This is a genomic window from Duganella sp. Leaf61, assembly GCF_001421905.1.
Taxonomy (GTDB): Bacteria; Pseudomonadota; Gammaproteobacteria; order Burkholderiales; family Burkholderiaceae_D; genus Rugamonas; species Rugamonas zoogloeoides.
Genome location: NZ_LMLM01000032.1, coordinates 114,349 through 229,691, shown reverse-complemented (window position 1 = coordinate 229,691; position 115,343 = coordinate 114,349). Strand labels below are relative to the sequence as shown.

Annotated in this window: 99 protein-coding genes, 3 pseudogenes and 2 riboswitches (2 of these 104 only partly in view); of the genes and pseudogenes, 64 read left to right on the top strand and 38 right to left on the bottom strand. The window is 63.5% G+C overall.

The window, feature by feature from the left end; translation table 11 throughout:
* Positions 1-152 carry the 3' end of a hypothetical protein gene (locus ASF04_RS24650; protein WP_156368761.1) on the top strand. It extends 1,282 nt beyond the left edge of the window, so only the last 152 of its 1,434 coding nucleotides appear in the window; the start codon falls outside the window, past its left edge; the stop codon is at positions 150-152.
* Positions 153-185: 33 nt separating this feature from the next.
* Positions 186-704 carry a hypothetical protein gene (locus ASF04_RS24645; protein WP_056147743.1) on the top strand — a complete coding sequence of 173 codons (519 nt, stop codon included), beginning with the start codon at positions 186-188 and terminating at the stop codon, positions 702-704.
* Positions 705-716: 12 nt separating this feature from the next.
* Here the strand turns inward: ASF04_RS24645 and ASF04_RS24640 are convergent, their stop codons facing one another.
* Positions 717-1,046 (bottom strand): DUF6677 family protein, encoded by a 330-nt coding sequence (locus ASF04_RS24640; protein ID WP_019919748.1) that lies wholly within the window; start codon positions 1,044-1,046, stop codon positions 717-719.
* A 142-nt stretch (positions 1,047-1,188) separates the two neighbouring features.
* Here ASF04_RS24640 and ASF04_RS24635 point away from each other — a divergent pair, with 142 nt between their 5' ends.
* Positions 1,189-2,394 (top strand): methyl-accepting chemotaxis protein, encoded by a 1,206-nt coding sequence (locus ASF04_RS24635; RefSeq protein ID WP_056147740.1) that lies wholly within the window; start codon positions 1,189-1,191, stop codon positions 2,392-2,394.
* Between the two features lie 180 nt (positions 2,395-2,574).
* Positions 2,575-3,675, top strand: coding sequence for a sorbosone dehydrogenase family protein (locus ASF04_RS24630; RefSeq protein ID WP_056147737.1), 1,101 nt, complete (start codon positions 2,575-2,577; stop codon positions 3,673-3,675).
* Between the two features lie 128 nt (positions 3,676-3,803).
* Here the strand turns inward: ASF04_RS24630 and ASF04_RS24625 are convergent, their stop codons facing one another.
* Positions 3,804-4,295, bottom strand: a complete 492-nt coding sequence (locus tag ASF04_RS24625; protein WP_056147734.1) for a hypothetical protein — start codon at positions 4,293-4,295, stop codon at positions 3,804-3,806.
* Between the two features lie 462 nt (positions 4,296-4,757).
* On the opposite strand from ASF04_RS24625, the gene ASF04_RS28605 reads away from it, so the two are divergent.
* Positions 4,758-6,446 carry a methyl-accepting chemotaxis protein gene (locus tag ASF04_RS28605; RefSeq protein WP_056147732.1) on the top strand — a complete coding sequence of 563 codons (1,689 nt, stop codon included), beginning with the start codon at positions 4,758-4,760 and terminating at the stop codon, positions 6,444-6,446.
* Positions 6,447-6,539: 93 nt separating this feature from the next.
* Here the strand turns inward: ASF04_RS28605 and ASF04_RS24615 are convergent, their stop codons facing one another.
* The 4 genes from ASF04_RS24615 to gcvT form a co-directional block, all read right to left on the bottom strand.
* Positions 6,540-6,794, bottom strand: coding sequence for a hypothetical protein (locus ASF04_RS24615; RefSeq protein WP_056147730.1), 255 nt, complete (start codon positions 6,792-6,794; stop codon positions 6,540-6,542).
* A 326-nt stretch (positions 6,795-7,120) separates the two neighbouring features.
* Complete coding sequence (gene gcvP / locus ASF04_RS24610; protein ID WP_056147728.1) at positions 7,121-10,015, bottom strand: aminomethyl-transferring glycine dehydrogenase; 2,895 nt, start codon at positions 10,013-10,015, stop codon at positions 7,121-7,123.
* Positions 10,016-10,108: 93 nt separating this feature from the next.
* Complete coding sequence (gene gcvH, locus ASF04_RS24605) at positions 10,109-10,489, bottom strand: glycine cleavage system protein GcvH (RefSeq protein WP_056147726.1); 381 nt, start codon at positions 10,487-10,489, stop codon at positions 10,109-10,111.
* 39 nt (positions 10,490-10,528) lie between these two features.
* Positions 10,529-11,650, bottom strand: coding sequence for a glycine cleavage system aminomethyltransferase GcvT (gene gcvT / locus ASF04_RS24600; protein ID WP_056147721.1), 1,122 nt, complete (start codon positions 11,648-11,650; stop codon positions 10,529-10,531).
* A gap of 76 nt (positions 11,651-11,726) precedes the next feature.
* A riboswitch (glycine riboswitch) is annotated at positions 11,727-11,824 on the bottom strand.
* Between the two features lie 19 nt (positions 11,825-11,843).
* A riboswitch (glycine riboswitch) is annotated at positions 11,844-11,930 on the bottom strand.
* A 156-nt stretch (positions 11,931-12,086) separates the two neighbouring features.
* On the opposite strand from gcvT, the gene ASF04_RS24595 reads away from it, so the two are divergent.
* The 6 genes from ASF04_RS24595 (at position 12,087) to def (ending at position 21,244) form a co-directional block, all read left to right on the top strand.
* Entirely contained in the window at positions 12,087-12,656 is a 570-nt protein-coding gene (locus ASF04_RS24595; protein ID WP_056147718.1) for an ATP-dependent Clp protease proteolytic subunit, read from the top strand.
* 122 nt (positions 12,657-12,778) lie between these two features.
* A complete protein-coding gene (locus ASF04_RS24590) occupies positions 12,779-13,411 on the top strand; it encodes a phosphatase PAP2 family protein (protein ID WP_056147715.1) in 633 nt (210 codons plus the stop codon).
* A 103-nt stretch (positions 13,412-13,514) separates the two neighbouring features.
* A complete protein-coding gene (gene smc / locus ASF04_RS24585) occupies positions 13,515-17,042 on the top strand; it encodes a chromosome segregation protein SMC (RefSeq protein ID WP_082489002.1) in 3,528 nt (1,175 codons plus the stop codon).
* Positions 17,039-18,343: a cell division protein ZipA C-terminal FtsZ-binding domain-containing protein gene (locus tag ASF04_RS24580; protein WP_056147711.1), complete on the top strand. Its 1,305-nt coding sequence runs from the start codon at positions 17,039-17,041 to the stop codon at positions 18,341-18,343. The genes smc and ASF04_RS24580 overlap by 4 nt, the downstream gene beginning before the upstream one ends.
* Before the next feature lie 14 nt (positions 18,344-18,357).
* The gene (gene ligA, locus ASF04_RS24575) at positions 18,358-20,697 is read left to right on the top strand and encodes an NAD-dependent DNA ligase LigA (protein WP_056147707.1); all 2,340 of its coding nucleotides are present in this window, start codon (positions 18,358-18,360) and stop codon (positions 20,695-20,697) included.
* 10 nt (positions 20,698-20,707) lie between these two features.
* Positions 20,708-21,244 (top strand): peptide deformylase, encoded by a 537-nt coding sequence (def, locus tag ASF04_RS24570; protein ID WP_056147702.1) that lies wholly within the window; start codon positions 20,708-20,710, stop codon positions 21,242-21,244.
* Here def and ASF04_RS24565 read toward each other — a convergent pair whose 3' ends face one another.
* Positions 21,245-24,100: a pitrilysin family protein gene (locus tag ASF04_RS24565; RefSeq protein WP_056147700.1), complete on the bottom strand. Its 2,856-nt coding sequence runs from the start codon at positions 24,098-24,100 to the stop codon at positions 21,245-21,247.
* A gap of 211 nt (positions 24,101-24,311) precedes the next feature.
* Between ASF04_RS24565 and ASF04_RS24560 the strand changes: the two genes are divergently transcribed.
* Complete coding sequence (locus tag ASF04_RS24560) at positions 24,312-25,454, top strand: hypothetical protein (protein WP_156368760.1); 1,143 nt, start codon at positions 24,312-24,314, stop codon at positions 25,452-25,454.
* Positions 25,451-26,488 carry a DUF4034 domain-containing protein gene (locus tag ASF04_RS24555; protein ID WP_056147694.1) on the top strand — a complete coding sequence of 346 codons (1,038 nt, stop codon included), beginning with the start codon at positions 25,451-25,453 and terminating at the stop codon, positions 26,486-26,488. Before ASF04_RS24560 ends, ASF04_RS24555 begins: the two co-directional genes overlap by 4 nt.
* Positions 26,489-26,498: 10 nt before the next feature.
* Here the strand turns inward: ASF04_RS24555 and ASF04_RS24550 are convergent, their stop codons facing one another.
* The 5 genes from ASF04_RS24550 to ASF04_RS24530 all read right to left on the bottom strand — a co-directional run bounded on the left by ASF04_RS24550 (position 26,499) and on the right by ASF04_RS24530 (position 29,748).
* Positions 26,499-26,987, bottom strand: a complete 489-nt coding sequence (locus ASF04_RS24550; protein ID WP_056147692.1) for a hypothetical protein — start codon at positions 26,985-26,987, stop codon at positions 26,499-26,501.
* A gap of 121 nt (positions 26,988-27,108) precedes the next feature.
* Positions 27,109-27,531: an inner membrane protein YiaA gene (gene yiaA / locus ASF04_RS24545; RefSeq protein ID WP_056148005.1), complete on the bottom strand. Its 423-nt coding sequence runs from the start codon at positions 27,529-27,531 to the stop codon at positions 27,109-27,111.
* An 83-nt stretch (positions 27,532-27,614) separates the two neighbouring features.
* Complete coding sequence (locus ASF04_RS24540; RefSeq protein WP_056147690.1) at positions 27,615-28,046, bottom strand: hypothetical protein; 432 nt, start codon at positions 28,044-28,046, stop codon at positions 27,615-27,617.
* 203 nt (positions 28,047-28,249) lie between these two features.
* Positions 28,250-29,332 (bottom strand): DNA topoisomerase IB, encoded by a 1,083-nt coding sequence (locus ASF04_RS24535; RefSeq protein WP_056147687.1) that lies wholly within the window; start codon positions 29,330-29,332, stop codon positions 28,250-28,252.
* Between the two features lie 188 nt (positions 29,333-29,520).
* On the bottom strand, positions 29,521-29,748 hold the full coding sequence (locus ASF04_RS24530; protein ID WP_056147684.1) for a hypothetical protein: 228 nt from the start codon (positions 29,746-29,748) through the stop codon (positions 29,521-29,523).
* A gap of 120 nt (positions 29,749-29,868) precedes the next feature.
* Here ASF04_RS24530 and ASF04_RS24525 point away from each other — a divergent pair, with 120 nt between their 5' ends.
* The 7 genes from ASF04_RS24525 to urtE all read left to right on the top strand — a co-directional run bounded on the left by ASF04_RS24525 (position 29,869) and on the right by urtE (position 38,500).
* Positions 29,869-31,614, top strand: coding sequence for a S41 family peptidase (locus tag ASF04_RS24525; protein WP_056147681.1), 1,746 nt, complete (start codon positions 29,869-29,871; stop codon positions 31,612-31,614).
* A gap of 151 nt (positions 31,615-31,765) precedes the next feature.
* Positions 31,766-32,869, top strand: coding sequence for a porin (locus tag ASF04_RS24520; RefSeq protein ID WP_229205190.1), 1,104 nt, complete (start codon positions 31,766-31,768; stop codon positions 32,867-32,869).
* A gap of 66 nt (positions 32,870-32,935) precedes the next feature.
* Positions 32,936-34,174: an urea ABC transporter substrate-binding protein gene (urtA, locus tag ASF04_RS24515; RefSeq protein ID WP_056148002.1), complete on the top strand. Its 1,239-nt coding sequence runs from the start codon at positions 32,936-32,938 to the stop codon at positions 34,172-34,174.
* A 111-nt stretch (positions 34,175-34,285) separates the two neighbouring features.
* Positions 34,286-35,878 (top strand): urea ABC transporter permease subunit UrtB, encoded by a 1,593-nt coding sequence (urtB, locus tag ASF04_RS24510; protein ID WP_056147675.1) that lies wholly within the window; start codon positions 34,286-34,288, stop codon positions 35,876-35,878.
* The gene (gene urtC / locus ASF04_RS24505) at positions 35,875-36,957 is read left to right on the top strand and encodes an urea ABC transporter permease subunit UrtC (RefSeq protein WP_056147672.1); all 1,083 of its coding nucleotides are present in this window, start codon (positions 35,875-35,877) and stop codon (positions 36,955-36,957) included. The genes urtB and urtC overlap by 4 nt, the downstream gene beginning before the upstream one ends.
* Positions 36,954-37,790 (top strand): urea ABC transporter ATP-binding protein UrtD, encoded by an 837-nt coding sequence (urtD, locus tag ASF04_RS24500; RefSeq protein WP_056147669.1) that lies wholly within the window; start codon positions 36,954-36,956, stop codon positions 37,788-37,790. Before urtC ends, urtD begins: the two co-directional genes overlap by 4 nt.
* A gap of 11 nt (positions 37,791-37,801) precedes the next feature.
* Positions 37,802-38,500, top strand: coding sequence for an urea ABC transporter ATP-binding subunit UrtE (urtE, locus tag ASF04_RS24495; RefSeq protein WP_056147664.1), 699 nt, complete (start codon positions 37,802-37,804; stop codon positions 38,498-38,500).
* Between the two features lie 2 nt (positions 38,501-38,502).
* On the opposite strand, the gene ASF04_RS24490 is transcribed toward urtE, so the two are convergent.
* Positions 38,503-39,396 carry a c-type cytochrome gene (locus ASF04_RS24490; RefSeq protein ID WP_056147661.1) on the bottom strand — a complete coding sequence of 298 codons (894 nt, stop codon included), beginning with the start codon at positions 39,394-39,396 and terminating at the stop codon, positions 38,503-38,505.
* Positions 39,397-39,521: 125 nt separating this feature from the next.
* Here ASF04_RS24490 and ASF04_RS24485 point away from each other — a divergent pair, with 125 nt between their 5' ends.
* The 4 genes from ASF04_RS24485 to ASF04_RS24470 are packed head-to-tail and all read left to right on the top strand — an operon-like array spanning position 39,522 to position 43,706.
* Positions 39,522-39,887, top strand: a complete 366-nt coding sequence (locus ASF04_RS24485; RefSeq protein WP_056147657.1) for a cytochrome c family protein — start codon at positions 39,522-39,524, stop codon at positions 39,885-39,887.
* Positions 39,884-40,843, top strand: coding sequence for a cytochrome c oxidase subunit II (coxB, locus tag ASF04_RS24480; protein WP_056147654.1), 960 nt, complete (start codon positions 39,884-39,886; stop codon positions 40,841-40,843). The genes ASF04_RS24485 and coxB overlap by 4 nt, the downstream gene beginning before the upstream one ends.
* A complete protein-coding gene (locus ASF04_RS24475; RefSeq protein ID WP_056147649.1) occupies positions 40,840-43,365 on the top strand; it encodes a cbb3-type cytochrome c oxidase subunit I in 2,526 nt (841 codons plus the stop codon). Before coxB ends, ASF04_RS24475 begins: the two co-directional genes overlap by 4 nt.
* 20 nt (positions 43,366-43,385) lie before the next feature.
* Positions 43,386-43,706, top strand: a complete 321-nt coding sequence (locus ASF04_RS24470) for a hypothetical protein (protein ID WP_156368759.1) — start codon at positions 43,386-43,388, stop codon at positions 43,704-43,706.
* Between the two features lie 4 nt (positions 43,707-43,710).
* Here the strand turns inward: ASF04_RS24470 and ASF04_RS24465 are convergent, their stop codons facing one another.
* The gene (locus tag ASF04_RS24465) at positions 43,711-44,511 is read right to left on the bottom strand and encodes an ABC transporter substrate-binding protein (RefSeq protein ID WP_229205189.1); all 801 of its coding nucleotides are present in this window, start codon (positions 44,509-44,511) and stop codon (positions 43,711-43,713) included.
* Between the two features lie 90 nt (positions 44,512-44,601).
* On the opposite strand from ASF04_RS24465, the gene ASF04_RS24460 reads away from it, so the two are divergent.
* The gene (locus tag ASF04_RS24460; protein ID WP_056147640.1) at positions 44,602-45,471 is read left to right on the top strand and encodes a cupin-like domain-containing protein; all 870 of its coding nucleotides are present in this window, start codon (positions 44,602-44,604) and stop codon (positions 45,469-45,471) included.
* Between the two features lie 7 nt (positions 45,472-45,478).
* On the opposite strand, the gene ASF04_RS24455 is transcribed toward ASF04_RS24460, so the two are convergent.
* From ASF04_RS24455 to ASF04_RS24445, 3 genes are all read right to left on the bottom strand, one after another.
* Complete coding sequence (locus tag ASF04_RS24455) at positions 45,479-46,348, bottom strand: PHB depolymerase family esterase (protein WP_056147637.1); 870 nt, start codon at positions 46,346-46,348, stop codon at positions 45,479-45,481.
* Between the two features lie 78 nt (positions 46,349-46,426).
* Entirely contained in the window at positions 46,427-47,677 is a 1,251-nt protein-coding gene (locus ASF04_RS24450; RefSeq protein WP_056147635.1) for a HAMP domain-containing sensor histidine kinase, read from the bottom strand.
* Complete coding sequence (locus ASF04_RS24445; RefSeq protein WP_056147631.1) at positions 47,670-48,371, bottom strand: response regulator transcription factor; 702 nt, start codon at positions 48,369-48,371, stop codon at positions 47,670-47,672. Before ASF04_RS24445 ends, ASF04_RS24450 begins: the two co-directional genes overlap by 8 nt.
* Positions 48,372-48,868: 497 nt before the next feature.
* Between ASF04_RS24445 and proV the strand changes: the two genes are divergently transcribed.
* From proV to proX, 3 genes are read left to right on the top strand one after another with little or no spacing between them, the layout of a single operon-like run.
* The gene (proV, locus tag ASF04_RS24440; protein ID WP_056147628.1) at positions 48,869-50,104 is read left to right on the top strand and encodes a glycine betaine/L-proline ABC transporter ATP-binding protein ProV; all 1,236 of its coding nucleotides are present in this window, start codon (positions 48,869-48,871) and stop codon (positions 50,102-50,104) included.
* On the top strand, positions 50,101-51,237 hold the full coding sequence (gene proW / locus ASF04_RS24435; RefSeq protein WP_056147625.1) for a glycine betaine/L-proline ABC transporter permease ProW: 1,137 nt from the start codon (positions 50,101-50,103) through the stop codon (positions 51,235-51,237). The genes proV and proW overlap by 4 nt, the downstream gene beginning before the upstream one ends.
* A gap of 12 nt (positions 51,238-51,249) precedes the next feature.
* Positions 51,250-52,305 (top strand): glycine betaine/L-proline ABC transporter substrate-binding protein ProX, encoded by a 1,056-nt coding sequence (gene proX, locus ASF04_RS24430; RefSeq protein WP_056147621.1) that lies wholly within the window; start codon positions 51,250-51,252, stop codon positions 52,303-52,305.
* On the opposite strand, the gene ASF04_RS24425 is transcribed toward proX, so the two are convergent.
* From ASF04_RS24425 to map, 6 genes are all read right to left on the bottom strand, one after another.
* On the bottom strand, positions 52,302-53,228 hold the full coding sequence (locus ASF04_RS24425) for a response regulator transcription factor (protein WP_056147618.1): 927 nt from the start codon (positions 53,226-53,228) through the stop codon (positions 52,302-52,304). The two genes, proX and ASF04_RS24425, sit on opposite strands and share 4 nt — an antisense overlap.
* Positions 53,218-56,643: an ATP-binding protein gene (locus ASF04_RS24420; RefSeq protein WP_056147615.1), complete on the bottom strand. Its 3,426-nt coding sequence runs from the start codon at positions 56,641-56,643 to the stop codon at positions 53,218-53,220. Before ASF04_RS24420 ends, ASF04_RS24425 begins: the two co-directional genes overlap by 11 nt.
* A 37-nt stretch (positions 56,644-56,680) precedes the next feature.
* The gene (locus ASF04_RS24415) at positions 56,681-57,352 is read right to left on the bottom strand and encodes a flagellar brake protein (RefSeq protein WP_056148000.1); all 672 of its coding nucleotides are present in this window, start codon (positions 57,350-57,352) and stop codon (positions 56,681-56,683) included.
* A 209-nt stretch (positions 57,353-57,561) separates the two neighbouring features.
* Positions 57,562-58,311 carry a pseudouridine synthase gene (locus ASF04_RS24410; protein ID WP_026636889.1) on the bottom strand — a complete coding sequence of 250 codons (750 nt, stop codon included), beginning with the start codon at positions 58,309-58,311 and terminating at the stop codon, positions 57,562-57,564.
* 36 nt (positions 58,312-58,347) lie between these two features.
* A complete protein-coding gene (locus tag ASF04_RS24405; RefSeq protein ID WP_056147612.1) occupies positions 58,348-60,915 on the bottom strand; it encodes a [protein-PII] uridylyltransferase in 2,568 nt (855 codons plus the stop codon).
* An 8-nt stretch (positions 60,916-60,923) separates the two neighbouring features.
* Positions 60,924-61,739, bottom strand: a complete 816-nt coding sequence (gene map / locus ASF04_RS24400) for a type I methionyl aminopeptidase (protein ID WP_056147998.1) — start codon at positions 61,737-61,739, stop codon at positions 60,924-60,926.
* A 357-nt stretch (positions 61,740-62,096) separates the two neighbouring features.
* Between map and rpsB the strand changes: the two genes are divergently transcribed.
* The 18 genes from rpsB to ASF04_RS24310 all read left to right on the top strand — a co-directional run bounded on the left by rpsB (position 62,097) and on the right by ASF04_RS24310 (position 81,475).
* Positions 62,097-62,846 (top strand): 30S ribosomal protein S2, encoded by a 750-nt coding sequence (gene rpsB, locus ASF04_RS24395; protein WP_019919692.1) that lies wholly within the window; start codon positions 62,097-62,099, stop codon positions 62,844-62,846.
* A gap of 128 nt (positions 62,847-62,974) precedes the next feature.
* Positions 62,975-63,886, top strand: a complete 912-nt coding sequence (gene tsf, locus ASF04_RS24390) for a translation elongation factor Ts (protein ID WP_026636888.1) — start codon at positions 62,975-62,977, stop codon at positions 63,884-63,886.
* A 156-nt stretch (positions 63,887-64,042) separates the two neighbouring features.
* Complete coding sequence (gene pyrH / locus ASF04_RS24385; protein WP_019919690.1) at positions 64,043-64,759, top strand: UMP kinase; 717 nt, start codon at positions 64,043-64,045, stop codon at positions 64,757-64,759.
* A 32-nt stretch (positions 64,760-64,791) separates the two neighbouring features.
* Positions 64,792-65,352: a ribosome recycling factor gene (gene frr, locus ASF04_RS24380; protein ID WP_056147605.1), complete on the top strand. Its 561-nt coding sequence runs from the start codon at positions 64,792-64,794 to the stop codon at positions 65,350-65,352.
* 123 nt (positions 65,353-65,475) lie between these two features.
* The gene (gene uppS, locus ASF04_RS24375; RefSeq protein WP_056147601.1) at positions 65,476-66,228 is read left to right on the top strand and encodes a polyprenyl diphosphate synthase; all 753 of its coding nucleotides are present in this window, start codon (positions 65,476-65,478) and stop codon (positions 66,226-66,228) included.
* A complete protein-coding gene (locus ASF04_RS24370) occupies positions 66,228-67,064 on the top strand; it encodes a phosphatidate cytidylyltransferase (protein WP_056147599.1) in 837 nt (278 codons plus the stop codon). Before uppS ends, ASF04_RS24370 begins: the two co-directional genes overlap by 1 nt.
* An 11-nt stretch (positions 67,065-67,075) precedes the next feature.
* Complete coding sequence (gene ispC, locus ASF04_RS24365; RefSeq protein WP_056147597.1) at positions 67,076-68,269, top strand: 1-deoxy-D-xylulose-5-phosphate reductoisomerase; 1,194 nt, start codon at positions 67,076-67,078, stop codon at positions 68,267-68,269.
* Entirely contained in the window at positions 68,266-69,660 is a 1,395-nt protein-coding gene (gene rseP / locus ASF04_RS24360; RefSeq protein ID WP_056147593.1) for an RIP metalloprotease RseP, read from the top strand. Before ispC ends, rseP begins: the two co-directional genes overlap by 4 nt.
* A 78-nt stretch (positions 69,661-69,738) precedes the next feature.
* Positions 69,739-72,075, top strand: coding sequence for an outer membrane protein assembly factor BamA (bamA, locus tag ASF04_RS24355; protein ID WP_056147590.1), 2,337 nt, complete (start codon positions 69,739-69,741; stop codon positions 72,073-72,075).
* 66 nt (positions 72,076-72,141) lie between these two features.
* Entirely contained in the window at positions 72,142-72,669 is a 528-nt protein-coding gene (locus ASF04_RS24350) for an OmpH family outer membrane protein (RefSeq protein ID WP_040377325.1), read from the top strand.
* A 138-nt stretch (positions 72,670-72,807) separates the two neighbouring features.
* Positions 72,808-73,863 (top strand): UDP-3-O-(3-hydroxymyristoyl)glucosamine N-acyltransferase, encoded by a 1,056-nt coding sequence (gene lpxD, locus ASF04_RS24345; protein WP_056147587.1) that lies wholly within the window; start codon positions 72,808-72,810, stop codon positions 73,861-73,863.
* Positions 73,860-74,354 (top strand): 3-hydroxyacyl-ACP dehydratase FabZ, encoded by a 495-nt coding sequence (fabZ, locus tag ASF04_RS24340; protein WP_026636885.1) that lies wholly within the window; start codon positions 73,860-73,862, stop codon positions 74,352-74,354. Before lpxD ends, fabZ begins: the two co-directional genes overlap by 4 nt.
* A gap of 2 nt (positions 74,355-74,356) precedes the next feature.
* On the top strand, positions 74,357-75,145 hold the full coding sequence (gene lpxA, locus ASF04_RS24335) for an acyl-ACP--UDP-N-acetylglucosamine O-acyltransferase (protein ID WP_056147585.1): 789 nt from the start codon (positions 74,357-74,359) through the stop codon (positions 75,143-75,145).
* Entirely contained in the window at positions 75,129-76,289 is a 1,161-nt protein-coding gene (gene lpxB, locus ASF04_RS24330; protein ID WP_056147580.1) for a lipid-A-disaccharide synthase, read from the top strand. Before lpxA ends, lpxB begins: the two co-directional genes overlap by 17 nt.
* Before the next feature lie 28 nt (positions 76,290-76,317).
* Positions 76,318-76,941, top strand: coding sequence for a ribonuclease HII (gene rnhB, locus ASF04_RS24325; RefSeq protein ID WP_056147578.1), 624 nt, complete (start codon positions 76,318-76,320; stop codon positions 76,939-76,941).
* A complete protein-coding gene (locus ASF04_RS24320) occupies positions 76,938-77,723 on the top strand; it encodes an RNA methyltransferase (RefSeq protein ID WP_056147575.1) in 786 nt (261 codons plus the stop codon). The genes rnhB and ASF04_RS24320 overlap by 4 nt, the downstream gene beginning before the upstream one ends.
* 21 nt (positions 77,724-77,744) lie before the next feature.
* Positions 77,745-78,938 carry an EAL domain-containing protein gene (locus ASF04_RS24315; RefSeq protein WP_056147570.1) on the top strand — a complete coding sequence of 398 codons (1,194 nt, stop codon included), beginning with the start codon at positions 77,745-77,747 and terminating at the stop codon, positions 78,936-78,938.
* Positions 78,939-79,060: 122 nt separating this feature from the next.
* Positions 79,061-81,475: a catalase gene (locus ASF04_RS24310; RefSeq protein ID WP_056147566.1), complete on the top strand. Its 2,415-nt coding sequence runs from the start codon at positions 79,061-79,063 to the stop codon at positions 81,473-81,475.
* A gap of 101 nt (positions 81,476-81,576) precedes the next feature.
* Here ASF04_RS24310 and ASF04_RS24305 read toward each other — a convergent pair whose 3' ends face one another.
* On the bottom strand, positions 81,577-82,425 hold the full coding sequence (locus tag ASF04_RS24305) for a pyruvate, water dikinase regulatory protein (RefSeq protein ID WP_026636884.1): 849 nt from the start codon (positions 82,423-82,425) through the stop codon (positions 81,577-81,579).
* Between the two features lie 167 nt (positions 82,426-82,592).
* Here ASF04_RS24305 and ppsA point away from each other — a divergent pair, with 167 nt between their 5' ends.
* The 9 genes from ppsA (at position 82,593) to ASF04_RS24260 (ending at position 89,341) form a co-directional block, all read left to right on the top strand.
* The gene (gene ppsA, locus ASF04_RS24300) at positions 82,593-85,025 is read left to right on the top strand and encodes a phosphoenolpyruvate synthase (RefSeq protein ID WP_056147564.1); all 2,433 of its coding nucleotides are present in this window, start codon (positions 82,593-82,595) and stop codon (positions 85,023-85,025) included.
* Positions 85,026-85,182: 157 nt separating this feature from the next.
* On the top strand, positions 85,183-85,617 hold the full coding sequence (locus ASF04_RS24295) for an NfeD family protein (RefSeq protein WP_056147561.1): 435 nt from the start codon (positions 85,183-85,185) through the stop codon (positions 85,615-85,617).
* Positions 85,618-85,642: 25 nt separating this feature from the next.
* Positions 85,643-86,593, top strand: a complete 951-nt coding sequence (locus ASF04_RS24290) for an SPFH domain-containing protein (protein WP_019919670.1) — start codon at positions 85,643-85,645, stop codon at positions 86,591-86,593.
* A gap of 17 nt (positions 86,594-86,610) precedes the next feature.
* Positions 86,611-87,042: a DUF4259 domain-containing protein gene (locus ASF04_RS24285; RefSeq protein WP_056147559.1), complete on the top strand. Its 432-nt coding sequence runs from the start codon at positions 86,611-86,613 to the stop codon at positions 87,040-87,042.
* A gap of 11 nt (positions 87,043-87,053) precedes the next feature.
* A complete protein-coding gene (locus tag ASF04_RS24280) occupies positions 87,054-87,500 on the top strand; it encodes a zf-TFIIB domain-containing protein (protein ID WP_056147555.1) in 447 nt (148 codons plus the stop codon).
* Positions 87,501-87,518: 18 nt separating this feature from the next.
* Entirely contained in the window at positions 87,519-88,112 is a 594-nt protein-coding gene (locus tag ASF04_RS24275; protein ID WP_056147552.1) for a hypothetical protein, read from the top strand.
* A 94-nt stretch (positions 88,113-88,206) separates the two neighbouring features.
* A complete protein-coding gene (locus ASF04_RS24270; protein ID WP_156368757.1) occupies positions 88,207-88,818 on the top strand; it encodes a hypothetical protein in 612 nt (203 codons plus the stop codon).
* Positions 88,819-88,869: 51 nt separating this feature from the next.
* Positions 88,870-89,148: a biopolymer transporter ExbD gene (locus ASF04_RS24265; RefSeq protein ID WP_056147545.1), complete on the top strand. Its 279-nt coding sequence runs from the start codon at positions 88,870-88,872 to the stop codon at positions 89,146-89,148.
* Positions 89,135-89,341: a hypothetical protein gene (locus ASF04_RS24260; protein ID WP_056147541.1), complete on the top strand. Its 207-nt coding sequence runs from the start codon at positions 89,135-89,137 to the stop codon at positions 89,339-89,341. Before ASF04_RS24265 ends, ASF04_RS24260 begins: the two co-directional genes overlap by 14 nt.
* A 30-nt stretch (positions 89,342-89,371) precedes the next feature.
* On the opposite strand, the gene ASF04_RS24255 is transcribed toward ASF04_RS24260, so the two are convergent.
* From ASF04_RS24255 to ASF04_RS24235, 5 genes are read right to left on the bottom strand one after another with little or no spacing between them, the layout of a single operon-like run.
* The gene (locus ASF04_RS24255) at positions 89,372-89,704 is read right to left on the bottom strand and encodes a hypothetical protein (RefSeq protein WP_056147539.1); all 333 of its coding nucleotides are present in this window, start codon (positions 89,702-89,704) and stop codon (positions 89,372-89,374) included.
* Positions 89,705-89,712: 8 nt separating this feature from the next.
* Positions 89,713-90,408, bottom strand: coding sequence for a TorF family putative porin (locus ASF04_RS24250; RefSeq protein WP_229205188.1), 696 nt, complete (start codon positions 90,406-90,408; stop codon positions 89,713-89,715).
* Positions 90,405-91,922, bottom strand: a complete 1,518-nt coding sequence (locus tag ASF04_RS24245) for a S8 family serine peptidase (RefSeq protein WP_229205187.1) — start codon at positions 91,920-91,922, stop codon at positions 90,405-90,407. Before ASF04_RS24245 ends, ASF04_RS24250 begins: the two co-directional genes overlap by 4 nt.
* Positions 91,919-92,659, bottom strand: coding sequence for a zf-HC2 domain-containing protein (locus tag ASF04_RS24240; protein WP_056147529.1), 741 nt, complete (start codon positions 92,657-92,659; stop codon positions 91,919-91,921). Before ASF04_RS24240 ends, ASF04_RS24245 begins: the two co-directional genes overlap by 4 nt.
* The gene (locus ASF04_RS24235; RefSeq protein ID WP_056147527.1) at positions 92,656-93,240 is read right to left on the bottom strand and encodes an RNA polymerase sigma factor; all 585 of its coding nucleotides are present in this window, start codon (positions 93,238-93,240) and stop codon (positions 92,656-92,658) included. Before ASF04_RS24235 ends, ASF04_RS24240 begins: the two co-directional genes overlap by 4 nt.
* A gap of 129 nt (positions 93,241-93,369) precedes the next feature.
* Here ASF04_RS24235 and ASF04_RS24230 point away from each other — a divergent pair, with 129 nt between their 5' ends.
* The gene (locus ASF04_RS24230; protein ID WP_229205186.1) at positions 93,370-94,056 is read left to right on the top strand and encodes an alpha/beta fold hydrolase; all 687 of its coding nucleotides are present in this window, start codon (positions 93,370-93,372) and stop codon (positions 94,054-94,056) included.
* 222 nt (positions 94,057-94,278) lie between these two features.
* On the opposite strand, the pseudogene ASF04_RS27115 reads toward ASF04_RS24230, so the two are convergent.
* The 5 genes and pseudogenes from ASF04_RS27115 to ASF04_RS24205 all read right to left on the bottom strand — a co-directional run.
* Positions 94,279-94,682 (bottom strand): annotated as a pseudogene (locus ASF04_RS27115) (IS5 family transposase); the annotation flags it as partial.
* Positions 94,683-94,724: 42 nt separating this feature from the next.
* A complete protein-coding gene (locus tag ASF04_RS24225; RefSeq protein ID WP_056147524.1) occupies positions 94,725-95,228 on the bottom strand; it encodes a hypothetical protein in 504 nt (167 codons plus the stop codon).
* Positions 95,225-96,342, bottom strand: a pseudogene (locus ASF04_RS27110) (transposase). Before ASF04_RS27110 ends, ASF04_RS24225 begins: the two are co-directional and overlap by 4 nt.
* A gap of 21 nt (positions 96,343-96,363) precedes the next feature.
* Positions 96,364-96,720: an IS66 family insertion sequence element accessory protein TnpB gene (gene tnpB / locus ASF04_RS24210; protein ID WP_056147514.1), complete on the bottom strand. Its 357-nt coding sequence runs from the start codon at positions 96,718-96,720 to the stop codon at positions 96,364-96,366.
* Between the two features lie 186 nt (positions 96,721-96,906).
* Complete coding sequence (locus tag ASF04_RS24205) at positions 96,907-99,786, bottom strand: TonB-dependent receptor (protein ID WP_056147511.1); 2,880 nt, start codon at positions 99,784-99,786, stop codon at positions 96,907-96,909.
* Between the two features lie 350 nt (positions 99,787-100,136).
* On the opposite strand from ASF04_RS24205, the gene ASF04_RS24200 reads away from it, so the two are divergent.
* The 3 genes from ASF04_RS24200 (at position 100,137) to ASF04_RS24190 (ending at position 102,792) form a co-directional block, all read left to right on the top strand.
* Complete coding sequence (locus ASF04_RS24200; protein WP_056147508.1) at positions 100,137-100,382, top strand: hypothetical protein; 246 nt, start codon at positions 100,137-100,139, stop codon at positions 100,380-100,382.
* Positions 100,383-100,544: 162 nt separating this feature from the next.
* Positions 100,545-101,105 carry a DUF4142 domain-containing protein gene (locus ASF04_RS24195; protein WP_056147505.1) on the top strand — a complete coding sequence of 187 codons (561 nt, stop codon included), beginning with the start codon at positions 100,545-100,547 and terminating at the stop codon, positions 101,103-101,105.
* Positions 101,106-101,253: 148 nt separating this feature from the next.
* Positions 101,254-102,792 carry a M28 family metallopeptidase gene (locus tag ASF04_RS24190; RefSeq protein ID WP_056147502.1) on the top strand — a complete coding sequence of 513 codons (1,539 nt, stop codon included), beginning with the start codon at positions 101,254-101,256 and terminating at the stop codon, positions 102,790-102,792.
* Positions 102,793-102,889: 97 nt separating this feature from the next.
* On the opposite strand, the gene ASF04_RS24185 is transcribed toward ASF04_RS24190, so the two are convergent.
* Positions 102,890-105,037 (bottom strand): beta-glucosidase, encoded by a 2,148-nt coding sequence (locus tag ASF04_RS24185; protein WP_373922152.1) that lies wholly within the window; start codon positions 105,035-105,037, stop codon positions 102,890-102,892.
* Positions 105,038-105,515: 478 nt separating this feature from the next.
* Here ASF04_RS24185 and ASF04_RS24180 point away from each other — a divergent pair, with 478 nt between their 5' ends.
* The 4 genes from ASF04_RS24180 (at position 105,516) to ASF04_RS24165 (ending at position 111,838) form a co-directional block, all read left to right on the top strand.
* Positions 105,516-108,548: a TonB-dependent receptor gene (locus ASF04_RS24180; protein WP_056147496.1), complete on the top strand. Its 3,033-nt coding sequence runs from the start codon at positions 105,516-105,518 to the stop codon at positions 108,546-108,548.
* A 71-nt stretch (positions 108,549-108,619) separates the two neighbouring features.
* The gene (locus ASF04_RS24175; RefSeq protein ID WP_056147494.1) at positions 108,620-109,543 is read left to right on the top strand and encodes a glycoside hydrolase family 6 protein; all 924 of its coding nucleotides are present in this window, start codon (positions 108,620-108,622) and stop codon (positions 109,541-109,543) included.
* A 23-nt stretch (positions 109,544-109,566) separates the two neighbouring features.
* Positions 109,567-110,823: a sugar MFS transporter gene (locus ASF04_RS24170; protein ID WP_056147492.1), complete on the top strand. Its 1,257-nt coding sequence runs from the start codon at positions 109,567-109,569 to the stop codon at positions 110,821-110,823.
* A gap of 49 nt (positions 110,824-110,872) precedes the next feature.
* The gene (locus tag ASF04_RS24165; RefSeq protein ID WP_082488998.1) at positions 110,873-111,838 is read left to right on the top strand and encodes a glycoside hydrolase family 6 protein; all 966 of its coding nucleotides are present in this window, start codon (positions 110,873-110,875) and stop codon (positions 111,836-111,838) included.
* 16 nt (positions 111,839-111,854) lie between these two features.
* On the opposite strand, the gene ASF04_RS24160 is transcribed toward ASF04_RS24165, so the two are convergent.
* Together ASF04_RS24160 and ASF04_RS24155 are read right to left on the bottom strand one after the other, a co-directional pair.
* The gene (locus ASF04_RS24160; protein WP_082488997.1) at positions 111,855-113,576 is read right to left on the bottom strand and encodes an ABC transporter ATP-binding protein/permease; all 1,722 of its coding nucleotides are present in this window, start codon (positions 113,574-113,576) and stop codon (positions 111,855-111,857) included.
* A gap of 344 nt (positions 113,577-113,920) precedes the next feature.
* A pseudogene (locus ASF04_RS24155) lies at positions 113,921-114,382 on the bottom strand (SDR family NAD(P)-dependent oxidoreductase); the annotation flags it as partial.
* 83 nt (positions 114,383-114,465) lie between these two features.
* On the opposite strand from ASF04_RS24155, the gene ASF04_RS24150 reads away from it, so the two are divergent.
* On the top strand, positions 114,466-115,152 hold the full coding sequence (locus tag ASF04_RS24150; protein WP_056147490.1) for a LysR substrate-binding domain-containing protein: 687 nt from the start codon (positions 114,466-114,468) through the stop codon (positions 115,150-115,152).
* 17 nt (positions 115,153-115,169) lie between these two features.
* Here the strand turns inward: ASF04_RS24150 and ASF04_RS24145 are convergent, their stop codons facing one another.
* Positions 115,170-115,343: the 3' end of a TonB-dependent siderophore receptor gene (locus ASF04_RS24145; protein WP_056147488.1), read on the bottom strand. 2,007 nt of this gene lie beyond the right edge of the window; the window shows 174 of its 2,181 coding nt (coding positions 2,008-2,181); its start codon lies beyond the right edge, outside the window — the gene reads right to left on this strand; it ends in the stop codon at positions 115,170-115,172.

Below are 115,343 nucleotides of genomic sequence, written 5' to 3'. Positions count from 1 at the left end.
TGGTGCCATGGCTCGACGCCAGGCTCAGGGACTTCAACTGGTGGTGGCCGTCACTGGCGTTGATCATCGTGCTGGCCGCAGCGATGCGCTGGCAGTGGGTGCGGCTGACGACGGGGCTGCCGGTCTACCCGGCGGCGCGGATCGCGGACTAACGGCAGTTGCTCCTCCAAACTTCAAGGATATCCATGAATGCGACAATCATCATCCCCCGGACGTACAGATGGAGCGACGCGTGCCGCGCCCACCGGACCCTGATCTGCCTGCTGATCGCGCCGCTGGAGGGGAAGCTGCGCTGGAAATGGTTCGGGTGCATGATCGTGGCCGTGGGCGGCAGCGCAGCAAGCGTGTGGTGGCTGCCGCCTCAAGACACCGGCGCCGGGATCGGTCCGCGCGCCTTTGCCGCCTATGTTTTTCTGTACAGCACTTTGGCCATGTGGCTCATCACCGCCATCAGCGCTGCTGTCAGACTCAATCGCCCCGAGCTCGCCGGCACGGCGTTGCCGCCGGGGCGTACCTTTGCTGGTGCTGTCGGCCTGCTCGGCGCTTACGGTTTCGTTCTGTCCGTGACAGGCAAAAGCCACGACTTTCCCTGGTTCGCGTTGTCAGGCGTTATTGGCGTTGCCAGCCTGGTATTTCTGCGCTGGCGCTGGTTGCGCATCATAACGATGGCGCCAGCATTTCCGGCCGGGAGAATGGCGTCCTGAACGGCGCCTCGATTACTTGCCGCGCTCAAGCCACCACGCATCAAGAATCGATCCCAGCCAGCACACCACGATCACCAGCGAGGCCACGTTGGTGCTGGTATCGTCGCCGCCGGCGGCGCTGATACGCTCCATGATCAGTGGAATATCGAGGGGCAGGGCGCCGCTCTGGATTTCCGCCACCAGTTGGTCGGCCAGGGCCAGCGTGGTACGCAGCAGCACGCCGATCGCCAGCAGGGTGGGCACGATGAACAGGCAGGCGCGCATGGCGCGCTTGAGTACGAAGTGGCCCAGTCCGGGGAACAGCAGCGCCGAGATCAGGACTGCCTTGGTTTTTGCTTTCATGCGTCATCGATTCCGTTGTAAATTTGCCGTGCGGATTTATTGTTGATTCAACGCAAACTTGCGCGGAAGCAGCAGCTTACATTAGGTGATCTTACCTGCCGGAGACTGCCATGCGTGTCCTGTTTGCCGACCGAGCGCGCCGATGCTGAACAAGCTGCGCATCGGACCCAAGCTGCTGCTCGCGCCCGGCATCGTGCTGGTGCTGCTGCTGATCCTGGCGGCGGGCGCCTATCTTGGCATGGCGCGGCAAAACCAGTCGCTCGACAACATCATGCAGGAACGCGCCGTGCGCCTGAAGGCCGTCAGCGACCTGGTGGCCGGCACCAGCCGCGCCCACACCGAAGCTTACCAGTTGCTCACCTGGCTCAACGCCGGCTTCACGTTCATTCGTACCGATGAACTGGTGCGCGCAACCCACGCCCGCCATGCCTCGCTTGAGCGCCAGTTCGCCCGGCTCGAACGCATCACCCAGACCGATCCGGCCGAGCGCCGCTTCGTGGTGGAGGCGCAAGCCGCTTATGGGCAATATGTGAAGGCGGTGGCCGATGCGCTCGACATTGCCATCGATGACCATGCGATTGCCGCCAACGCCATGTCCAAAGCGGGCCGCGCGTTCGACGTGGTGGCGCAGCGGCTCGAGCAGTTGTCGCTGCTGGAACAGGCGCTGGGCGAGCGCGATTACCGCGCCGCCGAGGCGGATTTCCTGACGCTGTCGCTCTGGATGCCGGCGCTGGTGGCGGCGGCGGTGGGCCTGGCGCTGCTGGTGACGATCGCCGTGCGCAAGGCGCTGCTCACGGAGGTGCGCGCCATCGGCGCCGCCGCCGTGGACCTGGCCGAAGGCAACCTGGCAGTGAAAAACCGCAAATACGGCGGCGACGAAATCGCCGCGACCGCGCGTGCGCTCGACACCAGCGTACGCAACCTCAATACCACGCTCAAGACCATCCTGGCCTTGGCACAAGCGCTGGACGCTGCCGCGCACCAGGTCGCGCGCAGCAGTGCGGAAGTGCGCGCCCGCGCCGAGCGCCAGGCCGCCTCGCTGCAACAAGCCAGTGGCATGGTGCGGGCACTGGGCGCGGACGACAGCACGAACGGTTACGGTGATGCCTGCGCTGCGATCGTCGAAGTCGATCGCGTCACACAGCAAAGCTTGGCGCGGGTACGCCAGGCCGCGCTCGATGCCGGCAACCTGCAACACCAGGCGGGGCTGCTGTCGGCGGCGGTGGCGCGTTTTAAACTGGAGGCCGACGACGATGCGGCTGGCGGCGCTGCCGCCGATGGCGTGGCAGTCCCCGTGGCCGGCGTGCCCAGAGTTGTACGCCTGCGCCTGGCCTCGGTGCGCAACTGAGGCAAAACCTCCATAGCTGCTCGGTAGCGCCTCGCCGTACATTCGTACTGCCTGCGTCGCTGCGCCTTGCACTGATAGTTTTGCCAGGTGCCTGCCGAGCAGTGCGCCGGCCATCGCGGAAAACATGTAGCTTGGCACCTCCACCGCGACCCCGGTCGCGCCAAGACCCAGGAGACCGCCATGACCTGCACCATCCCTGCGTTGCGCCCGGCCCGGCTGGCCGCTCACGGTTGCACGCTTGCCATCGTCCTCGGACTGGCCGCCTGCGGCGGCTCCAGCGACGACACCGTAGTTGTTGTCAACCCGCCCGTCAATCCCGGTACGCCTACCGCGCCCACCTTGCCGACAGTGGTGGCCAGCGGCTTGCAGGCGCCGTGGTCGATCGCGTTCTACAAGGGCACGCCGCTGGTGAGCGAGCGTGACTCCGACCGCATCGTCGCCGTCGGCAGCAACGGCGCCCTGAGCGAGGTGGCGGTGATCGCCGGCGTGAATGGCGGCGGCGAGGGCGGCCTGCTCGGCATCGCCGTGCGTGACGACTACCTGTACGTGTATTTCACCGCCGGCACCCAGAACCGTATCGTGCGTTACCCGCTGTCGGGCACTGGCGCCAGTATCCGCCTGGGCGCGGTTCAGTCGGTTTTGAACGGCATACCGGCCGCCAGCACCCACAACGGCGGCCGCATCGCGTTCGGCCCCGATGGCATGTTGTACGCCACCGCCGGCGACGCCGCCAACACCGCACGCGCCCAGGACATGGCTTCAATGGGCGGCAAGATCCTGCGCATGACGCCGGACGGTGCGGTCCCGCGCGACAATCCCTTCGCCGGCTCGTACATCTACACGCTGGGCCACCGCAACCCGCAAGGCATTGCCTGGGCCGCCGACGGCACCATGTACGCGTCCGAGTTCGGCCAGAACACCTGGGATGAACTGAACCGCATCACGGCCGGCGCCAATTACGGCTGGCCGGTGGTGGAAGGCATCGGTACCGACAGCCGTTACACCAATCCGCTGCAACAGTGGAGCACGTCCACGGCCAGCCCGAGCGGCATGACGATCCACGGCAGTGCGATCTACCTCGCCAACCTGCGCGGCGAGCGCCTGCGGCAAATCCCGCTGGCCGCGCCATCGACTGCTGTCGACCGCTACACCGGCGAGTACGGCCGCCTGCGGGACGTCGTGGTCACCCCCGAAGGCAAGCTGTGGATGATGACCAACAACACCGACGGCCGCGGCACACCGCGCAGCGGCGACGATCGCATCGTCAGCATTGCGTTGTAGTTGCGGCGCGTTGCTGCCGCCGGTTTGCGGCCGCAACTGCTGCTCGCTGCCGGTGGCCGCCGGGGGCAGGACGGCTGCTGTCATCCGTTACCGGCCGGTGCAGGTCAGCCGGCCACCACGCCAGCGTGTCAGCGCGACGCAAACGGCGGCAACTCGTCCAGCGGCCTGCCGTACAGGTGCAGGTGGAAGGTAGGCCGGTTGCCCGCCGCAACGGTGGCATGGATGGCATCGGTGCGCAGGCACAGCACCTCGCCGGCACCGACGTCGACGCTGCGCAGCGGGCGCAGGACGCCGGCTGCGTCGTCCCGCGCATACACGATGTTGCGCTCGGTACCGGACAGGCCGGCAATGACCGCCCAGGTCCCGTGCCCGTGCGGCGGACTGGTCACCCCGGCACCGTCCGAGACCAGGTACAGCGCCGGCTTTCCGGCCACCACATGCAGCGGAACGAGCAGCTCCTGACTGCCGCTGGCGCGCGGCAGGCCCAGCACCGCAGCAGGCAGGGCGCCGTCGACTTCAAGCCAGCGCAGCAGCAACTGGCCGAAGTGGGCCAGTTGTGGTTCGGTGGGATCGGGACCGAGGGCGACGGCATCGAGCAGGGTCATGAACGCGTGCGTCATAGGGTCACTTTTCTATTATTGGACGAGCAATTTACCAAGCGTTGCTGTGTCATGCAAGGTTCGCCGCCGGGCCGAAAACGCGCCAGGATCACCGTCCTGCGAGAGGTCAGAAAAAGAAATAAATATTTTATTTGGGAAATAAAAAAAACGGTGTTTTTGTTGCCTCTTGCAATTTTTCGTGAGAAACTAATTTCAACAACTAAAACGAAATCATTAGCTGAAACGAAATAACCAAATAATTTATTTCGTCTCCCAACGCACCCAATCCCGTGCCTTTCATGTCCTCTCGTTTCCGCCTATTCAATCGAGGATAAGAGGATAACTGACTGAGAAACGCCAGGCGATCAAGCGCTGGTGCCTGATTCAATGAGCATACAACCACGGGGCTGGAATTGGCCACCTTATTAAAAAATGTGCTCTTCATTCGGTGCGCGGTCAGTTGCGCACCAACTAGGGGATATCATGAAAACATTCACTGTACGTGCCCAGTTGGCAATGGCTTTCGGGTGTCTTGCCACGTTGCTGTTTGGGATCGCCACGTTTGCGATCATTGCTATATCAAATCAATCCGAGAGCTTTGAAAATTATGTCAACGGTGTGCGTGCCCGTTCCGAAGCGGCGCACTTGGTACGGGAAGCGGTCGGTATGCGCGCCGTGGCAGCGAGAAATCTGGTCCTGGTTAAGACGCCTGGTGATCGGGACGTGGAAAAGAAGCTTGTTTTCCAGGCTCACGAGGACGTGACGACAAATTTGCAAAAGCTCACGCAGCTTGCGAAAGATCCTTCCGCCTCTGACGAAGCGCGGCGGATGATCGCCAATATCGACAGTGTGGAAAAAAATTATGCGCCCGTGGCGCTGGCGATAGTCGATCTCGCGCTGCAAGACAAGAGGGATGACGCCGTTTCGAGAATGAATGTGGCATGCCGCCCGTTACTGGCGGCGCTGGTCTCCGCCAGCAACGAATATGCGCAATACACGACGTTGCGCTCCGCGCGTTTGATCAAGGAAGCCGAGGACCATTTCAACTCGTCGAGGAACACGCTGGTTTTTCTGAGCGTCTTCGCGATGATAGTTGCCACCGGTGCCGGCATGGTCATTTCAAGACGGATCATTAACGCATTGGGCGCGGAACCGTCGGCCTTGTGCGACGCGGTGACGAAGGTCGCGAACGGCGACTTGACGTGCGAGTTACAGGTCAAGCCCGAAGACAGCAGCAGCGTGATTGCTGCGGTACAGCGGATGCAAACTTCCCTTATCGAAGTTGTATCATCGGTGCGCCAGGATTCCGATACGGTATCGATTGCGGCGACAGAGATATCTTCAGGAAATACGGACTTGTCGAGCAGGACCGAGCAGCAGGCTGCTTCGCTCGAGGAAACCGCGTCCTCGATGGAGGAAATGACGGCCACGGTGCGTCAAAATGCGGACAATGCGCGGCAAGCCAATGTGTTGGCGGTCAAGGCCTCCGAAATCGCGGCCAAAGGCGGCGCGGTGGTGACGCAAGTGGTGACTACCATGGATGCGATCAGCGATGCCTCGCGCAAGATTTCCGACATCATCAGCGTCATCGACGGCATCGCTTTTCAAACCAATATTCTGGCCCTGAATGCGGCAGTGGAGGCGGCCAGGGCGGGCGAACAGGGGCGTGGCTTCGCGGTCGTGGCCTCGGAGGTACGCAATCTCGCCCAGCGCAGTGCCAGCGCCGCGAAAGAGATCAAGGTGCTCATCGATAACTCGGTCAATTGCGTGGGAGTGGGTACACGACTCGCCAAGGATGCTGGCGATACGATGCACGAGGTGGTCGGGAGCGTCAACCGTGTCACCGATGTTATTGCCGAGATCGTAAGTGCGAGCCAGGAGCAATCGGCGGGTATCGAGCAAATCAATCAGGCCATAATTGGAATGGACCACGTGACGCAGCAGAACGCAGCGCTGGTGGAGGAGGGGGCGGCGGCAGCGGAATCGCTGCGCCAGCAGGCGGCAAACCTTGTGCGTACCGTCAGCATCTTCCACATCGGCGCCGAACACTCGCCCAAAGCCCCGGCGCAGCTGCCACGCCAGACGCCCACCACATCGAGGCCGGCTGTGGCCAGAGGCCGCAAAGCTGACGCCCCGCGTCTCTCGCTCATCAAGGCGGTGTCGCTGGCCTGACATCTCGCGCGGAAATGCGCAACGCGACATGCCGGCGCTGTGACCGATGCGGCAGGGTCGAAGACGCTGCCGCCTGCGTTACACAATCATGACCTAGCGGTCGGTGCGCTGATTCTGGCGCCCTGGCTGCTGGCCTTGCTCCTGGGTACCGCTGCGCGAACCACCGTCGGCGCTGCCGTAATCGCTGTCGCGTTCATCGTCCTCGGTCAACGGGCGGTCGCTTTGCTCGTTGCCCTGGTCGCGGCGCTGGCTGCGGTCTTGCGCCGGGTCCTGCATGGGATTGCGCTGATCGGGATTGCGTTGATCCGGGTTGAGCGGATTGCCTTGCTGATTGTTCTGGTTAGCCATGATCGTCTCCGGTTATGTCCTGCGATGGCCCCGTGCTTGGGGTACAACCATCTTAGGCCACACCACCTGGCGGCACCATCAGGTGAGAAGCCGCGGCCGTGTAGGACTCGCCCGTCGGCGCGACTCCCATGACTTGCACACCCGATTCGGGATCCGATTCGGGGTCAGTTCCGACATTCGGACATTGGGGAACTTATTCGTTGAAGTGCGCTACAACGTTTTGGTTCAAAAATGTCCGAATGTCGGAACTGACCCCGAAGTTGGGGACGGACAGGCGAAAAAAAACGCAGGCGGCCGGGAGGCGCCTGCGTTTTGGCCGGGGGCGATTACTCGTAGTCGCTGATCGGGGCGCAGCCGCAGAACAGGTTGCGGTCGCCATAGACGTTATCGGCGCGGCCGACCGGTGGCCAGTACTTCTGCTTGCGCAGCGATGGCACCGGGTAGGCTGCCACTTCGCGCGAGTACTTGCGTTCCCACTTGTCGGCGGTCAGCACTTCGGCCGTGTGCGGCGCGTGCTTGAGCGGGTTGTCGAGCTTGTCGAACTCGCCGCTTTCCACCTTGGCGATCTCGTTGCGGATGGCGATCATGGCGTCGATGAAGCGGTCCATTTCGACCTTCGATTCGCTTTCGGTCGGCTCGATCATCAAGGTGCCCGGTACCGGGAAGCTCATGGTCGGCGCGTGGAAGCCGAAGTCCATCAGGCGCTTGGCCACGTCCTCGTTGGTGATGCCGGTGGCATCCTGCAGCGGACGCAGGTCGATGATGCACTCGTGCGCGACCAGGCCATCGTGGCCCGTGTACAGCACCGGATAGTGCGGCGACAGGCGGCGGGCGATGTAGTTGGCGCCCAGGATGGCGTTTTCCGTTGCAGCGGTGAGGCCTTCGGCGCCCATCATGGCGATGTACATCCACGAAATCGGCAGAATGCTGGCCGAGCCGTATGGCGCCGCGCTCACTGCGCCGATGCCGGCGTTGTCGCGGATATAGCCGTTCGAACGCTGGTTCGGCAGGAACTTGGCCAGGTGCGCGCCCACGCCGATCGGACCCACGCCAGGACCGCCGCCGCCGTGCGGAATGCAGAAGGTCTTGTGCAGGTTCAGGTGCGAAACGTCGCCGCCTAACGCGCCCGGTGCGGCCACGCCCACCAGTGCATTCATGTTGGCGCCGTCGATGTACACCTGGCCGCCGTGGCTGTGCACGATCTGGCACAGTTCCTGGATGCCTTCTTCGAACACGCCGTGCGTGGACGGGTAGGTGACCATGGCGCAGGCCAGGTTTTTCGAGTGCAGTTCCGCTTTCGCTTTCAGATCGGCCAGGTCGACGTTGCCGTTGGCGTCGCAGGCGGTGACCACCACCTGCATGCCGACCATGCTGGCCGATGCCGGGTTGGTGCCGTGTGCCGACGATGGAATCAGGCAGATGTTGCGATGGCCTTCATTGCGCGACTGGTGGTACGCCTGGATCACCAGCAAACCGGCGTATTCGCCCTGCGAACCGGCATTCGGCTGCAGCGAGATGGCGGCGTAGCCGGTGACGGCGCACAGCATTTCTTCCAGCTGCGCGATCATTTCGCGGTAGCCCACGGTCTGGCTGTCCGGCGCGAACGGGTGGATGTTCGAGAACTCGGGCCAGGTGACCGGGATCATTTCGGACGTCGCGTTCAGCTTCATGGTGCACGAACCGAGCGGGATCATGGTGCGGTCCAGCGCCAGGTCCTTGTCCGCCAGGCTGCGCAGGTAGCGCAGCATTTCGGTTTCGGAGTGGTAGCGGTTAAACACCGGGTGCGACAGGTAGGCGCTGGTGCGCGCCAGCGTGGCCGGGAAGGCTTCGGCAACTTGTGCTTCGACGGTCTCGAGGTCCGGGCCGTGGGCCGGGCCACCGACAGGATGGGCGAACACGGTCCACAGCAGGGCGATGTCTTCGCGGGTGGTGGTTTCGTCGAGCGAAATGCCGACGTGCGAAGCATCGATCACGCGCAGGTTCACACCGTGCGAGTGAGCGGAGGCGTGCAGCTGTTCGGCGTTGGCGGTGGCGATCGTCAGCGTGTCGAAGAAGGTCTCGTTGGTGACGGTGTAGCCGAGCGTTTTCAGGTTGGCTGCAACGATGCCGGTGTAGCGGTGCACGCGCTGGGCGATCTGTTGCAGGCCTTTCGGGCCGTGGTACACGGCGTACATCGAGGCGATCACCGCCAGCAGCACCTGTGCGGTGCAGATGTTGGAAGTCGCTTTTTCGCGGCGGATGTGCTGCTCGCGGGTTTGCAGCGCCAGGCGGTAGGCCTTGTTGCCCTGCGCATCGACGGTTACGCCCACCAGGCGGCCCGACATGCTGCGTTTGAATTCGTCGCGGGTGGACAGGTAGCCGGCGTGCGGGCCGCCGAATCCCAGCGGTACGCCGAAGCGCTGGCTGTTACCGACCACCACGTCCGCGCCCCATTCGCCCGGTGGGGTCAGGAGGGTCAATGCCAGCAGGTCGGCAGCGACCACCACCATCGCGCCGGTGGCTTTCACTGCTTCCACGCCAGCCTTGTAATCGCGCACCACGCCGTTGACGCCCGGGTACTGCAGCAGCACGCCGAAGGCGTCATTGACGCTCGACAGCTCGGCCGGGTGGAACGATTTGACGGTGATGCCCAGCGGCTTGGCGCGGGTTTCGATCACTTCGCGGGTTTGCGGCAGCACGTCGTCGGCAACGTAGAAGGTGTTTGACTTCGACTTGCCCACGCGCTGGATCAGCGTCATCGCTTCGGCGGCGGCGGTGCCTTCGTCGAGCATTGATGCATTGGCGATGCCCATGCCGGTCAGGTCGGTAATCGTCTGCTGGAAGTTCAGGATCGCTTCCAGGCGGCCTTGCGAAATCTCTGGCTGGTAAGGCGTATACGCGGTGTACCAGGCCGGGTTTTCGAAGATGTTACGCAGGATGACGCCCGGCGTGGTGGTGTTGTAGTAACCCTGGCCGATCAGCGACTTGAGCACCTTGTTTTTCGAGGCGATTTTTTTCAGCTTCGCCAGCGCTTCGCTTTCCGGCAGCGGCGCGGAATAGGCGCCCAGCGGCAGGGCAGCCTTGTTGCGGATATTGGCCGGAACGATGGCGTCGATCAGGGCGGCGCGGCTAGGATAGCCGAGCGTCGCCAGCATGGCTTGCTGTTCGGCGGCGTCCGGGCCGATGTGGCGCGCGATGAAAGCGTCGCGGGCTTCGAGTTGGGTCAGGCTGGTGCGGGTCATGGTATCGGGGGCGGGGAGCTTTAAGAGTGTGACGGGGCGGTGAAACCGCCGTTCCCGCGTGGGCGGGAACGGCTTCGATATGACTGGTGCAGATTACGACTGGGTAGCGCTGCCGTAAGCAGCAGCATCGAGCAGGCCGTCAACGGCGGCTGCGTCGCTAGGCTTGATCTTGAACAGCCAGTTGGCGTAAGCGTCGGCGTTGATCGACTCTGGCGCGTTGACCACGTCGTCGTTCACTGCCACCACTTCGCCGGCCACTGGCGCGTAGATGTCGCTCGCTGCCTTGACCGATTCCACCACGGCGGCGTCGTCGCCGGCGCCGTAGGTCGTGCCCACTTTTGGCAGTTCGACGAAGACGATGTCGCCGAGCGCATCTTGCGCGAACTCGGTGATACCGACGGTGACGGTGCCGTCGGCTTCAGTGCGTACCCATTCGTGGGATTCGGTGTACTTCAGGTCGGCAGGAATGTTCATGTAAAGCTCCAGTGGGGTGGGGTGATGTGTACTAAAAGGTTAAACGGCCAGGATCTTGCCGTTACGGACGAACGGCAGCTTGACGACCGAGGCGGCCAGTTTTTTGTCGCGGATTTCAACGTGCACGGTGTCGCCCACGGCTACGCCGTTGGGTACGCGCGCCAGTGCGATGGCCTGCTGCATGGTCGGGCTGAAGGTGCCGCTGGTGATTTCGCCCGCCGCATCGCTGCCGGCCACGATCACTTTCTGGTGGGCGCGCAGCACGCCGCCTTTTTCGCGCAGGATCAGGCCCACGAACTGGCTGTTCTGGCCCATGGTTTGCAATGCGGCCTTGCCGATGAAGTCGCGCTCCGACACGAGGTCGATCGTCCACGCCAGGCCGGCGTCGAGCGGGTTGACGGTTTCGTCCATGTCCTGGCCGTACAGGTTCATGCCGGCTTCCAGGCGCAGCGTGTCGCGCGCCCCCAGGCCTGCCGGTTTGACGCCGGCGGCAACCAGCGCGTTCCACAGCGCTTCGGCTTGCGTGGCGGCCACGCCGATTTCAAAACCGTCTTCGCCGGTGTAGCCGGTGCGGGCGATCATCGCCTCGCCGAACTGCGCGCTTTGGGCGAATGCCACATTAAATGGTTTCATCTCGGCGGTGGCAGCCTGTGCTTCCGGGATCACCTGCCATACCCTGGCGCGGGCATTCGGGCCTTGCACGGCGATCAGCGCCATCGCATTGTCGCCATCGCGGCGCTGGGTGATGGTCAGGCCGCTGTTGGTGGCGTCGTTCTGCGCCTGCATCCACGCCACGTCTTTTTCGGCGGTGCCGGCGTTGACCACCAGGCGGAACCAGTTCTCGTTGATGAAATAGACGATCAGGTCGTCGATCACGAAGCCTTGCGGGTTGAGCATGCACGAGTACAGTGCCTTGCCCGATACTTGCAGCTTGTCGACGTTGTTGGCCAGCAGGCCGCGCAGGAAGGCGCGCGCGTTGTCGCCCTTGATATCGACCACGCACATGTGGGCCACGTCGAACATGCCGACGTCGGTGCGCACGGCATGGTGTTCCTCGATCTGCGAACCGTAGTTGACAGGCATGTCCCAGCCGCCGAAATCGACCATGCGGGCGCCGGCTGCGCGGTGTGCGTTATTGAGGGGTGTGGCTTTGAGCGTCATGGCGGTCCAGATCAAGGAGGGTTAACAGAGCATACAAGGAGCGACCGGGCTAAATGCCAAGCCATTCCGCAATGTTGCAGACCCCTCTGTCCTTGGTACCTGAGAGATAACGGGAGTAACCCCGTGCGCCCCTTCGGTGGATTGCTGTGGCAATCGCTCTCCAGAGTTTGAGCCGCGCATGTGGCCATGCGACGCCCCTTGACCGGTCCTTTTGCCTGAGAGTTTTTGGGTAGTGCCCCTTCGGCGGCAACGCTGGTTTGCCCTCTCCCGATCAAGACTCGGGAATATAAGTCAGAAGGGCACATAAGTCAATCTTGAGGGGCAGTGAACCAGCGTACAGACGAGCTTGCCGACCACCGCACGAATGGCGTGCAAGCAAAAAGCTCAAAAGACAACTTTTTGCTAGAATAAATTACACAATTTTGAGAGCCCAGCCATGAGCCAAGACCCACAACCTATTGATGATTACGCCGGCCAGGCGTGGTTCACGCTGTCTGGCGATGTCAACAGCGACATGGTGCGCCGCGTGTTCGACGCGGTTGCCGACATGACCGAAGACCGCATCACGACTGCCCACATCCTGATCCAGTCCAATGGCGGCTATGTCAGCGACGGTATTTGCCTGTACAACTACCTGAGCAAGCTGCCGGTCAAGATCATCACCTACAACGCCGGCGCCGTCGCGTCGATCGCGGTGATCCTGTTCCTGGCCGGGGAAGAGCGCTACGCCAGCGATACCTCGCGCTTCATGGTGCACAAGTCGCACGCCAGCGCGCCGCACGGCGCCCGCCCGGACGCGCTGCGCATCATCGTCGAAGGCTTGCAGGCCGACGACGCCCGCACCGAGCAAATTCTGCGCGAACACGTGCAGCTGTCCGAAGAACACTGGCGCACCCATGCTTACTCCGACCTGCACCTGACCGCTTCCGACGCGCGCGATGTCGGCATGATCAACGACGTCAAGGACTTCATCCCCCCGCGCGGCCAGCGCGTCACCAATATCTGAACAGCCCGCCAAGCATCATCCCTGCACTGCACCAAAAAATTCCCGCACGGCATTAATTCGCTACAATGCCGCTGCTGTGTTTAAATAGTATGGTGCAATGCAATAAATGAAAGGCTTTACGGATGATGTATTTCTGGCACCTCCTGAGCATGATCGGCAGCCTGGCCGTTACCGGCCCCATCGGCGCCGCCATCGCCATTTACCTGATCGCCGGCAAGCAATGGCGCCTGACGCTGGCCTGGGCCATGCTGTTCGGCATTGGCATGGCGCTGGTGGTTATCACCAAGATGATGTTCATGGGATGGGGACTCGGTGTCGAGTCCGTCGAGTTCGCCGGTTTCAGCGGCCACGCCATGCGCGCGGCGGCCGTGTACCCGGTGGCCGGCTACCTGGTCCTGCGCTCCAGTGGCCCATATGCCCGTTACATCGGCGCTGCCGTGGGCGTCATTCTCGCTGTGCTGATTTCCATCTCGCGCGTGCCCACGCTGGCCCACTCGGTGTCCGAAGTCGTGACCGGCGCCATACTCGGCCTGGTGGTGGCAGGTGGCTTTATCTACTTTGCCAGCCGCGAACACCGCTGGGCGCTGAGCCGCATGCTGGCCGTGCTGTGCCTGCCGATCGTGCTGGTGGCGCCCAACGTGGAGCCGATTCCGGCCGAAGACTGGATTACCCAGGTGGCTTTGAAACTCTCGGGCCGCGATCATCCGTATACCCGCGATATGTGGCGCCACAATAATTCCAACGTCGCGCATTAAGCCGCTACCGCTGCCGCACACTTGCGGACATGGTTTTTGGCCTTGGCAGATAAGCTAAATGGTATTATTGCGAACCTTTACAGCCTCTCCCAGTTAAACCAACGTGCGTCTCTCTTCCATCAAATTGTCGGGATTTAAGTCATTCGTTGATCCCACCAATTTCCAGGTGCCGGGGCAACTGGTTGGCGTGGTGGGGCCCAACGGCTGCGGCAAGTCCAACATCATCGACGCCGTGCGCTGGGTGCTCGGCGAATCGAAAGCGTCCGAGCTGCGCGGCGAGTCGATGCAGGACGTGATTTTCAACGGCTCCACCCACCGCAAGCCGGCCGGCCGCTCGTCGGTGGAACTGGTGTTCGACAATGCCGACGGCAAGGCGGCAGGGCAGTGGGGCCAATATGCCGAGATCGCCGTCAAGCGCACCCTCACGCGCGACGGCACCTCCACCTATTACATCAACGGCCAGCCGGTGCGCCGGCGCGATATACAGGATATTTTTCTCGGCACCGGCCTCGGCCCGCGCGCCTATGCCATCATCGGCCAGGGCATGATCAGCCGCATTATCGAGTCGCGCCCGGAAGAACTGCGGGTGTTCCTGGAAGAGGCGGCCGGCGTCTCGAAGTACAAGGAACGCCGCCGCGAAACCGAAAACCGCCTGCACGACACCCGCGAAAACCTGCTGCGCGTCGAAGACATCCTGCGCGAATTGAACAGCAATCTCGAAAAGCTCGAAGGCCAGGCCGCCGTCGCTACCCGTTTCCACCAGTTGCAGGCGGACCAGGAAGAGAAGCAGAAGCTGCTCTGGCTGCTGCGCAAGGTCGAGGCAGAAAACGAGCAAAAACGCGTGTTCCGCGAGATGGAGCAGGCTCAGAACGACCTCGAAGAACAAACCGCCAAGCTGCGCAACGTCGAGCTGTCGCTGGAACACCTGCGCCAGTCGCACTTTGCCGCCGGCGACCGACTGCACACGGCGCAGGGTGCGCTGTACCAGACTAATGCCGAAATCGGCAGTTTGGAGGCGCAGATCAAGTTCGTGATCGAATCGCGCAGTCGCCTGCAATCGCAACTGGCCACGCTCACCGCCCAGCGCGACCAGTGGCAGCAGCAAGCGCTTGACTACGGCGGTCAGATCGAGGAAGCGGAATTCACGCTCGAAGAACTGGGCGCAAAAGTGGAAGAGGCGCAGATGCGCGCCGAGCAGAAGGCCGAATCGCTGCCGCTGCTCGAACAAGCCTGGCGCGCCGCGCAAGAGAAAAGCACCGAGTCGCGCGCCCGCATCATGCAGGCGCAGCAGCAACTGGAACTGGAATCGGCGCACCAGCGCAACGCCAGCAATATTCTGAACAGCCTGGCCGTGCGGCGCGAGCGCCTGCAACAGGAAAAGCACGGCCTCAGTCTGCCCGACAGCGCGCATTTGGCCAACCTGCGCGAGCAGCAGGAAGAGCAGCAGTATCAGCTCGAAGAACAGACCGGATTGCTCGAAGAACTGACCGCGCAGCAGCCGGCGCTGGAGCAGGAGCGCCGCGACGCCCAGCAGCAGGTGAACGCCGAGACCGCCGCCAACGCCCAGCTAGAAGCGCGCCTGAACGCGCTGCGGCAAATGCAGGAACGCGTGCAAACCGAAGGCAAAGTCACGCCGTGGCTGCAAAAGCACGAACTCGACACCTTGCCGCGCCTGTGGCAAAAGCTGCATATCGAAGCTGGCTGGGAAACTGCGCTCGAAGCCGTGCTGCGTGAGCGCACGTCGGCGCTGCAACTGTCCAATATCGACTGGGCCAAGGCGTTTTTTGCCGATGCTCCGCCGGCCAAGCTGGCCCTGTATGCGCCGTCGAGCAGCGCGCCGCCGGCGCCTGTCGATACGTCGGGCCTGGCGCCGTTCATCAACCTGCTGAAACTCAATGACCCCGGCCTGCGCGGCCTGCTGCAAGACTGGCTGCACCAGGTGTACCAGGCGCAGGACGCGGCCACCGCGTTTGCCGAGCGCGCGCGCCTGCCGGCCGGCGGCAGTTTCGTCACGCCGCAGGGCCACGTGATCAATGCGGCCAGCGTGCGGTTTTACGCGGCCGATTCCGAACAGGACGGCATGCTGGGCCGCCAGCAGGACATCGAAAACCTCACGCGCCAGCTGCGCGCCCAGCAACTGCTGGCCGACGAAGCGCGTGCCCGCGCCGTGCGCGCCGAAGCGGCGCTGAACGGCCACACGCGCGCACTGGGCGACGCCCGCATCAAGCTGCAAAGCTTACAGCAGTCGGTGCACAAGCTGCAAATCGACATCGTCAAACTGTCCGAGATCGAAGCGCGTTTCAACCAGCGCAGCACGCAAATTGCCGCCGACCTGGCCGAGATCGTGGCGCAGGAAGAAGAGCAAACCCAGATCAAGCTCGAATCGGAAGAAAAATTCGAGCAGCTCGACATGGAGCTGGGCAACCTGCAAGGCGAGCACGAAGACGGCCAGACCGTGTTCCTGGAACAGGAGCAGCGCCTGGCCGATGCCCGCGACGCCGCCCGCGACCTCGAACGTGCGGCCCAGGAAATCGTGTTTGCCGAGAAAACCCATCGCAACAAGATCGAGGAACTGCGCCGCGCGATCGCCACCGCCAGCGCCCAGGTGGTGCAGGTGACCGACAGCATGGAGGCCGGCCACATGGAGCTGGCCAGCCTCGATTCCGGCGCTGCCAACGACGGCTTGCAGGACTTGCTCGATCGCCGCACCGACCAGGAAAAAGCGCTGTCCGACGCGCGCCATGAACTCGACCAGGTGGCGCAGCAGATGCGCGCGTTCGAAGAAGGGCGCATGTCCACCGAGCGCGCACTGCAACCGCAGCGCGACAAGATCACCGAGCTGCAACTGAAGGAGCAGGCCGCGCGCCTGAACCAGGAGCAGTTCGCCGCCCAGCTGGCCGAGGCGCAGGCGGATGAAGCGGCGCTGGCCGAAAAACTCCATCCCGAGATGAAGGCGTCGTACCTGCAGGGCGAAGTCACGCGCCTGACCAATGCCATTGCTCTGCTCGGTGCGGTGAACCTGGCCGCGCTCGACGAGCTGGCCACGGCGTCGGAGCGCAAGAATTTTCTTGATGCGCAAAATGCCGATCTGATGGAAGCGATCGCCACGCTGGAAGACGCGATTACCCGCATCGACAAGGAAACCCGCGACCTGCTGCAAGACACGTTCGACCGCGTGAACGGGCATTTTTCCGAGTTGTTCCCCATCCTGTTCGGCGGCGGCCAGGCCAAACTGATCATGACCGGCGACGAGATTCTCGACTCCGGCGTGCAGGTCATGGCGCAGCCGCCGGGCAAAAAGAACGCCACCATCCACCTGCTGTCCGGTGGTGAAAAAGCGCTGACGGCAACCGCGCTGGTGTTCTCCATGTTCCGCTTGAATCCCGCGCCATTCTGCCTGCTCGACGAGGTGGATGCGCCGCTGGACGACGCCAATACCGAGCGCTTCTGCCGCATGGTCAAGCGCATGTCTGAACATACCCAATTCCTCTTCATCTCGCACAACAAGATTGCGATGGAGATGGCCAATCAACTAATCGGTGTGACGATGCAGGAGCAGGGCGTGTCGCGCATCGTGGCGGTGGACATGCAGTCCGCCGCCAACTTTGCAACTGAGGTACAAGCAGCATGACAGATCTCCAACTGAGTTTGATCGGGCTCGCGGGCGTGTTCGTCGCCGGCGTCTTCACCTATAACAAGATCCAGGAATACAAGGCCAAGAAAAGCGTGGAACGCGCGTTCGGCACCGACCACGACGACGTGCTGATGCAGGGGCATCCCAATGCGCCCGACGCTGCGGCCGCGCCGTCCTACGCCCAGAACCCGGTACCGGCCGCACCTCCCACGCCGGCCATCGTGCGCGCCGCCAGCAGCCCGGTTGCCGGCCCCGCCGTGCGCCAGGAACCGAGCTTCTCGCTCGACGAACCGGTCGTCGATCCGCTCGCAGCGCCCGGCGTGGCCGGCGCCGAAGCCACGGCGTCCGCCGCAGCGCTGGGCGCCGTGTTGAGCCCGGTCAGTCCGGCACTGCCACCGATCCCCGAATTCACCACCGACCCGGTGGCGCCCGGCGCGCCGGAGCCGGACGTGGACGAACTGGCCGCCCGCGCCAACGCCGCAGCGGCGGCTGCCGCCGAGCAGGCCACCGCGCTGGTTGATCCGTTGATCGACTGCCTGCTGCCGCTGGCGCTGGAAACCCCGCTGCGCGGCGACAAGCTGCTGCCGGTACTGCAAACGCTGCGCATGGTCGGCAACAAGCCGCTGCACTATATCGGCCTGGCTGTCTCCGGCGACTGGGAACCGATCGCTTACGGCGGCGTGTACACCAGGCTGCAAGGCGGCATCCAGCTGGCCAGCCGCAGCACCGCGCTCAACGAACTCGAATACTCGGAACTGGTCACGCGCCTGCGCGCCATGTCCGACGAAATCGGCGCCGAGCCGGAAGTGCCGGACATGATCGAAGTGATGGCCGAAGCGCGCAACCTGCACCGTTTTGTCGCCAGCCATGATGCCCAGCTGGGCGTGAACCTGCAAAGCAATGGCGCACCTTGGGCGATTTCCACCCTGATCGGCGCGCTGGAGAAGCAGGGCTTCGATTTGCGCCCGGACGGCCGCTACGTGATGCCCGACGGCGACGGCGGCTTCCTGTTCTCGCTGTCCACCAATGTCACGCTGGCCGAGGAAACCACGTCGCGCCTGACCCTGCTGCTCGACGTGCCATGCGTGGCGCCTGCGCGTGACGGCTTCGGGGCCATGATCGCCTGCGCCAAGTCGCTGATGGGCCGCCTCGATGCGACCATCGTGGACGACTACAACCAGCCGCTGTCCGACGCCGCCCTGGCCGAAATCGCCAAGCAGGTGCAGGACTTCTATACCGAAATGAACGACGCCGACATTCCGGCCGGTTCCACCCGCGCCATGCGCCTGTTTAGCTGAACCGAGTACCTGCAATGACTGAAGTAGATTACCAAGCCCGCATCGCAACGCTGAGCGCGGAACTGAACCGCCACCTGCACGCCTACCACGTGCAGGACGCGCCGACCATCCCGGACGCGGAGTACGACAAGCTGTTCCTCGAGCTCCAGCAGCTCGAAACCGATCACCCGGAACTGGTGCAACCCGATTCGCCCACCCGGCGCGTTGGCGCCGCGCCGCTGCCGCAGTTCGACCAGGTGACGCACTCGGTGCCGATGCTGTCACTGAACAACGGCTTTACCGACGAGGATATCGAGAACTTCGACCGCCGCGTGCGCGACGGCCTCGATACGTCGGCTGCCGTCGAATATGCGGCCGAGGTCAAATACGACGGCCTGGCCATCAACCTGCGCTACGTAAACGGCCTGCTGGAGCAGGCGGCCACGCGCGGCGATGGCTACACCGGTGAAGACGTCACCGCCAACATCCGCACCATCAGCGTGATCCCGCTGCGCCTGGATACCGACAACCCGCCTGCGGTGCTGGACGTGCGCGGCGAAGTGCTGATGTTCAAGGGCGATTTCGCGGCATTGAACGCGCGCCAGCGCGAAGCGGGCCAGAAGGAATTCGTCAACCCGCGCAACGCGGCCGCCGGCAGCCTGCGCCAGCTCGATTCGCGCATCACGCGCCAGCGCAAGCTGCGCTTCTTCGCCTACGGCATCGGCCTGCTCGAAGGCGCCGACATGCCGGCCTCGCACAGCGCGCTGCTCGAGTGGTACCAGGCCATGGGCCTGCCGGTGGCAAAAGAGGCGGCCGTTGTGCGCGGCTACGACGGCCTGATGGAATACTACAAGACCATCGGCGCCGCCCGTCCGACCATGCCATACGAGATCGACGGCGTGGTGTACAAGGCCAACCGGCTGGAAGACCAGCGCACGCTCGGTTTCGTTTCGCGCGCGCCGCGCTTTGCGCTGGCCCATAAATTCCCGGCCGAGGAAGCGCTGACCACGGTGCAGGCCATCGAAGTGCAGGTGGGCCGCACCGGCGCCATCACGCCGGTGGCGCGGCTGGCGTCCGTGTTCGTCGGTGGCGTGAATGTCACCAACGCCACGCTGCACAACGAGGACGAAGTGCGCCGCAAGGACGTGCGCGTGGGCGACACCGTGATCGTGCGCCGCGCCGGCGACGTGATACCGGAGGTGCTGTCGGTGGTGCTGGAGCGCCGACCGCAGCCGGAGCCGCCGATGTACGTGCTGCCGAAAACCTGCCCGGTCTGCGGCTCGCACGTGGTGCGCGAAGAGGGCGAGGCGATTGCCCGCTGCTCCGGCGGTCTCACGTGCGCGGCCCAGCGCAAGGAAGCGATCCGCCACTTTGCCGGCCGCCGCATGATGGACATCGAAGGCCTGGGCGACCGCTACATCGACAACCTGGTCGAACACGGCAAGGTCAAACGCGTGGCCGACCTGTACGCGCTCACGCTCGACGACCTGCTGGAAATGAAGCGGCTGGCCGATGAGCGCGACGGCACCACCCCGGAGACCGTCGCCAACGGCAAGGTCGCCACCAAGTGGGCGGAAAACCTGCTGGAAGCCATCGAAGCAAGCAAGAACCCGCCGCTGGAAAGACTGCTGTTCGCGCTCGGCATTCGCCACGTGGGCGAATCGACCGCCAAGACGCTGGCCGAGTGGCTCGGCCGCTTCGACCTGGTGCGCCGGGTGCCGACCGCGCTGCTGCGCGTGCTGCCCGACATCGGCGGCATTGTCGCCATCTCGATCGCCGAGTTCTTTGCCGAACCGAAGAACCAGGAAGCGATCGACGCCTTGCTGAAGGCAGGCGTCACGCCGAAAGGCGAACACGCCCCGAGCGCCAAGCTGCGCGAAAAACTCGATCCGGTCAAGCTGATGGCCGCGCTGGCGATTCCGAAATTGACGGAACCGCGCAGCAAGCAGCTGGTCGAACAGGAAGTCTCGCTCGACGTGCTGGCGCATCTCACCATCTACAACGTGTTCGGCCTGCCGGCCACGGTATCGGACGCGCTCCAAGCCTGGATGGACGTAGCCGCCAACCGCCAGCAGGTCAAAGCGCTGGCGGCGTTGCGCGAAGATCTGCTGGCGCAGCTGCCTGCCACGGTGGCCAGCGAAGGGCACCTGACCGGCAAGACGTTCGTGCTGACCGGCACCTTGCCCACCATGGGCCGCGACCAGGCGGCAGAGCTGATCGAAGCCGAAGGCGGCAAGGTCTCCGGTTCGGTCTCCAAAAAAACCCACTACCTGGTGGCCGGTGCGGATGCCGGCAGCAAGCTGGCCAAGGCCCAGGAACTGGAAGTGACCATCCTCGACGAAGCAGGCCTGCTGGCGCTGCTGGCGGCAAAATAAGGGAGACGTGATGGCGGTACGTGAAATTTTGAAGATGGGCGACCCGCGCCTGCTGCGCGTGGCTGAACCGGTCACCGAGTTCGACACGCCGGCCATGCGCCAGCTGATCGCCGACATGTTCGACACCATGGCCGATGCCAACGGCGCCGGCCTGGCCGCGCCGCAGATCGGCGTCAACCTGCAACTGGTGATCTTCGGCTTCAAGGAAAATCTGCGCTACCCGGACGCGCCGCAGGTGCCGGAAACGGTATTGATCAATCCCGTGCTCACGCCCCTGTCGGACGAGATGGAAGAGGGCTTCGAAGGCTGCCTGTCGGTACCGGGTCTGCGCGGCAGCGTGCCACGCTACACGCGCCTGCGCTACGAAGGCGTGGACCAGCACCGGCAGCCGATCCGGCGCGAGGTGGACGGCTTTCACGCGCGCGTGGTGCAGCACGAGGTCGATCATTTGCTGGGCATCCTGTACCCGGCGCGGATCAGGGACTTCACCAAGTTCGGCTTCACCTCGGTGATGTTCCCGGACCTCGACCCCAACGATGACGACTGATCAGTCGGGCTTGCCCACCGCTGCCACCGCCCCATCCTCCGGCAGCAACACCATCTCCACGTGATTCTTGCGGTCGAGGTAGCGCCGCGCCGCTGCCTTGACGTCGTCGGCGGTGACGCCGTTGATGCGCTGGTCGATGTTGAGGATTTCGTGCGGATCGAGGCCTTCGAGGACATTGAGGCGCAGGTAGTTCATCCAGTAGCTGTTTTCACGCAGCGCCCGGCGATAGGTCTGCAGCCTGGCCTGCTTGACCTTGTTCAGGTCGTCCGCCTGCGGACCGTCGGTCTGCAGTTTTTCAATTTCGCCCCATAACGCGGCTTCCACCTTGGCCACCTTGTCCGGCGTGGTCGGCAACACGATGGTGGCGCCATAACGGCCGCTCGGGATCTTTTCGTACCTGACGCTGGAGCCGCCCGAGTAGATCAGTTTTTGCTGTTCGCGCAGCTCGTCGGTGATGCGCAGGTTCAGCACTTCGTTCAGCATGCCCAGCGACCAGGAGTCGGGGTAGGAATAGGTCATGTCGCCGCCGAAATCGACGATCACGGTGCTCTTCTGTTCGAGACCGGCCTTCACTTCGCGCCGCACCACGCCCGGCACCTGGCGAATGCCCGGGTCCTTGTATGCGAGCGACACGTCGCCGACCGGCAGCGTTGCCACGTAGGTGGCCAGCAGCGGCTTGATCGCTTCGACCTCGAAATCGCCGACAAAGATGAAGGTCATGCCACGGGCGCTGGACAGGCGCGCGCGCAGCAGGTTCTGGCTGCGGTCGAGGTTGATCTTCTCGAAGTCTTCGGGCTTGGGCGGCAGTTCGAGCAGCGGATGGTCGCCATACACGGTGCGGGTACGCGCTTCGGCAAAGCGCGCTTCCGGCGCGGCAGAGCGGTTGCGCACGGCTTCGGCGCCGCGCGTGACGAACGAGCGGAACAGGTTCTCGTCGCGGCGCGGGTTGGTGATGGTCAGGTAATTCATTTGCAGCACGGCTTCGAGGTCGCCGCTGCGGCTGTTGCCGCTCAACGTATCGTTATACGGCCCCAGCGCGGCGTTATAGGCAAGGCCTTTGCCGGCCAGCACGCGCTGCAGGTCGGACGGGCTGTACGAGCCCACGCCCATCGCTTTCTGCACGTCGCTGGCAAAGCGCACGGCGCTCTTTTCCGCATCGCTGTACGCGTAGCGGCCGCCGGGGCGCACCGCCAGCATCTGCACCATGTCCTTGCTGAAGTCGGTCGGCTTGAGCATCACCTTCACGCCATTCGACAGTGTCAGCGTGGTCACGCCCGTGACCTTGTCTTCGACCTGGGCGGTGATGCTGCCCGGATCGGGCTTGTAGCTCATCAGGTTGGCCGGCAGCGCCTTTTCCTCGAGCTTGGCGACTGGCAGCTTGCTGGCCGTATCAACGCGCGCCAGCAGGTCGGCGCCGGTAGGCGCAGCCTGGCCGGCGGCAACGCTGTTGGTGTGCGCCGTGTACAGCACCAGCTTGGGCGCCGTGGCCGGGATGATGGTCCTGGCGTAGGCGTTGATTTCTTCGAGCGTTATGGTGGGCACCAGTTCGCGGGCATACCCGGCTTCGACGTCCACGCCCGGCATCGCGCCGCCGGTGCGGAAGTGGCGAATGAATTCGCCCGGGATGGCGGCCGAGTCGCGCGTGGCGCGCGACTTCACGGCAAAGTCGTAGCTGCCCAGCAAATTGCGCTTGGCCACGTCGAGATCGTACGCTGAAAAGCCAAACTGTCGTGCGCGCGCATTTTCCTGCACCAGCGTGTCGATGGCGGCATTCACGCCGGCCTTGCCCACGGTGGCGCTGGCCGAAAAACTGTACTGGTGCAGGCCGAACGGAATCGGGCTCTCGCCGGCGGTGCCGGCAACGAACGGCGGCTCGGCAATTTGCGTCAGGCGTCCCAGGCGCATCGCCATCAACTGGCTGAACATGCGTCGCACCAGCGCGTCGCGCAGGTCGCCGACGGTCTGCCCCGGCTGGTGCCCGAAGGTGGAATAGACCAGCTGCACGTTATTGGCGGGCGCTTCCTGGTCGAGGAAGGCCAGCGCGTCGGGCGCACCGAGCGGCGGCAGCTGGTAAACGATATGCGGGCGCGGCTTGGCCGGCATTTTGAGGCCGCTGAAATGGCGCTTGACCATGTTTTCAGCCTCGACCGGGTCGATATCGCCGACCATGATCACGGCCATCAGGTCGGGACGGTACCAGTCGGCATAGAAGCGGCGCACGGCATCGGCCTTGGCGTGCAGGATCGAGTCCTCGGTGCCGATCGGCAGCCGGTCCTGGTAGCGCGAGCCGTTGGCCAGCTTGGGCAGGATGGCGGCCAGACTGCGCCGCGCATAGCCGCTGCGCAGGCGCTTTTCTTCGAGCACGATCTGGCGCTCGTCGTCGATATCCTTGTCGGTCAGCGTAAGGCCGTGGGCCCAGTCTTCCAGCACCGTCATGCCTTGCTCGAGATTTTCCGGCTTATCGGTCGGAATCGGCAACATGTACATGGTCATGTCGAAGCCGGTGGAGGCATTCAGGTCGGGCCCGAAGCGCACGCCGATCGAGCGCAGGTAGGCGATCAGTTCGTGCTTCTTGAAATGCGTGCTGCCGTTGAAGGCCATGTGCTCGAGCAGGTGGGCCATGCCGCGCTGATCGTCATCCTCCTGTACCGAACCGGCATTGACCACCAGCCGCAATTCCACGCGCTGGGCCGGCTTGGCGTTCTTCTGGATGTAGTAGGTGAGACCGTTGTCGAGTTTGCCGATCTTGACGTTGGGGTCGAGCGGCAGGCGGTCGGTAAGGACCGGGGCGGCCACCGCCGAGATGGCCAGCAGCAGGCCGGCAAGCAGGGCGTACAAGCGCAATTGTTTGGTCATGCGAATTCCTGTGATTGATTTCTATACCAGACTGTAAGCGAGAAATATCTTTTCGGCAATAAGCTCGTGCTCAACCCCGTGAGCGATCATTGGCATTGACTATTTGCTATCGATCATGCTTAATCAGGCTGGTGGATTGCGTATGGGCAAGTGAGATAAAAGAGAGGCTGAATCGAAACGAATCGGAATCGTATTGCTGCAGGTGGCGGTCATGGCATGGGCCACTACGGCGGAGGGGCAGGAATATCCGCAACAGGCCGAAATGCTGGCCAGTCTTAAAAAGGAAGTGGTGCGTGCTTTTACCGTGCCCAAGGTACAGCAGCTCGATCCCGAACTGCGCGCCGTTGCCGAAAAAATCGGTGCAGACCAGGTAAAACGTATCGAGAACCAGCTGCCAGGCTGGCTGCTGGAAGAAAAACTCGCCCTCAACGATACTACCAGTCAAAAGGCGCGGCTGGCTTACACCGCCGTGGCGGCACGGGTGCTCAACGAACTGGCGTACTGGCATATCGAACCGGGCGACGCGGCCTACGAGCGCGCCACGATCGAGCTGATCAAGACTTCCCCTGCGGCGTGCAAGATCGGCGAGTTGCCGCGCACGGCCGACTTTGCCCGCCGGATCGCGCGCATCCAAGCCATGCCGCCAGCGCAGCGTGCAGCCGCGCTGGAAGCCGAAGCCCGCCTGCTGGAGCGCTGGGGCAAGCCGCATGCCGAACCGTTGCCGTGGCCGGAAACGCCAGCGCGGCAGCAGATTGTCGATGCCGTGGCGCGTATTCCCGACGGCAAGCGGCCGTTGACACCATTGCCGCCGGTGCTGGCCTGGCTGCTGTTGTCGGAAGGCCGCCCTTACGACGACCTGCCGCCGGAGGTCAACTGCCATGCGCAGCGCTGGTGGCTGGTGGAAAGCCTGGCGCAAGGCGTGGCGCCGGCGACGGTCCTCAACGCGTTCCGCTACGGCACCCTGGTCACCGCCACGGTCCGTTTCGGCAGGGCGTTCGACCCGCCGGCCGGCGAGGCGCCCGAAGAGCGGGCCGACGGCAGGCCGGCCTTTCCCGGGCTGGCCAGCCGGTATGGCGTCAGCGGAGTGACCAAGGTGCGCCGCACATTCGACGCCAGCGGCAAACCGGTGCGCGCCACCGTCTCGGCCCGCAAGATTACCGTGCCCGGTATCCGCGGCATGCGTCCGATTGCTTTCGAAGATACTTTCGACAAGGGGACGCTCAAGGGCGGCCTCAATCCGGCGATGGGCGCGGTAACCGGGGTTCCGCTGCCGCCGGAGATCAAGCTGGTATGGGGCAAAACATACGAACCAGAGGGCACGCCTGCCAAGGCTGCCGGGGAGGCAAGTCAATGAGCATTACATCGAACATGCAACCCCGTGCGGGCCTGGTGCGCGCACTGGTCCTGGCTATCGCGGTGGTCTGGGCCGGGCACGCCGGCGCCGCCAACGACAAGCCGGCAGTGTCTGCGGTCCAGCAGGCAGCCACGGAAGCCTTCTGGACCGGCGACTTTGCTGCGCTCGACAAAATGAACGCGACCTATCGGCAACCGGGTCCGCTGGAGACCAATGCCCGCAACCGGCTCGATTATTTCCGCACCGGGACCGCCAGCGTGTTCTCCTACGTGGTCAAGAACAGCGAAGCTTACCTGAGCGAACTCGATGCGCTGACCTTGCAGTGGGCCCGCGACAATCCGCAATCGGCCTATGCCCACATCCTGCATGCGCGGTCGCTGCTGGCGCACGCCCAGTCCTATCGTGGCACCAGCTATGCCAAGGACGTGCCGCCCGAAGCCTGGGCCTATTACCACCGCTACGTGGAGCAGGCGTTTGCCTACGTCAAGCAGCACATGGATCTGGTATCGACCGACAGTTCCGGCCACCTGGTGCTGCTCGAGATCGGCCGCGGCCTGTCGTGGGACCAGGCCCGAATGGAGGCGATCGCGGAGGCGGGCATCGCGCGCAATCCCGACGATATCCAGTTGTACTTCATGGTCGCTCTCGGGCTGGCGCCCAAGTGGGGCGGCAACCCGAAGGTGCTCGATACCTACATCCGCAAGGTGGCCGCCGCCACCAGCGCCAAATTCGGCACCGGCATGTATGCGCGCCTGTATGCGGACGCCATGGACAACCAGTTCGGCGCGGCGTTGTTCGAGTTGAGCTACGCGGATTGGGACAAGATGAAACAGGGCTACGAGGACATGCTGGCACGCTACCCGGACGGCGCCGCCCGGCGCAACAACTATGCCTACGTGGCCTGCATTGCCAAGGACAGGCCGACCTTGCAGCGCCTGCTGGGCGAAATCGGCACCGGCTTCATCCCGGGCTCCTGGGGTGTGAATCCGCAACGCGCCTTCGAGACCTGTACCAAGTGGGTGCAGCAGACCTGAGCGTCCCGGGCTAGTTGGCCTGGGCCTTCATCGCATCAAGCTCGGCGATATCGCCGGTTGCCGCAGCGAGCTTCTTCGTTCGGGTACAGCCGCCGGCGTACAGGTGGCCGCCGGCGCTGGTCGCGTAAATCAGGTAACTCTGTCCCACTTCGTACTGGTACTCGGTCGAGACGATATAGTCGGTGCCGTCGGCATCCCTGGGTATATTGGTGTGCAGAGTAATCTGCTCGCTTGGCGTGCCTTTCCACCACGTGCCGGTTGCCAGCTTCACTACCTGCATCTTTCGGCCCTTGACTTGCTGGTCCTGGGCTGGAATGTATTCGATTGCGGTGACCTGGCCGGTGAACACATCACTGCTGTGGTGCACTGCCAGTCCAACGATCGTTTGCGGAGTGTCCGATGCAAGACCTGGCCGGACATTACAAGAGGCGGCAACTGACCCGCTGGCCGTGGCGATGGCCAGGGCGGTTGCCAGGTTGATCAACGAGGGAATCTTCATGTGTCCTTGTGTGGGCGGATTGCACTGAGGACATCATATACTTTAGATAACCCCGAAAGGAATTTATTTCAGGCACGAAGACTGCCAGCGCGGTCCTTTGCGCCGGCTTTCTCCTTTGGTTCTATTTCGCCAGCGCCGCTTGCCGGACCAGGCTCACATCACGCACATTTTTCTGCACCGCCACCGAGGCAAACAGGCTCAGCAGATAGGCCATGCCGTAAAAGCCTTTTTCGCTGAGCGCCAGGTTGGCGTTCCACAAGCCGATCAGCAGCAACAGCAAGGCCAGCAGCAGAGACAGCCAGCACAGCCCGAAGTACAAGCCGCTCACGGGGATGCTTTCGGCGCGGTCGCGGACAGACTTTTGCAGCGAGACCGCCGCGAACAGGCCATACATCAGGAGCGTCAGGTAGTAGCCTTTTTCGTTCAAGGCCATCTCGGCGTTGAACAAGCCGATCAGGTAGGTGGCGGCGCCGGCAATCAGGGCCAGCCAGGAGGCGCCGATAAAGGCAGCGGTTGGCGCGTGGGGGACAGATGGTTCAGTCATGAGTTTCCTTCCGATGGTGGTGATGGGAATGCCCATTGACCATCACACCAGAAGCAGACGTTTCCATCTTGACGCTTGGCAAGCTACGATTGATCTGGAATATTTCCCAGCAAATCGCGGGCATCGAGCAGCGCATACACGATGTCAGGGTGCTCGGCCAGGCAGCGTCGTACCGCCGCGGGCAGTATCTCGCGCGTGCGGCGGCACAGGCCCTGCTGGTCGGCCAGCTTGATGGTCAGGCCCCTCACGGTGCGCACGCCGTTGGCGCTGGGGGTAATCGTGAGGCGGATGCCCAGCAGGTCGTACAGGCGCTGCTCGATGCGGCCCAGCGCCTCGTAGTTGTCGATGGCTTCGATGCGCGCGACCAGCGCTTTTTCTTCTTCGCGCGTCAGGCGCAGGATGCGGATGTCGGTGGCCGGGTCGCGCTCCCAGGCGTCCAACAGCTCGCCCTGGCGGCACTCGCATGCACCGGGCGGACATTCCTTGCGGATCGGGAAGGGCAGGGCGGGTGACATCGTCGTCGGCGGCGCACAGGTGGTTAAAAGCCGATTCTACCCCGAACGCGGGCCGCCCGAACGCGGGCCGCCCGATCGCGGGCCGTCTGGTCTCGGGCCGCCGGCTCGCGGGCTGCGCTATTCGCGGATGGCCGGTTCGTGTGCCACCCGTTCGCGGGCTATGCGATCCGCGCGCAGCCTGACGCAATCACGCATCAGACGCGCTACGGCTGCAAACGCCGCTGCAACAGCGCCAGCACGGCCGCTTCTTCGGGCCGCAGCGCGTGCACGTCGTCCTGCAACTGCTGCTGCGCGCGTTTGCGCAGCGCGGTTTTCATGGCGCCGCTCAGGTAGGTTTCAATCACGGCCGGGTGCACATAGCACTTGCGGCAGATGGTCGGCGTATTGCCGAGTTTTTTCGCCACCGATTCGATCGCGGCCACCACGTTCTTCTTGGCCTGCACCTCGGAGTCGAATTTTTCGTACTCGAGCAGGGCCACTGCCGCCAGCACGGTGCCGGACCAGGTGCGGAAATCCTTGGCGGTGTAATCCTCGCCGGCGATGCCTTGCAGGTACTCGTTCACATCGGCCGAGCCGACCGTGTGCGCATTGCCGTCGTCATCGACGTACTGGAACAGGTCCTGCCCCGGCAGGTCGAGCGTGCGGCGGATGATGTTGGCCAGGCGCCGGTCCTGTACCTGCACCGCGTGATTGACGCCGCTCTTGCCACGGAAGCGGAATTCCACTTTGCTGCCGTCGAGCCGCACGTGGCGTTCGCGCAGCGTGGTCAGGCCGAACGACTTGTTTTCGCGCGCGTATTCCTCGTTCCCGATCCGCATCATGGTCGCCTCCAGCAAATAGACGATGGTGGCCAGGACTTTTTCACGCGGCAGGCCGGGCAGCTTGAGCGATTCATCGACGGCGCGGCGGATCTTCGGCAGCGCCTTGCCGAAGCTGAGCATGCGCTCGTACTTCGATTCGTCGCGCACCGAGCGCCACTTGGGGTGGTAGCGGTACTGCTTGCGTCCGCGCGCGTCGCGTCCCGTCGCCTGCAGGTGACCGTTGGCGTGCTTGCAGATCCAGACGTCCTGGTAGGCGGGAGGAATCACCAGCGACTTGATGCGCGCAAGCGTGTCTTCGTCCTTGACGGCGGCGCCGTCGGCATCGACGTAGTGAAAATTTTTGCCGCGCTGCTTGCGGGTGATGCCGGGCTGGTCGTCGTGCACGTAGCGCAGGCCGGCCGATTTGGCGGCAGCCGGCGCATCGGCCACGCCGCCCGGTACTTCAGGTAAGTCGTCGCGCTTCATCGCTGTCCTTCGTTGAGCAGTATCTGGCGATGCTACTCCCGGCGCTGGCCACGCGTTGTGCGCGAACGCACCGACCTCGATCGAGATTTGTAGCGCCTGACCAAGCCTTCAGAGCGAGGCGCAGCGACGAAGACAGTACGGTTGTACGGCGAGGCGCTGCAACGAAGCTCTGGAGGCTTGGCCAGGTGCTACTCGAGACTCTTTAAACGCTGACCGACGATACCCCACTTGCGCGGCTCGCCATCGACGGTGCCCACCAGCGCCCAGCCGGTACCGATCTTTTCCACGTCGATCGCGCATTCGAGCTCCCTGGCCAGCTTTTCGGCCCAGCCGCGCGCGGCACCCTGGCCCTTGAACAGTTCATTGCCTTCGTAGATCACGGTGGCATCGAAAACAGAGGCGGCAAATACGGTCATGGCGGTTCCTTCAAAGTGAAGGCGGTATTCTGACACGCCGCGACCGCAGCTGCCACCTCCTTGATTGCGGCGGCTATGCTTTTATGGCAACATCCGCCACCTTCTTACCGGACCCTCTCCATGCAGCGTACTGTTATTGCCATCGCCCTGGCTGTTGCCACCTCGCTCGGCCACGCCGCCGCCCTCCCGCCAACCGATGCCAACGCCAGCAGCAGTCTCCAGTACGCCAAAGCGTTGCGGGCAGAGGCGGAACCGCTGTCCGGTCCCGAGGCGCAGCCGGCGGATGTGCAGCGCGCGGTGGCGCTGTACCAGCAGGCGCTCGATTACCTGGCCACACCGGCGGCCAGGGAACAGGCGTTTGGTAACAAATCGCTGATCGCCGAACAGGTCAATCTCGAGTATTCGCAGGCGCTGGCCCATGCAAAGCTGGGTAACAAGCAGGCAGCGCTGGCGGCGCTGGAACGACTGGCCAACCTGACGTGGAAGCCTGCCATCGAGCGCGCACTGGCGCACGAAGGGTTGGCAGCGCTGCGCGACGAGCCGCGTTTCCAGGCGCTGCAGGCGACCATGACGCTGCCCGAACGGCTCTACAATGCAGCGGCCATCGCCACGCCCTGGAAGCCGGTGCTCAGCACCGAAGAAAAGGTGGCCGGCCTGTCGCTGTTCTGGGCCGAGGTCCGGCGCAATTTCGTCTATTTCGACCACGTACCGCAGCTGCAGTGGGACCAGGTGTACATGGACTACCTGGCCAAGGTGATCGCCGCCCCCACCACCGAGGATTATTATCGCGTGATGATGACGCTGGCGCCGGTGCTGCACGATGCCCATACCAGCATCATCGCGCCGCAACAGCTGGCGCAGGTGTTTTATGCAACGGCGCCGGTCAGCACGGCGCTGATCGAGGACAAGGTCATCGTGCTGCACGTGGGCGAAGCCGACCTGGCGGCGCGCATCCGGCGCGGCGACGAAGTCGTGTCCATCGACGGCGTGCTGGTGCGCGAGTACGGGCGCGAGCGCATCGCACCCCTGGTCAGCGCTAACACCCAGCGCGACCGCGACGCTCGCACGTTCAACGACCAGCTATTCGCCGGCGAAGCCACGCGGCCGGTGGTGGTCGGGCTGCGTGCGCCGGATGGCGCCGAGCGGACCGAAACGGTGGCCCGCTCCGGGCCCGGCAGCGCCCCGCCTGCCGCTGGTTTCACGCTGCTGGACGGCGGCATCGCCTATATCGCGCTCGACCAGTTCGGCGACGACAGCGCGGTCAAGGCGTTCGAGGCGGCGCTGCCGCAGATCCTGACGGCCAAAGGACTGGTCATCGATGTGCGCCGCAATGGCGGCGGCGATGGCAGCTACGGCTTGCAGGTACTCGCGCACCTCACCCGCGCGCCGATCAGGTTCATGGACAGCATGACCCGCATGGACAACGTCTTCGCGCGCGTACAGGGCAGCCCGGTCATCGACTGGAGCCGCAGCGGCTACGAGTACAAGCATGCGCAAAAACAGGTGTTCGACGGTCCCGTGGCGGTGCTCACCAGCGCGCGCACGCTGTCTGCCGCCGAGGATTTCACCGCCATGTTCAGGATCATGAAACGCGGCATCGTCGTGGGCGAAACCACCGGCGGCAGCACCGGCCAGCCGCTGGGCTTCTACCTGCCCGGCGGCGGCTGGGCGCGCATCTGCATCAAGCGCGACGTCTATGCCGACGGCTCCACGTTCGTCGGCCAGGGCATTGCGCCCGATGTCGTGGCGCCGCAGACGGTTGCCGACTTGCGCGCTGGGCGCGACCTGGCGCTGGAGCGCGCTGCCGCCGCACTGCGCCACCCGGAGGCGCGCGGCAGGGAGGTTGCATCACCACCACTACGTTAATTGACGTATTCCCCGACCGGACCCCGCTGGCTAATCTTGCAACATGTCAAAGGCGCAAACCCTTAGACCAACGCAGTTCAAGATCAGCCAAAACAAGGGGAATGGAATGGGTCGTGTAACGAAGAACAGCCGCAGCAGCGGTAGAAGTTTGTTGGCAGCAGCCACGCTGGTGGCCGGCGCCTGCGCCGTGGGCCAGGCCCACGCCGGCGCCACCATCAAGATCGACGACGAAAAATCGGTCTCCGTGGGCTTCGGCCTGCGCGAAAGCTATACCAGTGCCGAGGATGGCGCGCCGGGCGGCGGCAAGCGCTCCAGCGATTTCAACCTGGACAGCGGCCGCCTGTACTTCGGCGCCACGCTCAACAAGAACATCAAGGGCATGTTCAACACCGAGTGGGACGGCGACAAGATCCGGGTGCTCGATGCCGCCGGCCAGTTCGCCATTTCACCGGAATTCAATATCTGGGCCGGCCGCCTGCTGTCGCCGTCCGACCGCGCCAACATGGCCGGCCCGTACTACTCGCTGGGCGGCGGCTACTGGGCCGGCGTGGCCTCGCGCTACGGCTACAACGGCGGCATTTTCCGTGGCCGCGACGACGGTGTGGTCGTGTGGGGCAATGTGGCCGACGGCAAGCTCGGTTACTCGTTCGGCGCCTTCGAGGGCCACACCCTCGGCATCGGCACGCTCACCCAGTCGCAGGCCAATGCGGCCGGTGTGAAAGCCGACGACGCGCTGATGTACGCCGGCCGTCTGCAATACGATTTCTGGGACGCGGAACCGGGCTATTACGGCACCGGCAACTACCTGGGCAATGCGGACATCCTGTCGATCGGCGTGGCCGGCCGCTACCAGAAAGACGGCATCCTGACCGTGGCGCGCACCGGCAAATACAGCTCGTACAACGTCGACTTCCTGATGGAGAAACGCTTCAAGGGCTCGGGCGCGGTCGCCATCGAAGCCGCGTACTACGACTACGACACCGACAACATCGTGCTGGCGGAGCAGGGCAAGGCTTATTCAGCCGGCGCCTCGTACATCTTCGAACAGAAGGCCGGCTGGGGCAAGCTGCAACCGTTCGCCCGCTACCAGAAGTTCAGCGCCGACACCAATATCGATACCAAGCAGGTCGATGCGGGCGTTAACTACATCATCGACGGCTACAACGCGCAAGTGAGCGCCGTGTACTCGAAGACCAGGATCACCCGCGCCGGCGACACCGACAAGTTTGCCGTCACCCTGCAACTCCAATACTAATTCCACCATCTCCGGAGCCCGACCATGAAAAACCCAATTCGTAATCGCCGCGACTTCATCGGCACCATGACCCGCATCGCCGCCGCGACCTCGCTGGTCGCCGCCGGCAGCCTGCTGCCAGGCCTGGCCCAGGCCGCGGACACCATCAAGATCGGCATCCTGCACTCGCTGTCCGGCACCATGGCCATCTCGGAAACGTCGCTCAAGGACGTGGCCCTGATGACCATCGACGAAATCAACGCCAAGGGCGGCGTGATGGGCAAGAAGCTCGAAGCCGTCGTCGTCGATCCGGCCTCCAACTGGCCGCTGTTTGCCGAAAAGGCGCGCGGCCTGATCGCCCAGGACAAGGTCGCTGCCGTCTTCGGCTGCTGGACGTCGGTGTCGCGCAAGTCGGTGCTGCCGGTGTTCAAGGAGCTCAACAGCCTGCTGTTCTACCCGGTGCAGTACGAGGGCGAGGAACTGGAAAAGAACGTGTTCTACACCGGCGCCGCGCCGAACCAGCAGGCGATTCCCGCCGTGGCCTACCTGATGGGCAAAGAGGGCGGCAGCGCCAAGCGCTTCGTGTTGCTGGGCACCGACTACGTCTATCCGCGCACGACCAATAAAATCCTGCGCGCCTACCTGAAATCCAAGCGCGTGAAGGACAGCGACATCGACGAGGTGTACACCCCGTTCGGCCACTCCGACTATCAAACCATTGTCGCCAACATCAAGAAGTTCTCGGCCGGCGGCAAGACTGCGGTGATCTCCACCATTAACGGCGACTCCAACGTGCCGTTCTACAAGGAGCTGGGCAACGCCGGCATCAAGGCGACCGACGTGCCGGTGGTGGCGTTCTCGGTGGGCGAGGAAGAACTGCGCGGCGTCGATACCAAGCCGCTGGTCGGCCACCTGGCGGCCTGGAACTACTTCGAGTCGATCAAGAACCCGGTCAACGCGGACTTCATCAAGAAGTGGAAAGCGTACGCCGTCGCCAAGAAGCTGCCGAACGCAAAAACCGTGGTCACCAACGACCCGATGGAAGCGACCTACGTGGGCATCCACATGTGGGCCCAGGCCGTAGAAAAAGCCAAATCGACCGACACCGACAAGGTGATCGCCGCGATGGCCGGCCAGACCTTCAAGGCGCCGTCGGGCATGACCCTGACCATGGACCCGACCAACCACCACCTGCACAAGCCGGTATTCATCGGCGAGATTCGCGGTGACGGCCAGTTCAACGTGGTCTGGAAAACCCCGGGCCCGGTGCGCGCGCAGCCGTGGAGCCCTTACATCAAGGGTAACGAGGCCAAGCAAAAACTGTAAAGACTGATTGCGCCGCAAGGCGACCCCGAGCACCGGGGGGCGGACCCCGCAAGGGGCCGCCCCCATGCCCATCGCAGTGCGGGTTTCAGCAAGCACCACCGGGACTACCACATGAAAAAACTCTTATTAATGGCCTGCCTGTGCTGCACAGCGCTCGCCCACGCAGCCATCCCCCAGCCATTGCTGGCCCCCCTGGCCGGCGACGACTTCGATCCCAAGCTCGAGGCCATTGCAAAAATCGGCGCCCTGGCCAACGACGACGCCACCCGCCTGCTTACCGCGTTGAATAACGACGCGCTCTACAAAACCCCGGACGGCCGCCTGCTGATCGTCACCGACGACCAGGCCTACGACCCGGTCACAGACAAAACCGGCCCCATGCCCGAAGGCCTGGACGGCGTGATGCTCAATAACCGCCTGCGCGGCGCCGTCGAAGAGGCGCTGTCGGCGCTTAAACTGTTCTCGAAGGACCGCGCCGAACGCGCAGCCGCCGTGGGCGAGCTGCAAAAAAGCGTGACTTTCGCCCAGGCGCCGCTGATCGACAAGGCGCTGGCCGCCGAACAGGACCCCCAGATTCGCGAACAGCTGCAACTGGTCGCCGCCACCGCCAACCTGCAGTCGCCGGACGCAGCGCGCCGCAAGGCGGCGGTGGAAGCGCTGGCCGGCAGCAGCAACGCCAGCCTGCGCCCGGCCCTGCAAGCGATGCAGGACAAGCATGACGACGGCACCCCGGTGGAGCCCGACGAAGCCGTGCGCGTGGCCGCCGCCAAAACCCTGGCAGCGATCGACAGCCGGCTGGCCCGCACCGAGTTCCTCGGCAATGTCTTTTACGGCATTTCGCTGGGCAGCGTGCTGCTGCTGGCCGCCCTCGGCCTGGCCATCACTTTCGGCCTGATGGGCATCATCAACATGGCGCACGGCGAGTTGCTGATGATCGGCGCCTACACCACCTATATGTGCCAGGTGGCGTTCCGCCACTACTTCCCGTCCGCAGTGGATGCCTATTTATTTGCCGCGTTGCCGGCCGCCTTCCTGGTGACGGCAGCCGTGGGCGTGGCGATGGAGCGCACCGTGATCCGCTGGCTGTATGGCCGTCCGCTGGAAACCCTGCTGGCTACCTGGGGCATCAGCCTGATCCTGATGCAGACCGTGCGCACCATCTTCGGCGCGCAGAACGTGGAAGTGGCCAATCCCGCCTGGATGACGGGCGGCGTGACGGTGCTGGGCAACCTGGTGCTGGCCTATAACCGCATCGTCATCATCGTGTTTTCGCTGGTGGTCGTCGCCGGCGTGTGGCTGATCCTGAACAAGACGCGTCTCGGCCTGTTCGTGCGCGCAGTCATGCAAAACCGCCGCATGGCCGGCTGCGTGGGCGTTTCCACCGCCAAAATTGACATGATGACCTTCGGCCTCGGCTCCGGCATCGCCGGCCTGGGCGGCGTGGCGCTGTCGCAGCTCGGTAACGTGGGACCCGACCTGGGACAGGCGTACATCGTCGATTCGTTCATGGTCGTGGTGCTGGGCGGCGTGGGCCAGCTGGCCGGTACCATCATCGCCGCCTTCGGCCTCGGTGAAGCCAATAAATTCCTCGAACCGTTTGCCGGCGCCGTGCTGGCCAAGATCGGCATCCTGGTCTTCATCATCGTCTTTATCCAGAAACGCCCGCAAGGCCTGTTTGCCCTGAAAGGCAGGAGCGTAGAATGACATCCCCATCTCTTTTTTCCAGGCAGGCGTGGACCGGCATCGTCGTGTGCTGCGTGGTGCTGGCGGCGCTGCCATTATTAAACCTCTTGTTTGCCGACGGCCACCCGCTGCACGTACCGAGCTACATGGTGAGCCTGATCGGCAAATTCATGTGCTACGCGCTGGCCGCACTGGCGCTGGACATGGTGTGGGGTTATGCCGGCATCCTGTCGCTGGGCCACGGCGTGTTCTTCGCGCTGGGCGCCTATGCCCACGGCATGTACCTGATGCGCGCCATCGGCCGCGAAGGCAGCTACGCCAGCGACCTGCCGGACTTCATGGTCTTCCTCGACTGGAAAACCTACCCGTGGTTCTGGGCCGGTACCGACAGCTTCTGGTACTGCCTGGCGCTGGTGGTGCTGGTGCCCGGCGTGCTGGCCTTCGTGTTCGGCTACTTCGCCTTCCGCTCGCGCATCAAGGGCGTGTACTTCTCCATCATCACGCAGGCCATGACCTACGCGTTCATGCTGCTGTTCTTCCGCAATAACACCGGTTTCGGCGGCAACAACGGTTTTACGGACTTCAAGCGCATCCTCGGTTACTCGATCAGTGCGCCCGGTACCAAGGCGACGCTGTATCTGGTGACGCTGGCAGCGCTGCTGGCTGCCTTGCTGCTGTGCCGCGCCATCGTCAAGTCGCGCCTGGGCCGGGTGCTGCAGGGCGTGCGCGATTCGGAATCGCGCCTGATGTTCATCGGTTACAACCCGCTGTGGTTCAAGCTGTTCGTGTGGACCTTGTCGGCGGTGCTGTGCGGGATTGCCGGCGCGCTGTACGTGCCGCAGGTGGGCATCATCAACCCGTCCGAAATGTCGCCGGCCAATTCGATCGAAATGGTGATCTGGGCCGCCGTCGGTGGCCGTGGCACGCTGCTCGGACCCATCGTCGGCGCGTTCTCGGTCAACGGCCTGAAAAGCTGGTTCACCGGCGCCTTCCCGGACCTGTGGCTGTTCGCGCTGGGCCTGATCTTCATCCTGGTGACCATCTACCTGCCGCAAGGACTGGCGGGTCTGACCGCGCGCTGGCGCAAGGAGCAAGCATGATTGCCAACGCACACAACAACGGCCCGGACGTGATCGGCGCGCAGGGCCCGTCGTACGGCCGCGTGGCCGGCACCGGCGTGGACACCAGTCACGGCGCCATCCTGTATCTGGAAGAGATCACGGTGATGTTCGACGGCTTCCGCGCCCTGAATAAACTGTCGCTCGATATCTCGGTGGGGGAACTGCGCTGCATTATCGGCCCCAATGGCGCCGGCAAGACCACGATGATGGACGTCATTACCGGCAAGACCCGGCCCACGACCGGCACTGCATTTTTCGGCCAGACCATGGATTTATCCAAGATGGCCGAACACCAGATCGCCCATGCCGGCATCGGCCGCAAGTTCCAGCGGCCCACGGTGTTCGAGCATCACACCGTGTTCGAAAACCTGGAACTGGCGATGAAGGCCGACAAGCGCGTGCGGCCCACGCTGTTCGCCCGCTTGAGCTCGGAGCAGAAGGGCAAGATCGACGAGATCCTGCGCCTGATCCGCCTGAACGGCAGCGAAACGCGCATGGCCGGCCTGCTGTCGCATGGCCAGAAGCAGTGGCTCGAAATCGGCATGCTCTTGATGCAGGAGCCGCAGCTGATTTTGCTTGACGAACCGGTGGCCGGCATGTCCGACGCCGAAACCGCGCGCACGGCCGAACTGCTGAACGAATTGCGCGGCAAGCACTCGATCATGGTGGTCGAACACGATATGGGTTTCGTCACCGAGATCGCTCAGCAGGGCGTGGTGACGGTGCTGCACGAAGGCTCGGTACTGGCGCAGGGCACGATGGCGCAAGTGCAGTCCGATGAACGTGTGATCGAAGTCTATCTCGGACGCTGAAGGGAACCAACATGCTGCAAGTGGAAAATATCAACCAGTACTACGGCGCCGCGCACACGCTGCGCGGCGTGTCGCTCGAACTGGAACGGGGCAAGTGCATGGCGCTGCTGGGCCGTAACGGCGTGGGCAAGACCACGCTATTGAAATGCCTGATGGGCGTGCTGCCCGCATCGAGCGGCACGGTCAGGCTGGAAGGGCGCGACATCACCCGCATGGCGCCGCACCAGCGCGCGCGGGCCGGCATCGCCTATGTGCCACAGGGGCGCGAAATTTTCGCGCGGCTGACGGTGGAAGAAAACCTGCTGATGGGCCTTGCCACCCACAGCGGCAAAAAAGCCAGCACCATCAAGGGCGAGGTGTATGAGTTGTTCCCGGTATTGAAATCGATGCTGCACCGGCGCGGCGGCGATTTGTCGGGCGGCCAGCAGCAGCAACTGGCGATTGCGCGCGCCTTGCTGGCCGAACCCAAGCTGATCATTTTGGATGAACCGACCGAGGGCATCCAGCCATCGATCATCAAGGACATCGGCAACGTGATACGACTGCTGCGCGAGCGCGGCGACATGGCAATCCTGCTGTGCGAGCAGTACTTCGACTTCGCCCACGAGCTGGCCGACCAGTTCATGGTGCTCTCGCGCGGCGAGGTGGTGGCGTCCGGCGTGCAGGCGCAGATGGGCGACCCGCAGGTCAAGCGCCACCTGGCCGTGTAGAGTTACTGCGCCAGCAGATAGGCCGCCATGTCGCGCGCGTCCGATTCGGTCACGCCCATGGCCGGCATGGCGCTGTGCGGATTGGTGGCTTGCGGATCGCGGATGAAGCGCGCCAGGTTGGCTGCATCGTTCGGTAAATCGTCGGCAATGAACTTGCGCGATTTCAGATCGGACAACGCCGGACCGACCGAGGTGTCGGAACCGGTCACGCCCGGCACCATGTGACAGGCGTGGCACGCGTACTGGGTAAGCGCCAGGCGGCCGCGCTCCACGTCGGCCTGGGCGAACGACTGCCGTGGCGCGCGCGGTTGCGGCCCTGACTGCGCGGTGATGTCCGCGTAGTCCTGCGGCGTCATCGAGGGCAGGGCGACCAGGAAGCCCACCACCGCCCAGATATCTTCTTCCGCCAGGTGGTACTGCCAGGCCGGCATGCCGCTCATCTTGATGCCGTGGCGCGTGATCCAGTACAGCTCATTCGGGCGCCAGCGGCGCGCCGCGTCCGACAACGGCCCGGGAACGGGCTGCATGCTCTTGCCGATATCGCCCTGCGCCACGCCCGGCGCACCGTGGCACACCACGCAATTATCGCGATACAGGCCGGCGCCGCGCACCACTTGGGGCTTGGCGCGGTACGCGGCAGATGGTGCGCCGGGCGGCGTGTCCGCCTCCTGCGTGATCGCTGGCGGCACTTCAACGTTGCGCGCATGGAACCGCACCGACTGCAGCAGGCCGCGTTCGAGCACGTGATGCACCTGCGGAAAATGCGACTTGGTGGCGCCGATATTGTAAAAACCGCCATACAGCACCGTCAAACCGACGATCCCGCCCACAACGCCAACTGCCGCCAACGTGGCGACAACAGTGGTGATAACGAGGCGGCGGCGGGTGTTGATCATCGATTTTTCCAGGTGGGAGGAGCGGCAAACGGCTTGCAAACGCCCGTTCTGTTGCCATTATGAAATTAATATGTTTCTTGTATTATATCTATTCAAATGACTAACACCGGATTGCTATCGTGCGCATGCCTGTTTATTCCCTGCCGCTGTTGTGCGCCGCCTTGCTGGCCGGCTGCGACAACGGTGACAAAGCGCCGCTCGCACCGGCCAGCGGTGACCCAGCGCGCGGCAAGCTGCTGCTGGCGCAATACCACTGTGGCTCGTGCCACGCGATTCCCGAGGTGCCGGCCGCGCGCGGCGTGATCGGTCCCGCGCTTGACGGCTACGGGCGCCGCAGCTATATCGCGGGCCACGTGCCCAACGCGCCCGAGGCGCTGGCGCGCTGGATCGTCGATCCGGCCGCCATGAAACCCGGCACCACCATGCCGGCCATGGGCGTCTCGCCCGACGATGCGCGCCACATGGCCGCCTACCTGACGGAGCTGCGATGAGCAATATCGCGCAACAGTCGGTGCTGCACCCGGCCGGACCCGATGCCGCCATCATCACGCAGCTGAGCTGGATCCTGTTCATCGGCGGTACCGTGCTGTTTGTCGGCGTGATGGTGCTGTGCGCCCTGAGCCTGCGGCGCGGGGAGAAAATCCGCCCGATGTACTGGTTGCTCGGGGGCGGCGTACTGCTGCCGCTGGTGCTGTTGTCGGCGCTGCTGGTATTCGGCACCTGGCGCACGGTGCAGCTGAGCCAGCCGTCGTCGCAGCACGCGGTCAAGATCGCCGTCATCGGCCATATGTGGTGGTGGGAGATCCGCTACAGCCACCCCGACGGGCGCGAGGACATCGTGCTGGCCAACGAGATCCGCCTGCCGGTGGGCCAGCCCGTGTACCTGGGCCTCTCCAGCGCGGATGTGATCCACAGCTTCTGGGCGCCGTCGCTGGCCGGCAAGGTCGACATGATACCCGGCCGGGTGCACGGCATGACCTTGCAGGCCGACCGCGCCGGCGTGTATCGCGCCCAGTGCGCCGAGTACTGCGGCGAGCAGCACGCGCGCATGGCGCTGCACATCGTGGCGCAGCCGCCCGAAGAGTTCCAGGCGTGGCTGGCAGCACAGGCGCGACCGGCATCGACAGCCGCCAGCGCCGAAGTTGAACGCGGCCGCCGCGCCTTTGTCGAGCAAAGATGCAGCGCCTGCCACACGGTGCGCGGTGTCGATGACCCGGCAGCGGCCGCACCCACGGTGCAGGCGGCGCAGATCAATGCGCCCGACCTTACACACTTCGGCAGCCGCCTGTACCTGGGCGCCGGCGCCCGGCCGAACAACCGCGCCAACCTGGCCGCCTGGATCGCCAATCCGCACGTGGCCAAGCCCGGCGTGCGCATGCCTGCCAGTACCGACATGGACCCCGCCACACTCACCGCGCTGGCCGCTTACCTGGAAAGTTTGAAATGACCGCAGCAAGCGATACCATGAACGAGCTACCCAGCTCCCTGCCACGACCGCCGGACGAGGTGGAAAAGCTCGAACGCGTCTGGCGCACGCCGCGCGGCCTGGCGTTTCTCACCACCGTCAACAACACCAATATCGGCCTGCTGTACATCGGCACGGCGCTGCTGTTCTTCGTGCTGGCCGGCATCCTGGGCCTGATGATCCGCGCCCAGCTGGCCGTGCCCGACGCCGGCCTGCTTACGCCTGCCACCTACAACCAGGTGTTCACCATGCACGGCACGGTGATGATGTTCCTGTTCGCCATACCCGTGGTGGAGGCGATTGCCGTGTACCTGCTGCCCGGCATGCTGGGTGCACGCGACCTGCCGTTCCCGCGCCTGTCCGCTTACGCCTTCTGGGCCTATGCCGTGGGCGGCCTCGGATTTTTCACCAGCCTGTTCGTTGGCCTGGCGCCCGATGGCGGCTGGTTCATGTACCCGCCGCTCACCAGCAAGGAGTATTCGCCGGGCCTCAACGCCGACTTCTGGCTGCTGGGGATCGGCTTTATCGAAATCTCCGCGATTGCCGGCGCCATCGAACTGATCGTCGGCATCCTGTTTACCCGCGCGCCGGGCATGACGCTCGCGCGCATGCCGGTGTATGCCTGGGCCATGCTGGTGGTGGGCGTGATGATCGTGTTTGCCTTCCCGGCGGTCATCGCCGGCACCACCTTGCTGGAAATGGAGCGCGCGTTCGACTGGCCGTTCTTCATTCCCGCGCGCGGCGGCGATCCGGTGCTGTGGCAGCACCTGTTCTGGTTCTTCGGCCACCCCGAGGTGTACATCATCTTCCTGCCGGCGGCCGGCATGGTCTCGACCATGATCCCGGCGCTGGCCGGCACGCCGCTGGTCGGCCACCGGTCGATTGTCGCCGCGCTGGTGATCGTGGGCTTCTTCAGCTTTGCCTTGTGGGCGCACCATATGTTCACGGCTGGCCTGGGCGTGCTGGAAACCAGCCTGGTGTCTGCGGCCAGCATGGCCGTGGCGATACCGACCGGGGTGCAGGTGTTCGCGTGGCTGGCCACCATGTGGCGCGGCCAGATGCGCATGGTCGCGCCCACGCTGTTCCTGCTCGGCTTCATGTTCATCTTCGTGCTCGGTGGCCTGACAGGTGTGATGGTGGCGCTGCTGCCATTCGACTGGCAGGCGCACGACACCTATTTCATTGTCGCCCACCTGCACTATGTGCTGATCGGCGGGCTGGTGTTCCCGATGTTCGCGGCCATGTACTACTGGATGCCGCTCATTAACGGCAACAAGCTGTCAGAAAAAGTCGGGCGCTGGGTGTTCGGCATGATGTTCGTGGGGATGAATCTCGCTTTCTTCCCGATGCATGTCGCCGGTCTGCTCGGCATGCCGCGCCGCGTGTACACGTACGGCACCGAGATGGGGTGGGATGGCTACAACCTGGCGTCGTCGATCGGCGCGCTGATCCTGGCGCTCGGTGTACTGCTGTTCATCGTCGATGCCGTGCGCACGCTGCGTCTGCCCAAGGGCGATGCCGGCAATCCGTGGAACGCCGCCACCCTGGAGTGGATACCGAACGAAGACTATGCCACCCGCAGCATCCCGGATGTGCGCTCGCACGAGCCGCTGTGGGACCGTCCCGAGCTGATGACCGAAGTGCCGGCGGGCCGGCACTGGCTGCCCGGCACCGTCACCGGCCGGCGCGAGACCATCATCACCAGCCCGATCAGCGCCCGCCCGCTGTACCTGCAAGTGCTGCCCACCGACAGCTGGTGGCCGCTGATCGCTGCCGTGGGCACGGCCGGCTTCTTCCTGCTGCTCACCATCCAGTGGACCCTGGTCTCGGCCACGTGCGGCGTGGTGGCCGTGGCGGCGATGGTGATCTGGATGTGGCAGTCGGACCGCCTGCCGATGCAGCGCACCGCCAAGGTGAGCGACACGGTGACGCTGCCGGTGGGCGCCAGCGGGCCGGCGTCGCATTCGTGGTGGGGCACGATGATCATGCTGGTGGTCGATGGCACCATCTTCGCGTCGTTCCTGTTCGCCCACATCCACACCACCATGCGGCTCGACGTGTGCCCGCCGCCGGGCAGCCGCGTGCCGGACGCAATCTGGCCGCTGCTCTCGTGCAGCCTTTTGATCGTTGGTTCGGCGCTGATCGAGTGGACCCGCCGCAGCGACGGCAAATCGGGCATGCACCGGCTGCTCGTGCTGGTGGCGCTGGCCTGCGCGCTTGGCGCCTTTGCCGGCGACTTGCGCAGCCAGTTCCTGGCGGGGCTGGACCCCACCGCCAACGCCTGGGCGGCGACGATTGCCGCCATGCTGTCGTACCAGGGCCTGCACGCGGTGGTGCTCACCATCCTGGCGGTGTACCTCGTCGCACGGTCGTGGACCGGCCGGCTGTCCGCCGTCAACCGCGCCACGCTCGATAACTGTGCGCTGGTTTGGCACTACGCTACGCTGCAGGGCGTGATCATCGCGGTGGTGCTGCAAGTGCTGCCCAAGCTGATGGAGCCATGATGCGCGCCCAGGACCGTTTGTTGACCCGTACTTTGACCGCCGTGCTGCCGCTGGTGATCTGGGGCGTGCATTTTTTCTTTTGCTACGCGTATGCGGCAGTGGCCTGCCAGCGCGGCGGCGACCCGGCGTGGGTGCTGGGCGCGGTGTCGGTGCTGGCGGTGGGGGCGGCAGCGCTGTTGTTCGCCCGGTCGCTGCGCCGTGTTGGCCGGCAGGGCGATGCCGCACCGGCGCTGCACGACTGGGCCACGCTGGTGACGGCCGCGCTGTCGCTGGTGGCCATCGTGTGGACGTGCGTGCCGATGCTGATGGTCGAGATGTGTTCGGGACCCGCGTCGTTCTGAAATGCTACTTGAGGTAGCCGCGCACGATGCGATCGAGTTCGCCGCTGCGTTTTAGGTCGTCGATGGCGGTATCGAACTGGCGCACGAAGTCGGCCTTGAACGGGAAGCGCCCCTGGTCGCGGTTGGTGTAGCCGAGATAGCCGTTCTTCACGGCGATCACTGCTGATTCCATCACCTCGGCCTGGCCGGAGCGGTTGTTGATGCGGCCTTCGGCCTTGAGCTGGCGAATGGTCCACGCGATCGAATAGCGGTCGTTGATGTAGCAGTCGATCCGGCCCAGTTTCAGTTTGAGGATGTTGGTGGCGCTGTCGCGTGCTTCGGACACCCGCATGCGCCCATCGCGCACCGCCTGGTCGAACGCTTCGCCGCCGACGATGAAGCCGGAGTTGTTGCCGATGGTGAGGCCATAAAAATCTTCGGGCCAGCGCGTGCGGCCGCGTCCTGCCAGCAGATCCTTGCGGCAAAATGCCACCACGTGTTCTTCGTAGAGCGGGCGCGAATACGGCCAGGTCCACGGTTCGTCCTTGGTGTTCATGTACGGCGGATACAGCGCAAAGCCGGCGCCCGACTGCAGCAGCGCCATGCCGCGCTTCCACGGCACCGGCTTGATATCGACCTTGTAACCTTGCATGCGCGCCAGCGCGGCCGTCACGATCTCGTGATACAGGCCGGCGGCTTTGCCGTCCTTGTCGTAGGAATAAGGCGGGTAGCCGGCATCGGCATAAATGGTGACGGGGATGTCGGCCGCGCAGGCCACGCCGCCGGCCAGCAGCGCTGCCGCCAGGGAGAGTCGAAAAATACGCATGCCGCCGGTTTGCATCATGGATCGTTGAGAGCGTTACGAACAGGTATACTACCGCCTTTTGTTTCATTGCCCTCACAACCATTGCCCAGCATGTCCAGAGAATCACGCCTGCCGCCCCGAAAATTCATCGATACGCCCGAAGAGGCGCTGGCCAGAAAGCACGCGCGCGAGCTGAAGGACGCCCAGGTGCGCGGCGTGCCGTCGATTGATGAAATGCGCCACGCCATCCGCCGCGTGAGCCGCGACCTGCCCGCGATTACGCAAGTGCCGCGCTACGGCCATCTCGACGCAGCGGCCTTCCGTGCCCGCGCCGCGCAAGGGCTGCCATTCCTGATCACGGGCGTGGTGGACCGCTGGCCGCTGTGCCGCCTCACGCCCGGGCAGTTGCGTGAACAATATGGCGACGTGCCGGTGCGCGCCCGCGTGGGCGACTACATCGCCAACGCTTTTGCTGCCGACCGCCCGATGCGCGACATGACCATGCGCGAATACCTCGACATCTCGCTGGCCGGTGCTGATGATTTGCCGCCCTACGTGGGTAACCTCGAGCTGCGCGAATTGAACAGCATGTGCCACTGGCCCGGCTACTTCCAGAAAATGGGGCCGCCGCGTTTCTGGCTCGGCCCCGTGCGCACCATGACCCCGCTGCACTGCGACTACGACGACAACGTATTCGCACAAATCTGGGGCACCAAGCGCATCCACCTGGCGCCGCCGCACCATGACGAATTCCTGTACCCGAAGGAAGCGAACGCCATCCTGTTCGGCTCCCCGTTCGACCCCGAAGCGCCCGATTACGACCGCTATCCGCTGGCGCGCCAGGCCAACTGCGTCGAAGTGATCGTCGACCCGGGCGACATGCTGTTCGTTCCCGCCGGCTGGTACCACCAGGTGCGCGCGCTGACGTTCTCGCTGTCCTCCAACCGCTGGGCGCGCGGCGTCCCGCTGGCGCTCACCTGACGCGGCGTTATTTGCCGAGTTGATGTTCGCTGAAGAACCGCCAGATGGTGTCGTTGGCGTCGATGGTGCTGGTGGTTTTACCGATCGGCAGGCCGACGTTGAAGGGATCGGCGCCGGGCCAGGTGTGGCCGCCGTCGCGGATCGTGGCGAGCGCCACGCGCTGGTGGCCGTTGCCTTGTTCCTGCCAGGTGACGTCGGCGCCGATGTTGACCGGTTGGCCGTTGCCTGCGGCGATGCCGTTGCGCTCGAGCCAGTAGGTGTAGGTTGCTTCGGCTGACAGGTAGCCGGTCGGCTTGCCGGCGTAGGCCACCACCTGGTCGGCGGTGCCGTGCAGTTGCAGTACGCCGATTTTGCCTTTGCTGGTGTGATGGGCAATCACCGGTTCGGGCATCGGCGCACCGACCGAGGCGACCGCCGCGAACACCTGCGGCAGTTCGGCGGCGATGCGCAGGGCGAAGAAGCCGCCGCGTGACAGCCCGGTGGCGTACACGCGCCGGTCATCGACGCGGTAGTCCTGCCGGATTTTTGCCAGCAGCGCCTGCGTAAAGCCGATATCGTCGGTGCCGTCCAGGTACGACATGCCGAAGCCCACGTTCCAGTCCTGCTTGACGCCTGATGGATACACCACGATGAACTGGTGGCGGTCGGCGGCGCGGTTCATCTGCGTGTACAGCATCTGCTCGGCCATGGTCATGCCGCTGCCGTGGAAGTTGAACACGACCGGGTAGGCTTTTTGCGGCTGCTGATCGTACGACGGCGGGGTATAGACCAGGTAGCGGCGTTTGTCCTCCTTGTGTACCAGCGACTTGACCTGGGCCAGCGCGGCGACGGGCACGGTGGTGCAGACGATCAGGAACAGGCTGACGAGAATTTTCATGTGCGACTCCGGGTGTTGGATGGAGGTCGCAGCATGCAGGGCGGCTGGTGAAATGCCGGTGAAGTTTTCCGTATTTTTTTAAATCGTTGGCGTGATGGTCACGCGGTAGCCGTCTTCCACCGCGTCGAAAGCGATCTGCCACCGCATGGCTGCCGCGATGCGCCGCAGCAGGTGCTGGCCGTGGCGGAAGCCGTGCGTGGAGGCGGCTTGCTGCGGCGCCACCGTGTTGACAATGGCCAGCGCGCCGTCCGCGCACGCCAGTTGCAGGCGGCAGCCGGCGCCGCCGTGGAAGACGGCGTTGCGCAGGCAGTTGTCGAGCAGGAGGCTGCACAGGTGGCGGTTGCGAGACACCGGCAGACGTTCCCGCAGCGCCAGCACCAGGCCCGCTGCGTCCCAGCCCTCGTCCTCGATCAGACGCAGCAGCCGTTCTTCGATCAGGGCGCGCAGATCGAAGGTCTCGGCGGCGATGTGTTCTGCGCGCGCCAGCGCGAACAGCACGTCAACAGTAGCGCGCATTTCGGATACTCCTTCGCGTAACTGTTCCGCGTCGGCGCTGCCAATTGCAGCGCTGGCGCCAGCGCTAGCACCAGCACCAGCGCTGCGCGACAGCACGTTCTGCATCACGGTCAGCGGCGTGCGCAGCTCGTGCCCGACGTCGCGCGTAAAATCGGTTTCGCGTTGCAGCGCCGCGTGCAGGTCGCCGATGGTGGCGCCCAGCCTGTCGGCCAGGTAGCCGATTTCGTCGCGCCGGTCGCTGGCGCTGAACCGGACCGCCGTACCTGGCGCTGCTACCGATGCCGCGCGCACCTCTTGCGCCAGCACCTGCAACGGCGCCACCAGCCTGCGCGACAGCAGGTAGGCCAGCAGCAGCGCCAGCGCCAGCAGTCCCAGCGCCACGGCGGTGAGCAAGCCGCCCACTTCCTGGAACAGCTTGGCCACTACCAGCAGTGGGGCGACGTCGGCCACCAGGTACAGCCGTTGTCCCCCATCGGACGTCCGCAGATCCAGCGTGCGCAGGTGGTAGTGGGGACCGGTATCGGTGGCGATTTCGGCGCGCTTGAACCCGGCCATCACTGCGCCTTCCACCTCGGGCGGCAAGTCCGCCACGCGGCGATAGACGCGGATCAGCGTCAAACCGGGCGGCTTGATCTCGCCATGCTGGCGGAAGTGCACGGCGATGCCGTCGGCCTCGCGCGCCAGCAGGCGATCGACCAGCATGTCCTCGGTGACGTAGGAAATCACCAGCGCCAGTCCCGTGTAGCCCACGCAGATCAGCACCGTGAAGCCGGCCAGCGCGGCAAACAGGCCGTGGCGGATCGACCTAAACATGGTCGTCGTTTGCCAATGCCAGGCGGTAGCCAAGCTGCGGGATCGTGACGATCAGGTCCGGCGCACCGGCCAGGTCGAGCTGCTTGCGCAGCGCGTACAGGTGCGATTTCAAGGCGTCGCTGTCCGGCGGATCGTCGCCCCACAGGGCGTGGATCAGCGCCGAGCGGGCCACCGCATGAGGGTAAGCGTCGCATAACAGGGACAGTACGCGAAAGCCGGTTTGCGTAAGTGCCACCGGCGCGCCGTGGCACAGCACGCGCCGTTCGCGAAGGTGCAGCGTGAGCGGGCCCACCGTGGTTTGCTGGTCGCGGTGCAGGGCGTTGCGGCGGGCCAGCGCTTCGCAGCGCAGCGCCAGTTCGCGCAGGTCGAACGGTTTTGTAACGTAATCGTCGGCGCCGCCGTGGAAGCCGCGCGCCTTGTCCTCGAACGCGTCGCGCGCGGTAAGCATCAGCACCGGCACATTGCGCGCCGCCCGCGCCTTGATGGCGTGGCACACGTCCAGGCCGTCTATATCGGGCAGGTTGAGGTCGAGCAGGACCACGTCGTAGGCGTTACTGGTCGCCAGGTCGATGGCCAGTGCGCCGGTGGCGGCATGGTCGGCCTGCCACGCCAGCCCGTCGAGAAATTCCACGATCTGGCGGGCGATGGTCGGATGGTCTTCGACGACCAGGATGGACAGGGCAGGGTGGCGCATGGTGGCGTGGAAGTGACAGCGATGGCGCGATGATATCCTGACATCGCACGGCGTTGATAAATTTGCCGTTTTGATACTGAAAGCAATCTTTTTATCGCTACCAAAACGTTAAACCAGTCTCATGTTTGTGGTGCGGTATGTGCGCTGACTAACATTGCTAGCACGTTTCGAGCCGGAAAGCTATTGGACAATCGCACTTTTTCTTGCTATAATTGATGCATATTTACAACAGCTGTAACAGGTAGCATCTTCCGCTACACACTGCATTTCACCTCAAGCGTGAAACGCAACCATGGGCCCTCCGCCCGAATCAGGACTACCCGGCGCCATGCCGCAACGGCGTCCGCCCTCGACACGTCACTTGCTTGCGTGCGCCTTGCGCCGCGACATCGCCGACGGAATTCGCTTTGAATTCGCACTATCGCAACATATACGCCGCCGCAGCCGTATGGCTTGCAGCGTTTCATCCATTCGTTTCATCGAGGGAGAACCACGACGTGGCTAAACAAATTATTATCGATCATGTATTCAAGGTCTTCGGCGACAAGCCCGCCGAAGCATTGGCCCTGGTCCGCCAGGGCGCCAGCAAGCAGGACATCCTGGCGCAGACCGAATGCACCATCGGCGTTTTCGACGCCACCTTCACCATCGAAGCCGGCGAAATTTTCGTCATCATGGGCCTGTCCGGTTCCGGCAAATCGACCCTGGTGCGCATGCTCAATCGCCTGATCGAGCCCACCGACGGCCGCATCATGATCGACGGCAATGACATCAACACGCTGCCCGATAAAGAATTGCGGGCGCTGCGCCGCAAGGACATCAGCATGGTGTTCCAGTCGTTTGCGCTGCTGCCGCAGATTACGGTGCTGGAAAATACCGGTTTCGGCATGGAGCTGGCCGGCATTCCGAAGGACGAGCGCAATGCCGCTTCCCTGCAGGCGCTCGAACAGGTAGGCCTGGCCGGCTATGGCGCCAGTTACCCGGACGAGCTGTCGGGCGGCATGCAGCAGCGCGTGGGCCTGGCCCGTGCACTGGCGTGCGATCCGTCGATCCTGCTGATGGACGAAGCGTTTTCCGCGCTCGATCCGATCATGCGCACCGAGATGCAGTCGGAGCTGCTGCGCCTGCAGCAGATCAAGCGCCGCACCATCGTCTTCATTTCGCACGATCTCGATGAAGCGATGCGCATCGGCGACCGCGTGGCCATCATGAAGGACGGCCACGTGGTGCAGGTGGGGACGCCGGAGGAAATCCTGCGCAAGCCCGCCAACGATTACGTGCGCAACTTCGTGCGCGGTGTCGATGCGGCGGCCGTGTTCAAGGCCGGCGACATCGCCCGCAAGAGCCAGATCGTGGTATCGGAATCACCGACGCGCGGCTCGCGCGCCGCGCTGTCGATGCTGGAAGAGCAGGATCGCGCTTACGCCTACGTGATCAGCCCGCAGAAGAAATACCTGGGCGTGGTATCGGCCGACTCGCTGCGCACGGCACTCGACGGCCATGTCGGCCCGCTCGGCCTGGCCCATGCGTATCTCCCCGACGTGCCGACCATCGATGCCGATGAGCCGGTGGCCGGCCTGTTCGGCCAGGTGGCGCAGCTGCCGTATGCCGTTCCCGTGGTCGCCAACGATGGCAACTTCCGCGGCGCGATCAGCAAGACCACCTTGCTGAAGTTCCTCGACCGCGACACGCCACCGATTGCAGAACCACAAGCACAGAAAGGACAAGCATGAAAGCAGATAACCTCGCACATACCGCGGTCGCCGCCGATGCAGCCCGTACCGCACAGCCGGCAGTAGAGCAGGCCGCGCAGATCAACCCGTGGCTGCCGCAGCCGCCGACCGATACCTCGTGGCTCGACGCTGCCGGGCCAGCTGCGGAACCGGCGCACGCCACCGGCTTCCACGTGTCGCAAATCTTCGATGGTTCGCTGCCGCTCGAGTCCTGGATCAACCAGGGCCTGGGCTGGGTGGTCGCCAATTTCCGGCCGTTCTTCCAGGCCGTGCGCGCGCCGATCGACGCGACCCTGACCGGCGTCAGCGACGTGCTGCTGGCAGCGCCGGCGCTGGCGGTGATCGCCATCGTGGGCGTGCTGGCCTGGCAGTTCACCAGCCGCGCGCTGGCGATCGGTACCGTGCTGGCGCTGCTGGTCGTGTCGATGCTGGGCATCTGGCCCGAGGCGATGATCACCCTGTCACTGGTGCTGACCTCACTGGCATTCTGTTTGCTGATCGGTTTGCCGCTGGGGATATTCCTGGCCAGCAGCGACCGCGCGCAAAACCTGCTGCGTCCTTTACTGGATGCCATGCAGACCACGCCCGCCTTCGTGTACCTGGTGCCGGTGGTGATGTTGTTCGGTATCGGTAATGCCCCCGGCGTGATCGTCACCATCATCTTCGCCTTGCCGCCGCTGGTGCGCCTGACCAACCTCGGTATCCGCCAGGTGCGCCCCGACCTGATCGAAGCGGCGCGCGCCTACGGCGCTTCCCCATGGCAGCTGCTCACCCGCGTGCAGTTCCCGCTGGCGATGCCATCGATCATGGCCGGTATCAACCAGTCGCTGATGCTGTCGCTGTCGATGGTGGTGATCGCCTCGATGATCGCGGTCGGTGGCCTGGGCCAGATGGTATTGCGCGGCATCGGCCGCCTCGATATGGGCCTCGCTACCGTCGGTGGCCTGGGCATCGTGCTGCTGGCCATTACGCTCGACAGGCTGACCCAGGCGATGGGCCAGCCGCGCCGTGGCGTGCGCCACTGGTACCAGACCGGCCCGGCCGGCCTGGTGCTGCGCCTGGTTCGCCGCGATCCCGTGCCAACGCCGGCGCCGGTGCAGGAAGCCGCACCAGCGCACCTGGCCACACAATAAGAAAGGAACTCCATGAATCAAGTCGCACAATTCAAAGAAACCCGCAAATCGCAACGCAAGTTCCAGTGGTTGTCGTTCCTGGGCATTGCCGCCATGGTGCTGGGCACCAGCCTGGCCATGGCGCAAACGCCCGCCGCCGACTTGCCCGGCAAGGGCATCAAGGTGCAGGCGCTGCAAAGCTCGATCGCGGAAGAAACCTTCCAGACCATGCTGGTCGAGCGCGCGCTGGAAAAACTCGGCTACGAGATGCAGCCGATCAAGGAAGTCGAATACCCGACCGCACACATCGCCATCGCCAACGGCGACGCCACGTTCCTGGCCGTGCACTGGGACCCGCTGCACAAGGACTACTACGACAATGCCGGCGGCGATGCCAAGCTGATGCGCGTGGGCCAGTACGCCGGTCCTGCCGCCCAGGGCTACCTGATCGACAAGGCCACGGCCGACAAGTACAACATCACCAATATCGACCAGCTGCGCGATCCCACCCTGGCCAAGCTGTTCGACCATGACGGCGATGGCAAGGCCGATCTCACCGGCTGCAACCCGGGCTGGGGCTGCGAGGCGATGATCGAAAACCACATGGACGCCTACAAGCTGCGCGAAACGGTGCAGCACGTGCAGGGCAGCTACTCGGCGCTGATCGCCGACACCATCGGCCGCTACCAGCGCGGCGAGTCGATCCTGTACTACACCTGGACGCCGTACTGGGTCAGCGGCGTGCTGGTGCCGGGCAAGGACGTGGTGTGGTTGCAGGTACCGTTCTCGTCCAACCCGGACAAGACCAACACGCGCATGGACGATGGCAGCGACTACGGTTTCGCGGTCAACACCACGCGTATCGTGGTCAACCGCGCCTGGGCCGGCAAAAATCCGGCCGCCCTCAAATTGTTCGAGGTGATGCGTTTGCCGATCGCCGACATCAACGCCCAGAACGAACGCATGCGCACCGGCGAGAACACCCAGGCCGACATCGCCCGCCACACGGCCGGCTGGATCAAGTTTCACCAGCAGTTGTTCGATGGCTGGATTGCCGCAGCCATGGCTTCAGCCAAGGCTAAACCTTAAACCACTTCTTCCCCGCGCCCCGACCCATGCAGCTTGCTGATCGCCAGCGCGGCGGCGGAGGTGCGGGTCTCCACGCCCAGTTTGACGAACACGTGCTCGAGGTGCTTGTTCACGGTGCGCGGGCTGGTGCCGAGGATTTCGCCGATATCGCGGTTGGTCTTGCCCTTGACCAGCCAATTCAACACCTCCGATTCGCGCTGCGTGAGTTTGAACGCTGCCATCAGTTTTTCGATCTGCGCCGCGTCCGATTCCTCGCGCAGCACGATCATCCATTGTTCGTCCTCGCTGTACTCGGCTGCCGAAAAAATCAGGCGGCGCGCGCCGCGCAGTAAAGTGAGCGGCGGGTGCGCCTGGCCTTTCGCATGCGCAGCCTGGGTGGCAGCGAGCCACTCGGGTAATTCCTTCTCCACCGCGTATCCCTGCATCAGCGTGCGCGCCAGCGGGGTTTGCCATACTATCTTGCCATCTTGCGGCGACATGGCAATCACCGCGTTGCCGAAGGCGTCGAGTGCGCTGCGGGCCTGGTCCATCAGCCGCGCGGTCTGGCGGTGAGCGGCGATGCGCGCCAGGACTTCGCTGGTGCGTACCGGCTTGGTCACGTAGTCGTTGCCGCCGGCCTCGAAGGCAGCCACCACGTGCTCGGACTCGGTCAGCCCCGTCATGAACACGACCGGGATGTGGCGCGTGGCCAGGTTCGCTTTCAGGCGGCGGCAGGTTTCGAAACCGTCCATGCCGGGCATCATGGCGTCGAGCAGGATGATGTCCGGCTGCGCTTCGGCTGCGCGCACCAGGGCCACTTCGCCGCCGTTGGCCACCAGCACGGTGTAGCCCGATTCGTCGAGGGCGTCGTGCAGCACGGCCAGGTTCTCGGGCACGTCGTCCACCACGAGGACGATGCCTGGTGCAGCAGGATTAAAGTTCATGGTCTTTGCTCTTTCGGATAAAGTCTGCCATCAGGTCCAGCTGGAAGCGCGCGGCGTGGCCGCGCAGGGTGTCGGTGAAGGCGCGGTAGCGTGTATCGACCGCATCGATCTCGTCGAGCCGCGCCTTGATGCCGCGTACATAGCCGATGCGCACCAGTTCGGCCAGCGCGGACAGGTGTTCGTCCGGTGGCAGCACCAGCGCCGCTGGCGGCGGTGGCGCGGCCGGCGCCTCCGGTTCGTGGGTCCATTCCAGCGCCAGGCGGCGGCCGATCCAGTCCAGCAGCTCGGCGATATTGACCGGTTTGACGATGAAGTCGTCGGCGGTGATGCCGGCCGCGTTGTCCATGCCCTTGTCGAACGCGTTGGCCGAGACGATGGCAATCGCCGCCTGCGAGTTGTGCCGGCGGCGCAGCACGTAGCTGGTCTCCCAGCCGTCCATGCCCGGCATGGCCAGGTCCATCAGCACCACGTGCGGCTCGAACCAGGCGTGCAGGTCGATGCCTTCCAGGCCCGATGCAGCCTGCGCCACCTCGAAGCCCAGCGGCGCGAGGATGTTGACCAGCAGTTCGCGGTCCACCTGTTCGTTGTCGACCACCAGCACCCTGCGGCGCGCACCAAGGTAGCCGTTGCGCTGGCGCGGCGGCGCCAGTGTCTCCGCCAGCGCCTTGCCGGCCACATGCACGCTGGGCAGGAACAGACGCACGTGGAAGGTGCTGCCCTGGCCAGGCATACTGCGGATGCGCATCTCGCCGCCCATCAGCTGGGTGAGCATGCGCGAGATCGGCAGCCCCAGGCCCGTGCCGCCCGCATTGGCCTGGGCGCTGGCGCTGCCGCGTGTAAAGGGCTCGAAGATGTGGTCGAGTTCTTCCTGCAGGATGCCGGGGCCGGTATCCTCGATCTCGAACGAGGCGATTTCGCGCGCGTAGCGCAGCCGCATCACCACGCCGCCCTCGCTGGTGAACTTGACCGCGTTGCCGAGCACATTGATCAGGATTTGCCCGAGTCGCTTGCGGTCGGCGCGTACCACGCGCGGCAGGGCGCCGGTCAGCTCGTAGCAGAAGGTGAGGCCCTTGTTGGCGGCCTGCAGCTCGAACATGCGCACCAGTTGACCGATAAATTCGGGGAAGTCGATTTCGCGCGTGGCGAACGTCAGCTTGCCGCCTTCGATGCGGGCGATATCGAGCGTGCCTTCGATCAGCGACAGCAGGTGCTCGCCGCTGCTGCGGATCACGCGCACGGCCTGCTGGCGGTGGGCGGGAATCGCTGGGTCATTGTCGAGCAGCTGGGCGTAGCCAAGGATGCCGTTCAATGGCGTGCGGATCTCGTGGCTGATGCCGGCGATGTAACGGCTCTTGGCCTCGTTGGCCTGCTCGGCGGTCTTGCGGGCTTCCTCGGCGATCTTGCGCGCCTGTTGCAGCTGGGCGTCTGTCTCGTTGTGCAGCGTGATTTCGCGCGTGAGCAGGCCGGTCTGGCGGTTCGATTCCTCCTGCGCCACGCGTCTGCTTTCGCTGGTGAGCACCAGCCACCACGCGACGATGCCCGACGCCAGCAGCAGCGCCGCAAACACCTTGACGAAAGCCAGGCGCAGTTGCGGCAGCAGCGCCGCATCGGCGGCCGACAGCACCGATTGTTCGTGATAGTAGATCAGCCCCAGCAGCGCGCCCAGGAACAGCACCGTGACGATCATCAGCAGCAGGTAGTGTCCGAGACCGTTGCTCAGGTAGCGCCAGGTCGCTTGCGGCAGCATGGCGCGCATCGCCTGCTGCCACTGGGCCGACACGCGCGCGTGCGGCTTGCAGGCGTCGTTGCAGCGCGCGTCGAGACAGCAGCACAGCGAGCAGATCGACCCCTGGTAGGCCGGGCAGTGCGCCATGTCCTCCGATTCGTATTCCTTTTCGCAGATTACGCAGGTGCGGGAATGGACGTGGGGCGCCGGGCGCGCAATGTAGTACTTGCCGCGCGTGGCCAGCGCGATCAGCGGTGATGTAATGAACGCGGTCACCAGCGCGATGAAGGCGGAAAACGCCTGCGCCTGCACGCCGAAGGCGCCCATGAACGCGGCCACCGACAGTATCGACGCCAGCACCATCGCGCCCACGCCCACCGGGTTGATGTCGTACAGGTAGGCGCGGCGGAACTCGATGCCCCTGGGGCTCAAGCCCAGCGGCTTGTTGATCACCAGGTCGGCCACCACGGCGGTAATCCACGAGATGGCGATGTTCGAGTACAGGCCCAGCACCTGGTCCAGTGCCTGGAACACGTCGAGCTCCATCAGCAGCACGGCGATCAGCGCGTTGAACACGGCCCACACCACGCGGCCCGGGTGGCTGTGCGTGAGGCGCGCAAAAAAATTCGACCACGCCAGCGAGCCGGCATAGGCATTGGTCATGTTGATCTTGATCTGCGAGATCACCACCAGCACGGTGGTGGCCAGCAGGGCCAGTTGCGGATGGTCGAACACCAGCCCGAAGCCGTTCAGGTACATATGGGTGGGATTGACCGCTTCCTCGAGCGGCACGGCGGCGCGGATGGCCAGGAACGCCAGCAGCGCGCCACCGAGCATCTTGGCGATGCCGAGCAGGATCCAGCCCGGACCGGCGATCAGCACGCCGAAGTGCCAGCGCCACCGGTTCTCGGCCGTTTTGGGCGGCATGAAGCGTAGGAAATCGACCTGCTCGCCGATCTGCGTGATCAGCGCCACGCCCACCGCCGTGGCGGCGCCAAAGGCCAGCATGTTGAAGTGGCCATGCTGGCCATCGCGGCCGGCGTAGTCGAACAGCTGCGGCAGCAACTCGGGCTGCTTGTGCAGGATGGCGATGAACGGCAGCGCCATCAGGATCAGCCACACCGGCTGGGTCAGCATCTGGATGCGGCTGATCAGGGTCACGCCGTGGGTCACCAGTGGAATCACCACCAGCGCGCTGACCATGTAGCCGAGGTAGAGCGGCAGGCCGAAATACAGTTCCAGCGCGTAGGCCATGATGGCCGCCTCCAGCGCGAACAGGATGAACGTGAACGACGCATACACGAACGACGAGATGGTCGAACCGATGTAGCCGAAGCCGGCGCCACGCGTGAGCAGATCCATGTCCACGCCATAGTTGGCGGCGTAGTAGCTGATGGGCAGGCCGGTGGCGAAGATGATCAGGCCCACGGCCAGGATCGCCCACAGCGCGTTGATGAAGCCGTAGTTGACGGCGATGGTGCCGCCGATGGCCTCCAGCACCAGGAACGAGATGGCGCCGAACGCGGTGTTCGAGACGCGGAACACCGACCAGCGCCGGAACGAACGCGGCGTGTAGCGCAGCGCGTAGTCCTCGATGGTCTCGCTGGCCACCCACGTATTGTAGTCGCGGCGGATCTTGATGATGCGCTGGGTGGGTTCCGGCCCGGTCACTGTCTCGCTGGTAGTCATGCCGAACTATCAAGCAAAAACTGTACCTAAAATCGCATCAGCGTTGGCGGCTGGCGTTCAATTCCTGCAGCACGCGCGTCAGTTCTTCCTGCATGGCCGGCGACAGGTTGACGAACTGGCAGCCGATCTGTACCTGCTCGCCCAGCAGGAACGAGCGGAAGGCGCGCGACAGCCGCACTTCCAGGTCGGCGATCATCACCGTGTCCGGCCCCAGTTCGAGCCGCACGCGTTGCAGCTTGCGGCCCACGTGCAGGCCCACGGTGTCGCGCGGCGGTGCGCGCATGCCGACGCCGCCGGCAGAAAAGTCGTAGAGCTGCAATTCGTACGGCTTGCCGTTCAACACGAACGACGCCATGTAGTAGATGCCGAGCGGGGTTTCCAGGCGCGTCGAGGAGCGCCGGTTGAGCACCAGGCAGCGCAGCGGAAAATCGAGCGGGATGATGGTCGGCTGGTCAGGCACCGGGGTCCAGTTGTCGTAGGCCAGGTTGAACTGCATCTTGGACGAACGCAGCCAGGCGACAAAGGTCGCTTCGCCGGGCGGGATGAATTCGCCCTCGTTCAATTCGAACGTGAAGTGCGGCAGTTCGGGGTGGACCGACTTGATCCGGCCGAGCACCACGTTGGTACTGGAAGACGGGTAGATCGACACCGGGTCGCCGTTCTGCGCCAGCAGCGTCAGCGCCTCCGCGATGTCATGCTCGTCGAGCATTTCATGTGGGTGGGAGCCGGACGGGATCGGTTCCACCGCGTCTTTCAGCAGCGGCGGGCCACGGCGCATGTCATTGGGTATGGGATCGTTCACAACGGCATATCACTTTGCTAACTTCACTGTGCGAGGTCGGACCGCACAGTGTATATTTTATTGCGGCGTTTGGCTTGCTTTTTGGCAAGTCATTTTAACCCTTGGTGCCGTTTTTTTTAAAACTGTTCGTCAGGGCGCAGGTAACGCCATTCTCCCACCGGCAGATCGCCAAGCTTGACCTTGCCGATACGCACGCGTTTGAGACCGATCACTTTCAGGCCCACCATGTCGCACATGCGGCGGATTTGCCGCTTTTTGCCTTCGCGCAGGGTGAAGCTGAGCTGGTCGTCGTTTTGCCAGCGCACCTTGGCCGGCAGCAGCGCCTTGCCGTCCATCCACAGGCCATGGTTGAGTTTTTTCAGGTCGCTGTCGGGCAGCTTGCCGGGCTTGGTGTATTCGACCCGCACCAGGTATTCCTTGTCCACGTCGGTGGTTTCGCCGATCAGGTGCTTGGCCACGCGGCCGTCTTGCGTGAGCACCAGCAGGCCCACCGAGTCGATGTCGAGGCGGCCAGCCGGCACCAGCGAGCGCAGCTGGGTAGGGTGGAACTGCTCGGGCGATGGATCTTCGGCCCAGCGGTTTTCCGGCTTGATCAGCACCACGGCCGGCTGATAGCCGTCTTCGGCCTGACCGCTGACGTAGCCCATCGGCTTGTTGATCAGGACCGTCACGCGCTTCGATTGCTCGGCGGCGGCCTGCCGCTCGACCGACACGCGCTGGCTCGGGTAAATCTTGGTGCCCAGCTCGGACACCACCTTGCCATCGACGCGTACCCAGCCGCGCGCGATCCATTCGTCGGCTTCGCGGCGCGAGCACAGGCCCAGTTCGGACATGCGTTTGGACAGGCGTAATAATTCTTCTGACATGATGCTTCTTTATAGTGAGAGTTGACGACCCGCGCGCTAGACCTTCATGGCGTCGAGCAGGTCGGTTTCCAGTTGCAGCTGGTTGCGCGGGTTGCCCAGCGCGGCGCCGTCGATCAGGAACACGTCTTCCACGCGCTCGCCCAGCGTCATCACCTTGGCCGTGTGCAGGTTGAGGCGGTACTTGGCGAGCACGTTGGCAATCGCGTACAGCAAACCGGTGCGGTCGTTGGCGGCGATCGACAGCAGGTAGTACTGACCGCGCTCGTCCGGGCGCAGGTCCACCGTGGGCTGCATCGGGAACGTGCGCGACAGGCGCGACAGCCGGCCCTTCGACGGCGACGACAGCGGCTCGGGGTGGGTGAGGGCGCCGCACAGTTCGTGCTCGATCAGGTTGATGATGTCGCGGTAGCTCTTGGCGAAATTCTGCTCGGTCACGAGGAAGGTGTCGAGCGCGTAGCCGTGGCGCGTGGTGTGGATCTTGGCGTCGAGGATGCTGAAATTCTTGCGGTCGAAATAGGAGCAGATGCGCGCGAACAGGTCGGGCTGGTCGCGCAGGTACACGGCAATCTGCAAGCCTTCGCCGATCGGCGCCAGGCGGCACTTGACCACCGGCTGCTCGCTGTTGAAGCGGTCGTACAAGGCGCGCGTTTGCCAGGCGATGTCGGAGGCGTCGTGGCGCAGGAAGTAGGCGACGTCGAGCTGCTTCCAGAACGCCAGGTGGGCATCCGGCGCCAGGCCGTACAGGCGCAGCGTGGCCAGCGCTTCCTGCTGGCGGTTCTGCAGTTCGTGGTCGGTGCTGTGCGGCTGGCCGCCCAGCACGCGCAGGGTCACGCGGTACAGGTCTTCGAGCAGCTTGGCCTTCCAGGCATTCCACACCTTGGGGCTGGTGCCGCGGATGTCGGCCACCGTCAGCAGGTACAGGGCGGTGAGGTGGCGTTCGTCGCCCACCTTGCGGGCAAAGGCGGCGATCACGTCGGGGTCGGACAGGTCCTGCTTTTGCGCCACCTGCGACATGTCGAGGTGGTGCTCGACCAGGAACGATACCAGCTCGGTGTCGGCGTCGCTCATGCCATGCTCGCGGCAGAACTGCTCGGCATCGACGCGGCCCAGCGTGGAATGATCGCCGCCGCGGCCCTTGGCGATGTCGTGGAACAGCGCGCCCAGGTACAGCAGCCAGGGCTGGCCGAAGTTGGCCATCAGCTGGCTGCAGAACGGGTATTCGTGCGCATGTTCGGCCATCGAGAAGCGCCGCATATTGCGCACCACCATCAGGATGTGCTGGTCCACCGTATATACGTGGAACAGGTCGTGCTGCATCTGGCCGACGATCTTGCGGAAGTTCGGCAGGTAGCGGCCCAGGATCGACAGGTCGTTCATGCGCCGCAGCGCGTGGATGATGCCCTTGGGCGCCTGCAGGATGCGCAGGAACAGCGCGCGGTTGGCCGGATCGGCGCGGAAGGCGGCGTCGATCAGGAAGCGCTCGTTCCACAGCGCGCGCATGGTGCGCGAGGTCATGCCCTTGAGCGAAGGCCGCTCGGTCATCAACAGGAAAATTTCGAGGATGGCCGACGGCGTTTGCGTGAACGTGTCGTCGTCGCGCATGTCGATCAGGCCATTGACGTCGTTGAAGCGGGCGTTGATCTGCACCGCGTGCTCTTCGCGCGGGAACAGCCGCTCCTCGATGTTTTGCAGCAGGATGGTATTGAGTTGCGTGACCGCCTTGGCGGCCCAGTAGTAGCGCTGCATCAGGTATTCGCTGGCGCGGCGCATCTCCACGCCCGAACCGGTATTCTCCAGGCCCAGCGATTCGGCAATCGCCGTCTGCACGTCGAACACCAGCCGGTCTTCGCGGCGGCCCGCGTGCAGGTGCAGGCGCACGCGGATATCCTTGAACGCGCGCTCCTTTTCCATCAGCCCCTTGGCTTCGGCTTGCGTAATCAGGCCGCTGGTGGCCAGCGTGCGCCACGAGTTGGCCAGGCCGGCCGCTTTCACCAGCCACAGGATCACCTGCAAGTCGCGCAGGCCGCCCGGGCTTTCCTTGCAGTTCGGCTCCAGGCTGAAGGCCGTGTCTTCGTACTTGGCATGGCGCTGGCGCATTTCCAGCAGCTTGGCCTGGAAGAAGGCCTGCGGATCCATGGCCTCGTCGTAGCGCGCCTGCAGCTGTTCGAACAGCGGTTCGTCGCCGCAGATCAGGCGCGCTTCGAGCAGGCTGGTTTGCACCGTGATGTCGGCCTTCGATTCGGACAGGCATTCATCGACGGTGCGGATGCTACTGCCGATTTCCAGGCCCAGGTCCCACAGCAGCTGCACCAGTGCTTCCAGCTTTTCGGTGGTTTCGGCGTCCGGCGCCACTTCCAGCAGGATCAGCAGGTCGACATCGGAATACGGGAACAACTCGCCACGGCCATAGCCGCCCACGCCGACCAGCGCCGTGTTGGCGGGCAGGTGCGCGTGATGCCAGGCGGCCGTGAGCACCGCATCGACGCTCTGGCGCAGGCTGCGCAGCAGCTTCTCCGGCATGCCGTCGGTACGGAAGGTGCCGATGATGACCTGGCGTTCGGCCTTCAGCTGGCGTTTCAGTTGTTCGCGGATTTCCTTGTCCATGGAGTGGATTACTTGGCGGCGTTGGTGATGAAGGCTGGCGGCGGCGGGCTGCCGGCGGACAGGGTCAGTACTTCGTAACCGGTTTCGGTCACCAGGATCATGTGTTCCCACTGCGCCGACAGGCTGCGGTCCTTGGTCTTGATGGTCCAGCCGTCGCCCATTTCGCGGATCTCGCGCTTGCCGGCGTTGATCATCGGCTCGATGGTGAAGATCATGCCGGGTTTCAGCTCATCGAGCGTGCCCGGTTTGCCGTAGTGGAGCACCTGCGGCTCTTCGTGGAAGACCTTGCCGATGCCGTGGCCGCAGAACTCGCGCACGACGCTGTAGCCGGCTTTTTCCGCGTGCTGCTGGATGGCGTGGCCGATGTCGCCCAGGTGCGCGCCCGGTTTCACTTGCGCGATGCCGAGCCACATGCATTCGTAGGTGATCTCGGACAGGCGTTTGGTCATGATCGACGGCTCGCCGATCAGGAACATGCGGCTGTTGTCGCCGTGGTAGCCGTCCTTGATGACGGTGATGTCGAGGTTGACCGAATCGCCGCTCTTGAGCACCTTGTCGCCCGGGATGCCGTGGCAGATGACGTCATTGACCGACGTGCAGATGGCCTTGGGGTAGGGCGTGTAGCCTGGCGGGCTGTAGTTGAGCGGTGCTGGAATGGTGCCCTGGACATTGCTCATGTACTCGTGGCACAGGCGATCGAGTTCGCCGGTGGTCACGCCAGCCTTGACGAACGGGGTGATGTAGTCGAGCACTTCGGAGCCGAGGCGGCCGGCGATGCGCATGCCTTCGATATCTTCGGCGGTTTTAATGGAAATGGACATAATAAAAGATCGCAATCTGCAAAGTAAAAGCTTAATGGTGGGGATTATAAACGACCGCTATGTCCATGTGTGCCATGCAACAATTTGGTGCAATAATGTTGCCGCCGCACACGGCGCGCACCAACCTGGCCGCGTCGGCTTTCGGTCCGCACCAAATTGGCCCGGCCGGGTCTTCTGCAATGGCTGCGCTTGCCAGTTGGGCGGCATTTGGTGTAAAATCCCGGGTTGCCTGAATTCTCATTCGGGCAATGCAGTAAAAATCACTATTTTTGTTAATAAACTCGAATCCGATCGACAAGGGTGCCTGGCGTAACAACCGGGTCACTGGTCGGATTCCAGACCCAACCCTGGAGTTAAAAAATGTCCGTAACTATGCGCGAAATGCTGGAAGCCGGTGTCCACTTCGGTCACCAAACCCGTTTCTGGAACCCAAAGATGGCTCCGTTCATCTTCGGTCACCGCAACAAGATCCATATCATCAACTTGGAAAAGACGATGGGTATGTATCAAGAAGCGATGAAGCATGTTAAGCAAGTAGCTGCAAGCCGTGGCACCATCCTGATGGTCGGCACCAAGCGTCAAGCACGCGACATCATCGCTGCTGAAGCTGCACGCGCAGGCGTTCCTTTCGTTGACCAGCGCTGGCTCGGCGGCATGCTGACCAACTTCAAAACCATCAAAACCTCGATCAAGCGTCTGAAAGACATGGAAGCCCAGGTTGAAGACGGTTCGGTTGAGAAGCTGTCGAAAAAAGAAGCGCTGATGTTCCAACGCGAAATCGTCAAGCTGCAAAAAGCAATCGGTGGCATCAAAGACATGGGCGGCGTTCCTGACGCAATCTTCGTCGTTGACGTCGGCTACCATAAAGGCGCCATCACCGAAGCCGCAAAACTGGGCATCCCGGTTATCGGCGTGGTCGATACCAACCACTCGCCAGAAGGCGTGAAGTTCGTCATTCCAGGTAACGATGACTCGTCGAAAGCAATCACCCTGTACGCACGTGGTGTAGCCGACGCCATCCTGGAAGGCCGTGCTGCTGCCGGTAACGAAGTAGTTGAAATGGTTAAAGCCGCCGCCGGCGACGAATTCGTCGAAGTCGAGCAAGCTTAATTAGTCGGCCTAACGGTCTGCTAAGGAAAAAAGGGGTGGCCACCAGCTCCCCCTTTTTTTTAACATCAATGGGTTAGAGCCAGATTGGTTCCCCATCCCCCCGAATACCGAACAACAGGAGAAAACACATGGCAGCGATTACTGCAGCAATGGTAGGCGAACTGCGCGCGAAAACCGACGCGCCAATGATGGAATGCAAAAAAGCACTGACCGAAGCCGAAGGCGACATGGGTCGTGCTGAAGAGATCCTGCGCGTCAAGCTGGGCGGCAAGGCATCGAAAGCATCGTCGCGCGTGACCGCCGAAGGCGTGGTGGCAAGCTTCATCGACGGCGGCGTAGGCGCCCTGGTCGAAGTAAACTCGGAAACCGACTTCGTTGCGAAAAACGACGACTTCCTGGCCCTGGCTGCCAACGCTGCCAAGCTGGTTGCCGAACACAACCCGGCCGACGTCGCTGCCCTGCTGGCTCTGCCAGCTGGCAACGGCCAGACCCTGGACGAAGTGCGCGCTGCCCTGATCGGTAAAATCGGCGAAAACATGTCGATCCGCCGCTTCCAGCGTTTTGAAACCACCGCCAAGCTGGCTTCGTACCTGCACGGCGCACGCATCGGCGTGATCGTCGAGTTCGACGGCGCCGACGAACAAGTCGGTAAAGACGTTGCCATGCACATCGCCGCGATGAAGCCAGTGGCGCTGTCGTCGGACAACGTTCCAGCCGAACTGATCGAAAAAGAGCGTTCGGTTGCAAAACTGAAAGCCGACGAAGATGCAGCCGCAGCAGTTGCGGCCGGCAAGCCAGTGCAGCCTGCCGACATCGTCGCCAAGCGCCTGGAAGGCTCGGTACAGAAGTACCTGAAAGAAGTATCGCTGCTGAACCAGGCTTTCGTGAAAAACGACAAGCAATCGATCGAGCAGATGCTGAAAGAAAAAGCAACCACCGTGAAATCGTTCACCATGTACGTGGTGGGCGAGGGCATCGAGAAGAAGGTTGACGACTTCGCAGCAGAAGTGGCCGCTCAAATGGCCGCCAGCCAGGGTTAATTTCCCTGCAAGATAAAAAAACGGGCCGCGAGGCCCGTTTTTTTAGCCCGCACCCGTAATATTGTTTCTAATGTAACAGTCGCGCTGCCGCCGCCGTCTCAAGGTATGATAGGCGCCGGCAGCCCTTCAACCCACCATATTTAGGAGCCCCGTCTCATGTCCAAACCAGCCTACAAGCGTGTCCTCCTCAAACTGTCCGGCGAAGCGCTGATGGGCGACGACCCGTACGGCATCAACCGCAGCACCATCGAGCGGATGGTGGCTGACGTGGCCGAGGTCGCGAAACTGGGCGTGGAACTGGCGATCGTCATTGGCGGCGGCAACATCTTCCGTGGCGTTGCGCCTGGCGCCCAGGGCATGGACCGTGCCACTGCCGACTACATGGGCATGCTGGCCACCGTCATGAACGCCCTGGCCCTGGCTGACGCCATGCGCCACGTCGGTATCACCGCCCGCGTGATGTCGGCCATCGGCATCGAGCAAGTGGTCGAGCCGTATGTGCGCCCGAAAGCGCTGCAATACCTGGAAGAAGGTAAAGTTGTCGTGTTCGCCGCCGGCACTGGTAACCCGTTCTTCACCACCGACACTGCCGCTGCATTGCGCGGTGCCGAAATGAGCGCCGAAATCGTGCTCAAGGCAACCAAGGTCGATGGCGTATATACTGCCGATCCGAAGAAAGACCCGAACGCCACGCTGTACCACAAGATCAGCTTCGACGAAGCGATTGCCAGCAATCTGCAAGTGATGGACGCCACCGCCTTTGCGCTGTGCCGCGACCAGAAGCTGCCGATCAAGGTGTTCTCGATCACCAAGCCCGGCGCGCTGATGCGCGTGATCATGGGCGAGGATGAGGGTACACTGGTTCACGTTTAAGATTTACATCATCCGTATACAGGAGAGCAGCAATGTCCGTAGCTGACGTTAAAAAGAATGCGCAAGAGCGCATGACCAAATCGCTGGAAACCCTGCGCGCCGACCTGGCCAAGGTCCGCACCGGCCGCGCCCACACCGGCATTCTCGACCATGTGATGGTCGAGTACTACGGTTCGCCGACCGCGCTGTCGCAGGTCGCTGGCATCAACCTGATCGATGCCCGCACCATCGGCGTGCAGCCGTTCGAAAAGCGCATGGCATCGACGATTGAAAAGGCCATCCGCGACGCCGACCTGGGCCTGAACCCGTCGGCGCAGGGCGACATCATCCGCGTGCCTACCCCGGCCCTGACCGAAGAACGCCGCAAGGAAATGGTCAAGCTGTGCAAGAGCGAAGCCGAAGACGCGAAAATTGCCGTGCGCAATATCCGCCGCGACGGTAACGAATCGCTGAAAAAGCTGGTCAAGGACAAAACCATCTCGGAAGACGACGAGCGTCGCGCCGTGGATGAAGTCCAGAAACTGACCGACAAGTTCATCGCCGACATCGACAAGATGGTGGCGGAGAAGGAAAAAGAAGTTCTGACGGTTTAAGCCCTCAGACCGAGGCGCCAGCAACCAGCTTGTCATGCGCGTGCGCGCGTGGCAAGTTGGTGCTGGCGTCTTGTCTTTTTCCGTTCCACCTGCAATACTTTATCCTTTGGCAGCAAAGCTTTCATGAAATATACGAGTTCGACTACCGAGGTTCCGGACGCGCCACAGGTGCCGCGCCATGTCGCCATGATCATGGACGGTAACGGCCGCTGGGCCACCAAGCGCTTTTTGCCGCGCGTAGCCGGTCACGTCAAGGGCGTCGAAGCGGTACGCACCGTGGTCGAGGCCTGCATCAATCGCGGCATTGAATACCTGACCCTGTTTGCCTTCAGTTCCGAAAACTGGCGCCGCCCGGAAGAGGAAGTGTCCCTCCTGATGCGCTTGTTCATGACCGCGCTCGAGCGCGAAGTGTCCAAGATGCACGCCAATAACATCCGCCTGCGCGTGGTCGGTGACCTGTCCCGCTTCGACGAGAAGCTGCGCACCATGATCGCCAACGCCGAGCGCAAGACCGCCAACAACACCAGCCTCACCGTCACCATCTGCGCCAATTACGGCGGCCGCTGGGACATCATGCAGGCCGTGGGCAAAATGGTAGTCGCCCATCCCGGCGCCACCGACTTCTCCGAAGAACAACTGGCGCCGCACCTGGCCATGGCGTACGCGCCGGAGCCGGACCTGTTCATCCGCACCGGCGGCGAGCAGCGCATTTCCAATTTCCTGTTGTGGCAGCTTGCGTACACCGAGCTGTTCTTCACCGACACCTACTGGCCCGATTTTTCGATCGAACGCCTCGACGAGGCCATCGCCTCCTACCAGCACCGCGAACGCCGTTTCGGCCGCACCGGCGCGCAACTGGCAGAAAAGAAAAACTGATGCTGAAAACACGGATTATTACCGCTCTGGTCTTGCTGGCGGTGTTGCTGCCAGTCCTGTTCTTCCAGTATTTCCCGGCCTTTGCCGTGATCGTCACGCTGTTCCTCGGCGCTGCCGTGTGGGAAGGGGCACGCATGTTCGGCCTGAAAGACGGTCCGGCCCGGATTGCCGGCATCGTCGGCGCGCTGCTGTTCGTGGGCCTGATGTACAAGGCGCAACCGGGTTCCGCCACCGCGCTGTACGCGATTGCCTCGCTGCTGTGGCTGATCCGCTATGCACCGTCGCTGGGCCTGGGTCTGCCGCAACTGGGCACCGCCGCCAACTGGTCGATGGCGCTGACCTTCGGTTTTGCCGTGTTCGTCTGCTTCTTTGCCATCGTGGGCCTATACCTGCGCTCGCCCGTGTACCTGCTGTCGGTGCTGGTGCTGGTGTGGATTGCCGATATCGGCGCCTATTTCTCCGGCAAGGCATTCGGCAAGCGCAAGCTGGCGCCGACCATTTCCCCCGGTAAATCGTGGGAAGGTGCGATCGGCGGCGGTATTGCCGTGCTGGTCATCGCCACCATCTCGATCCTGGCGGCCGCCGGCGTGCCGTGGCTGCAAGACACCTTTGCCGTGCGTCTGCAGGCGCGCTTCGGCTGGGGCGTGACCATGCTGGCGCTGCTGGTGATCGTGGCCGCGTCCGTGATTGGCGACCTGTTCGAGTCCCAACTCAAGCGCCGTGCGGCCGTCAAGGACAGCAGCAACCTGCTGCCCGGCCATGGCGGCGTGCTCGACCGTGTCGATGCATTGATTCCCGTGCTGCCGATCGCAGCGCTGCTCTCGACCTGGCTCTGAAAGACATCCCTATGCAACGCATCACCATCCTTGGCGCCACCGGTTCGATCGGCGTGTCCACGCTGGACGTGCTCGCCCGTCATCCCGAGCGCTACGCCGTCTATGCCTTGTCCGCGCACAGCCGCGTCGATGAACTGGCGGCGCAATGTATTGCCCACCGGCCGCAACGCGCGGTCGTCGGCACCGCCGAGGCAGCAGGGCGCCTCGCCGCGCTGCTGCGTGCAGCCAACGTCAGTATCGAAGTCGAATACGGCGAAGCCGCGCTGTGCGCGATCTCGTCCGCGCCCGAAGTCGATAGCGTGATGGCCGCGATTGTCGGCGCCGCCGGCCTGGCGCCCACGCTGGCTGCCGCCCGCGCCGGCAAGAAAATTCTGCTGGCCAACAAGGAAGCGCTGGTCATGTCCGGCCAGCTGTTCATGGATGCGGTGGCCGAGTCCGGCGCCATCCTGCTGCCGATCGACAGCGAACACAACGCCATTTTTCAGGCCATGCCGCAATTCGGTGGCCGCATGCCGGCCGTGCGCGATGCCAATGCCGGCGTGGCCAAGATTTTGCTCACCGCCTCCGGCGGACCGTTCCTCACGCGTGACGTTGCCACGCTGGAAGACGTGACGCCCGAACAGGCCTGCAAGCACCCGAACTGGTCGATGGGCCGCAAGATTTCGGTCGATTCGGCCACCATGATGAACAAGGGCCTGGAAGTGATCGAGGCCCACTGGCTGTTTGGCGCCCCGGCCGACCGCATCGAGGTCGTGATCCACCCGCAGTCGGTGATCCACTCGATGGTGTCGTATGTCGATGGTTCGGTGCTGGCCCAGCTGGGCAACCCGGACATGCGCACGCCGATCGCGCACGCGCTGGCGTACCCGGAGCGGATCGCGTCCGGCGTGGCCCAGCTCGACATCACCGAAATCGCCACCCTGCAATTCCACCGTCCCGACTTTGCGCGCTTCCCGTGCCTGGCGCTGGCGTTCGACGCCTTGCGCGCCGGCGGCACTGCACCGGCCTTGCTCAACGCGGCCAACGAAGTGGCGGTGCAAGCCTTCCTCGACCGCCAGATCGGCTTCCGCCAAATCGACCGCGTGATCGCGCAAGTGGTGGAGCAATTGCCGCACGGCGCCGCCGACAGCATCGAGGCCGTGATGGCGCAGGATGCCGCCGCCCGGGCCGCCGCCGAACGCTGCATCAGCCAGCTCGCGCGATGAATTTTCTCACCACCATCCTGGCGTTTGCCGTCTGCCTCGGCTCGCTGATCACGATCCACGAGCTGGGCCATTACCTGGTGGCGCGCTGGTGCGGTGTCAAGGTGCTGCGCTTTTCCGTGGGCATGGGGAAAGTCGTGTGGTCGCGCCGCTTCGGCCGCGACCAGACCGAGTGGGCCGTGTCCGCCTTGCCACTGGGCGGCTACGTGAAAATGCTTGACGCCCGCGAGGGCGACCTGGCCAGCATTCCGAAAGAAGACCTGGCGCGCGAGTTCACGCGCCAGAGCGTCTGGAAGCGCATTGCCATCGTGGCTGCCGGTCCGCTGGCCAATTTCCTGGTTGCCATCGTGCTGTTTGCCGGCCTGTACATGCATGGCGTGGAAGAGCCGACCAGCAAGATCAGCGTGCGCGCTGCCGCCGGCCAGGATGCCGACCGCACGCCTGCCGCCCTGGCCGGCCTGCGCACCGGCGATCGCATCACGGCCGTCAATGGCGAACCGGTGGCAGCCTGGTCCGAGCTGCGCTGGAACCTGATGCAGGCAGCCGTGGACAAGAAGGAAGCAAGCCTCACGGTCGAGCGTTCCGGCTACGGCCGCGTCAACGCCATCGTGCCGGCTGCCACCATGACTGCGCTCGACCTGGAAGGTGACATCGTCGGCAACCTCGGCATCGGCGTGGCGTTGCCGTCGCCGGTGGTGCAGCAGGTACTGCCGGGCGGCGCTGCCGAGCGCGGCGGCCTGCAAGTGGGCGATCTGCTGAAAAGCGTCGATGGCGTGGCGGTGCAAGACGGCGTTGCTTTCATCGAACTGATTCGCGCTGCGCCCGGCAAGACGGTGCAGGTCGGGGTCATCCGCGCTGGCGAACCGCGCACGCTGGCGGTCACGCCGCAGGCCGAGATGCTCAAGGGCGCTGACGGGGAAAAGTCAGGTAAGCAAGCTGTAACAGTCGGTAAGATCAGCGCTTACGTCGCGTTGCGCCCGGATATGATCAACGTGCCCTCGGGCCCGCTGAGCGCATTGGGCAAGGCGGTCGAGCGGGTATGGGATACCTGCACCATGACGCTCAAGATGATCGGCAAGATGGTCACTGGCGAAGCGTCACTCAAGAATGTCACCGGTCCGATTACAATTGCCGACTATGCTGGCCAGACCGCACGCCTGGGCGTGGCCAGTTATTTAAGCTTCATTGCGTTCATCAGTATCAGTCTGGGCGTAATGAATTTGCTACCGATTCCCGTTCTAGACGGGGGGCATTTGCTGTATTATTCGCTGGAAGTTTTAACCGGGCGTCCCGTGTCCGAGCGCGTAGCGGAATTCGCCCAACGCATCGGTATCGGTTTATTGATGACCCTGATGGTGCTGGCGGTATTTAACGACATCACCAGACTCATGTAACTCGATGAGTTCCCCGGTTTGTACTCACAGTTACATAGTTATATAGTAGTTCGTTGAATGAGACATTGAATAACCCCGATGAAATTATATTCTGACCGTATTACTCCATCTTCCATGCGCCGCAGTCTGATTGGCACCGCCGTCCTGGTACTGTGTGCCGGCAACGCCATGGCGATCGAACCCTTCGTGATCAAGGACATCCGCGTCGAAGGCATCCAGCGGACGGAAGCCGGTACGGTCTTCAGCTACCTGCCGGTGCGCGTGGGCGAGACCTTCAACGACGACAAAAGTATTACCGCCATCAAGGCGCTGTATGCCACCGGTTTCTTCAAGGACGTGCGCCTGGAAGCGGACGGCCAGGTGCTGGTGGTGCTGGTCGAGGAACGCCCGGCCATCTCCAAGGTGGAATTCACCGGTACCAAGGAATTCGAAAAGGACGTGCTGGTCAAGGCGCTGAAAGACATCGGCGTGGGCGAAGCGAAAATCTTCGACAAGGCGTCGGTGGACCGCGCCGAGCAGGAACTCAAGCGCCAGTACCTGTCGCGCGGCCTGTACGGCGTCAAGCTGGTGACCACGGTCACCCCGCTCGAGCGCAACCGCGTCAACATCACGTTCGCGGTGGACGAGGGCGAAATCGCCAAGATCAAGCAGATCAACATCATCGGCAACAAGGTGTTCTCGGACAAGGAACTGCGCGAGCAGCTGGCGCTCAATACCGGTGGCTGGTTCAGCTGGTACACCAAGGCGGACCAGTATTCCAAGACCAAGCTGACCGGCGATATCGAGTCGCTCAAATCGTTCTACCTCAATCGCGGCTACATCGAGATGAACATCGATTCCACCCAGGTCTCGATCACGCCCGATAAAAAAGACATCTACATCACCATCAATATCACCGAAGGTGAAAAGTACAACGTCGCGGACATCAAGTTCGAGGGCGAGACCTTCGGCCGCGAGGACGAGCTGCGTTCGCTGGTATTGCTGCGCAAGGGCGCCGTGTATTCGGGCGAACTGCTCACCGCCACCAACAAGCTCATTTCCGACCGCCTGGGCACCTTCGGCTACGCGTTCGCCAACGTCAACGCCAACCCGGACATCAACCAGGAAAAGCGTGAAGTGAGTTTTACCTTCATGATCGATCCGGGCAAGCGCGCCTACGTGCGCCACATGAACATCGCCGGCAACACCACCTCGCGCGACGAAGTGATCCGCCGCGAGTTCCGCCAGTTCGAATCGTCCTGGTACGACGCCAACAAGATCAAGCTCTCGCGCGACCGCGTCGACCGCCTCGGCTACTTCAAGGATGTCACCATCGACACCCCGGAAGCGCAGGGCACGTCCGACCAGGTGGACGTGAATCTGACCGTGGTGGAAAAACCGACCGGTAACTTCACCATCGGCGGCGCCTTCTCGCAGTCGGAGAAATTCACGTTCCAGGCGGCGATCCAGCAGGCCAACTTTGCCGGCTCCGGTACCACCGTGGGCATGGAACTGAACACGTCCAAGTACAGCCGCACGATTTCGTTCTCGCAGTTCGACCCGTACTACACCGACGACGGCATCTCGCGTTCGTACGAGGTGTACCTGCGTACGCAGCGTCCGCCGGCGCTGAACATCGGTAGCTACACCATCAAGCAAAAGGGCGGCCGTATCAGCTACGGCGTGCCGTTCTCGGAAACCGACACCGTGTTCCTCGGTATCGGTCTCGAACGCTCGTCGATCGAAACCGATTCGACGTCGCCAACCCGGTTCCTGCAATACGTGTCCGACGTCACCGGCAACACCAGCGGTATCGGCAAGGCCGAGACCAACGCCGTGCCGCTCACGCTGGCCTGGTCGCGCGACAGCCGCGATTCCGGCCTGACGCCGTCGGCCGGCCGCTACCAGCGCCTGAACCTCGAGCTCGACGTGATCGGCAAACAGAAATACTACCGCGCCATCTACGAGCAGCAGTACTACAAGCCGCTGATCTGGCGCTCCGTGCTCGCGCTCAAGGGCGAGATCGACTACGGCCGCGGCCTCGGCGACACGCCGTACCCGGTGTTCAAGAACTTCTACGGCGGCGGTATCGGTTCGGTGCGCGGCTACGAAAGTTCGTCGCTGGGCGCGGTCGATGCCCGCTACGGCGATGCCCTGGGCGGCGCCTCGCGCCTGATCGGTAACGCCGAGCTGCAACTGCCTTTCCCGGGCTCCGGCCAGGATCGCAGCTTGCGCTGGTTCGGCTTCCTCGATGCGGGCCAGGTCTACCAGGAAGGCGAGAAGATGCGTTACTCGCAGCTGCGCTACTCGGCCGGTCTCGGTATCAGCTGGATTTCGCCGGTGGGCCCGCTCAAGTTGAGTTATGCTAAGCCTCTTAATGCCAAGCCGGGCGACCGCCTGGAACGCTTCCAGTTCCAGATGGGTACTGGTTTCTGACCTGTGTCCCCGACTCGGCTATCAATATTTAATCGGAGAATCAAGTTGAATACTGCATCCGCCAAGATGACCAAGACCTACGGCGCCTCGCTTGCCGCTACGCTTGCCCTGGCAGCGTTGGGCTGGTGCGCCATGGCGCCGGCGCAGGCGCAGACCTCGTTGTCGCGCATCGCCTGGCTCAGCCCGGAGCGCATCTACAACGAGTCCAAGCTGGCCAAGCTGGCCAGCGAAAAGCTGCAGGAAGAGTTCAAGTCGCGCGAAAAAGCCATGCAGGAGATGGAAGGCCGCCTGAAAGCGGCTTCCGCCAAGCTGGAAAAAGACGCGCCGGCCCTGGCCGAAGCGGAACGGGTACGCCGCCAGCGCGACGTGTTCGATCTCGACAAGGAATTCCAGCGCCGCCAGCGCGAGTTCCGCGAAGACCTGAGCCAGCGCACCAACGAAGAGCGCCAGGCCATTTCCGACCGCGCCACCAAGATCATCCGCCAGATGGCCGATACCGAAGGTTTCGATATTGTGCTGCAGGATGCGGTGTGGGCCAGCAAGCGTATCGACATCACCGACAAGGTTCTGGCCGCGCTCGACAAAGACAAGTAAAAGCACCTCGCTAACCTACTGCGCGGCCCGCTATCGCCTCTCCGTTGCTCAGCGTACGTTCGTACGCCTCCGCTACTCAAGACGATAACAGGCCGCTCGCTACGGTTATCGAGGTACTTTATTAATTAAGGAATTAGGATGGGCACTCGACTAGGCACATTGGTCGAACGCTTCGGTGGCCGGTTGATGGGTGACGCGAACCTGGAAGTGACCGGGATCGCCCCATTGGCAGACGCCGGCGTTTCGCACATCAGCTTTCTCAGCAATAGCAAACTGCGCGCCCAGGCGCGCGACAGCCACGCGGCGGCGTTGATCGTCGCCGAAAAAGATGACGAGTTCATCGCCGCCGGCTACACCGGTGCGCGCATCGTCGTCGCCAACCCCTACGTGTATTTCGCCCGCGCAGCGCAGTATTTCGAATCGCTGACGGCCTTCGTGCCGGCGCCCGGCATCCATGCCAGCGCCGTGGTTGCCGATGATGCCCACGTCGCCGCCAGCGCCCATGTCGGTGCGCGCGTGGTGATCGAGTCGGGCGCCGTGATCGGCGAACACGCGGTGATCGACGCCGGCTGCTACATCGGCCGCGAAGCGGAAGTGGGCGAGGGCACGCACTTCTTTGCCAACGTCACGTTCCACGCCCATTGCATTATCGGCGCGCGCGGCATCATCCACTCGGGCGCCGTGATCGGCACCGACGGTTTCGGCTTTGCCAACGAAGGCGGCGTGTACATCAAGATCCCGCAAACCGGGCGCGTGGTGATCGGCGACGATGTGGACATCGGCGCCAACACCACCATCGACCGCGGTGCGCTGGCCGACACCATCATCGAAGACGGCGTCAAGCTGGACAACCAGATCCAGATCGGCCACAACTGCCACATCGGCGCCCACACGGCCATGGCCGGGTGCACCGGCGTGGCCGGCAGCGCCAAGATCGGCAAGTACTGCACCTTCGGCGGCGCGTCGATGGTGCTGGGCCATCTGACCATCGTCGATCGCGTGCACGTGGGGTCTGCTTCCATGGTATCGCGCTCGATCCTGGAACCGGGCCAGTACACCGGCTTTTATCCGCTGGCGAAAAACGCCGAGTGGGAAAAGTCGGCCGCCATCGTGCGCAACCTGCCGGGCATGCGCGAGAAAATCCGCGCGCTCGAAAAAATTATCAAGACCAATAAAGAAAACGAAGAATCATGACCACTACTCAGCCCGACACCTCCAAGACCATGGACATCTGCGAGATCAAGTCCTACCTGCCGCACCGCTACCCGCTGCTGCTGGTGGACCGCGTGCTCGCGTACGAAGAGGGCAAGTCTATCACCGCGATCAAGAACGTCACCGTCAACGAAGAATTCTTCAATGGCCACTTCCCGCACAAGCCGGTCATGCCGGGCGTGCTGATGATCGAAGCGATGGCGCAAACCGCTGCGCTGCTGTCGTTCAAGACCATGGGCATCAAGCCTGACGAAAGCTCGGTGGTGTACTTCGTCGGTATCGACGGCGCGCGCTTCAAGCGTCCGGTCGGTCCTGGCGACCAGCTGAAAATGGACGTCGAAATCCTGCGCAATGCGCGCGGCATCTGGAAATACAAGGCCGTGGGCACCGTCGATGGCCAGGTAGCGGTGGAAGCGGAACTGATGTGCACCATCCGCAGCGTTGCGGACGCCAGCCAGCCTGCGGGGCAGTAATCATGGGTACCATCCACGCTACCGCAGTCATCGATCCGAAAGCGCAGCTCGATAGCAGCGTCGACGTCGGCGCGTACACGGTCATCGGACCGCACGTGCAAATCGACGCCGGCACCGTGGTCGGCCCGCACGTGGTGATCGAAGGCCATACCACCATTGGCCGCGACAACAAACTGTTCCAGTTCTCGTCGATTGGCGCTGCGCCGCAGGATAAAAAATGGGCCGGCGAACCGACCCGTTTGACCATAGGCGACCGCAACACGATCCGCGAATTCTGCACGTTCAACACCGGCACGGTGCAGGACAAGGGCGTAACCTCGCTCGGCAACGACAACTGGATCTCGGCCTATGTGCACCTGGCGCACGACTGCCAGGTGGGCAGCAACACGATCTTCTCGAACAACGCGCAGATCGCCGGTCACGTGGAAATCGGCGACTGGGTGATCATGAGCGGTTTTGCCAACGTTCACCAGTTCTGCAAGATCGGCGCCCATGCGTTCGTGGGCATGAGCACCAGCCTGACGCAGGATGTGCCGCCGTTCGTGCTGTTGAACGGTAACCCGGCGCAGGCGCACGGCGTCAATATCGAAGGCCTCAAGCGCCGTGGTTTTACGCGCGAAGAGATCAACGGTATCCGCACTGCCTACAAGCTGCTGTATCGCTCGGGGCTCACGCTGGAAGAAGCCAAGGCCGCGCTGCGGGCCGAAGAAGAGGCCACGCCCGGTGCGGCGGTCCATATCCGCGCCATGCGCGAATTCCTCGATACGGCGTCGCGTGGCATCGTCCGCTGACAAGCTGTCGCTGGCGATGGTCGCCGGGGAACCATCGGGCGACCTGTTGGCCGCCCGTTTGCTTTCCGGCCTCAAGCCGCACCTGCCCGGTGTGCGCCTGCACGGCATCGGCGGCGAGCACATGATCGCCCAGGGTTTCGAGTCGCACGTGCCGATGGACAAGCTGACCGTGCGCGGCCTGCTGGCCGTGATCCCGCGCTACCGCGAAATCAAGAGCATCCAGAACCAGCTGCGCGACCAGTTGCTGGCCGACCGGCCCGCCGCCTTCATTGGCGCCGACTACCCGGGCTTCAATCTGGGACTGGAAGAGCAGCTCAAGGCGGCGGGCATCCCCACCATCCACTACATCGGGCCGCAGATCTGGGCCTGGCGCGGTGGCCGTATCAAGAAGATCGTGCGCGCGGTGTCGCACATGCTGGTGGTGTTCCCGTTCGAGGAAGAGATTTATCGCCAGGCGGGCGTGCCGGTCAGCTACGTGGGCCATCCGCTGGCGGAAGTGATCCCGATGGTGCCGGACGAGGCGGGGGCGCGCGCCAAACTCGGTTTGCCGCAGGACGCCAACGTGGTCACCATCATGCCCGGCAGCCGTATGTCCGAGCTCAAATACAATACCGTGGCTTTCGTGCAGGCGGCCAAACTGCTCAAGCAGCGCGACCGCTCGCTGCGGTTCGTGGCGCCGATGGCGGGCGAGCGCCAGCGCCAGTATTTCCTGGAACTGGTGGCGCAGGCCGGCCTGCAGGACGTGGAGATCGACCTGCTCGACGGCCAGTCGCACACGGCGATTGCCGCCGGCGACGCAGTGCTGGTGGCCTCGGGCACGGCGTCGCTGGAAGTGGCGCTGTTCAAAAAGCCGATGGTGATCGCCTATAAAATGATGGCGCTGGAATGGCAGATCTTGCGCCACTTCGGCTACCAGCCGTGGGTGGGCCTGCCCAATATCCTGGCGCGCGAGTTCCTGGTGCCCGAGATGCTGCAGGACGCCGCCAACCCGCAGGCGCTGGCCGACGCCATGTGGCAGCAACTGTCCGACGCGCCGCACCGGCTGCGCCTGGCTCAGCGCTTCACCGATATGCATCACAGTCTGCTGCGCAACAGCGCGGTGGAAAGTGCGGCGGCGGTGTTGAAGGTGATCGGCCGTGGTTAGCCATTTAGATGAATAAGTGAAGTAAAACGTGAAAAATCCGAATCCCGGCCTGTTCGACGACCTCCCGAACTCCCCCGACGAAATCATTTGCGGGGTGGATGAAGCCGGCCGTGGCCCGCTGGCTGGCCCGGTGTTTGCCGCTGCCGTCATTCTCGACCCGGACCGCCCGATCCTCGGCTTGCGCGACTCGAAAAAGCTCACCGAAGCCAAGCGCGACCTGCTGGCGCCGGTGATCAAGTCGCAGGCGCTGGCCTGGGCCATCGCCCAGGCGTCGGAAGACGAGATCGACCAGCTGAATATCCTGCAAGCGTCGATGCTGGCCATGCGCCGCGCCGTGGAAGCGCTGTCCACCGTGCCCACCCTGGCCCTGATCGATGGCAACCGCTGCCCGGTGATGCAGATCCAGTCGATCGCCGTCATCGGCGGCGACGACAAGGTCGATGCCATTTCGGCCGCATCGATCCTGGCCAAGACTGCGCGCGACGCCGCCCTGGTCGAACTGCACGCGCAGTACCCGCATTACTGCTTCGACCAGCACAAGGGCTACGGCACCGCGCTGCACCTGGCGCGCCTGCGCGAGCATGGCGCGTCGCCGGTGCACCGCCGCTCGTTCGCACCTGTGCGCGCCGTGCTGCTCAAGGTGGGCGCATGAAGACGATTACCTCGCGCGACAACGCGCAGTACAAGGATCTGGTCAAACTGGCCGGCAGCGCCCAGGCGCGCCGCAAGTCGGGCCGCACGCTGCTCGACGGCGTGCACCTGTGCCAGTCGTACCTGCAATTGCGCGGCGCGCCCGAGCAGTGCGTGGTCAGCGAAACCGCGCTGCACAACCCGGAAGTGATGGACATTGTCGGCGGCCTCGAAGCGCAACACGCGCACGTGCTGGCCTTGCCAGATGCGCTCTACAATGCGATCAGCCAGGTGGAACACGGCGTGGGCGTGATGTTCCTGATCCCCACGCCGCAGCGCGCGGTGACCGGACCGTTGCAGGTGTCGGCAGTGCTGCTCGACGGCGTGCAGGACCCCGGCAACGTCGGCTCGATCCTGCGCAGCGCGGCAGCCGCTGGCATTACGCAAGTGTATTGCAGCGCCGGCACCGCGTTCTGCTGGTCGCCCAAGGTGCTGCGCGCGGCCATGGGTGCTCACTTCGTGCTTGATATCTTCGAGAACGTCGATCTGCCAGCTTTGGTAGCGAATTCGCAGGTGGTGTCGCTGGCCACCAGCGGCTATGCCACCCAGCGCCTGTATGATGTGAACCTGCGCCAGCCGGTGGCGTGGCTGTTCGGCCACGAAGGGCAGGGCGTGGCGCACGATTTATTGGCACTCGCTTCGCACCAGGTAGTCATTCCCCATGCGGGCCAGGTGGAGTCGCTCAACGTTGCAGCTTGCGCAGCAGTATGCTTTTTCGAACAACTCAGGCAGAATCAGGGCTAGGCAGTTTCCACCGGAGCGGTTATGGATATCGGGCAGTTGCACTTTCTGGTCGCAGAAGGAGACGTCGCGCAGCGCCGCGTGCTGGTCGATATCCTGCAACGCACGGGGGCGCTCCAGATTACCGAGGCGCCAGACGGCGACACCGCGCTGCGCTGCTTGGGCCTGCGCTACCAGCCGGCCGTCAACATCATCATTCTCGACTTGCAGGTGCCCGGCATCGACGCGCTGGAAGTCATCCGCCGCATGGGCGACCTGCAAAGCCGCGCGGGGCTGATCATCTTCGGCTCGCAAACCAATTCCGTGCTGTTCTCGATCGAATCGATGGCCGACGCTTTCGGCCTCGACGTGCTGGGCGTGATGACCAAGCCGCTGATCGCGGGACGGCTGGAAGCGGTGATCGCCGCCCACCTGAAACCGCCCGAAATGCGGCGCGAGCGCGTGCCCACGCTGTCGTTCGCGGAGGTGGGCAATGGGCTCAATAACAACGAATTCGCACCGCATTTCCAGCCCAAGATCGAACTGGAAACCGGCCGGGTAAAAGGCCTGGAGATGTTTGCACGCTGGCGCCATCCGCGTTATGGCCTGCTCGGTCCCGCGTCGTTCATGCCGGCGCTGGTGGAAAACCACCGCATCGACTTCCTCGACTGGGCGCTGATCGAAAAATCGGTGCAGGCCTGCCGCCGCCTGCACGACGACGGCATTCCGATTTCGTTCTCGGTCAACGTCGATCCCAGCACGCTGGCGCACCCGCAGTTCATGGAGCAGATCGACGCCTGCCTGGAACGCCACCGCATCATGCCCGACTATCTCACCTTCGAGATGACGGAAAAGGCGGTGCTCACCACCACGCCGCACTTCCTGGAGCGGCTGCTGCGGTTGCGCATGAAGGGGTTCGGCCTGGCCATCGACGACTACGGCACGGGGCTGATCAACCTGCAACTGCTGGCGCGGGTGCCGTTCTCGGAACTGAAAATCGACCGCGGTTTCGTCGATGGCGCGTTCCGCAAGCCGGCGATTGCCACCGTACTGCGCTCGTGCCTGGGCCTGTCGCGCAGCCTGGAGCGGCGTTCGGTGGCTGTGGGGGTCGAGACCAAGCAGGATTGGGATTTCCTGCAGGGGCTGGGCTGCACGTATGCCCAGGGCTATTACATCGCCAAGCCGATGCCGGTCGAGGAGTTCCCCGACTGGTTATCGGATTGGCGCCACTTTTTTTAGGCGTTTTTCTGCGGCATTCCTGTTCTCCCCGCGCTTGAGCGACATCAAGCGGCGTCATCCCAAGACTCTCAAACTCGACTTCAGCCCGCCATTCGGAGCGGGTATTGAACAGGAGTCGAGACATGGCCAAACGCAAAAGCAATGGCGGCGACGTGGACGGCGCCGGTTCCATCCTGAGCACCTTGGGCGGCCCGTCGAAGGCGCCGCGCCCGTCGCGCCTCGGCCCGCCCAACCCCATCGCCAGCCAGTTGATCGAGAAGGTCGTCAGCGACGCCCAACTGGCCGCCGACATGCCCTACAACCCCACCAAGGCGCTCGAATACGGCGATGCCGCCTGGGTGCCGCACGAGGGCGATACGGAGACGCCCACGTCGCCGCTGGCCACGGCCAGCACCAGCACCGAGACCGTGGCCTCACCCAAGGTGGGTGCCGGCCAGCCGGACCTCGGCGACAATCCGCTCGACGGCCCGCTCGACCGGGTGCGGGTGGACGATACCGGCCGCATGCTGACCACCAACCAGGCGGTGCGCGTGGCCGACAACCAGAACAGCCTCAAGGCCGGCCTGCGCGGTCCCACCCTGATGGAAGATTTTATTCTGCGCGAAAAAATCACGCACTTCGACCATGAGCGCATACCGGAGCGCGTGGTGCACGCGCGCGGCTCGGCCGCCCACGGCTATTTCGAGAGCTACGGCGACCAGAGTGCCATCACCCGCGCCGCGCTGTTCGGCGCGACGGGTAAACGCACACCGGTATTCGTACGGTTTTCCACTGTGGCCGGCGAGCGCGGTTCTGCCGACACGGTGCGCGACGTGCGCGGCTTCGCCGTCAAGTTTTATACGGAAGACGGCAACTGGGACCTGGTAGGGAACAACATCCCGGTGTTCTTCATCCAGGATGCGATGAAATTCCCGGACCTGATCCACGCGGTGAAACCCGAACCGCACCACGGCATGCCGCAGGCTTCGAGCGCGCACGACACGTTCTGGGATTTCGCCTCGCTCAGCCCCGAAATCGTTCACATGCTGCTGTGGCACACGTCGGACCGGGCCATTCCGCGCAGCTACCGCATGATGCAGGGCTTCGGCGTGCACACGTTCCGGCTGGTGAATGCGCACGGCACGTCGGTGTTTTGCAAGTTCCACTGGTCGCCGATGGCCGGCACCCATGCGCTGGTGTGGGACGAGGCAGTGCGCCTGGCGGCGGCCGATCCCGATTACCACCGGCGCGATCTGTGGGAAGCGATCGACAGCGGCCAGTTTCCCGCGTGGGAGCTGGGCCTGCAAGTGTTTTCCGAAGCGCAGGCCGCGCGCTTCCCGTTCGACATCCTCGACCCTACCAAGCTGGTGCCGGAAGCGCTGGTGCCGCTGCGCACCGTGGGCAAGCTGGTCCTCAATCGCAACCCCGATAATTTCTTTGCCGAGACCGAGCAGGTGGCATTTTGCGCCGCCCACGTGGTGCCCGGCATCGACTTCACCAACGATCCGCTGCTGCAAGGCCGCTTGCACTCGTACGTCGATACCCAGATCTCGCGCCTCGGCGGTGCCAACTTCCACGAGATTCCGATCAACACGCCGGTGGCGCCCATTCACAACAACCAGCGCGACGGCATGCACCGCCAGCAGATCAACCGGGGCCGGGTCAACTACGAACCGAATTCGCTGGCCGGCGGCTGCCCGTTCCAGGCCGGCGTGCGCGGTTTTGTCAGCGTGCCGGAAGCGTCCCACGGCAACGAGGTGCGCGGCAAGCCGGAACTGTTCGCCGACCATTATTCGCAGGCGCGCCTGTTCTGGATCAGCCAGACACCGGTCGAGCAGGACCACATCGTGCAGGCGTTCCGGTTCGAGCTGACGCGGGTGCAGACCCCGGCAGTGCGCAAGCGGGTGCTGGCGGCGCTGGTCAATGTCGATAATGGGCTGGCCGCGCGCGTAGCCGCCAGCCTGGGCATGGACGTGCCGGACCCGTTGCCGCCGGCCACCAACCGCCCGCCATACCCGTATCCGCCATCGCCGCCGCTGTCGTTGTTCCACCGCCCCGGCAACGTGGGCGTGGCCACGCGCCGGGTAGCGCTGCTGGTGGCGCCGGGCGTCGATGGTCCGCAAACGCGCAAGCTGTATGCGGCATTGCTGGACCTGGGCGCGGCGCCGCGCCTGGTGGGCGAACAAATCGGTAAGATCGCCGCCAGCGAAGACGCGCCGCTGGACGTGGAAATCAGTTTCGAGGCGGGACCATCGGTGCTGTTCGACGCGGTGATCGTGCCCGATTATCCCGAGGGAGAGTGCGCGCTGTCACGCGATGCACGCGTGCTGGAATTTTTGAAGCTGCAGTTCCGGCACCTGAAGCCGATGCTGGCGATAGGGGGCGGCGCGGTGTTACTGCGTACCGCGCATATACCCGACCGGCTGCCAGACGGCGCGCCGGATCCCGGCGTAATCGTCGCCGATACCTGCGACCTGGCCGATGCGTTGGCGCAGTTCGTCGCGGTGCTGGCGCGGCACCGCGTGTACGCCCGCGACACCGATCCCCCAAGGGTTTAAGGAGCGCCCGAGGAAGCGTGCGGAGCAAGGCGCCGCCACGAAGACAGTACAACTCGTACGGCCGGGAGCGGCAACGCCGCCATGAAGCTTTTCCGGCGCTCCTAGTATTCGCGGCGGTCCGGCTTGATCTCTTGCAAAATCGTCGTCGAGATTTCCTCGATCGACTTGGTAGTGGAAGACAGCCAGCGTATCCCTTCGCGCTTCATCATGGTTTCCGCCTCGTTCACCTCGTACCGGCAATTCTCGATCGACGCGTACTTGCTGCCCGCTCGGCGCTCGTTGCGAATCTCGCTCAGGCGTTCCGGCGTGATCGTCAGCCCGAAAATCTTCGACTTGAACTCGTACAGCGACGATGGCAGGCGGCCGCGTTCGAAATCGTCGGGGATCAGCGGGTAGTTGGCCGCCTTGATCCCGTACTGCATCGCTAAGTACAAGCTGGTGGGCGTCTTGCCCGAGCGCGATACGCCGACCAGGATGATGTCGGCCGAGGACAGGTTCTTGTGCGACTGGCCGTCGTCGTGGGCCAGCGAGAAGTTGATCGCCTCGATGCGGTTTTTGTACTCCTCGCTGTCGACGATATTGTGCGAACGGCCGATGGTGTGCGTCGATTTGACGTTCAACTCCTGTTCCAGCGGCGCCACGAAGGTCTGGAACAAGTCCATGTACATGCCCTTGCAGCGGCGGATCACATCCGACAGTTCGGTCTGCACCAGAGTGGAAAAAATGATCGGGCGCTGACCGTCGGTCACAAACGCCTCGTTGATCTTGCGCGCGGCGTCGTGCGCCTTGTCGAGCGTATCGATGAACGGCAGCCGGATCTGGCGGAAGCGCAGTTCGAACTGGGTCAGCACCGAGTGACCGAAGGTTTCAGCCGTGATGCCGGTGCCGTCGGAGACGAAGAACACCGTGCGTGATGCGGTGGGAAAGGAGGTTCGTTGTTCTTGTGTCATGTATTTTTCTGCCGGTGGTGTTCAGGAATCGTCAATTGTCGTTACAGGCTGTAGAATGGTTGCCAATAGCATGATTGTGGTGCACGACGACCAGAATAACAAGAACAAGCAAAACGGAGACGTCTGCACCCGGCTGAAAGATTTCTATCATCAAAAAGGTGTTTTTTATGTCTAACGCAGCATTGAAGGAGCAGGCAGGCGAAGCGGTTTACGTCGCATCGTTCGAGAATTTACGCATGACCGACGTCGAGTCCGTCGGCGGCAAGAACGCGTCCCTGGGCGAAATGATCAGCCAGCTGGCTGGCGCCGGCGTGCGTGTGCCTGGTGGCTTTGCCACCACGGCGCAGGCATTCCGCGACTTCCTCGAACACAGCGTCGACGGCGGCAAGCCGCTGGCCGAACGCATCGCCAATCGTCTGGCCGACCTGAATATCGACGACGTGCGCGCCCTGGCGCAAGCGGGCGCCGAAATTCGCGGCTGGATTGTCGAAACCCCGTTCCAGCCACGCCTGCAGGCCGACATCACGGCCTTCTACGAGCGCCTGGTCGCCGACTCCACCACCGAAATGTCGTTTGCCGTGCGTTCTTCGGCTACCGCCGAAGACTTGCCCGACGCGTCGTTCGCCGGTCAGCAGGAATCGTTCTTGAACGTGGTCGGCATCGACAACGTGCTCGAAGCGATGAAGCACGTGTTCGCATCGCTGTACAACGACCGCGCCATTTCGTACCGCGTCCACAAAGGCTTTACCCACGCCGAAGTGGCGTTGTCGGCCGGCGTGCAGCGCATGGTCCGTTCCGACCTGGGCGCCGCTGGCGTGATGTTTACCATCGATACCGAATCGGGCTTCAAGGACGTGGTGTTCGTTACCTCGAGCTATGGCCTGGGCGAAACCGTGGTGCAGGGCGCCGTCAACCCGGACGAATTCTATGTCCACAAGCCAATGCTGGAAAAAGGCAAATCGCCTGTTATCCGCCGCAACATCGGCTCCAAGCTGATCAAGATGGAATTCACCAACGAGGCCAAGGCCGGCCGTTCGGTGAAAACCGTCGATGTTCCGGTGGAACTGCGCAACCGCTACTCGCTCAACGACACCGAAGTGGTGGAGCTGGCCAAGTACGCCGTCATCATCGAAAACCACTACGGCCGTCCGATGGACATCGAGTGGGGCAAGGATGGCCGCGACGGCAAACTGTACATCCTGCAAGCGCGTCCTGAAACCGTCAAATCGCAGCAGAAAGCGACCGACGTGCAGCAGCGCTTCAAGCTGAAATCGACCGGCACCGTGCTGACGTCCGGCCGCGCCATCGGCCAGAAAATCGGCGCCGGCCCGGTGCGCGTGATTACCGACCCGTCGGAAATGGAACGCGTGCAGCCCGGCGACGTGCTGGTGGCCGACATGACCGACCCGAACTGGGAACCGGTCATGAAACGCGCTTCGGCCATCGTCACCAACCGTGGCGGCCGTACCTGCCACGCGGCGATCATCGCCCGTGAACTGGGCGTGCCGGCAGTCGTCGGTTGCGGCGACGCGACCGAAGTGCTCAAGGACGGCACCTTTGTGACCGTGTCGTGCGCCGAAGGCGACGAAGGCAAGATCTACGACGGCCTGCTGGAAACCGAAGTTTCGGAAGTGCAGCGCGGCGAATTGCCCAAACTGCCGACCAAGATCATGCTCAACGTCGGCAATCCGCAACTGGCGTTCGACTTCCAGTCCGTGCCGAACGCCGGCGTGGGCCTGGCCCGCCTCGAGTTCATCATCAATAACAATATTGGTGTGCACCCGAAAGCGATCCTGGAATACCCGAACATCGACGCCGACCTGAAAAAGGCTGTGGAATCGGTCGCCCGCGGCCACGCATCGCCGAAAGCGTTCTACGTGGACAAGCTGGCCGAAGGTATCGCCACCATCGCTGCCGCGTTCTGGCCTAAAAAAGTCATCGTGCGCATGTCGGACTTCAAGTCCAACGAGTACAAGAAGCTGATCGGCGGTTCGCGTTACGAGCCGGACGAAGAAAACCCGATGCTGGGCTTCCGTGGCGCTGCGCGCTACCTGGCCGAAGACTTCGCGGGTGCCTTCGAAATGGAATGCCTGGCCATGAAGCGCGTGCGCAACGACATGGGCCTGACCAACGTCGAGATCATGGTGCCGTTCGTGCGCACCCTGGGCCAGGCTGAAAAAGTCGTTAACCTGCTGGCCAAAAACGGCCTGGTACGCGGCGAAAACGACCTGCGCCTGATCATGATGTGCGAAGTGCCATCGAACGCGATTTTGGCCGACCAGTTCCTCGAGTTCTTCGACGGCTTCTCGATCGGTTCCAACGACCTGACCCAGCTGACCCTGGGCCTGGACCGCGATTCCGGCATGGCGCTGCTCGCTGCCGACTTCGACGAGCGCGATCCGGCCGTCAAAGCGTTGCTGTCGCTGGCCATCAAGGCCTGCCGCGAAAAGGGCAAGTACATCGGTATTTGCGGCCAAGGTCCTTCCGACCACCCGGACTTCGCCGTGTGGCTGATGGAGCAGGGCATCGAATCGATGTCGCTGAACCCGGACTCGGTGATCGACACGTGGCAGAAGCTGGCAAGCCTGCAACCTAAATAAAAAGTTGACGCAAGACAAAAATCGTTTAGACTGGAGTTAATGAATTTAGTAGCCTTTTACTCCACAAAAAACGTTCTTGCATCCAAGACCCTCGTGGCCCATATTGGGCTCCGGGGGTCTTTGTATTTGAAAATAGCTCACGAGAGGAGGAGACATCATGGCTGACTGGAGTTTCTGGTTGATCGCCGCCGGCGTTGCGGTAACTGTCGAACTGTTCATCGGCACGTTCTACCTGCTGATGATCGCCATCGGCCTGGTGTTCGGCGCGCTCGCTGCCGCCATCGGGCTGGCGCTGCCGATCCAGACCATGGTGGCCGCCATCGTCGGCGTGGCCGCGACCATCGGCTTGCGCCGCAGCCGCTACGGCAGGATGGGCACCCGCGTGGAAGCCGAGCGCGACCCCAATGTGAACCTCGATATCGGCCAGACCGTTACCGTGCCGGCCTGGCAGGACGGCGTGGCGCGTGTGATGTATCGCGGCGCGCTGTGGGACGTGGAGCTCGACCGCACGGCAACTGGTGCTTCGGCCCCGGCGCCGGGCCAGTACATCATCCGCGAAGTGCGCGGCAGCCGCCTGATTGTCGCGGCTTAATCAATTTCAAACGAAGGAGACCTGGATGGATATCAGTTTCGGCAATGTGACCCTGGTGCTGTTTGTGCTGGCGTTGGTGTTTGTGTTCAAGACCATCAACGTGGTGCCACAGCAGCATGCGTGGGTGGTGGAGCGGCTCGGCAAATACCATGCGACGCTGGGCCCTGGCCTCAATATCGTGATCCCGTTTGTTGATCGCATCGCCTACAAGCACGTGTTGAAGGAGATTCCGCTCGACGTGCCGCCGCAGGTTTGCATCACCAAGGACAACACGCAGTTGCAGGTGGACGGCATCCTGTACTTCCAGGTCACCGACGCCATGCGCGCCTCGTACGGTTCGTCCAACTACATCGCCGCCATCACGCAGCTGGCGCAAACCACGCTGCGCTCGGTGATCGGCCGCATGGAGCTCGATAAAACCTTCGAGGAACGCGACCATATCAACACCACTATCGTCAACGCCATCGACGAATCGGCTGCCAACTGGGGCGTGAAAGTGCTGCGCTACGAGATCAAGGACCTGACGCCGCCGGCGGAAATCCTGCACGCGATGCAGGCGCAGATTACCGCCGAACGCGAAAAGCGCGCGCTGATTGCCGCCTCGGAAGGCCGCAAGCAGGAGCAGATCAACATCGCCAACGGCGAACGCGAAGCGCAGATCGCCCGCTCCGAAGGCGACAAGCAGGCCGCCATTAACCGCGCCGAGGGCGAGGCGGCAGCCATCGTCGCGCTGGCCGAAGCCAACGCCAATGCGCTGCGCCAGGTGGGTTCGGCGATCCGCGATCCGGGCGGCGAAGACGCGGTGAACCTGAAGGTGGCCGAGCAGTACGTGGAGGCGTTCGGCAAGCTGGCCAAGACCAACAATTCCATCATCGTGCCGGCCAACCTGGGCGACATCAGCGGCTTGATCGCTACCGCGATGCAGGTCGTCAAATCACAAAAAGACGTGCCGCTGGTCAAACCGGTGCGGCCATAATTTAGCAGGAGCAGGACATGGGTACATGGGCGGTAGACGCTTTCGGCAATGACTTCGCCCAGGACTGGGCCGAGGATCTGCACGAGACGACCAATATGGACGCCATCGAGAACACGCTCGATACGGCGTTGGCAGGCGCTGACGCCGGTGGCGAACTCGAAGCGCCGCTGGCGGCCGAAGCGCTGGCGGCGATCGAAGTGCTGGCGCGGCTGCAAGGCAAGGGCGGCGCTCGCACCGAGGACAGCGCGGCCATCGACGAATGGGTGGATGCGCGCAAGGAAAAAGCGAAAGGTGCGGTCAAGCCGCGCACCGACCTCGCCGCCAAGGCGCAGCAGGCATTGGCGCGCATCGTGTCCGAACAGTCGGAGCTGCGCCAGCTATGGGAAGAGAGTGAGCATTACGCCGAGTGGTGCGCTTCGGTGGACGACCTGGCGGCGCGCCTGGGGTAAGGAGCGTGGCCATGCTTTGTCCAGCAGACGATACGCCGTTAGCGGCCAGCGCCTCCAACGGCTACGAAGTACATCGTTGCCCGCAATGCCTGGGCGTGGCGGTCGCGGGCAATGTGCTGCCCGCAGTTCGCGCCTACGCGGCGCTGGAACTGCACAAGCAACCGGACCAGCCAGCGCACGTACGGCCCTGTCCCCGCGACGGCAAGATGATGAAATCGCTGCGCTTCAAGGGTGTCTCGATGGACGTCTGTCCCGAATGCCGGGGCCTGTGGCTCGAAGCCGGGAAGTTGCCCCGCTTGCTGGACCTGGCCCACGTCGCGCAGCCGGTGAACCTGGGCCGCCTGGCAGACGGCACGGAAATACGGCGTGAAAGGTCAACGCTCAACCTGGTCGACAAGGTGGAAGGTATCTGGTTGCTTGGTGATCTTGCCGGCTTGTTGTTCAAATTTTGGAAATAAACATCTCTCAAGGTCATCATGGCGACTGACTGGCTTTTCTACTGGGCGACACTGCCATTCGGGCTGATCCTCATCGGTATCGCGGTAGCGCTGCCCTGGTGGCTCTGGCGCTGGTTGCTCGGTCCGGAATATGACCGCATCGGCGTGATGCCGTATGCGGCAGGCTACCTGGCGGCGCTCGCCGGGCTGTTGGTCGTCAGCTTCGGCTATGCCTATCATGACTTCACCGGCTTGCCAGCGGACGGTGTATTCGCGCAAACCAAGTGGTGGACCTTCGTGCCTGGCCGGGGCATTTACATGATGGTACTGTCGCTGCTGTTTGTCTTGCCTTTGCTTGCACTGGTCGGCGTTCCCGTGGCAGCGGTGCTGATACGCCGTCATTGGTTCAACTTCCGGACGGTACTTGCCGTCGTGGCGATTGTGTCGTCAGCGATGACGTACCTGATGTGGTCGACGCCACCAAACAACTGGTCAAAAGCACATCCGCTAGAGTGGTTCACCATTGTGTTGACTGGAGTGTTGCCCGGGACGCTGATGGTCGCCTTGCCGTTCCTGCTCGCAATTCAATACGCGGTGCGTCTTCGGTGCGCAGGAAATGCTGAAGCGGGATAGTGCCGACTATCTGGATACAAAAAATCGATAGGCGTGAGGAGCATTGGACGATGCTGCCGGAGCGGTTTTTATTTCATCTGTCAAAGAAAATATCATGAGCTTCGCATCCAGGTGCTGCGGCATATTGCTCCTTCTATTGTTGGCCTGTTCGAAAAGTGAGCCGGCAAATACCATCGAAGAAATTGAGCTGGTTGACGGTGCACTTACCCGAAAATTTCTGATCCCATCGACGGTCAAGTCGGAAACTTCAGTGCCTTCAATGCTGAATTTTTCACTCCAATATCCCGGCATGGCGGCACGCAATTGGCGCGATGCTCCTCGTGCGGACGAGATAAGGGGCCAGATAATGCTTGGACGCGGGCAAGGCCGTACCGAATGGCTGGTTGCGAACGCTGCAAGTAAAATCGATACCACCAAGCCGGGCCGTCTTTATCGAGATGGCACGTCGGAAGGTTTCGACATCTACCGTGGCATGCTGAACAAGAAAACGATGAAGCCCGAATCGACGCTGTACGTCTTTCGTGACGTAGATGGTCATTTAGTAGGAGTGAACGATCCTGGAAGCTGGAGCGTGAACTATGTCGCATGGACCAAAATCGATCTCGACATGGAGATTCGGTACCATATCGCCAAGCCGCTGGGGAACGATTTCGTGACGATCAATCGCGCAGTAAAGAAGTTTGTTCGCTCGCTTATCAAGCAGTAAGCCGAGCGTGACATTCCCGGCGGTTCCAATTTTTATGACAAGGTAGTCACTATGAGCGACACACTGGTACTGAAAATTTCCGATAATTCCCGCGTCGAGCTGGAAGGGCAGAAAATGGCGTCCACTGCAGAGGTTGCGCAGGCGCTGGAAAAAATTATCCGTGACAGGCCCAATGTGGTCGTCTCCATCGAGGCAGACAAATCAGCACACTACGAAGCGATCGGCATGGCGATCTACGGCAGCACCCGGGCCGGATTCAGCGGTGAACGTTTGCGTGTAACGGTAGGCGGAAAGCCTTTACTGAGTGGTGAAGATAATGAAACGCGTTAACAAGTGGGTGGAAGCTATTTCCCTGCTCTTCATTGGACTGCTGATGTGCTACGGTTCGTGGGGCAAGGAGAGGGTGCTGCCGATCGGCGAGTTTACCCAGGTCGGCCTGGTTCTCTGTGCTGGCGCCGGTGTCTTATGGTATCGGACGCGGCAGGAAAAGCGGTTGCACGAGGATGTAGCGGGAGGTAAATAATTTTTTGAAGTGCTGTTATTCTTGCCGTGCTCACGCGGGCGGGAGCTCAGCGTACCAGTGCGCATAGGGCGTATTCTTGACCATGTGCCGGTTCAAATCCGGTGCGCCATCGGTCCACCACACGGGGCCACGTTCTCCGAGCCCATGCTTGGCCTGGTCCACCGCCGCGCGCGCTGCGCGTTCGCGCTGCTTGTCGCCAGTCTTGCGCGCGGCGCCGACTTCGCTCCGCGCCGCCATCAACTGCTTGACCAGCGCCTCGCGGCGTTCCGGCGCCAGGTCGGGATTGCTCAGCCTCCACAGTCTGCCCTTGACCACGAAGTAGCGTCCATCCGGCGTGTGCGGATGCGGGTCAGCGCTGGCCATGGCCGCTCCTAGAACGCATAACTCAAGCCCAGGCTCCACTGCCGTGGCGGATGCACCGGGTACATGGTGTAGCGGCGGCCGTCGTCCTGCACGTGTTCGCGGGCCAGTTGCAGCGTGTAGCGCCCGAAGGGAATGCCGATGCCGATACGGACGTCGTAGCGCGAGGAGGTGGGAATGCCGGGGAAGTAGCCGCCGCTGAGGTTGCGCAGCAGGCCGATATGGCCTACCAGGTTGAAGCGCGGGTGGACCGGGTAAAAGGTGTTGATCTCCCCGTACAGCACGCGCGCGTCGTAGCCGAGGTACTTGGGCGAGTAGTAGAGCCGGGTGCTGCCGCGCTCGAAACTGAGCCCGCCATAACATTCGCTGAAGTCGTTGTCGTGCGCCTGGGTGTAGGTGATGCGGCTGCAGCCGAGTTCCCAGCTGCCGCCCCCACGCAGGCGCTGCGCGTAGCCGGCGTAGCCTTGCAGCTTGTAGCCGTCGAGATCGCCGATGGTCATGGCGCTGGCAAATGCGCCGCCGTACCAGCCCCGGTCGGTATCGATGTTGACGGTGGCCTGCGGCACGGCGCCGCCCTGGCCAGGATTCTGGCCCCGGTAACGGTATTCCGATTGCACCGCTACGCTGCCGGTAATGTCGAGCTGGGCCGAAGCGCACGGCGCCAGCATCGCAATAAAGGGTAACAGTGCCAGTCCGCGCCAGGTCACGGCACGGGTGCGCGCTGGATGGCGGGAACAGGGCAGGTGCAACTGCATTGACGGATCAGGCGGGAAATGGTGGCGCATGCGTCGATATTAGCAGTCTTGACCATGTCGGCGGGTTGCAACATGGTGCGCAATTGTGTGGGCGAGGCGTCGGGCCGCAGCTCTTCGAGCAAGGCCAGCATGCCGGAAACGTGCGCCGCCGCGTACGAGCTGCCATTGACGAACGACCAGCGCGCGCCGGGCGAGGTGGTCGGGATGTCGTTGCCGGGCGCCAGCAGGCCGGACTCAGTGCCGCTCCTGGTGGCGGCAATTACGGTCGGCGCCGCGCCGGGGCGCGGCTGCGCAGCCACCGCCATCACGCCGCGATGGCTGGCGGGAAACGCCGGTCCGCTGTTTTGCGGATCGATGGCACCCACCACGCTGATGCCGCGCTCGAGTGCGACATCGAGCAGGCGGTCGAGCAGCTTGTCGGGCGGGCCGGACAGGCTCAGGTTAATGATTTTGGCGTTGTTGAGGATGGCATAGTTGAGCGCCTTGGACAGCGTAAAACTGTTGCAGCGGGTGCGCTGGAGATTGGTCTGCCAGCAGGCACGCAGTCCCATCAACTTCGCGCGCGGCGCCACGCCGACAATGCCGCCGTTGCCGCTGCGCGCGGCAATGATGCCGGCAACCGCCGTGCCGTGCAGCTCCGGCGGCGGCGGACCGGCATCGACAAAATTGGTGTTGACCGTGAGCTGGCCTGCCAGGTCGGGGTGTTCGCCATCGATGCCGCTATCGACCACGGCTACCCGCACTTCGCGGCCGGTGGCATGGCGGTGCAGGTCGGCCACGTGCCAGTAGCGGGCTGCTGGCTGCACCTGGTACAGGGCGTCGGCGGCATTGGCGGCGGCCGAATCGGGCACCAGCGCCATGCCGTCGAAGCGGGCCACGCTTTGCGCCCACTCCACCTGCGGATCGCGGCTCAGCTGTTCGATCAGCAGGTGCGGGTCGGCATGGTCGCCGTACTGCATCACGTAGCAGTCGATGCCGAGCAGCGACATGGCCCAGCCTTCGACCACCGTCAGACCGTGCTGGCGCGCCAGCGCTTCGGCGCGGCGGCGGCGCGCGCCGTTGCCGTTGTCGTCCATGTAGCGCCCGCCGTAGGTGGCGTCGGGGCGGTAGTGGGTGGCGGGCAGGCGCAGCATGACGAGCAGTTGGCGCTGGTTCGGATCGCCGGCGCTATCGGACTCCGTTTGGTCGGTGCTGCCGGCGGGCATCACGCCGACGTCGTCGCCGCCCGGAGCTCCGATGGCGCTGTCCTGGGCGACGCTGCGCCAGGCGTGCGCCGGCGCTGTCACGACTGTGGCGGTCAGCAACAGCGTGGCTGCTGCCAGTGCGGCAAAGCTGCGCGGCCAAAGGGCGCTGATTGTCGCTCGCCGGACGGCCAGTGCCAGCGCTGCCAGGAGGCGCGGCCGGCGCGCGTTTGCAGATGGCGGCCGGGAGACCGCCGCCGGCCCGAATAGCCAACGAGCGTTCATGGCGTACCGTTTTCGTCCAGCGCTTCCGCCAGGCGCACCGCCGGATCGTGACGCAGCGCCTCGAGCGCGCGCTGGCGCTCTGTGTCGGCTACCCGCAGCAGGTAGGCATCGGTGACGGTCGGGCCATCCACCACGCGCGCGCCATGGCGTTGCAGGATGCGGCGGAATTCGCGCTCGGTGGTCGCCGGCTCGAATATCACGACCAGGTTGCCGCCGGATGGCGCGGCGCCATTGCCTAAAGCGTGATACGCGGACAGGCTGGCGGTGTCCGCCGCGTCGGGACGCACCAGCAGCGCGGCCATGCCGACGATCACCACGCACTGGGCTGCAGCCGCCCAGCGCAGCCACGACGGCTCGTTGGCGGCGGCACGGCGCCACCACGGCAGCGCGGCACGCAGCGGCACGACGGCCGGGCTGGCGGCTGGCGATGCAGGTGGGCTGGTGTCGGTATCGCTGGCGTCGCCAGACTGATCCTGCGCGCCCAACTGCGGCATCAGGCGCGCCAGCGCCGCGTCCATGTCCAGTCCCGGTGGCAGGACGTCGTCGTCATTGGCGGCGGCCAGCAGCGCGCGTTCGCGCGCCAGATCTCGCCGGCAGGTGATGCAGTGTTGCAGGTGGCGCGCCACCCGACCGCTTTCGTCAGACGACAGCCTGTCTGCCGCATACCAGGGCAACAGCTCTTGTACCGCCTGGTGTTCCGGGCCCGATCCATCGATGTTGAAGACGCCCGCATTCATCGGTTGTTCTCTCTTTCGCTCCACAACACTTCCTTCAATTTCTGCCGCGCGTTGAACATGCGCGTTTTGACCGTATTGACCGGACAGGCGACGATGTCGGCGATGTCGCTATAGGCCATCTCGTGATAATACGTCAGCACCATGACCGCGCGCTGGGCCGCCGGCAGTGCGTCGAGCGCGTCTGCCACGGTTTGCTGCAACTGCTGGCGGTGCATATGCTGCTCGGGCTGCAGGCCGAGGTCATCTTCGTACAACGTGGCGTCGGACTGCAGCGGTTCATCGCTGGCGCGCAGGCCTTTCAGGGTCTTGCGGTAGGCGATCGCAAACACCCAGGTCGAGGGCTTGCACGTGCCGTCGAAGGTGGCGGCTTTTTGCCACACCACCAGCATGGTGTCGTTGATCACTTCCTCGATCAGCGGGGTGCTGCGCGTCATGCGTCCCACGAACCGCGTCAGCCGGGAAAAATACAGTTTATATAGTTTTTCAAACGCAGCGCGGTCCCCGCCCGCCACCCTGGCCAGCAGGCACTTCTCGTCGTTGTCACTGTGAGAGCCCGTCGACAGGCCCAGTTGATGCTGCATCAGCGATCCTCCTTGTTACCGTTGATACCTTGCCGCCTGCAAATGGTTCTACAAAACAGGAAATTATTTTTACGGGCGCATGGTAGCACTGTGCTTGTTCACGGCGGGCATAACTATTAAGATGACAACATGAAAAAAATCCTGCTGCCGGCCGTCATGGCCAGTTCCGCCCTGTTCGCCGCCGCGCCGGTTCACGCCGCGCCGCCGGCCGGCCAGGATGCCTTTGCCGGCGCCCAGGTGCGCGTCGATGTCGGTGGGCGCAAGCTTAATATGTATTGCCTGGGCAAGGGTTCGCCCACTGTGCTGTTCGAAGCGGATGCCGGCCGCGCCGGCTGGGACTGGTCAGCGGTGATGCCGCAGGTAGCGGCCCGCACCCGCGCCTGCGTGTACGACCGTGCCGGCATGGGCGCGAGCGATCCCATTATCCGCGCCGCCTCGGTTGGCAATGCCAGCCGCGACCTCGGTTTCCTGCTCAAGAACGCCAGGATCGAGGCGCCGCTGGTGCTCGTTGGCGTGGGCTTCGGCGCGCTGGTGGCGCAGCAGTATGCCTGGCGCTCGCGCGGCGCGGTCACCGGGCTGGTGCTGGTCGATGCGCTGCACGAAGATGCGTTGCCGTCCGGACGCGACATTCAGTTACAAGCAGCGCTGGGATGCCTGGCGGCGGCCGAGCAGGGCAGCATCGGACCAGGCTGCGCTTATCCTGCGGTTGCCTTCAACGGCGAGACTGGCCCGGCGCTAAAGCCGAAATATCCTATCGTCCAGAAGGAATGGGGGGGGGGACGGTACTGCTGCTCAAAGTACGGAATCGATGGATAGTGAGCAGTGCCAGCGTCTATGAGTATTAATTCGACCGTCAATCTACCAAGGCAAGCATTCATAAGAAATTATGAAAAGAATACTGATTGGAATATCGTTGCTTCTCACGAATGTCGTCGCAAGCGCGCAGCCAAATGCAGGCGCCGAGTGGTGGAGTTATCTGGCTACATACGACGCGGGACCGGGTTCCAATCGCCTTGACATGAGTCTGCGGAAAATTGCGCCCGTTGATCGCCCTAACCACTCGTCTGTTAATGCCCCCTTTTTTCTGCTGCGGGTAATTTTTTGCGAGCGCCTGCGGAACTACGATGGGCTTTGACGTGCGTCGCATCAAGCGCCGCACCGTCCCTATCTATCAGCCCGGCTTGTTCAGCTTGCGTTTGAAGAATCTTCAGCAATCGCTGCCATATGCCGTTACGCGACCAGCGTACGAATCTGTCGTAGCAGGTCTGCCAAGGACCGTATCGTGCTGGAACATCGCGCCACGGCGCACCCGTCCTCAAACGCCACAAGATACCGTTGATCACCCGCCGATGGTCAATATAGGCATGCCCACGATGCGGGTGAGGCGGCAAATGAGGGGAAAGCTGCCGCCATTGCTGTTCAGTTAAATCAGTTCGGCTCATCGCCGTATGACGTAAGCGCTCCACAAACCACAGGCTTGAAGGCTATTTTCGCCCCTTCGGCATCGGCACGTGTGTAATGCAATTGACGACGTTCATGGTCGATAACAGTACGTACTTATCGCTTTCGAGCGGGGTAACATTGGCGAGCCATTTTGCCGTCTCGTTGCTCACGTAGGCGAGTAAAGCAGGCTCTGGATGGCCGGTGGCGAATTGTTGTTGCGCTTGCTGAACCTGCGCGGGATGCATGCCGTCACTGAACTGAACGATGGCGCTATATCGGGCCGCGTGCCGATCCAATTCGTCCTCGGAAATTCGGGGCCACGGCAAGCCCGATTCCTTCATGGCCTGGAAGCAGACGAGCAGCAGGTTCAGGGCGAACTCGACCCTGTCCATCGGTACACCCATCCGTGGCAGGACGAGCACGGCGCCGAGCAAGGTCGGCTGCGTCTGGAACAGCTCATCGGCCAGCACCTCCTTTTGCGCCATGCTCATGGCCTGGACCGCCTCGATGGCGCGTGCGAGGATGGGTGTCGATATTCGGCTCATGCCTGTTCCTGATGGTGGGGCGCTGCGGCGCCGGCCATGGTGGTGGCGAAGTGCCAGGGCAGCAGCGCCTCGACTTGCTCGACAGTGCTGGCGGCCGGCAAGTCGCGCAGCACTTGGCACAGCCAAATGTAGGGCTCAACACCGTTGGCCTTGGCGGTCTGCACCAGCGAGTAGATCACAGCGCTGGCGTGTGCGCCGGCCGGGGTGTCGGCGAACAGCCAGACTTTGCGGCCCACCACAAAGGGCCGGATCGCGTTCTCGCAGCAGTTGTTGTCAATCGGCAGATCGCCGCGCTCGGTATAGCGCACCAACCTGGGCCAGTATTTGTCCAGGTAGGCCAGCACTTCGCCCAGCTTGGTCTGGCCTGCCACGGTCAGGTGTGCAGCGGCTGCAGCAAGGTCGCCGCGCCGATCACCCAGCGCGCCAGCGTCTGGCGTGGCACCACGGCGTGATGGCGCGCCAGCACGTGTTCGAAGCGCGCCAGCGGCAAGCCGTCGAGGAACTTGGCCACCAGCAGCATGGCCAGGAAGTTGGCGCTGGCATTGCTCTTCGCTAGCGGCTGGGGCGGCAGCGCCGCCGTGCGCGGCGCATGCGTGCCACCAGGGCAGGCGTAGCGGTTGCGAACATGGCGCAGCACCCTTACCCGCATCGGTACGATGTCGAGTTGCTCGCTGACTTCCTCGCCGATGACCACCATCGGCGTGCCGCAAGAGCAGGTGCGCTCCTGCCGGCCCGCGTCCGCAGCGGCTGGCGGCAACGGCGCCGTGTCCTGCGCCGCGCTACTCTGTTGCGCCAGGGCTTCGGCCTCGTCGAACAGATGACCCTGCGCGGCCACCTGTTCCGAACTGGCGCCATATAGCCGATGGCGCGCGAGCTTGGCTTGCTCGATCATCCGGATCAGGTAGGCATGGGCCGCACGGGTATCGGCCACTTGCGCCACGGCCGTCTGCAAGGCATCCTGGAACGCCTGTTGCTGGGTTTCTAACAGCGCGACCAGGCCGGCGACGTCGCCAGGCAGCTCGGCCGGCAAGGCCGGCACCGACCAGGCCAGCGGCGGCCGCGGCACCGCGACGGGCGGCACGTTGATGGTCGGATGGTCGGCAGTGGAAGGCATGGCGCATGTTAACAGCTCCCCTTACGAAACAGAAGAGAAATGCAGGGCCTTGTGCGGCGCGTGAGCCCACAGGTCGAAGCCGTCGAGCAGCCATTCCAGCTCTTGCCGCCCGACGCGCCCGGTGGCCTCCTGGCCGGTGCGCGGCCAAGCGAATTTCTCCGCCTCTAGGCCTTTCATCCAGAGGCAAAAGCCGTTGCGGTGCCAGTACAGCACCTTGCTCTTGGTACGCTGGCGGTTGATGAACACGTTGAGCGCCTGACCGAACGGATCGAACCCCAGCTCTTGCCCGACCAACACCGACAGGCCGTTGATCGATTTGCGGAAGTCGATCGGCGCCCGGCACAGGTGCACCTGCGTGATGGCGTAGCCAGGATGCATCAGCGTGCTTCTGCCACCGCGCCAGCGACGCAGGAGCGGCCACCTTGGCGCTTGCCATTGTGCTGCTGCTGTCCTGGCTTGGCGATATAGGGATATGTCAATGGTATATCCGGCGGCACATCCAAGTGCCGCCGCTATTGCTGCACATACACCAGGCTTGGCGTGCGGAGTCTCCTTGCCGATGGCCTACATCTTCCAGCGCAAACCAACCGACACCGAACGTCCGATCTGCAGCGTACCGAAGTTGGTGGTCTGGGCGTTACCCGCATTACCGAAGTGGTAGTACTGCTGCTGCATTTCGTTGGTCAGGTTGACGCCGCTGATATCGACCGACATGTTGTCGTTGATTTTGTACGATACCTGCATATCCACGCTCTTTTCCGGATGACGCCAGATACCGATCGGATTCGCGAACAGGGCGGCTTCGTTGGCGGCCAGGAAGCCGGAGCGCCATACATACGACAGGCGCGCGCTGACCGGGCCTTTTTCGTACGCCATGGTGGCGTTGTAGGACCGGTTGGACACGCCGAAGAACGGGGTCTCGAGCTGGGCGACGATTTCACCGGCGTCGTTAGCGTCGGGCACGTTCTGCGACGAGCTCAGTCGCGTAAAGCTGCCCTGGAATCCCAGGCCGTCCAGCAGGCTCGGTAACCCTTTCGGGAAGTAGATCAAGCCCAGCTCGACGCCTTTGATCGTGCCGTCCGAGGCGTTGACCGGCGAGTTGATCACGTAGTCATAGCCATTCGTGTGGTCGCCACCCGAGGTCGAGTTACGGAACGGGTCGTTCGCCGGATCGACGTGCACCTTGCGGCGCAAGCCCACGACCAGGCCGTCGATCTTGCGCTTGAACACTGTGCCATACAATGCGCTGTCCTTCTGGAAATACCACTCGGCTGTCAGGTCGAGGTTCTTGGAGCGCGTCGGTTTCAGGTCCGGATTGCCACCGCTGCCCGAGCCATAGCCTACCTTCGAGACGTCGTCGCCGAGTTGCAGGACCGGATTGAGATCACCGAAGTTCGGGCGGCGCAAGGTTTCGCCATAGTTCAAGCGCATCACAACGTCCTTGGCCGGATCGTACATCAGGGTCAGGCTGGGCAGGAACTTGCTGGTCGACTTGCTGGCGCTGGACGGGGTAACCGCCTTGGTGGTGGCATCGACCTTGTAGAACGTCATGTCGGTCTTGACCTTGACATAGCGCACCCCGAAATTACCGCGCAGGCGATGGCCGAACAGTTCGGATTGGGCGTTTCCCATCAAGAACAGGTTGCTGGTCTTTTCTTCGACCTCGAACGTCTTTTGCAGGCTGAGTTTGTCTGTTGTCAGGAAGTTCGGATCGGTCGCGTTGAACATCTTGCGCCAGTCGTCGATATGGTCGCGGATGTAGTACGCATTGGGCTCGACCCAGGAGCGGGGAACGTTCGAGATGTCGGTGCCGAAGTTCGAGTTGGTCGAGGCGTACTCGGAACCCAGCGAGGCAAGGTTGCGGTTCAAGGTGCCCGACTGGGTCCGGTTGGCCTCCGACGCCTTGCGGTCGTCGAAGCGTGCGCCGAAGTGGATCGTCTCCAGCGCGCCCCAGTCGGCGTCGAACACACCGGACAGATTGGCCGTCGCGGCGCTGCCCTTGTTGCGGTTGGCGTTATCGTAGAATTGTGCAACGTTCCACTTGGACGCGTTGGTCAGGTCGGCATTGTCGTTGAAGCTGAACGCCGTGTTGCCGCTGCCGGCATTGAAGTCGACATTGATGGAGGGCGCCACGCGATCGATGCGGGTGGCGGTAAATTCCGAATGATAGGTGCTGGATTGGTAGGCCACGTCACCTTCGAGCCGCAGGCGGTCGCCCACATTCCACTTGCCGTTCAGGGCATAAATGCGGGAGTCGGTTGCCGACGTGGTGTAGTCGCCGCTGTTGAAGCCATAGACATTATTGACGGTGCGGCTCTTGATGATGTTCGTTCCCGGGAACGTAGTAATGGTCGAGGCAGGATTGCTGCCCAGATCGCCCCACCAGTCGACAAAACTGAACAGCAAACGGTTGAAGGACTTGTCACGATAACCGTTGTACATCGATTCGAAGGTGTAGACCGAATCGCTGTTCGGCTTCCACTGCAAGGCGATATTGGCGGCAGGGCGCTCACGTTCGCCTTCAACGTCGCTCTGGAACACGGCGTCGCGCGCCAGGTAATACGGATACGCTTTGCCGTTGAAATCGAGTGTTGAACCTGCTGCGGACGGCAAGCCGGCATGGGTGCCAGGCTTCCAGATATTGGTGTCGGTAATGCGCTGCAGGGGCGTATAGCCGGGAGGGACCTCCGCAGCATTGGGACTGGTGAACGGCACCATGGCGCCCGGCGTCACACTCTCGTTGCGGTACTTGGTCCGGCTGGCCGACAGGTTGACCAGGGCGCCGACTTCACCGATGCCGGTTTCCCAGCGGTTGCTCAACATGGCGCTGAGCTGCGGGTTCGCCTTTTTAGCGGGGTCGAGATAAGTCTCACGCGCCAGGACCGACACTTTGGGGCCCTTGAAATCGAAAGGCCGCAGCGACTTGACGTCCACCTGGCCGGCGATGCCGGTGTCCAGCTGGCTGGCGTCGCGTGTCTTGTAGACGTCAATCTGGCGCACCAGGGTGGAGGGAATGTCCTGCAGCGCGACCTGGGTACCCGACGCAGTGAAAATACTGCGGCCGTTCCAGGTGGTCTGGACATCGGGCAGGCCGCGAATCGACAAGGTGCCGACTTCGCCGCCGGCGCGATTGGTGACCTGAATCCCCGTCACTCGCTGTAGCGCTTCTACAACATTGTTGTCAGGCAGCTTGCCGATATCTTCGGCAACGACCGATTCCACGACCTGATCACTGTTGCGCTTGATCGCCAAACTCTTGATCAGCGATGCCTTGACGCCGGTGACCACCACCGTATTTTCAGGCGTCTCGGTCGTGTCGGTAGTGGCTTGCGCCCACACGGAAGCGCTGCTCAGCACGCCAGCGCCCAGCAGTGTGGCGACCGACAGTTTCAAGTAGAGTGGGCGTGCGATGGCAGCCCCGATGCGTCCGCATTGGTTGTCCATAATGTCTCCTTTATGTAATTTTTTTAATGCAGTTTTAGCACTGCGTAAATCATCTTATGGAGACCTTAAATTGTGATCCAATCGTTTATTTTTGCTATCCGATATTGGTTTCAGTATCGCAGCTGCGCAATGCCGCGAACGCGTCGCGAAGCCGATCCGGCTCATCCTGCTATAAACCGTCCACGTGTAGGTGCAGCCGCCCCAGCAAAGCCTTGCAGCCAGTTCAAAAAAACTTGATCGCTGTACAATTAGGGCGCCTTGGGACTTGCGTCCAACTCCCGCATTTATCGATGCATGAGCTAATCATTCGATAACCAGGCGTTTCATATTTCCGAGATGAGAAATTTTCGATGAATGACGATTTAGTACAATTTGCAAGAACAGAAATCTGGAGACATGTTGCCGAGCATCCGGATAGCGTCGATACGCTGGAAGGCATCCACCAGTGGTGGATACACTGGCCCGGCCCAGGCGAGTCACTGGATATAACGCTCGCCGCGCTGGAGCAGTTGAAGCTGGACGGCCTCATGGAAAGCAGACCGGTAGGTCAGCATTTGCTTTGGCTGCGGCACCGATCCGATCCGGCATCGCTCTAGAGTGTGCCGTCCACGGGATGGTGATACCAGCGCGGGTGCGACAGCGCGCGCCGTCGCATGGCAAGCTGGTCTCTGTAACCTTGCGTACAGAGTTGTTGCAGTTCTTGCTTCACACTTGGTATTCCAGACAGCCAGTCTTAACCTGCACTACGGAAGATCATCATGAAACCAGCAAAACTGTTTATTGCCTTATCGATTGCCGCCTCGCTCTCCGCTGTCGCGCATGCACAAACCAGCGTCACCGCCAAGAACAGCGTCAGCGCCAAAACCGGCACGGCAACCACCATCAGCAAGGACGATTCGGCCCGGCTGATCGGTATCGCGCAATCCAATATGGCAGAAATCGAGACGGGCAAAATGGCGCTGAAAAAAAGCAGCAATGCGGACGTGAAGGCCTTTGCCCAGCTGATGATCGACGATCATACCAAGGGCCTGGAAGAGACGAAAAAAGTCGCCGCAGCCAAGAAGGTGACTTTGCCGACCGAGCCTGATATTGCGCATCAAAAGCTGGCGGCCGAGCTCGATGCACTGTCCGGCAAGAGATTCGATGAGGCTTATGCCAAGCGGGCCGGCGTGGCGGGCCATGCCAACGTTCACGCATCGCTGAAAAAAGATATCTCGGCCGTCGAAGACCCGGATATCAAGGCGCTGGCCACCAAGCTCGAACCCACTGTCGCGCATCACCTGGCGATGTCGAAGAAGCTTGCCGACGCGGTGAAATAATTCGGCTTGCCATCGGTGCGCAGCATGGTCGCCCTTCGCAGGGCGCCACCGGTCGGGGGCTGCTGCGGCCCTCCTGCTGATGCACGGCGAACTCTGATATGATCCGTTGCACAATAAACATGCCGTCAGGCACAATACAGGATCACACATGCAGAGATTATCCGCCTACGCTTTCGCGGCGTTCATCGGTTTCGCCGGTATTTATGCAGGCGCCAGCGCAGCCGCAGATCCACACCTGACACCCGACACCAGCGCGGCTCTCGAACGCATTTCAGCAGACTCCCTGCGCGGCCACCTGTCGTTTATCGCATCGGACCTGCTGGAAGGGCGCGGCACGCCGTCGCGCGGCCAGGACCTGGCGGCCGAATACATTGCCGCACAGTTCCGCCGCGCGGGCCTCGAAGCGGTCGGCGACGACGGTTATTTTCAGACCGCGAACTGGACCTTCGCCGAGACCAGTCCGAAGGATTTTTCGTTCAGGATTGATGACGGTAAAGAGCAACTCAATATTCCTGCCAGCGAGCTCAGTTTCAGCCTCGCCCAGGCACTGGCGCTGGCGCCGTCCGCCATCGTCAACATCGACGCCAGCGACGCCGCTGCGCTCAACGCACACAGCCCCGCCACGCTGGCCGGCAAAGTTGTCGTCATCAATCTGCCGGACTTTGAAGCCATGCCGCCCGGGCAGGCAAGAACTGCCTATGAGGGCTGGCAGTTCTTTAACGCGCAATTGGCGAAGCTGCGACCGGCGCTGCTGCTGCTGGTCGACCGCGCACACCCGAAAGGCAATGCCGGCGGCAAAGGCCGCCTGATCGATCCCGAGAACAGCGGCGAGACCGTGTCCCCCATCCCGCGCATGACGCTTCATTCGGTGCAAGCGATACGGGCGCTTGATGCGTTGCGCACGGGCAGCAGTGCACGCGTCAGTGTCAACGTGGCGGCGCCGGTCGAACGTGCGGTCAAACTGCGCAACGTGATCGGCGTGCTGCGCGGCTCGGACCCGGAGCTGAAAAATACCTATGTGATTGTGACGGCGCATTACGACCACCTCGGCATCAAGGACGGCGTGATACACAACGGCGCCAATGACGACGGCAGCGGCACGGTGTCGGTCATGGAAATTGCCGGCGCACTGTCCGGCATGAAGCAGCGGCCGGCGCGCAGCATCGTCTTCATGACGGTGTTCGGCGAGGAGCTGGGCCTGTTCGGCTCGCGCTACTATGGCCGCCATCCTATCCTGCCGATCAAGCAGACGGTAGCCAACGTCAACCTGGAGCAAGTGGGGCGCACCGACAGCTCGGAAGGGCCGCAATTGAACAATGCGTCGATGACCGGCTTCGATTTCTCCGATGTCGGCACGGTGTTTCGGAAAGCCGGCAAGCTCACCGGCATCGACGTGTACAAGAATGAAGCCAACAGCGATTTGTATTTCGGACTCAGCGACAACCAGGCGCTGGCGGACCAGGGCGTGCCCGCGCATACGCTGTGCGTGGCCTTCCAATATCCCGACTACCACGCGCCCGGCGACCACTGGCAAAAGGTCGACTATGCCAACATGGCCAAGGTCAACCGGATGGTGGCGCTGGGCGTGCTGATGATTGCCAACGATCCCGTCGCGCCCAAGTGGAATACGGCCAATCCGTTGACCAGGCCGTATGTCGAGGCGTGGAAGCGGCAGTCGAGCCAGTAAACCGAATCTTCGAAGCATGGCGGCACAACTGGTTGCCGACTTGCGCATTTTCAGACTCATACCCAGCACAGCGGCCGAGATGAAAGGGGGCCGGCGTTCAGCGCGCGCCGGCAGCAAACTCCCGGGCCGGCAGCCGGACCTTGACTGTCGCCACCGGCGCATCCGCCGCTTCGGCCAGGATCACCTCGTACTCGCCGGCAGCGATTTTCCAGCGGCCTTTGGCCGAGTCGAACACGGCCAGCGTGCGCGGGTCGATCTCGATGCGGGCTTCGCCGGCAGCGCCCGCCGCCAGGGTCAGCTTGTCCCAGCCGCCCAGGCGCTTCGGCGCCTCCCAGCCCGATCCCTTCTTGCTCACGTACACCTGTGGCACGGCCTTGCCGGCGCGCTGGCCGGTGTTGGTCACCTTGAACGAGACCGATAACGCGCCGGCCTGCGCCTGCGCTTTCAGCGCCGAATAGCTGAACGACGTGTACGACAAGCCGTGGCCGAAGGCGAACAGCGGTTTGTGGCCGTGCTTGTCGAACCACTTGTAGCCCACCGCCGCGCCTTCGATGTTGTAGTCGGTGGCGAAGCGGGCATCTTCCGGCAGGCCCACGCCATCGACCACGGGACGCGGCAACTGCGCTACCGACAAGGGGAACGTCGCGGGCAGGCGCCCGGACGCGTCCACTTCGCCGGTCAGCACGCGGGCGATCGCGTCGCCACCGCGGCTGCCCGGGTACCAGGCCTGCACCACGGCATCCACGTTGGCCAGCCACGGCATGGTCACCGGCGATCCGGTCTCCAGCACCACCACCGTGGACCTGCCGGCGGCTGTCACAGCGGCGATCAGGTCGTCCTGCCTGCCGGGCAGCGACAGGTCGGGCTGGTCGATGCTCTCGGCGGTCCACTGGGTGGCGAAGACGATGGCCAGGTCGCTCGTTGCCGCCAGCCTGGCGGCGGCCGCCGGGTCCTTGCCGTCGTGATAGACCAGTTTTGCCTGCAGGCGCGCGGCCAGCGCCGCCAGCGGCGAGGAGGGCGCATAGATGATCGGTCCGGGGAAGGCGGCAGGCCCCTCGTTGGGCACCGGCGAGCCGCCGACCGGATAGACCTGGGACGAGCCGCCGCCCGACAGCACGCCCACGTCCGCATGGCCGCCGATCACGGCAATCGTCTGCTGCCGGCCGGTCAGCGGCAATACGCCGTTACGGTTCTTCAGCAGCACGATGCCTTCTTCGGCCACCGCCTGCGAAATGTCGGCATGCCGCGCGTAATCGATGTTTTCGGGCTCCACCCGCACCGGGTGTTCCAGCAGGCCGTTGGCCATCATGGCGCGCACGATGCGATGAGCCATGTCGTCGAGACGCGCCGGCGGCACGTGGCCGTTTTCCACCGCCTCCTTGAGCGCGCCGTTGAAGTACGGCGACTGGTCGAACGGCCAGCCCGATTGCTGGTCCAGGCCCGCCAGCGCGGCCGGTATGGTCGAGTGCACCGCGCCCCAGTCGGACATCACGTAGCCCTTGTAGCCCCAGTCGCGCTTGAGAACCTGGTTCATCAGGTAGTCGTTTTCGCACGCGTAGGCGCCGTTGACCCGGTTGTAGCTGCACATGACCGAGCCAGGGTCGCCCCGTTCGATGGCGATCTGGAATGCCAGCAGGTCCGACATGCGGCCCGCCGCGTCGTCGATCCTGACATCGACCTTGAAGCGGCCGGTTTCCTGATCGTTGTAGGCGAAGTGCTTAACGGTGGCCACCAGGTGGTTGGACTGGATGCCCCGGATCTGCTCGCCGGCGATGACGCCCGCCAGTAGCGGATCTTCACCCGCGTACTCGAAATTGCGGCCCGCGCGCGGTTCGCGCTGCAAGTTGACGCCGCCGGCCAGCATGACGTTGTGGCCCGACAGGCGCGCTTCCTTGCCGATCATGGCGCCGCCCGCGTAGCTGAGGGCCGGGTTCCAGCTCGCGGCGGTGGCAATACCGGCCGGCAGGGCGGTGCGCTGGCGCGGGGCGGGGTTCGGTTGCGAGGCCACGCCAGTGCCGGCATCGGTCAGTTGCTGGTCCGGGATGCCCAGGCGCGGCACGCCGGGCAGGTAGCCCGCGCTGAAGGGCACTCCTTTCTCGGGCTTGGCCGTGCCCTTGTAATCGGTCGAAAAGTAACCGAAAACTGTCTGGATTTTCTCGGCGAGTGTCATTTTCGCCACAACTGTGCGGGCACGGGTGTCCAGCTGGGCGGTCGTGGCCGCCGTGGCGTGGCCCGTTCCTAACATTAATGTCGTGAGTAGCGGCAGGGGCCGCAAGATGGTGGAAAGTTGTCTCATCTATTACCTCTGGTTGTGGTGATAAAGCTGCGGGTTGATGGATGTTGGCGATGATTTCGCGCTTTTTTGAGCCCAGAAACACCATTAATATCGACTGAAAACGATTTCACCGCATATTCAGCAGATCGGCTTCGTAAGTCAAGTGCTTTGTAGTTTAGGTACGTCAAATGCTGAATTTTAGGTATTTTTACTACGTTTAGTGATTGCAACTAAACAAAACCTTGACGCTCAATTTGTAATTCGGGTAACTTTGCCACCTGAAAGCGATTTCATAATCTTGGTTGGTGAAAATCGCAATGCAACTGCCGGTATTTTTTGCTAGGCAGATTGTCGGTTGCATTGTCCAAATTTTTTTAACCACGTTTGACAACGATTTCATACCAACGGTAGCGACCGAATAAGTGTAACAATCCGCATCGGAGACAGAATGAAACACCTGAACAAGACGGCCATGGCGATTGCCGTGGCGCATATCGGCGTAATGTCCGGCACCAGCGCCTGGGCCCAGACCACGCCCGCCGAGCCGCAACCGGCCACGCCTGCCGAGACCAAGGTGGTGGTGGTGTCCGGCCAGCGCGCAGCCTTGCAGTCCGCGCAAAAAATCAAGCAGGATTCCGACGAGATCGTCGATTCCATCAATGCCGACGACATCGGCAAATTGCCGGACCGCTCCGTGACCGAGGTGCTGCAACGGGTGGTGGGCGTGACCATCGACCGCAGCATGGCAGGCGACCCGCAGCACTATGCGGTCGAGGGTTCGGGTGTGGCGATTCGCGGCCTGAACTACGTGCGTTCGGAACTGAACGGCCGCGACTCGTTTTCCGCCAACGGCTCGCGCTCGCTCAGCTTCGAGGACGTGCCGCCCGAACTGATGGCTGGCGTGGACGTGTACAAGAATCCGTCCGCCGAGCAGATCGAGGGCGCCATCAGCGGCCTGGTCAACCTGCGCACCGCCATGCCGTTCGATTACAAGGGCTTCCGCGGCGCGATCTCGGGCCAGATGTCGTACTCAACGCTGCGCGAAGGCAAGGCCACGCCATCGACCTCGCTGTTGCTGTCGGACCGCTGGCAGACGCCGTTCGGCGAATTCGGCCTGCTGGTGGACTTTGCCAAGTCGCAGAGCGACACCCGCACCGACAACTTCCAGATCGAACCGTACTACCCGCGCGACAACCTGGTGCCGGGCAAAACCGTGTGGGTGCCGAAGGGCGTGACCTGGCGTACCATGGAATTCGAACGCGAGCGCAAGGGCCAGTATGCCGCCGCCCAATGGCGTCCGAACCGCGACCTGACCGCCTCGCTCACGTACTTCAAGTCCAGCTACCAGAACAGCTGGAGCGAACAGGCCATGCTGATGTCGCACGCCACCCCGTACGCGATCCAGGTGGCCAACGGTGTGTACGGCGCCAACGGCGCCTTGCTGTCCGGCACCCTGTCCGATCCCGAGAACGGCGGCATCAACCTCAACCCGGACCGCCGCGTGTCGTCCCGCGATTCGTCCACCACCGACATCGCCCTGAACGTGCAATGGCGCGTGAACCAGGACTGGACCATCCGCAACGACTTCCAGCGCATCCGCGCCAGGACCAGCGCGCTCGATTCCGACGTGGCCACCGGCTTGCGCCTGCAAAAGCAGGGGCTGGACCTGACCGGCGGCCTGCCGTCGCTGATCTTCGATGACGCCGACCGCGCCGCGCTGGCCAACCCCAACAATTACTACTGGGGCTACACCATGGAGCACCTCGATCGTTCCACGGCCAGCAACAACGTGTGGAAGACCGACTTCCAGCGCAACTTCGACCATGCCGTGGCGCGCGACCTGCGCTTTGGCGTGCGCTTTACCGACCGCAAGTCAAACACGCAAAACTCCAACCCCAGCTACAACTGGCAGCCGATCACCCAGCCGTGGATGCTGGGCTGGAACATTCCCACGCTCGCCTACCTGGGCGACCCCCGCTTTGGCAGCGAAGCGCGGGTGCACCAGTTCAACAACTTCTTCAATGGCAGCGCCTCGGTGCCAGCAGCAGTATTCCCGGCCGACGCGCTCGCGCGCGGTTACCCGGACAGCTACGAAACCCTGCACGGCTACCACACAGTGCTGTGCCAGGAGCAGGCCGCCATCCAGGGCTGGGGCGACTGCGCGCCGTGGAAGAAGGCCACCTTCGGCACGGATCCGGCCGAGATCAACAATGTGTCGGAAAAAACCAGGGCGTTCTACACCCAGCTGCGCTTCGGCTTCGACGATCTGAAGTACCCGGTGGACGGCAATATCGGCGTGCGTTACGTGAAGACCGACATGAAGGCCGCCGGCTACACGGTGCTGGCGCCCAACACCACGGTGATTCCGCCCGGTGCGGCCGTGGTGGGTGTGCCGATTCCCGATATCCGCGCGTTCTCGAGCCCCGGCGACTTCCAGAACACGTACAACAACGTGCTGCCCAGCCTGAACCTGCGCCTGAAAGGCAACGACGGCTGGCAGTTCCGCCTGGCGCTGGCCAAGGCGATTTCGCGGCCGGACTTCAACAAGCTGCAGGCCTATAACTCGCTGTCGCAAGTGGTCAACAGCAGCGTCGATCCGGTGACGGGCGCGGTCAATGTCAGCAACGTCAGCCTCACCGGCGAGGCGGCAGGCAACCCGATGCTGCGGCCCACCACGTCCACCCAGCTGGACCTGACGGCGGAGTGGTACTTCAAGCCGGGCGGCTCGCTGACGCTGGCGCTGTTCAACAAGCGCCTGAAAGATATCGTGGTGGACCAGCTGGTCAACGTGCAGCTGCCCGACACGGCCGGCGCCATGCACAACTTTGCCGTCACGTCGCCGGTCAACGGCGCCAAGGGCCACGCGCGCGGTTTCGAACTGGCTTACCAGCAGTATTACGACAGCGTGCCGGACTGGCTCAAGGGGATCGGCGTGCAGGCCAGCTTCACCTTCGTGGACAGCAAGCGCGACCTGTACAACCCTGTGTATTCGGCGTATTGCAGCGGCAGCGCCGACGGCGCGGTCAACCTGAACCTCAACATCAACGGCTGCGACACCGACGGCCGCGTATTTGGCGACCTGCCATTGCAGGGGCTGTCGCGCCGCAGCGGCAACCTGGCGCTGATGTACGACCGCGGCCCGGTCTCGGCGCGGGTGGCCTATAACTGGCGTTCGCGCAGCCTGCAAGCCGTCAACACCTATGGGGCGCGCGGCACCGATGGCAAGGACACCAACCCGGCCAGCCCGACCTATGGCGCCGAGAACCTGGCCTGGGGCCTGCCGCTGTGGGCGGAAGCGTATGGCCAGGTCGATGCGTCGATCTTCTACAAGATCACCGAGAAGCTGTCCATCGGCCTCGAGGCGCAAAACCTCAACGATGTCCAGTTCCGCCAGACCATGGACCAGCATATCGGCAATATGAACCACACCTGGTTCAAGACCGGTCCGCGCTACACGGCGCAGCTGCACTACACGTTCTAGGCATCCCCGCCAGCAGCCAGGGCCGGCAATTGCCGGCCCTGGCCGTCACCCCTCTATCCGACAAGGACCATATGACGCACACATTGCCCAGGCTGGCGCTGGCCTGCCTGCTGGCCGTTGCCACGACTGCCACCGCCACCGAACTCTATGCCGATCCACAGTCGAGCGCCGCCGCCTGGGTGCGCGCCCACCCGGACGACCCGCGCGCGGCCGCCATTGGCGCGCACATTGCCAGCCAGCCCGGCGCGCGCTGGTTCGGCGGCTGGAGCGGCGACATCGGCCCCGCCGTGGACCAGTACGTGGCGGCAGCGGCTGCCGCCAGCCGCCTGCCGGTGCTGGTGGCCTATAACATCCCCGCGCGCGACTGCGGCCAGCACAGCGCCGGCGGCGCCGGTTCCATGAATGCCTACCGCGACTGGATCCGCGCATTTGCCGGCGGCATCGGCAGCCGCGCTGCCGTGGTGGTGCTGGAACCGGACGCCTTGCCACAGCTCGACTGCCTCGATGCGGCGGGCAAGGCGAACCGCTTGCAGCTGTTCCAGTACGCCACCGGCCAGCTGACAACGCTGGCGCCGAACGCCCAGGTGTATATCGACATCGGCAACAGCGACTGGCTGGCGCCGCAGGAAGCCGCCAGGCGGCTGGCGGACGCCGGCGTGGCCGGGGCGGCAGGGTTCGCGCTCAACGTCTCAAACTACCGCACCGATGCCGAGAGCAACCCGTACGGCATCGCCGTGGCCGATGCGCTGCGCGACAAGTACCGGCTCACAAAAAGCTTCGTGGTCGATACCAGCCGCAACGGCGCCGGCCCGCTCGGCAAGCAATGGTGCGACCCGGCCGGCCGCCGCCTGGGCGCCACGCCGCGCATCCATGGCGCCGGCAGCCAGCCGGCCATGACCTTGTGGATCAAGTCCCCGGGCGAAGCCGACGGTTGTGCCGCCGCCGCCGGTACCTTCGTGCCCGACCTCGCGCACAAGATGATCGACGGCCGCTAATCCATCTCACACAAAGGAATAACGTGGCAATCATTCAACCGGTCCAGACCCGGCCCGAACCATCCGAACCGCCTGGCGCGCACAAAGGCCTGCCGCCACAGCCCACCCAGCGCGGCGCACTGACCATGGTCACCATGCTGTTTTTCATGTGGGGCCTGATTACCGCGCTGAACGACGTACTGATTCCGCACCTGCGCGCGGTGTACACCTTGAGCTACGTGCAGGCGATGCTGGTGCAGTCGTGCTTTTTCGGTGCGTACTTCCTGGTCTCGCTGCCTGCTGGCGCGCTGGTGCGGCGCATCGGCTACCAGCGCGGCGTGGTGGCCGGCCTAGCCACGGCCGGTGTCGGCTGCCTGATGTTTTACCCGGCAGCGCAGGCCGGCTTCGGCCTGTTCCTGGCCGCGCTGTTCGTGCTGGCCAGCGGCATCACCATGTTGCAGGTGGCGGCCAACCCCTACGTTACCATTCTCGGGCCGGCGGCCACCGCGTCGGGTCGGCTCACGCTGACCCAGGGTTTCAACTCGCTGGGCACCACGGTCGGCCCGCTGGTGGGCGCCTGGCTGATCCTGTCGGACGGCGCCGCCGACGGTGCGCACGCCGTGCAGGGACCGTACCTGATGCTGGCGTTCACGCTGCTGGCCCTGAGCGTGGGCTTTGCACTGGCCAGGCTGCCACAAGTGGCGGCAACTGCCGACGACCGCACGCCGCTGGTGCTGCGCCAGCATCCGCGCCTGGTGTTCGCGGTGCTGGCGATCTTCCTGTACGTGGGCGCCGAAGTGGCGATCGGCAGCTTCATCGTCAATTTCCTGACCGAGCGCCACATCGCCGGCTTGAGCGTGGCGAACGCCGCCCATTACGTCAGCCTGTACTGGGGCGGCGCGATGGTGGGGCGCTTTGTCGGCGCGCTGGTGATGCGCCGCGTCAGCGCCGGCAAGGCGCTGGTGTTCAGCGCGGCCGTGGCCGTGGTGCTGATCCTGGTGGCCGTGTTCGGCAGCGGCAGCGTCGCCATGTGGGCCATCCTGGCCGTGGGCCTGTGCAACGCCATCATGTTCCCCACCATCTTCAGCATGGGCTTGCACCAGCTGGGCGCTCGCACCGGCCAGGCCGCCGGCCTGCTGTGCATGGCCATCGTGGGGGGCGCCGTGGTGCCGGTGGGGCAGGGCGTGCTGGCCGATCTGGTGGGCGTGCAATGGTCGTTCCTGCTGCCCGCCACGTGCTATCTGCCGATCCTGTGGTTCGGCATCAGGTATGCCGGCATTTACCGGCAGGCTGCCGCATAAGCCTGGCGGCTGACGTTGTATCGATAAATCTAAAAAAGAGGAGACGAACATGACGATGAAACACCCGCAACATGCGAAGTGGCCGCAGCTGGCCACCCTGGCGAAACGGCTGCTGCCGTCGCTGTCGCTGCTCGCTTGCACCGGGGCCGCCGCTGCGCTGCCGCCCCTGTATGTCGATCCGCAATCGACCGCTGCCATCTGGGCGGTCAACAACCCCAGCGACGGGCGCGTAACCGATATCCGCAATCGCATCGCCAACCAGCCTGGCGCACGCTGGTTCGGTGGCTGGAGCGGCGAGATCGGTGCAGCCGTCGGCCATTTCGTCGGCACCGCGTGGTACTACGGGCGCACCCCGGTGCTGGTGGCGTACAACATCCCGGCGCGCGACTGCGGCCAGTACAGCGCGGGTGGCGCCGGCTCGCTGCAGGCTTACCGCGACTGGATCCGCGCGTTTGCCACTGCCGTCGGCAACCGGCCGGCCATCGTCGTGCTCGAGCCCGACGCCCTGCCGCAACTGGACTGCCTGGACGCAGCCGGCAAAAGCGCACGGCTGGAACTGCTGCGCTACGCAGTGGCGCAATTTGCCGCGCTGGCGCCCGGCGCTTACCTGTACCTCGACATCGGCAACAGTGCCTGGCTGACCCCGGCGGAAGCGGCCACGCGGCTGGTCGATGCCGGCGTGGCCGGCGCACGTGGCTTTGCGCTCAACGTGTCCAACTACCGCACCGATGCCGAGAGCAACCCGTACGGCGTGGCGGTGGCCAATGCCTTGCGCCAGCGTGGCCTGGAAAAAACCTTCGTGGTCGATACCAGCCGCAATGGTAACGGACCGAACGGCACCCAGTGGTGCGATCCGGCAGGCCGCAAGCTGGGCGTGGCGCCGCGCGTCAACCCGGCCGGCAGCACGCCGGAAATGGTCTTGTGGATCAAGTCGCCCGGAGAATCGGACGGCTGCGCGGCGCCGGCAGGGACGTTCTCGCCGGACCTGGCCTACAAGATGATCTACGGTTATTAAAACCCGGTTTGCGCGGCTACGCCGCCTGCGCCGCGCTCGGCACCAGTTCAATGATGTCGTCGTGGTAGTCGGCCACGGCGGTGCGGTGCGCCACGCTGATGATGGCGCTGTCGGGCAGTTCTTTCAGCAGGGCCTGGTACAGGCTCGCTTCGGTAGCGGGGTCGAGCGCGCTGGTGGCTTCATCGAGAAACACGAAATCGGGCCGTTGCAGCAGCACCCTGGCAAAGGCAACGCGCTGCTGTTCGCCGCCGGACAGCAACTGCTGCCAGTTGCCGCGCGTATTGAGCGACGTGATGCGCCCGCCCAGGCCGCAGATTTCCAGCACGCGCCGGCAGGTGGCGTCGTCGAACTGGTCGGGCATCAGCGGGTAGCACATGGCGGCCTTGAAGGTGCCGCTCGGCAGGTAGCTGCGCTGCGGCAAAAACATGATGCGCGCCTTGGCCGGCAGCGTGACGGTGCCGGCGCCGTGCATCCAGATGCCGGCCAGGGTGCGCAGCAGCGTGCTCTTGCCGGTGCCGGACGGGCCGCGCACCAGCGTGCGGCTACCGGCCGCCAATTGCAGCGGCGCCACATCGGCCAGCGGCTCGCCTTCCGGCGTGCGCAGGGCCAGCACGCTGCTGTGGATGTCGGACTGGTTGCCGCGCACCACGGTAAAGCCGTTGGGCCGGGCATGGGCCTTGTTGATGGCCCAGGAAAAATCGCGCAAGCGGTTGGCCAGTGCCAGCCACATCGCAAAACTCTTGTACGACTCCTGGAAATAACCGAGCGACGCGCTCAGCTGGCCGAAAGCGCCGACGGCCTGGGTGACGCCGCCCATGGTGATCTCGCCGGCGAAATAGCGTGGCAGCGCGGTCAGCGTGGGCAGCACGGCAAACAGGTGGCCATAGACTGTCCTGGTCATTTCGAGCTTGGCGTTGCGCACGACCGTGGCCAGCACGTTGTCGCGGATCTTCGCAAAGCGGCGGCGCAGGCGCTGCAATTCGTTGGCGGCGCCACCATAAAACGCGATCTGCACGGCATTTTCGCGCACCTGCATGGCGCCGTAGCGGTAGTCGGCCTCGACGGTCTGGCGTTTCATGCCCAGCACGATCAGGCGCTTGCCCACCCAGTGGACCAGCAGCAAATAGGCGATGTTGTACAGCAGGGCGACATAGACCATGTAGCCGGGGATTTGCACACGCCAGTCGCCGATCGGGATGGTGAGCGTGCCGGACAGCGCCCACAGCACGGCCGTGAAGGCGACGATATTGACCATCACGTTGATCATGTTGGAGATGTTGACCACGCTGCTGTTGGCAAACAGCCGGACGTCTTCGGCAATGTGCTGGTCGGCATTGGAGAGGGCGCCATCGGGATCCATGGCGTAGTAGGCGTGCGAACTGAACCACTGTTCCAGGTAGTGGTTGCTAAGCCAGGTGCGCCAGTCGAGGTCGATCAGGTCGATGATGGCGGTGCGCACCACGCCCAGCGCACCAACCAGCAAGCCGACGCCGATCGTCATCCAGACCACTTTTTTCAGCAGGTCCCAGTTGCGGGCCAGCAGGGCGTCGGTCAATTCTCCGGTCAGCTCGTTGGCGCGGACGTACAGCCAGGCGGAGCCCAGCGTGATCGCCAGCCACAGCACCACCAGCAGCCAGGCGCGCCAGCGCTTGCGCGCGCCCCAGTACGGCGCGAACAGGTGCAGCATGCCGGGACGGCGCGCCGCGTCGAGCGGGGAATGGGCCGGCGCGGCGCTCATGGCCTGCTGGTGTGCCAGGTGCGGCCCGGCATCGGTCGCGGCGGCTGCGCGCAGTCAGGGGCGGCGCGGCGCGCAGGTGGGCTTAGCAAGTTGGAAATGGATGAACGTGCCATGAAATGCGCCTGTGAGATGATTTGGGTGCATAAATTACGCTGCTGCACCGCATCATAGCGCCAAAGTAAAAATGTTTGCAAAACGGCAGGCAACCGTGCGCGTTCATCCACTTTCATTCAGTTCACTTAGAACACCACTGCCAGCGTCTCGAGCCCGTATTGCTTCAGCTTCTCCACCATGTTTTTCAGGTATGCCCGGTAGCTGCCCTTCTGCTCGGGCGTCCCCCTGCCTTACACCTGCGCCAGGCCACCGTCCACGAACAATTCCGCGCCGTTAACGAAACTGGCGTCATCGGACGCGAGAAATAACACCGCCCTGGCGATTTCCTCGGGTTCTGCCACGCGGCCGAGCGGTACCTGTGCGGCCAGCATGTCGAGCAGCCCTTGCCGGGCGGCGGCCTCGGGTCCGGCCAGTTCCACCAGCCCCGGGGTGCGCACCGGGCCCGGGCTGACGACATTGATGCGCACCGCACGGTCTTTCAGGTCGAGGATCCAGCTGCGCGCCAGGTTGCGTACGGCAGCCTTGCTGGCGCTGTACACGCTGAAGGCTGGAGTGCCCACGACGCCAGCGGTGGAGCTGGTCAGCACCACCGAGGCGCCCTGGCCCAGCAGCGGCAATGCATATTGGACGGTGAAGATCAGGCCCTTCACATTGCGGTCGAATGCGTCGGCAATATGTTCCTCGGTAATGGCGCACCACGCGCTCGATCACGGTCACGCCGGAGGGCGCCCAATACTACGAGCGGGCGCGGCGCCTGATCATCGACCTGGAAGAAATGGACGCTGCTGCGCGGCAAACGCGCGCGCGGCCCGGCGGGCGGCTGCGCGTCGATATCGGTTCGATCCTGGCCAACCAGATCCTGCTGCCGGCGCTGCCACAGTTCCAGGCGGCCTATCCCGACATCGAGCTGCGGCTGGGTGTGAGCGACCGACCCACCGACCTGGTCAGCGAAGGTATCGATTGCGTGGTCCGGGGCGGGCCGCTGGCCGACACTTCGCTAATCGGGCGTAAATTGTGCGACATGGAATTCATCACCTGCTGCCATGCGTCTTACCTGGCGCAGTACGGCCGTCCGGCGCATCCGCGCGACCTGGAAGCACACCGCATCATCGGCTATTTTTCTTCGCTGAGCGGCAAGGTGTTCCCGCTGCGCTTCCAGCGTGGCGATGAGACCCTGGAGATCGACGCAGCGGCGGCGGTGGCCGTCAACGAAAGCACCGCCCACCTGACGGCGCTGGCGGCGGGGCTCGGCATCGGCCAGACCTTCGCGTGGTTCGTGCGCGAAGCCGTGGCGCGCGGCGACATGGTGCAGCTGCTGCCCGACTGGCAACCGCCGCGCCATCCGCTGCACGTTCTCTATCCGCCCAACCGCCACCTGAACGCCAAGGTGCGCGTGTTTGTGAACTGGGCGGTCGAGGTGTTTGCGGCGGTGGACGCCCGGGTCAGCCCGGCAATCCTTTGACGTAGCGTTGCAGCTCGTCAGAAATCAACCGTCGCCGACAAGGTCACGGTGCGTGGCGCCGCCAGCACCAGCGCGCCCGAGTCGAACGATACGACTGCCGCCGACCAGTAGTTGCGGTCTGCCACGTTGTCGACGCGGGCGCGGAAGGTCACGTCGCGGTCGGCGATGCGGGCCAGGTAGCGCGCGCCGAG

Excerpts from the sequence above, each read along its gene's own strand:
- ASF04_RS24200 (WP_056147508.1), top strand. The coding sequence starts at position 100,137 with ATGAATGACGATTTAGTACAATTTGCAAGAACAGAAATCTGGAGACAT.
- ASF04_RS24420 (WP_056147615.1), bottom strand. The coding sequence starts at position 56,643 with ATGACTACCAGCGAGACAGTGACCGGGCCGGAACCCACCCAGCGCATC.
- ASF04_RS24185 (WP_373922152.1), bottom strand. The coding sequence starts at position 105,037 with ATGTTAGGAACGGGCCACGCCACGGCGGCCACGACCGCCCAGCTGGAC.
- ASF04_RS24645 (WP_056147743.1), top strand. The coding sequence starts at position 186 with ATGAATGCGACAATCATCATCCCCCGGACGTACAGATGGAGCGACGCG.
- ligA (WP_056147707.1), top strand. The coding sequence starts at position 18,358 with ATGACTGAAGTAGATTACCAAGCCCGCATCGCAACGCTGAGCGCGGAA.
- coxB (WP_056147654.1), top strand. The coding sequence starts at position 39,884 with ATGAGCAATATCGCGCAACAGTCGGTGCTGCACCCGGCCGGACCCGAT.
- ASF04_RS24630 (WP_056147737.1), top strand. The coding sequence starts at position 2,575 with ATGACCTGCACCATCCCTGCGTTGCGCCCGGCCCGGCTGGCCGCTCAC.
- yiaA (WP_056148005.1), bottom strand. The coding sequence starts at position 27,531 with ATGACTGAACCATCTGTCCCCCACGCGCCAACCGCTGCCTTTATCGGC.
- ASF04_RS24180 (WP_056147496.1), top strand. The coding sequence starts at position 105,516 with ATGAAACACCTGAACAAGACGGCCATGGCGATTGCCGTGGCGCATATC.
- ASF04_RS24275 (WP_056147552.1), top strand. The coding sequence starts at position 87,519 with ATGGCGACTGACTGGCTTTTCTACTGGGCGACACTGCCATTCGGGCTG.
- lpxD (WP_056147587.1), top strand. The coding sequence starts at position 72,808 with ATGGGCACTCGACTAGGCACATTGGTCGAACGCTTCGGTGGCCGGTTG.
- ASF04_RS24595 (WP_056147718.1), top strand. The coding sequence starts at position 12,087 with ATGAGCCAAGACCCACAACCTATTGATGATTACGCCGGCCAGGCGTGG.
- ASF04_RS24165 (WP_082488998.1), top strand. The coding sequence starts at position 110,873 with ATGACGATGAAACACCCGCAACATGCGAAGTGGCCGCAGCTGGCCACC.
- rseP (WP_056147593.1), top strand. The coding sequence starts at position 68,266 with ATGAATTTTCTCACCACCATCCTGGCGTTTGCCGTCTGCCTCGGCTCG.
- ASF04_RS28605 (WP_056147732.1), top strand. The coding sequence starts at position 4,758 with ATGAAAACATTCACTGTACGTGCCCAGTTGGCAATGGCTTTCGGGTGT.
- ASF04_RS24460 (WP_056147640.1), top strand. The coding sequence starts at position 44,602 with ATGTCCAGAGAATCACGCCTGCCGCCCCGAAAATTCATCGATACGCCC.
- ASF04_RS24150 (WP_056147490.1), top strand. The coding sequence starts at position 114,466 with ATGGACGCTGCTGCGCGGCAAACGCGCGCGCGGCCCGGCGGGCGGCTG.
- ASF04_RS24370 (WP_056147599.1), top strand. The coding sequence starts at position 66,228 with ATGCTGAAAACACGGATTATTACCGCTCTGGTCTTGCTGGCGGTGTTG.
- ispC (WP_056147597.1), top strand. The coding sequence starts at position 67,076 with ATGCAACGCATCACCATCCTTGGCGCCACCGGTTCGATCGGCGTGTCC.
- tsf (WP_026636888.1), top strand. The coding sequence starts at position 62,975 with ATGGCAGCGATTACTGCAGCAATGGTAGGCGAACTGCGCGCGAAAACC.
- ASF04_RS24580 (WP_056147711.1), top strand. The coding sequence starts at position 17,039 with ATGACAGATCTCCAACTGAGTTTGATCGGGCTCGCGGGCGTGTTCGTC.
- ASF04_RS24280 (WP_056147555.1), top strand. The coding sequence starts at position 87,054 with ATGCTTTGTCCAGCAGACGATACGCCGTTAGCGGCCAGCGCCTCCAAC.
- ASF04_RS24625 (WP_056147734.1), bottom strand. The coding sequence starts at position 4,295 with ATGACGCACGCGTTCATGACCCTGCTCGATGCCGTCGCCCTCGGTCCC.
- ASF04_RS24550 (WP_056147692.1), bottom strand. The coding sequence starts at position 26,987 with ATGAAGATTCCCTCGTTGATCAACCTGGCAACCGCCCTGGCCATCGCC.
- ASF04_RS24535 (WP_056147687.1), bottom strand. The coding sequence starts at position 29,332 with ATGAAGCGCGACGACTTACCTGAAGTACCGGGCGGCGTGGCCGATGCG.
- gcvP (WP_056147728.1), bottom strand. The coding sequence starts at position 10,015 with ATGACCCGCACCAGCCTGACCCAACTCGAAGCCCGCGACGCTTTCATC.
- ASF04_RS24590 (WP_056147715.1), top strand. The coding sequence starts at position 12,779 with ATGATGTATTTCTGGCACCTCCTGAGCATGATCGGCAGCCTGGCCGTT.
- pyrH (WP_019919690.1), top strand. The coding sequence starts at position 64,043 with ATGTCCAAACCAGCCTACAAGCGTGTCCTCCTCAAACTGTCCGGCGAA.
- proX (WP_056147621.1), top strand. The coding sequence starts at position 51,250 with ATGAATCAAGTCGCACAATTCAAAGAAACCCGCAAATCGCAACGCAAG.
- ASF04_RS24450 (WP_056147635.1), bottom strand. The coding sequence starts at position 47,677 with ATGTTTAGGTCGATCCGCCACGGCCTGTTTGCCGCGCTGGCCGGCTTC.
- ASF04_RS24195 (WP_056147505.1), top strand. The coding sequence starts at position 100,545 with ATGAAACCAGCAAAACTGTTTATTGCCTTATCGATTGCCGCCTCGCTC.
- ASF04_RS24475 (WP_056147649.1), top strand. The coding sequence starts at position 40,840 with ATGACCGCAGCAAGCGATACCATGAACGAGCTACCCAGCTCCCTGCCA.
- ASF04_RS24245 (WP_229205187.1), bottom strand. The coding sequence starts at position 91,922 with ATGAACGCTCGTTGGCTATTCGGGCCGGCGGCGGTCTCCCGGCCGCCA.
- uppS (WP_056147601.1), top strand. The coding sequence starts at position 65,476 with ATGAAATATACGAGTTCGACTACCGAGGTTCCGGACGCGCCACAGGTG.
- ASF04_RS24560 (WP_156368760.1), top strand. The coding sequence starts at position 24,312 with ATGGCATGGGCCACTACGGCGGAGGGGCAGGAATATCCGCAACAGGCC.
- ASF04_RS24405 (WP_056147612.1), bottom strand. The coding sequence starts at position 60,915 with ATGGACAAGGAAATCCGCGAACAACTGAAACGCCAGCTGAAGGCCGAA.
- ASF04_RS24555 (WP_056147694.1), top strand. The coding sequence starts at position 25,451 with ATGAGCATTACATCGAACATGCAACCCCGTGCGGGCCTGGTGCGCGCA.
- urtC (WP_056147672.1), top strand. The coding sequence starts at position 35,875 with ATGACATCCCCATCTCTTTTTTCCAGGCAGGCGTGGACCGGCATCGTC.
- ASF04_RS24410 (WP_026636889.1), bottom strand. The coding sequence starts at position 58,311 with ATGTCAGAAGAATTATTACGCCTGTCCAAACGCATGTCCGAACTGGGC.
- ASF04_RS24415 (WP_056148000.1), bottom strand. The coding sequence starts at position 57,352 with ATGCTCGACGAGCATGACATCGCGGAGGCGCTGACGCTGCTGGCGCAG.
- ASF04_RS24635 (WP_056147740.1), top strand. The coding sequence starts at position 1,189 with ATGCTGAACAAGCTGCGCATCGGACCCAAGCTGCTGCTCGCGCCCGGC.
- urtB (WP_056147675.1), top strand. The coding sequence starts at position 34,286 with ATGAAAAAACTCTTATTAATGGCCTGCCTGTGCTGCACAGCGCTCGCC.
- ASF04_RS24310 (WP_056147566.1), top strand. The coding sequence starts at position 79,061 with ATGGCCAAACGCAAAAGCAATGGCGGCGACGTGGACGGCGCCGGTTCC.
- ASF04_RS24315 (WP_056147570.1), top strand. The coding sequence starts at position 77,745 with ATGGATATCGGGCAGTTGCACTTTCTGGTCGCAGAAGGAGACGTCGCG.
- ASF04_RS24260 (WP_056147541.1), top strand. The coding sequence starts at position 89,135 with ATGAAACGCGTTAACAAGTGGGTGGAAGCTATTTCCCTGCTCTTCATT.
- ASF04_RS24540 (WP_056147690.1), bottom strand. The coding sequence starts at position 28,046 with ATGTCACCCGCCCTGCCCTTCCCGATCCGCAAGGAATGTCCGCCCGGT.
- tnpB (WP_056147514.1), bottom strand. The coding sequence starts at position 96,720 with ATGCATCCTGGCTACGCCATCACGCAGGTGCACCTGTGCCGGGCGCCG.
- def (WP_056147702.1), top strand. The coding sequence starts at position 20,708 with ATGGCGGTACGTGAAATTTTGAAGATGGGCGACCCGCGCCTGCTGCGC.
- ASF04_RS24175 (WP_056147494.1), top strand. The coding sequence starts at position 108,620 with ATGACGCACACATTGCCCAGGCTGGCGCTGGCCTGCCTGCTGGCCGTT.
- ASF04_RS24205 (WP_056147511.1), bottom strand. The coding sequence starts at position 99,786 with ATGGACAACCAATGCGGACGCATCGGGGCTGCCATCGCACGCCCACTC.
- urtE (WP_056147664.1), top strand. The coding sequence starts at position 37,802 with ATGCTGCAAGTGGAAAATATCAACCAGTACTACGGCGCCGCGCACACG.
- lpxA (WP_056147585.1), top strand. The coding sequence starts at position 74,357 with ATGGGTACCATCCACGCTACCGCAGTCATCGATCCGAAAGCGCAGCTC.
- ASF04_RS24225 (WP_056147524.1), bottom strand. The coding sequence starts at position 95,228 with ATGAGCCGAATATCGACACCCATCCTCGCACGCGCCATCGAGGCGGTC.
- ASF04_RS24465 (WP_229205189.1), bottom strand. The coding sequence starts at position 44,511 with ATGCGTATTTTTCGACTCTCCCTGGCGGCAGCGCTGCTGGCCGGCGGC.
- gcvT (WP_056147721.1), bottom strand. The coding sequence starts at position 11,650 with ATGACGCTCAAAGCCACACCCCTCAATAACGCACACCGCGCAGCCGGC.
- ASF04_RS24230 (WP_229205186.1), top strand. The coding sequence starts at position 93,370 with ATGAAAAAAATCCTGCTGCCGGCCGTCATGGCCAGTTCCGCCCTGTTC.
- ASF04_RS24350 (WP_040377325.1), top strand. The coding sequence starts at position 72,142 with ATGACCAAGACCTACGGCGCCTCGCTTGCCGCTACGCTTGCCCTGGCA.
- bamA (WP_056147590.1), top strand. The coding sequence starts at position 69,739 with ATGAAATTATATTCTGACCGTATTACTCCATCTTCCATGCGCCGCAGT.
- ASF04_RS24160 (WP_082488997.1), bottom strand. The coding sequence starts at position 113,576 with ATGAGCGCCGCGCCGGCCCATTCCCCGCTCGACGCGGCGCGCCGTCCC.
- ASF04_RS24615 (WP_056147730.1), bottom strand. The coding sequence starts at position 6,794 with ATGGCTAACCAGAACAATCAGCAAGGCAATCCGCTCAACCCGGATCAA.
- ASF04_RS24425 (WP_056147618.1), bottom strand. The coding sequence starts at position 53,228 with ATGAACTTTAATCCTGCTGCACCAGGCATCGTCCTCGTGGTGGACGAC.
- ASF04_RS24525 (WP_056147681.1), top strand. The coding sequence starts at position 29,869 with ATGCAGCGTACTGTTATTGCCATCGCCCTGGCTGTTGCCACCTCGCTC.
- ASF04_RS24640 (WP_019919748.1), bottom strand. The coding sequence starts at position 1,046 with ATGAAAGCAAAAACCAAGGCAGTCCTGATCTCGGCGCTGCTGTTCCCC.
- gcvH (WP_056147726.1), bottom strand. The coding sequence starts at position 10,489 with ATGAACATTCCTGCCGACCTGAAGTACACCGAATCCCACGAATGGGTA.
- ASF04_RS24530 (WP_056147684.1), bottom strand. The coding sequence starts at position 29,748 with ATGACCGTATTTGCCGCCTCTGTTTTCGATGCCACCGTGATCTACGAA.
- proW (WP_056147625.1), top strand. The coding sequence starts at position 50,101 with ATGAAAGCAGATAACCTCGCACATACCGCGGTCGCCGCCGATGCAGCC.
- frr (WP_056147605.1), top strand. The coding sequence starts at position 64,792 with ATGTCCGTAGCTGACGTTAAAAAGAATGCGCAAGAGCGCATGACCAAA.
- urtA (WP_056148002.1), top strand. The coding sequence starts at position 32,936 with ATGACCCGCATCGCCGCCGCGACCTCGCTGGTCGCCGCCGGCAGCCTG.
- ASF04_RS24320 (WP_056147575.1), top strand. The coding sequence starts at position 76,938 with ATGAAGACGATTACCTCGCGCGACAACGCGCAGTACAAGGATCTGGTC.
- ASF04_RS24445 (WP_056147631.1), bottom strand. The coding sequence starts at position 48,371 with ATGCGCCACCCTGCCCTGTCCATCCTGGTCGTCGAAGACCATCCGACC.
- ASF04_RS24255 (WP_056147539.1), bottom strand. The coding sequence starts at position 89,704 with ATGGCCAGCGCTGACCCGCATCCGCACACGCCGGATGGACGCTACTTC.
- ASF04_RS24265 (WP_056147545.1), top strand. The coding sequence starts at position 88,870 with ATGAGCGACACACTGGTACTGAAAATTTCCGATAATTCCCGCGTCGAG.
- ASF04_RS24305 (WP_026636884.1), bottom strand. The coding sequence starts at position 82,425 with ATGACACAAGAACAACGAACCTCCTTTCCCACCGCATCACGCACGGTG.
- fabZ (WP_026636885.1), top strand. The coding sequence starts at position 73,860 with ATGACCACTACTCAGCCCGACACCTCCAAGACCATGGACATCTGCGAG.
- urtD (WP_056147669.1), top strand. The coding sequence starts at position 36,954 with ATGATTGCCAACGCACACAACAACGGCCCGGACGTGATCGGCGCGCAG.
- ASF04_RS24295 (WP_056147561.1), top strand. The coding sequence starts at position 85,183 with ATGGCTGACTGGAGTTTCTGGTTGATCGCCGCCGGCGTTGCGGTAACT.
- ASF04_RS24490 (WP_056147661.1), bottom strand. The coding sequence starts at position 39,396 with ATGATCAACACCCGCCGCCGCCTCGTTATCACCACTGTTGTCGCCACG.
- ppsA (WP_056147564.1), top strand. The coding sequence starts at position 82,593 with ATGTCTAACGCAGCATTGAAGGAGCAGGCAGGCGAAGCGGTTTACGTC.
- ASF04_RS24240 (WP_056147529.1), bottom strand. The coding sequence starts at position 92,659 with ATGAATGCGGGCGTCTTCAACATCGATGGATCGGGCCCGGAACACCAG.
- ASF04_RS24235 (WP_056147527.1), bottom strand. The coding sequence starts at position 93,240 with ATGCAGCATCAACTGGGCCTGTCGACGGGCTCTCACAGTGACAACGAC.
- rpsB (WP_019919692.1), top strand. The coding sequence starts at position 62,097 with ATGTCCGTAACTATGCGCGAAATGCTGGAAGCCGGTGTCCACTTCGGT.
- ASF04_RS24290 (WP_019919670.1), top strand. The coding sequence starts at position 85,643 with ATGGATATCAGTTTCGGCAATGTGACCCTGGTGCTGTTTGTGCTGGCG.
- ASF04_RS24565 (WP_056147700.1), bottom strand. The coding sequence starts at position 24,100 with ATGACCAAACAATTGCGCTTGTACGCCCTGCTTGCCGGCCTGCTGCTG.
- ASF04_RS24270 (WP_156368757.1), top strand. The coding sequence starts at position 88,207 with ATGAGCTTCGCATCCAGGTGCTGCGGCATATTGCTCCTTCTATTGTTG.
- ASF04_RS24285 (WP_056147559.1), top strand. The coding sequence starts at position 86,611 with ATGGGTACATGGGCGGTAGACGCTTTCGGCAATGACTTCGCCCAGGAC.
- ASF04_RS24190 (WP_056147502.1), top strand. The coding sequence starts at position 101,254 with ATGCAGAGATTATCCGCCTACGCTTTCGCGGCGTTCATCGGTTTCGCC.
- ASF04_RS24485 (WP_056147657.1), top strand. The coding sequence starts at position 39,522 with ATGCCTGTTTATTCCCTGCCGCTGTTGTGCGCCGCCTTGCTGGCCGGC.
- ASF04_RS24455 (WP_056147637.1), bottom strand. The coding sequence starts at position 46,348 with ATGAAAATTCTCGTCAGCCTGTTCCTGATCGTCTGCACCACCGTGCCC.